Source organism: Micromonospora yangpuensis, assembly GCF_900091615.1.
In the GTDB taxonomy this organism is placed as follows: Bacteria; Actinomycetota; Actinomycetes; order Mycobacteriales; family Micromonosporaceae; genus Micromonospora; species Micromonospora yangpuensis.
Genome location: NZ_FMIA01000002.1, coordinates 2455594 through 2569622 on the forward strand (window position 1 = coordinate 2455594; position 114029 = coordinate 2569622).

The window sequence follows — 114029 nt, forward strand, 5'->3', positions numbered from 1 at the left end:
GGAGACTTCCTCCGCGAGGAACTGCCCTACCCGGCCGGCTTCCTCGCCGGTAAGGCGTACGCGCGATATCGCCGCCTGGGTGGGATGAAACGGGCACGGCTGGCCGACTTCAACATCGGAGCGCACGCGGCGGTGTGTGATTACACCCTGCTCACCCGCGACGGCGCACGCTATCGGACGTACTTTCCCAGCCTCCGATTGCTTACCCCCGACGCCTGACTTCCCCCCGCCCAGAGGTAAGGAAGGGCCCCTTCTTAACACTCTTGCGGTCGTCAGGGCGGGCGTAGGTCCCCCCTTGAAAGCTCTTGGAAGAATTGTGCCCCTCGGGGGGCCGCTTTCTTCCAAGATCTTTCTGTCCGTTCTGCACCCGATCTCGTTGCCGGGGCGTTCAGCCAGTCAGCCGCCCCGAGTGCTGCGAATGTGTCGATCAGGCGGGTGGCTCGGGGGCGACGAAGGACCCCTTGCCTTGGTGGACCGGTGCCCGGTGGACCGCCCCCGTTGCCCGACGGGGACCAGGTGCCCTGCCCGCCGTCGGGCCCGGCCCTCGTCGGTTTCCCGCCGGGACCACGTCTACGGGGTGACCGTCGCGGTGGTCGTGCTGGTCCTGGTGGTGGTCGGGGTCCTCGGGTGGCGGTGGTGAACGAGTTGCCGGTGGGCCGGCGGATGGCGCACTGGCGGGTCCGGCGGAACATGACGCAGCAGCAGTTCGCCGACCGGATCGGCAAGTCCAAGAGCTGGGTGGACAAGGTCGAGCGTGGGGTACGCCGACTGGAACGGGTGTCCAGCCTGCGGGAGGCCGCCGAGGCGCTGCGGATCGACCTGGAGCCGCTGGTGGCACAGCAGCCCGGCCGGCCCGGTCCGGTCGCCAGCGGCCTGGAGGCGGTACGGACCGCGCTGGCGCGGTACCCGGAGGTGTTGGGGTTGCTGCCCGACCTGCTCGACGGGGTCCGCCAGGCGCGGGCCGTCCGGCCGGGACGGTTGGTCGAGGGCCTGCTGGTGTCGGCGTACGGGCTGGTCGCGCTGGCCCTGGTGAAGGTGGACCAGAGGGAGTTGGCCTGGCTGGCCGCCGACCGGGGGATGACGCTAGCCCTGGCGGTGGACGATGCGCAGCTGGCCGCCGCCGCGACCGTACCGCTGTGTCAGGCGCTGCGGGCCGGCGGGCGGCGACACTCGGCGATGGAGGCGGCCCGGGTGGTCGCCACCGCCGCGCTCGGCGATCCGGCGGCGGCGACCCCGGCGGCACGAGCGGTTGCGGGCCGGGCCGGGGTGGCGGTGGCTGCCTACCGAGCATCGGGCGGCGTACCTGCTCGACGCGGCCCGGGCCTACGCCCTGGCCGGCGACATGCGTCGGGCCGGGCGGACCGTGCTCGACGCGGAGCGGACCGCCCGGGGCGAGGTCCACGACCGACCCGAGGTACGCGACCTGGTCGCCGTGGTCGCCCGCGCACCGACCGCCCCGGCGGACCTGACCCGCCTCGCCGCCGACCTCCGGGTCAGCTGATTCCCGATCGCGGCGTACCGGAACCTGAAGTTCCGCTAATCTGACAGATGAGGATGAATGTAGCGAAAAGGATTCGTGGCATGAATTGCTGGTACGTTCCGGAGACCCGCTCGACAGTCGGGGTCGTCAGCGAGTTGTTGTCCTGATGCCTGTCGACGTGCCGGACAGCGGGGAACTCGTCAGCCTTCTGGTGCTGGTCGGGATCCTGGTGCCCCTGCTGTGTTTGATTCCGGTCAACGCGGTGGTGGTCCTCTGGGGAGCGGTGTTACCGATCTACGCCACCAGCGGCGTGCAGACGCAGTTCTTCGACGCCGCCCGGGTCGGTTGCGCGGTCGTGGTGCTGCTGCGGACCCGACCGTCCGGCACGACGACCGGGTGGCGCAACGCCCGTAGCTGGTTGTTCCTGGTCGGTCTGCTCGGCTGCTACGTCGCGGTGGTCGGCCTGCTCCACGGCGACACCAAAACCCCGACCCTCGGCGTGTCGATGGTGTGTTCGGTGCTGGTCGCGGCGGTGGCGGCCAGACGGGCCGGACTGGGGGGGCAAATTCTGCTCGGCTACGCGCTCGGGGTGTGCTGCAGCGCGTCGGTGGTGTTGCTACAGGCGTTGGATCTACCCAATCCCGCGCGATCGATGAAGTTCAACGGGCGGCTGTGGGGGCTCGGTAGCAACGCCCCCCGGGTGTCGCTGCAGTTGGCGATCGGATGTGTGCTGCTGCTGGTACGGGGGCTGGGCGCGAAACCCGTCATCCAGTTGGCGGCATTCTCCGGGATGGCGGTGTGTTTCTCGGCACTGCTGGCCGTCGGCGGTCGGGAGGGCATCGCGGCGTTGGCGTGCGCGCTGGTGGTGATCATGTGCCAACGCCTGTTGCGGTGGTGGCAACTGGTGACGGGGGCGGGGGTACTCGCCGCAGCCGCTGTCGTGATCTCTGCCGTTGGCATCGAGATGACCACCATTGACCGGTTCTCCGACCCGTACATGGGCTCAGAGCCCGGATCGGGGGATTTCACCACCGGCCGTGCCGCCCTGCTGGGGGAGTCCCTGACGGCGTTTTCGCGACACTGGCTGTTCGGCATCGGAACCGATCAGTTCCAGATCCTGTACAACTATTCGGGCAGGTTCCATGGCGCGACGACACCGCACGTCGCGCCGCTGACCTTCGCCGTCGCGGCCGGGATCGTGGGTGGTGCGATCGCCACCTACCTGTTCTTTCGGCTGGCCCACCTGGTGTTCACCTCGACCACCCGGCCCGGTGACGCGCGGACGGCGACAGCGGGAGCCGTCGGCGCGGCCCTACTGGTCTCGGCGCTGCTGGAGCCGACAGGTCCCTTCCAGGGGGTGGAGTTGACCGTCCTCTCCGTGCTGGCGGTGACCGTGCTGTCCGAGCGTCTCGCCGCGCGGGGCACCCCGCGAGGGCGCTCCCACCGACTCCCCGCCGTACCGGTCGCCGGTGTACAGCGGGCGCCGATGCCGTCCCAAGCCCTTGGTGAACGGGGCACCCTTCTCTACCCGAAGCGTTAACAGGGGGCCCTTCCTTACCGCTATCGGAGGGAGCGGTAGAGGTCGAGGGTGCGGCCGGCGACGGCGTCCCACGAAAAGTGCTCGACCGCCCGGGAACGGCCGGCCTTGCCCAGGGCGGCCGTCCGCGCCGGATCGGCAAGCAGCGTGGTGATCGCGAAGGCCAGGTCGGCGACGAAGCGCTCCGGGTCCAGCGGGGTGCCGGAGCCGTCGTCGGCCTGCTCGATCGGCACCAGCAGGCCGGTCTCGCCGTCGGCGACCACCTCCGGGATGCCGCCGGTGGCGGTGGCCACGACGGCGGTCTCGCAGGCCATCGCCTCCAGGTTGACGATCCCCATCGGCTCGTAGATCGACGGGCAGACGAAGACGGTGGCGTGCGTGAGCACCTGGATCACCTCGGGCTTGGGCAGCATCTCGGCCACCCAGACCACCCCGGTACGGCCGGCCCGCAGCTCGGCCACCAGCGCCTCCACCTCGGCGGCGATCTCCGGGGTGTCCGGGGCGCCGGCGAGCAGCACGAGCTGGGTGTCGGCGGGCAGCTCCCGGGCGGCCCGCAGCAGGTAGGGCAGGCCCTTCTGCCGGGTGATCCGCCCCACGTAGACCACGCTGGGGCGGGCCGGGTCGACGCCGAGCCGGGTCAGCACGTCGGTGTCGTGGTCCGGGGCGTACTGGACGGTGTCGATGCCGTTGTGGATCACGTGCACCCGGTCCGGATCCACCGCCGGGTACGCGGCCAGCACGTCGCGCCGCATCCCCGCGCTGACCGCGATCACCGCGTCGGCGGCCTCGTACGCGGTCCGCTCGACCCAGGAGGACAACGCGTACCCGCCGCCGAGCTGCTCGGCCTTCCACGGACGCAGCGGCTCCAGGCTGTGCGCGGTGACCACGTGCGGCACCCCGTGCAGCAGCTTGGCGGTGTGCCCGGCGAAGTTGGCGTACCAGGTGTGGCTGTGCACCACGTCGGTGCCGGCGCAGGCGGCGGCCATCTCCAGGTCGACGCCCATGGTGCGCAGGGCGGCGTTCGCGCCGGCCAGCCCGGCCGGGTCGGCGTACCCGGTGACGCCCGGTTCGGTGCGCGGCGCGCCGAAGCAGTGCACCCGCACGTCGGCGAGTCGGCGCAGCTCCCGGGCCAGGTACTCGACGTGCACCCCGGCGCCGCCGTACACCTCCGGCGGGTACTCCCGGGTCAGCAGGTCGACGCGCAGCGATGAGGAGTCGGTCATGACCTCGCACCCTAGTGCAGAAGACTCGTCGTACGAGTGGTGAAGTCGGACGCGGGTGGTTAGCGTCTGACCATGGCTGCGAAGGTGCTTGCGATCGTCCTGGCGGGAGGCGAGGGTAAGCGCCTCATGCCGCTGACCACCGACCGGGCGAAACCCGCTGTCCCGTTCGGCGGGATGTACCGGATGGTGGATTTCGTCCTCTCCAACCTGGCGAACGCCGGTTATATCAAGATCGTCGTGTTGACCCAGTACAAGTCGCACTCGCTGGACCGGCACATCACCAAGACCTGGCGGATGTCGACCCTGCTGGGCAACTACGTCACCCCGGTGCCGGCGCAGCAGCGTCGGGGCCCGTGGTGGTTCGCCGGCTCGGCCGACGCGATCTACCAGAGCCTCAACCTGGTCCACGACGAGCAGCCCGACCACGTCATCGTCTTCGGTGCCGACCACATCTACCGGATGGACCCCCGGCAGATGGTCGAGGACCACATCGCCTCCGGCGCGGCGGTGACGGTGGCGGGCATCCGTCAACCGCTCTCCACCGCCGACCAGTTCGGGGTGATCGAGGTCGGCGAGGACGGCCGCCGGATCCGGGCGTTCCGGGAGAAGCCCACCGACGCCGTCGGCCTGCCCGACGCACCCGACGAGATCTACGCCTCGATGGGCAACTACGTCTTCACCACCAAGGCGCTGCTGGAGGCGGTGGAGACCGACGCGGCGGACAAGACCAGCAAGCACGACATGGGCGGCAGCATCATCCCGATGCTTGTCGAGCGGGGCGAGGCCAACGTCTACGACTTCCGCGACAACGAGGTCCCCGGCAGCACCGACCGGGACCGGGGCTACTGGCGCGACGTGGGGACGCTCGACTCGTTCTACGACGCGCACATGGATCTGATCAACGTGCACCCGATCTTCAACCTCTACAACTTCGAGTGGCCGATCTACACCGAGCAGCCGCCGTACCCGCCGGCGAAGTTCGTCCACCAGTGGGGGGAGCGGGTCGGCCGGGCGGTCGGTTCGATGGTCTCGCCCGGTGCGGTGATCTCCGGCTCGCTGGTGGAGAACTCGATCGTCTCGCCCAAGGTCAAGGTCCACTCCTGGGCGCACGTCGACGGTTCGGTGCTGATGGAGGGGGTGGACATCGGCCGGCACGCCGTGGTCCGCCGGGCCATCCTGGACAAGAACGTGGTCGTTCCCGAGGGCACCGAGATCGGTGTCGACCTGGAGAAGGACCGCCAGCGCTACACCGTGTCCGACAATGGCATCGTGGTGATCGGCAAGGGTCAACGCGTCGAGCCGTGAGCCGTCCACCGAACTCAGGAGGTACCCCGAAGTGGCCCATCCCCGTGCCGGTCAGCCCGCCGAACCCGCCGACCTGGTCGACGTGCCGAGGTTGCTGACCGCCTACTACGCCGAGCACCCCGACCCGCAGGACCCGGCGCAGCAGGTCTCCTTCGGCACCTCCGGGCACCGGGGATCCAGCCTGCGACGGGCCTTCAACGAGCGGCACATCCTGGCCGTCACCCAGGCACTCGTCGACTACCGACGGGCCAACGGCGTCGACGGGCCGCTCTTCCTCGGCCGGGACACCCACGCGCTCTCCGCGCCGGCCACCGTCAGCGCGCTGGAGGTGCTCGCCGCCAACGACGTCACCGTCCTGCTGGACAGCCGGGACGGCTACACCCCGACCCCGGCCCTGTCGCACGCCATCCTCCGGCACAACCGGGAGCGCCGCTCGGGGCTCGCCGACGGCATCGTGATCACCCCGTCGCACAACCCGCCCGACGACGGCGGCTTCAAGTACAACCCCACCCACGGCGGGCCGGCCGACACCGACGTCACCCGGTGGATCCAGGACCGGGCCAACGAGCTGCTCGCCGCCGACCTGGCCGGGGTCAGGCGGATCCCGTACGCGCGGGCCCGCGCCGCCGACACCACCGGCGAGTACGACTTCCTCGCCCACTACGTCGACGACCTGCCCGCCGTGCTCGACCTCGACGCGATCCGCGACGCCGGGGTACGCATCGGCGCGGACCCGCTGGGCGGGGCCAGCGTCGCCTACTGGGGCGAGATCGCCGAGCGGCACCGGCTCGACCTCACCGTGATCAACCCGACAGTCGACCCGACCTGGCGGTTCATGACCCTCGACGGCGACGGCAAGATCCGGATGGACTGTTCGTCGCCGAACGCGATGGCCTCGCTGATCGCCGCCCGGGACGCGTACGCCGTCAGCACCGGCAACGACGCCGACGCCGACCGGCACGGCATCGTCACCCCCGACGCCGGTCTGCTCAACCCCAACCACTACCTGGCGGTGGCGATCGGTCACCTGTTCCGTACCCGGGACCGGTGGGGCGCCGCCGCGGCGGTCGGCAAGACGCTGGTCTCCTCGTCGATGATCGACCGGGTCGCCGCCGACCTGGGCCGCCCCCTGCTGGAGGTGCCGGTCGGCTTCAAGTGGTTCGTCCCGGGCCTGCTCGACGGCACGGTCGGCTTCGGCGGTGAGGAGAGCGCCGGGGCGTCCTTCCTGCGCCGCGACGGCAGCACCTGGACCACCGACAAGGACGGCATCCTGCTCTGCCTGCTCGCCGCCGAGATCATCGCCACCACCGGCCGGAGCCCGAGCGAGCACTACGCCGAGCTGACCGCGCGGTTCGGCGCGCCCGCGTACGCCCGGATCGACGCACCGGCCACCCGGGAGGAGAAGGCGGCCCTCGGCAAGCTCTCCCCGGAGCAGGTCACGGCGACCGAGCTGGCCGGCGAGCCGATCACCGCGACGCTCACCACGGCACCCGGCAACGGCGCGTCGATCGGCGGCCTGAAGGTGACCACCTCCTCGGGCTGGTTCGCCGCCCGGCCCTCCGGCACCGAGGACGTCTACAAGATCTACGCCGAGTCGTTCCAGGGGCCCGAGCACCTCACCCGGATCCAGCAGGAGGCCCAGGACCTGGTCACCGAGGTGCTCAAGCAGGCCTGACCGACGTCACCACCGCTTCGCCCGGGTCGTTGGGTCTGCTGTCGGCACCGTACCGGTGCCCGCATCCCGACTCACGACCTGCGGCGAGGCAACGATGGCGTGGCGCACGGCGCCGACGGCGACGCGACCGGGCGTCCGCGGTCAGGGCGATTCCCGGGCCGGTTTCCCGGTCGGCTTCCGGGCCGACATCGAGGGCCTGCGGGCGGTGGCGGTGCTGCTGGTGCTCGTCGGACACGCCGCCCCGGCGGTGCTGCCCGGCGGCTACGTCGGGGTGGACGTCTTCTTCGTCATCTCCGGTTTCCTGATCACCGGACTGCTCGCCGAGGAGCTGGACCGCACCGGGCGGATCTCGCTGACCGCCTTCTACGCCCGCCGGGCCCGCCGCCTGCTGCCGGCGGCGGGCCTCGTGCTGCTGGCCAGCCTGCTGCTCGCCTTCCTCTTCCTGCCCCGGGTGCGGTGGGCCTCGACCGGCTGGGACGTGGTGGCCAGCGCCCTGTACGTGATGAACTGGCGGCTGGCCGAGCGGGCGGTGGACTACCTGGCCGTCGGGCAGGCGGACAGCCTGCTGCAGCACTACTGGTCGCTGGCGGTGGAGGAGCAGTTCTACCTGCTCTGGCCGCTGCTGATGATCGTGGTGGCCACCGGCTTCGGTCGCCGTCGTGCCGCCCGGGTGGCCGGTTCCGCCGGCCTGTCGGGTTGGCTGCTGCTGGGCGTGGCCGCCGTCGGCATCCCGTCGTTCGTCTGGTCGGTGCTGTCGACCGCCAGCGCCCCGGAGCGGGCCTACTTCGTCACCACCACCCGGCTCTGGGAGTTGGCGCTCGGTGCCGTGGTGGCCGTACTCGGTCTGCGGTGGGGTCGGCTGCCGAGTGCGCTCGGTGCGACCCTGGCCTGGCTGGGTCTCGCCGCGATCGGCGTGGCGGCCGTGCTGTTCGGCGCGGACACCCGGTTTCCCGGGGCGCTCGCCCTGCTGCCGACCCTCGGGGCCGCCGCGGTGATCGTCGGCGGGCTACGGCCGGGCCGGGCCGGACCGGGCCGGCTGCTCGGGCTGCGGCCGATGCGGGCGGTCGGCGCGCTCTCCTACTCGCTCTACCTCTGGCACTGGCCACTGCTCGTCGCCGCCGGGGCGTACTTCGGCGAACTGGCCACCCCGGCCGCGATCGGGGTCGTCGCCTTCGCCGTGCTGCCGGCCGTGCTCACCCACCGGTACCTGGAGCAGCCGGTACGCCGGGCACCGCTGTTCACCTACCACCCCGGTGCGGCCCTGCAGCTCGGCGCCACCTGCACCGGGTTCGCCCTGGTCGCCGGGCTGCTGTTCCAGTTCACCGTCTGGCCGCCCGCACCGCGCCCCGGTGCGCTGGTGCTGCCGCCGCTGGACGCCTCCTCCGCCGCGCCGGGCCGGAGCACGCCGGCCGTGCCACTGACCGGTGCGGCGGTGCTGGCGCAGGATCCCCGGGACGACCCGAAGGGCGCGCCGGTCGACCGGGTACCGACGATCACCCCCGACCCCACCGTCGCGTACCAGGACGTCGCGGACGTGTACCGGCAGGACTGCATCTCCCCGGGTGACGACGCCACCGTCCTGGAGTGCGTCTACGGCGACCGCGACGCGGAGTACGTCGTCGCCCTCGCCGGGGACTCCCACGCGGCCCAGTGGGTGCCGGCGATGCAGGCGGTGGCCGAGGCCAACGGGTGGCGACTGGTCACCTACCTGAAGACCGGCTGCCCGTACCAGGAGATGCCGATACCGGTCGGCCGGGGTGACGCGCTCTACCGGACGTGCGTCGAGTGGAACGACCGGTTGCGGCCCCGGCTCACCGTGAGCGCCAAGCCGGATCTGCTCGTGCTCTCCAACGTGACGTACCGGCCGTTCGAGGACGGCCGCCTGGTCCCCGGTGAGGAGGGCCTGGCCAGGTCGGTGCGGGCGATGAAGGCGACCTGGTCGCAGGCGGTCCGGGCCGGCGTGCCGGTCGTCCTGATCAGGGACATCCCCTATCAGGACATGGACGTGCCCGAGTGCGTGTCACGCCATCCCGAGCGGTTGACCACCTGCACCACCGCGCGACGCGAGGCGCTGGAACCCGGCGAGGCGCAGGCCCGCGCCGCCGGGCAGGCGTCCGGGGTGCGACTGGTCGACCTGACCGACGCGATCTGTCCCACGCAGCGCTGCGCGCCGGTCATCGGGGGAGTGCTGGTCTACCGGGACACCAGTCACCTCACCGCCACGTACGTGCAGACGTTGGCGCCCCGACTGCGCGACGCGCTCGAACGGGTCGCCTCGTGAGCCGCTGGGCGTGCCGGTCGCCGAGCCGCTGGGCGCGCCCGTGCCGGTCGCCGAGTCGCCGGGCGTGCCCGTGCCGGTCGCCGAGCCGCTGAGCACGGTGTCGCGGGACGGGCGGCACCGCCGGCCGCCGGACCGCCGGGCGCCCTCGGCCGCGCGGAGCCGGCGGATGCTCTCCGGCGTCGTTGCCGCCGTGTTCGGACGCGGGGTCGCCGCGCTGATGCCGTTGGCGCTCGTCCCGGTCACCCTGCCCTACCTGGGGGCCGCCCGGTACGGGCTGTGGATGACGGTGACCGCGTTCACCGGCATGGCGGCCTTCGCCGATCTCGGGCTGGGCAACGGCCTGTTGACCAAGCTGGCCCCGTGCCACTCGACAGGCGACACCCGGCGCGGTCGCCGGTACGTCTCCACCGCCTACGCGATGCTCGGCGCGTTGGCCGGGGTCGGCTGCCTGCTGCTCTGGTCGCTGTCGGGTCTGGTCGACTGGGCCGGGCTGGTCAACGCCGACCCGTCGGCCGCGGGCGAGGCGCACGCGGTCGTGCTGGTCTGCCTGACCGCCTTCCTGGTGAACCTGCCGCTGGCCCTGGTGGTGCAGGTGCAGTACGCCTGTCAGGAGGTGGGGCGCAGCAGCCTCTGGCAGGCGGTGGGCGGGTTGACCGCCGTACCCCTGGTGCTCGGCGCGATCCAGCTGCGCCTGTCACCGCTGGTGGTGATCGGCGCCACGGTCTGCGCCCCGATCCTGACCAACCTGGCGAACAGCGTCTGGCTCTACACCCGACGGCTGCCCGGGTACGCCCCCCGGCCGGGTCACGTCGACCGCTCGGTGGCCCGCGAACTCGGGCGCCTCGGTGGGGTCTTCGTGGTCCTGGCCCTGCTGGGCGCGGTGGCTACCAACATCGACGCGCTGATCGTCGCGCACACCCTGGGCCTGGCGGCGGTGACCAGCTACTCCGTGCCGGCCAGGCTGTGCGCCCTGCTCGGCATGGTCGTCGCGGTGCTCAACGCGCCGCTCTGGCCGGCCACCGCCGACGCGCTCACCCACGGCGACGAGACCTGGGTACGGCGGACGACCCGCCGGATGACCGTCGTCTCGACGTCGGTGATGCTGACCGCCTGTGCGCTTGTGGTGTCCACCGGGGACCTGCTGCTCTCGGTGGGCCTGCCCGGCGGCCTGCCGGAGGTGGACCGCTGGCTGTTCGCGGGGCTGGCCGGCTGGTGGTTGCTGCTGGCCCTGATCTCGCCGAGGTTCATGGTGCAGAACGCGCTGGGGGTGCTCTGGCCGCAGGTGGTGGGCTGGCTCGGCTACCTCGCCCTGGCGCTGCCGGTGAAGTGGTACGGGGCGACCCGCGTCGGCCTGGTGGCGGTCCCGTTCGTCGGGGTCGCCGGCTACCTGGTCACGATCGTGCCCGCTGCGCTGGTCGGATACCGGCTGGCGCTGCGTGACCGGTGGCCGGCGTCGGCTGCGTCAGCGCGACCGGCGCCGGGTGGGCCAGCGCGACCGGCAGCATCGACACCAGACCCAACGTCAACAGGGCGACCGGTGACGTCTCCCAGTGGCCGGTGAGCCAGAGCGGCAGTTGGGTGACCAGCAGCAGGCAGGCCACCCGTCGGCTCGCGGACACGGTGTGCCGTAGCGGACCGGCCAGCGCGAAGATGAAGATCCCGAGGTAGAGCAGGACGCCGATCAGCCCCACGTCGTTGCCGAGCGCGAGGAGCAGGTTGTGCGCGCCGACGTGCAGTCGTCCGGTGACGACGAACATTCCGGGGCCGATGCCGAGCAGCGGCGCCGAGGCCCAGGAGGACAGCGCCTCCGGCCAGAGCAGCATCCGGCCGGACAGGTCGCCGGTGGGACGGCCCAGGACCGCGTCGAGCCAGAGCAGCTCCGGGGTGAACCGGACGTACCAGCCGATCGAGATGACGAGCATGGCGGCCGGGGTGACCACCAGGACCGCGGTGCGCATTCCCGCCGGGGCGAACCGGCTGAGCAGCAGGTAGCAGATGCCGAGGAAGGCACCGACCACGGCTCCCCGGGTCCCGGCGAGCAGGACCGCCCAACCGAGCACGGTCAGGGCCACCACCAGGCCGACCTGTTCGACCCTGGTCCTGGGTCGGAGCAGGAGCAGGAGGGTGGCGAGCAACATCCCACCCAGCAGCGTGTAGGCGGTGTAGTTGATGTTGCTGTCGTCCTGCACGTAACGGGTGGACAACTCGACCATCGAGGTACGGATCAGGGACTGGGTCGGATCACCGCCGGTGAGCAGATTGCCGGCGGTGATCAGGGTGCCCGCGATGCCACCGTAGGCGACGCAGAACAGGGCGGTGCGGGTGCGTACGACCATCCGGGTCGCCACGAAGACCAGGCAGGCCGTGGCGTACAACTGCGCCATCCAGGCGGCGGCCGTGGCGTCGGTCGACCACAGCACCGCGAGGTAGGCCCAGGCGGCGAGGACCAGGGCCAGCACCTCGGGCACCCGGATCACGCAACGCCGGCCGCTGACCAGGATGACCAGGATGGCCAGGACGGCGCCGTAGTGGCTGACCAGACTCGGTTGCCAGGCGGCGAGCAGGGCGAGCAGGGCGAGCAGGGCGATCCCCGGGCGCTGCCACCGTGAGCCGGAGGGCTTCCCGGCCGGCACGTCGTCGGTGCTGCCCACCTGCGCCCACGGGGCGGCTGGCACGAGTGCTGTCCTCACTGGCATGTCCTCCAGGGCAGCGCCCACCCGTGAGGAGATCTCACGGCAATTGGGACGCTATGGGCGATTGATGCCTCACCCTACTTCGCACCCGCACCCGGAACAGGCGAATGCGCCCGGTGGTCCACGAGACCACCGGGCGCAGCCGGGTCGTTCAACGGCGGGCGGTGCCCGCCCAGGGTGCCGTCAGGTGCGACGGCGGGGTCACCGGGCGGCTCCCTCCAGATGGGTCAGGGACCGGGCGACCAGATCGTCGCGGGCCGCCGGCGGCAACCCCTCCAGGCCGAACCCGAGGTAGACGGTGTCCGCGGTGACCACCGCCGAACCCTCCTCGAAGGCCTGCTGGCTGCGGGACCAGTCGGTGCTGTTGGGCGCGGTGCCCTCCGGCGGACCGGAGACCGTCCAACCGCCCAGGTCCTCGGTCTCGAAGGAGGTCTCCGCGACGGTGGCACCGTCCACGATCACCCGGGCGTCGTCGAGGAAGACGCCCAGCCCCTGGGTGGCCCAGTCGGAGACGTACGAGATGGCGACCTCGACCCGCTTGCCGGCGTACGCCGACAGGTCGATCGAGAACTCCTGCCACCCGTTGGACGTCCCGGTGACGGCGTGCCACTGACCGGTGCTGCCGGTCGGGGAGCAGTCGGCGCCCTGGTAGTGGCCGAGGAACGGGTGGATCTGGGCCACCCAGCCCGACTGGCAGCTCTCCCCGGTGGAGGTGGTGGTCCGCCCGCCGGCGTCGGGCAGGGTGGTCCAGTCGTCGGTGCCCACCTCGTGCGCCTCGACGATCATGAAGTCCCAGTCCGTCTCGATGTCGTACGAGGTCCAGAACCGCAGCTCACCGCTGCTGGCCGAGGTCAGGTCGACAGTCCGGCTCAGCCGCTTGTACGCCTCGTCGGACTGCCCGCTGTGCAGGTACCACTGGCCGGTACGCGGATCGAACGGCGCCCCGCCGGGACGCTGCCAACCCAGCGGCGCGGAGCTTGCGAACTGCGGGAACTCGTCCGGCGGCAGGAAACTCGACGTGGTCAGGAAGGAAGCGGTGTGGTCCTGGTTGGCCGCCGAGCCCGGCGCGTTCAGCGTCCCGGAGAAGCCGGCGAAGGGCCCCGCCGAGCCGCTGACCGGGTACGGGTCACCGTCGGGCGAGGTGCCCCCGTCGCTCACGTAGTTGTACGCCCCCAGGTAGTACTGCTGGAAGTCGTTGAGCAACGGCAGACAGCTCGCGTCCGCCGGATCGGTGCACTCCGCCGGCGGCGTCGGCTGGTAGCCGTACGGGCCGTTGGCGGACTGGGCGTAGAGCGCGTACTTGCCGCTGAGCAGCAGCTTGCCGCCCTCGTTGAGGTAGTCCCGGACGAACAGCTCGGTCTCCGCCGCGGCCCGCGCCGCGGTGCCCGCGACCTGGCCGGGGGAGCGCGGGATGACGTCGTCCCCGGTCTCCCAGAGCACCGTGTCGTAGTGCGACAGCACGCCCAGGTGGTGCGGGGCCTTACGGCCGGCCGTGTCGAAGTCGTACACGTCGCTGGTGCGCCCGGCGGCGGTCAGCGACGCGGCCATCTCGTCGGCGTACTTCGCGCTGCTGCCCTCCTGGGTGGGGCTCAGGCCGGTGACGTCCTCCACCGCCAGGATCAACACGTCACCGCCGATGTCGTCGTGCACCCGGTAGGTGAAGCGTTCGCTACCGACCACGCCGGTGCCCGGTTTGCGCCCGGAGAACCACACCTCGACCCGGTCACCGGGCTTGGTGCCGGTCACCCGGCCGCGCAGCTCGGCGTAGTAGTCGTCGTGGCTGCCGCCGTACCGCTCGCCGCCGCGCCATTCCTTGACCTCGACGCTCTTGGGGCGGCCACCGTTGACCACGAAGTGCATCTTGACGTTCTTCAGCGACCGCCGGGTGATCGCGGCGACCTGCTGGTTGCGACCGTACGAGGTGTCGAAGGCGTCCACCACGAAGTCCGGGGTGCTGCGCCCGACCACCGACACCGGCTCGTCCGGCTGCTTCGCGGACTTCGCCACGGCCAGCGCGAACGGCAGGTTCTTGGCCACCTCGGCGGCGATCAGCTTCTCGTCGTCGGGGAAGATGAACTCCGAGACGCAGTCCTCCGGCCGCCACTGGTCGTCCGGGTCGGACTCGGCCGCCGCCGTGCAGGTCGACATCTCCGGGGTGAAGCCGAGGGTGCCGTACTTGACGGTGGCGTAACTGTCGGTGTCACCGTTGGTGGTGTACAGCTCCGCCGAGAGGTCCGGGTCGTAGCCGGGCACCGCCGGGTTGGCGTCGTCGCCGACCATCGCCTCGTAGATCACGTCGTCCGGGGTGGGGGTGGCCACCTGCCAGCCGACCCCGTAGAGCAGCAGCTGCGCGGCGGAGTGGTAGTTGACCAGGAACTCGAAACCGACCCGCTTGAAGAACCGGTCCAGCGCCTTGGTCTCCGGCTCCGAGTTCGGCGACGGACCCCGGTAGGTCTCACTGGCCGGGTCGGGCGAGGAGCCCTCGTTGTCGTAGCCCCACTTGTAGTCGAAGTTGCGGTTGAGGTCGACACCGTCGACGGAGGTGATCTGACCGTCGCCGTCGTTGTCCCGCAGGTTCTTGCGCCACAGCCGGTTGCCCGGGGTGAAGGTGTGGTCGTACCCGTCGGGGTTGAGCACCGGCAGGAACCACAGCTCGGTGGTGTTGACCAGCCGGGTGATCTCCTGGTTCTTGCCGTAGTTGTCGAGCACGTGGTGCATCAGCCGGCGGTTCATCTCCGGGGTGATCCACTCCCGGGCGTGCTGGGTGCCGGCGTAGAGCACCGAGGGTCGCGCGCCGTCGGCGAGGGTCTGCGCGTCCTTGGTGACCTTGAGCGCCAGGATCGGCTTGCCCTGCACCGAGCGGCCGATGGTCTCCACCTTGGTCAGCTTCGGGTAGCGGGCCGCGGTGGCGGTGATCTCGTCCCGGATGCCGCCCGGCTCGCTGTAGGACCGGAACGCCTTCCAGCCCGCTGCGGCCTGTTCCCGCAGCGCCTGCGAGGCGGCCTTGCCGCGGACCTTCTTCACCTGCAGCCGGACGCCCTGGGCCGCCAGGCGTTGCGCCTGACGCCCGCTCAACACCGTCTCGATCTCGGTGTTGCCGGAGCGGTCGGTGGCACCGTGGTCGTGACCCAGGTCCGCGCCGGTGGCCCGCAGTTTCTCCAACTGCTGCGGGTTCACCGTGCCGACGTACACCTCCAGGCTGTCGTGGCCGCCCGGCGCGGCCGTTGGCTTCGCGTTCGCCGGTGCGGTCAGCACCAGCGCGCCGACCAGAGTGAACACACTGGCGATCGCCAGCCGTGTGCGCCTCATCCCGCCCCCTGTCGTTCAAGGATCGATCACTGCCCGCGAGCCTTCTGCCCGGCGTGATTCATGTCAATAGCTGGATCGGTTACCCGGCGGTCACCGCGTCGTTGCACCCTCCGGACGAACGACGGAGGTCGTCGAGCGTTCCCCGGGTGCCGGCGGCACCGCCGCCTCCGCCGACCCGGCGGTCCGGGATCGCGAGGGAGGGTGCGGCGGATGTCGACCGAACAGAACAGCCGGATCGCGTTGCTCGGGTTCACCGTGCCCGACGACGCCCTGGCCCGGGCCCTGGCGACCGACGTCCTCGACGCCACCCAGACGCACACCTTCGCCTGGGGGCTGACGCACGGCCTGCGGGAGGCCGGCTGCCCGGTGTGGCTGTTGTCGGTGCCGCCGGTGTCGACCTACCCGGGCAACCGCCGGATCCGGTTCTCCGCGGCCGGCTTCCAGCAGGACGGGGTCGAGGGGCAACTGCTGGGCTTCGTCAACCTGCCGGTGGTCAAGTTCGTCACCCGGCTCGCCTCCGCGCTGTGGCACGGCCGGCGGGTGCTGCGCCGGCGGCGTCCCGACGTCCTGCTCGTGCACGGGGTCCACGCGCCGTTCCTCTGGTGCGGCCTGCTGCTGGCCCGTCGGCACCGGATCGCCGTGGTGCCGGTGCTCACCGATCCGCCCGGCCTGGCGCAGCCCGGCGATCCCACCGTGGTCCGGCTGGTCCGCCGGGTCAACGCGGCACTGGTCTGCGCGGCGCTGCGCCGCTGTGCGGGGGTGATCGCGCTTACCCGTCCGCTGGCCGAGGACTTCGCACCGGGACGACCCCACCTGATCATGGAGGGGATCTTCACCCCACCGGCCGCCGTCGCCGCGCCACCGGCCGCCGACGGTCGGCGGGAGATCGTGTACGCCGGCCGGCTGAGCCGGGCGTACGGCGTGGACCGGCTGGTGGAGGCGTTCCGGGCGTTGCCGGGGCAGGAGTTGGCGCTGCGCCTGTACGGTCGGGGCGACCTGGAGCCGTGGCTGCGCGAGCAGGCCGTCCGGGACCCCCGGATCGCCGAGCCGGAGCTGCTGGAGCGGGCCCACCTGGCGCCCCGGCTGGCCCGGGCGGCGGTCCTGGTCAACCCGCGCCCGGTCGACCAGGACTTCGTGCCGTACTCGTTCCCCTCCAAGATCATCGAGTATCTCGCCGCCGGGACACCCGTGGTGACCACCCGGCTGCCCGGCATCCCGGACGACTACCGGCCGTACCTGATCCTCGCCGACACCGACGACGCGGCCGGTCTGACCGCGGCAATGCGGCGGGCGCTGGAACTGGCCCCGGAGCGGGCCACCGCCCTGACCGCCGCCGGCCGGAGCTTCGTCACCGAGACCCGGGACCGCCGCGCCCAGGGCCGGCGGATGGCCGCCTTCCTCGACTCACTCACCCGACGCTCAGCGCGCCCGGACCGGCTGGTCGACGTGCTCGGCGCCGACCGCTGACCGGCGGTGCCGGCCCACCCCGCCCGGCTCCGACGGACGCCGCCGCCGAAGCGGACCGGCCCGCACCGCCGCGACCACCACCAGGACGCCGACGGTCAGCACCTCCGCCACCGTGGTCGCGCCGGCCGCACCTGCCGGTCCCCACGTGGGCACCAGCACCAGCAGCCCGATCCCCGTCAGCCCGGCGGTCAGCACCGTCAGCCGGGTGGCCGCCCGGTAGTCCCCGTCGGCGATCCGGCGCAGCCCGACCGCCCGGCTCGCGGTCAGGAAGGGCAACGCCACGGCCAGCAGCTGCAGCCAGTGCGTCGACTCCGGCTCGGTCAGGCCGAGCAGCCCGGTGCTGAGCCAGGGCGCCCAGTACAGGCCACCCACCGCCGCCAGCACGGCCGCCGCGACCATCAGCGCCTCGCCCTCCCGGCCGCCGGAGTTGCGGAAGGCGGCCTGCCGGGTACGGACCCGGGCGGCCATCGGCACCCGCAGCCCCTGGTACAGCACGGCCACCAGCGCCACGTAGACGTTGTAGACCGCGCCGTAGGTGCCCACCACGTGCGGGCTGGCGACCGTGGACAGGGCCACCCCACCGGCCCGTCCGGTGAACACCTCGGCCAGGTTGTAGGCCATCAGCTGCCGGTTCATCCCGAAGGCGGCGACCGCCGAGCGCATCGACAACCGGTGCCAGAGCGGGCCACGGCCGGCGGCACCCCGGCTGACCAGGGCCTCCCCGGCCACCAGTTGCCCCACCGCGCCGACGGCCAGGGCCATGGTCAACGGCACCCCGGTGAGCAGCAGCACCAGGGCCGCCACCTTGGGTGCCGTGGTGACCACCGCGGCGGTGCCGAACCGCAGCCGCCGGGCCAGGTCACCGAGGTACAGCTCGCCGAGGTTGTTGCCGATCGCCACCACCGCGCTGGTGGCCAGGGCGGGCACGCCGTACCCCCGGGTGGCGAAGACCGTGGTGACGCCCACCGCGCTGAGCGCCATCACCGGCAGGACGATCAACAGCCGGTGGCTGCGTACCGCCTGCCGCTGCCGGTCGTCGCCGGTCAGGTACAACAGGGACGCGCCACCAGCGAGCAGGACCGTCACCACCGCCAGGGCCGACAGCATCACCGTGTAGGCGGCGATCTCGCCGGTCTGACCGGCCCGCGCGCTCAGCGCGAGGATGCCCGCGTTGAGCAGCCCGCCCAGCAGGCTGGCCAGCGCCGCGACCACGGTCTGCCCGCGTACCCCGCCCGGTGCCTGGCGGTCACCCGGATCGACCTGCCCGGTGCCGAGGGAGCGGAACCGACCCCGGCGGTGGTGTGGACTCACCTGGTCCCGGGCGAGGCCGCGGGCACCGGTTCGGAGGTCGTCGCCCCGGCGGGGAGCGCACCCTGACGCAGCCGGAGCCGGTCGAGGACGTTCGGCCCGTCCACACTGCTCCGCCAGGTGCGGTAGGCCGCTCCGGCGGCACGTCGGGCGTCGTGGCGGGCGGTGGCCGAACGGCCCAGCAGCCGGTCGATCTCCCGCGCCCACGCCTGTGGCGTCAGCTCCCGGATCACCGTCCCACCGCCGGCGGCCAACACCGGACCCCAGGGCGTGCGGTCGGAACAGAGGACCGGACACGACGCGGAGAGACTTTCCGCGATGACGTGCCCGAAGTTCTCGCCGAGCGTCGGCATCAGGAAGGCGTCGTACCTGGCGAAGGTCTCCCGGACCACCTCGGGTCGGAGCTCACCGTGGTAACGCAGGTCGACGTGGGCGGGCAGCCCGGCGATCAGCCGGCGACACCGGGCCCAGTACGCGGCGTCCTCGACCGGCCCGTACAGATCCACCGAGACCGGGGCGCCGACCAGCGCCAACGCCTCCACCAGCAGGGCCACGTTCTTGCTGGGCAGGATGCGGCCGACGAAGACCAGGCGGGGCACGCCGTGGTGCGGTGCCGCCTCGATCGGCTCGGCGGGCAGCGCCACCTGCACCGGGCTGACCTCGATGCGGGCCCACGGGAAGACCGCGGCGATCCGGGTCGCCTCCAGCGGGGAGGTCGCGTGCCAGGCCACGTCGGCGCGGTGCCTGAGCAGCCGCCCCCACCACCAGAGGAAACATCGCTTCTTCAACGGTCTCCGGGACAGGCACGCGGGCTCGAACTCCCCCCGGGGGGCGATCACCAGCCGGGTCGACCGGACGAGACCGTACCGGGCGGCGAGGACCAGGGCGATGGAGTACGTCGCGAACATCCCGTTGGCGTACAGCAGGTCGAAGTGGCCCTGCCGCAGCGCCCGCCACAGCGCCCACCACTGGCCGGGCCGGCGCGGGCACAGGTAGAAGATCCGGGCCCGGCCGCGCGTCACCCACCGCCCGGAGAGCCCCGGGTACGGCTCCCGCGCACCCAGGTCACGGTCACCGGTCACCATGGTCACCGAGGTCTGCTCCGAGCAGGTGTCGAGGATCCGGGCGATGGACCGGACCGGTCCACCGGCCCGGAACCCCGGTTCGAAGAAGTTGTACGTGGTGAGCACGCGGAAGGGCGCCACGGCGGTGTCGCGCCCCCCGGGGTCGTCGCCCGCGCCGGGCGGACAGTCGGCCATGCCCGGTCAACGAGCAGCGGCCGACGGCGGTGACGGTGCCGCCCGAGGCCGCTACCGGAGGCCGGGGCGGACCGCGAACAGGTCGGCGCCGTACCCGGACGCGTCGGTGGGCCGCAGCCGGCCCTGGTCGTCCGGGCGGAGCAGGTGGTAGCCGTGTCCCCGCAGCAGGTCCGCCAGCGGGGCCCGGGTCTCGCCGAAGAGCAGTTCGCTCTGCTCGTTCCACTCCAGCTGCAGCACGTCGATCCGGTGCTCGCGCAGGGCCCGTGCGGCACCGGCGAGCACCATCCGCTCGGCCCCCTCGACGTCGATCTTGATACCGGCGGCCCGGTCGTCACCGAGCAACTCGTCCAGGGTGCGGACCTCGACCAGGGTGCCGGATTCCTCATCCGGCGGCAGCAGGTGGTTGGTGGTGTCCCGGCCGCTGGTCAACCGCAGCCGGCCGGGCTCCGCCGCCAGCGCGCACTGCTGGACCTCGATCTGGTCCTGCAGGTCGTTGAGGGCGATGTTGTGCCGGAGCCGCTCCACGGCACCCGGATCCGGTTCGACCGCGATCACCCGGGCACCGGCCTCGGCGGCCCAGAGACTGTACGTCCCGGCGTTGCTGCCCACGTCCACGAAGAGGTCGCCGGGGCCCAGGAGCGCCTTCCACGCCTGCATCTCCGGCCAGTCCGGCGGGTTGGCGTAGAGCACCTTGGACGCGCCGTGCTGGTGCAGGTGCACCCACATCCGGTTGTGCTCGCCGATCGGGGTGAGCGCGGGGCGGCCGGTCAACCGGGCCCGCAGCTGGAAGGCGGTGGCCCGGGCGAGACTGGCCACCCGGTGCCGACGGTTGGCCGGGTGCGTCCAGATGTAGCGCACCACCTTCCGGCTGTCCTCGAGCGCGCTGGTCATCGGGTTTCTCCTGTCGCCGCTGGCCTGGTCAGGTGCCGTACCCACGGCTAACGACGACGCACCGGCCGTCGTGACGCTTTCGTTACACACCGGAGTGTCGGTCGTTGACCCGGATACCGGACGCGTACCGGAGCCGCCCACCAGCCGAGGAAACCCTCGGCGCGTCGCCGAAGGGTCCGCTGGAGCATGTTCCTGTTCGTTCTGCAGTGTCCGACCCCGCACCACACCCCCCTGTTCGACCGCCTGCACGCCGCGTGGCCGGGCCGGGTGCACGTCTACTACCGGTTCGACCGGGAGGAGCAGACCCGGGGTTGGGGCGACCAGCGGCCCCGGCACCCGTACACCGTCCTGACCAACCCGTCGGGTCGCCGGGCCCTGCTGCGGTCGCTGTCCGCACCGACGCTGGAAGTGGTCTGCCTGTTCGGCTACCGGGGGTGGGCGCACATCCTGTCCGCGCTGACCGCCCGGGTCCGCCGGATTCCGTTGATCGTCAGGTGCGACAGCAATGTGCGGGCGGAACTGGCCCGCCCGCCGCTGCGGCGCTGGCTCAAGCGGCACTACCTGCGTGGGTTGCTCGGCCAGCCGGAGATCTGGGCGGTCGGTTCGGCGAACGCCGCGTACTGGCGCCTGCTGGGCTTCGACCGGCTACAGCTGGTCCCGTTCGCCCTGCCCGAGCTGCCCCGGGGCGCGGAGCAGGCCGCGGCGCTGCGCGTCGGGTGGGAGCTGACCGACCGTTTCGTGTTCGGCTACGTCGGCCGGCTGGAGGAACTCAAGGGGGTCACCGACCTGCTCGCCGCGTTCGACCTGGTACGGAACCGGCTGCCGGCCGGCTCGGTCGGGCTGGTGCTGGTCGGTACCGGGTCGTTGACCGCGTCGGTCACCGCCCACGTGGCGCGGCGGCCGGCCGACTGCCGTTTCCTCGGACCGGTCGCCCACGACCGGCTGGGCGCGGTCTACGCCGCCGCGGACGTGGTGGTGGTCCCGTCCCGGTGGGAGCCGTGGGGGCTGGTGGTCAACGAGGCGCTCGGTCTCGGTACCCCGGTCGTCGCCTCCGACGAGGTGGCCGCCGCCGACGACCTGGTCGCTGCCGGCAACGGCCGCCGCTTCCCGGCCGGTGACGTCGGCGGGCTCGCCGAGGCCATGCTGGCCGAGTACCGCCTGGGCGCACGGCGGCTGCCCCGGCTGGTCGCCGCGGACACCGCCGGCACGATGGCCCGCCGGCTGCGACACCTGGTTTCCGAGGAGGCACCGGCCGACGCGCCGGTCTGAACGAGCCGGCCCGAACCCACGAACCCGCACGGCGCACGACGCCGCACTCACGAGAAGGTTCTCCTGTCATGCCAGATGTTCCCTCGGTGCTCCTGCTCGCCGGGCTGATCGCCCTCGGTGGTCTCGTGGAAGGGGTCCGCCGGTCCCGGCGGGCCGGACCGGTCGACCTGTTCCACCCGCTGATCTTCGGATCGGGGTACGTGGCCGCGGTCTGCCTCGTGCCCTGTGCCTGGTTCTGGACGGCCCCGGCCCGCGAGGCGGCCCGGGTGCCGATCCCGCTCGCCGACCTCTCGCCGGACACCCCCGCGCTGATGGCGCTGGCCGTGGTCGGGTTCACCCTCGGCTGCGCGGTGCCGTTCGCGGCCCGCACCACCGCCTCGGTGCGGTCGGTCGATCCGGGCCGGCTCCTGCTGGTGGGCCGGTTGCTGCTGCTGTTGCCGTTGGCCCTGGCGTGCTGGGGAGTCGTCAGCGGCGCGGTACGGGCCTACGGCTCGGCGCCGGCCGGCCTCGGGATCCACTCGTTCAACATCGTCCGGGACCTGGTCGCCCCGGTCGCGGTCGTGTTGATCCTGTCGGCGCGGCTGCGGGCGGGCCAGCGGCTCTTCTCCCCGCTCGACGGGGCGCTCGTCGCCGGGTACGTGGTGCTGGTCGGGCTGACCGGGGAACGCGGGGCGGCGCTGACCGTGATGATCGCGGTGCTGGTCTTCCTCACCCGGACCCCGGGCGGCACGGTACGGGCCGGGCTGGGTTTCCTGGCCGTGGCCGGTTTCGTCGTCGGGGTGGTGCTGTACCGCAACGCGGCGAACGGAACCCCGGGCTCGTCGGTGGTGGGCATGACGGTGCTGGACTCCGTCCCGTTGACCGTCACCACCGGCGTGATCGCCGAGCGGGTCACCGGCGACCAGGTGCTCGACGGTGCCACCATCCTGGCCGGCGTGCTACGCCTGCTGCCGGGCTTCCTCAGCCGGTCGCTGTTCGGCCCGCCGACCGACACCGGGGTGGCGAAGTTCCGGGAGATCGCCGAACAGAACGGCGACCTGGGTTGGAACTTCAGCCTGCCGGCGGAGGGCGCGCTCAACTTCGGCGCGGTCGGGGTCTTCCTCCTGCCGTTCCTGGTGGGTCTGCTGCTCGCCTTCCTGTACGCCCGCTTCGACGCCCGGGGCAGCCGGGTCGGCCAGCTGTTCTATGTGCTCGCCGTCGCCTCGTTGCCGGTGGTCTTCCGCACCGACGCCCAGTCCGCCCTCAAGGTCCTGCTGTACCCGGCCGCCCTGCTGGCGATGATCTGCCTGGGGATGTCGCTGGCCCAGCGGCACCGGACCGGTGGGCCGCAGGCGGCCGGGGCCGGCGGAGGGACGCTGCGGCAGACCGAGGGACGGAGTGCGGAAGTTAGTCCGATTTCTACCATTTCCCACTACTTGCCGGTCAGGTGGGTCGTTGAGTTGGGCAGGGCCCTCCAGGTCACCCGGCGACGCCGGGTGCCGGCACCGGGGCCCCGCCCGTGAGTCAACCCCGAACAGGAGCATCTGTGAGCGCTGTACCTGCCGGCAGCCGGGTCCTGATCACCGGAGGCACCGGATCCTTCGGCCAGACGATGACCCGTCGCCTGCTCACCCACGACGTCGCCGAGGTCCGGGTGTTCAGTCGGGACGAGGCCAAACAGGACGCGATGCGCCGCGTGGTGGCCGACGACCGGGTGCGCTACCACGTCGGCGACGTGCGGGACTTCGACTCGGTGTACCGGGCCACCCGGGACGTCGACTACGTCTTCCACGCCGCGGCGCTCAAACAGGTGCCGTCCTGCGAGTTCTTCCCGCTGGAGGCGGTCCGGACCAACATCCTGGGCAGCACGAACGTCATCGAGGCCGCCGACCGCAACGGGGTCGCCTCGGTGGTTCTGCTCAGCACCGACAAGGCCGTCCATCCGATCAACGCGATGGGGATGAGCAAGGCCCTGATGGAGAAGACCGCCCAGGCGTACGCCCGGAACAACCCGGCCAGCCGTACCGTCGTCTCCTGCGTCCGCTACGGCAACGTCATGTACTCGCGCGGCTCGGTCATCCCGCTCTTCGTCGAGCAGATCAAGGCCGGCCGTGCCCCGACCGTCACCGACCCGCAGATGACCCGCTTCCTGATGTCCCTGGCCGAGTCCGTGGAACTGGTCGAACACGCCTTCCAGTACGCCCGGCCCGGCGACATCTTCGTCAACAAGGCCGCCGCGAGCACCGTCGGCGACCTGGCCGAGGCGATCTGCCAGCTCTTCGACGTACCCACCAAGTTCGAGACGATCGGGGTACGCCACGGCGAGAAGCAGCACGAGACCCTGGCCAGTCCGGAGGAGTTGGCCCAGGCCGACGACTTCGGCGAGTTCTACCGGGTGCCGATCGACGCCCGGGACCTCAACTACGCGCTCTACGTCACCGAGGGGGAGTTGGGCGGCCGGTCGGTCGACGAGTTCAACTCCGCCAACGCGCGGCGGCTGACCGTACCCGAGATCGTGGAGCTGCTGCAGACGCTGCCGGAGATCCGGGCGGAGCTGGGCGCCCGCGACGCGGTGCTGGCATGCTGAGGCTGGCCGTCACCGGGGCGAACGGCTTCCTCGGCTGGCACGTGCGGGTGCTGGCCCGGGTGCTCGGCTGGCCCGAACCGGTGCTGATCGACCGGGCCGACCTTTCCGACGAGTCCCGCCTGGCGGCCCGCCTCGACGGCGTCGACCGGGTGCTGCACCTGGCCGGGGTCAACCGGGGGAACCCGGTGGACGTCGCCGCCGGCAACGTCGAGCTGGCCGCCGCGCTGGTCCGGGGCCTGCGCCGGTGCGCCACCGCACCCGCCACCGTGGTCTTCGCCAACTCGGTGCAGGCCGGCAACGGCACGCCCTACGGCGACTCGAAGGCCGTCGCGGCGGCGACCCTGATGGCGGCCCGGCCGGACCTGGTCGACCTGCGACTGCCCAACCTGTACGGCGAACACGGCCGCGCCTACCACAACTCCGTCGTGGCCACCTTCTGCCGGCTGCTCGCCGAGGGACACGTACCCGAGGTGCAGGAGGACCGCGCGATGGCACTGGCCCACGTCACCGACGCCGCCGCCCTGCTGCTCGGGGTCCCGGCCGGCGGCTCGTGGGACCCGGAGCTGCCGATGCTGCACCTCGGGGTCGCCGACCTGGCCGAGCGGTTGACCGGCTGGGCCGACACCTACCGCACCGGCGAGATCCCGCCGCTGGCCGACCGGCACGACATGCGGCTGTTCAACACCTACCGCTCGCACTGCTTCCCGGCGCACTACCCGATCCCGCTGGCCCGCCGCGCCGACGAACGCGGCGAACTGGTCGAGACGGTCCGGATGCACGGCGGCACCGGCCAGACCTTCTGCTCCACCACCCGCCCCGGCGCCACCCGCGGCGAACACTTCCACCTGGTCAAGATGGAACGGTTCGTGGTGCTGCGCGGCACCGCCGAGATCAGCCTGCGGCGCGTCGGCGACGACCGGGTGCTGCGCTTCGCGGTCAGCGGCCGGGAACCGGTGATCGTCGACATGCCGACCATGTGGGCGCACAAGCTGGTGAACACCGGCACCGAGGACCTGGTCACCCTCTTCTGGACCAACGAACTGTTCGACCCGGCCCGCCCGGACACCTACCGTGAGCCGGTCGAGGCCGACCGGGCCGCCCCGGTGGCGGTTCCCGCGTGAACGTGCGGATCTCCGCAGCCGTCCCGGTCGCCCCGACCCGAGGAGGAACGACATGACCCGGGTGATGACCGTGGTCGGTACCCGACCCGAGATCATTCGACTGTCCCGGGTGATCGCCCGGCTCGACGAGACCGTCGACCACCTGCTCGTGCACACCGGGCAGAACTGGGACAGCACCCTGTCCGAGATCTTCTTCACCGAGCTGCGGGTCCGCCGCCCGGACCGGTTCCTGCGGGTCGACACCTCCTCGCTGGGCCGGGTGCTCGGCGGCGTGCTGGTCGGCATGGAGGAGGCGCTCACCGAGCTGCGCCCCGACGCGCTGCTGGTGCTCGGCGACACCAACAGCTGCATCGCCGCACTGATGGCCCGCCGGATGCGGATACCCGTGTACCACATGGAGGCCGGCAACCGGTGCTTCGACCTGAACGTGCCGGAGGAGACCAACCGGCGGCTGGTCGACCACATCGCCGACTTCAACCTGGTCTACACCGAACACGCCCGCCGCAACCTGCTCGCCGAGGGCCTGCACCCGCGCCGCATCCTGCACACCGGCTCACCGATGCGCGAGGTCCTGGCCCACCACGCCGGCGAGATCGCCGCCTCCCGGGTGCTCGACCGACTCGACCTCACCCCCGGCCGGTACGTCGTGGTCAGCGCGCACCGGGAGGAGAACGTCGACCACCCCGACCGGCTGCGTCGACTGCTCGACTGCCTCGGCGCGGTCCGCGACCGGTGGGGGCTCCCGGTGCTGGTCTCCACCCACCCGCGCACCCGCAAGCGGCTGGAGTCGCTCGCACCGGACGCGTCCACCCTGGACGGCATCGCCTTCCACGAGCCGTTCGGGCTGCTCGACTACGTCCACCTGCAGACCCGGGCCTACTGCACCCTCTCCGACAGCGGCACGATCAGCGAGGAGTCGGCCATCCTCGGCTTCCCCGCGGTGACCCTGCGGGAGTCCATCGAACGCCCGGAGGCGCTGGACGCCGGCGGCATCATCATGACCGGCCTCGACCCGGCCGGCGTGGTCGAGGCGATCGAGGTCACCGTCGCCCAGGTCACCGCCGACGGGGTGCCCTGCCCGGCCGACTACCAGGTGACCGACACCTCCCGCCGGGTGGTCGACTTCATCCTCTCCACCGTCCGCCGCCACCACGCCTGGGCCGGCATCCGCACCTGAGACGCGGCCTAGCGTTTCCCCCGGCCCGGTACACCCGAGCGCCCGACCGGCCGGCGACAGTTTCCTTGTTCTGGTGGTCTGGCAGGCGTGGAAGGTTCGCCCAGCTCGCCAACCCGGTCGCCACCACCAGTGGTTCCGCATTGTCTGGACGCGTCCAGCGCTGATGCTGATCGCCTCCCCTGGTGGCTTCGAGGGCGGGAACGACTCCGCACGGGCCCGGCTGGATGTTGATCGACTCGGTTGGGCCGATATGGCGGTATCAAACCGCCTCGGACCCAGCCGTATCAGCTCAACCGAGTCGATCAACACCCAGTCCTGGGACGCCTCGGCTGGCGGGTCATCCTTTGCAGCGGAATTGTCCGGTCAGATGTCCGAGAGCCCTGCTGCTTCCTCGGGCGCTTGCGGTATGTCGTAATCATCGATGATCTCGATCCGGTCCGCCGGCCAGACGGACTCCGATACTTCCAGGAGGGTGTCGTCCTCTGCTCGGGCGACGTGGATCAGGTGGACGACGCCCGTGGCCGAGGACCGTCGCTCTCAGCTGCGGTGGGGGCACGCCACTGGCCCACCTGGTCGACGTGGCCCGCGCCTGCGTGCGGCGCAACGACCTGCCGGCGGCCGCCGACGCGTTGCTGCTCGCCGACCGGACCGCACCGACCGAGGTACGGCACCGACCCGTGGCCCGCCACACCCTGCGTACCGTCGTGGGTCGGATGTCGCGGGCCGACGCGGCGCTGGTCCGCCTCGCCGAGAGCCTGCGCCTGCTCGGCTGACCGGCGGGGCAGGCCCGGTCAGGCGTCGCTGTGGGCGCGTACCCCGATCCGGTCGAAACCGTCGGGTACGGCGGCCGGCAACCCGGTCGGCCGGGTCGGGGCCTGCCGGGGCACGGGGACGCCGGCGGGGAAGAGCACCGCCCGGACGGTGGCCAGCAGGATGCGCAGGTCGCCGAGGATGGTGCGGGTCTCCACGTACCGCAGGTACATCTCCACTTTCTGCGGCAGCAGCACCGAGAGGTAGTGCTCCTCCGGGTTCACCTGGTCGGCCAGGTGTGCCGACTCGTTGCGGAAGGCGACGGCGGCCGGGTCGGTGATGCCGGGGCGGATGGACAGGATGCGCCACCGGGCCACCGACGGCCAGCAGTGGACGTAGCGGGGCACCTCCGGCCGGGGGCCGACCAGGCTCATCCGCCCGATCAGTACGTCGTAGAGCTGCGGCAACTCGTCCAGCTTGGTGGCGCGCAGGATCCGCCCGAGGCGGGTGATCCGGTCGTCGCTGTCCGAGGTGACCAGCACCCCGGGGCCGGCGCGCATGGTGCGGAACTTGTGGATCAGGAACAGTTTGCCGCGCAGGCCCACCCGTTCCTGCCGGAAGAACACCGGTCCACCGTCGTCGCAGCGGACCGCCACGGCGATCAGGAGCAGCAGCGGGGAGGCGAGCAGCAGCGCCAGCGCGGCGACGACGATGTCGAAGAGTCGTTTGCTCACTGGAGCACCTTGCTGACGGTCCGGATGACCAGCTCCACCTGGGCGTCGTCCATCGCCGAGAAGATCGGCAGGCTGACCACCCGGGGGAACTCCGCGCTGGCGACCGGGAACATCTCGTCGGTCAGGGCGTACCGCTGCTGCCAGTAGGTGTGCCGGTGCAGCGGGATGAAGTGGACGCCGCAGCCGACGCCGAGCCGGGCCAGCTCCGCGATGAAGCCGTCCCGCCCGACGGGGGCCTCGGGGCGCAGCCGCACCACGAACAGGTGCCAGGAGTGCAGGTCGGTCTCCGGGGCCGGTTGGGGCAGGTCGATCGGCAGGCCGGTGAACGCCTGCCGGTAGCGGGCGGCGATCTCGGCCCGGCGCAGGCGCATCGCCTCGGCGCGGTCCAGCTGCACCAGCCCCATCGCGGCGGCGGGATCGGTCAGGTTGTACTTGAACCCGGCCTCCACCACGTTGTACTGCCAGGCGGGCAGCGTGCTGCGGTACCTGTCGAAGCCGTCCCGGTCGAAACCGTGCAGCCGCATGGTGCGTACCCGCTGGGCCAGGGCCGGGTCGCGGGTGACCAGCATGCCGCCCTCGCCGGTGGTGATGGTCTTGGTCGCGTAAAAGCTGAACACGGTGGCCGCCGAGTCACCGCCGCCGACCGGCACCCCCGCGCTGGCCGCCGGGAAGGCGTGCGCGGCGTCCTCGACCACGGCCAGCCCGTGGTCGCGGGCGAAGGTCCGCAGCGCCTCGGCGGCTACCGGCTGGCCGGCGAAGTGCACGGGCATCACCGCGGCGGTGCGGGCGGTGACCTTCCGGGTAACGTCGGCCAGGTCGATGTTCAGGGTCACCGGGTCCACGTCGACAAACACCGGGATCGCACCCACGTGCACCACGACCTCGGCGGTGGCGGTGAAGGTCCAGGTCGGCACCAGCACCTCCGCGCCCCGGGGCAGGCTGAGCGCCTCCAGCGCCAGGTGCAGGCCGGCGGTCGCCGAGTTCAGCGCGACGGCTGTCACCCCGGGGCCGCAGCGTTCGGCGAACCGCTGCTCGAACTCGCGTACCAGGGGACCGGAGGAGACCCAGCCGGAGCGGATGGCCTCGTTGACCGCCCTGATCTCGGCCTCACCGAGATCGGGAAGCGCGAACGGAAGAGTGCGGTCGCCCATGCCTGATCCTCCTGGTTGCCCCATTTGAGTCCGGTTTGTTGCGCATGAGGATAGGCTCCAATGGCGTAATCAGGGGCGATATTCACGAAAACCAGGCAGAGATCCGAGAGGTGAGTTAAATGCGGATTGGTCTGCTCAGTCAGTGGTTCGACCCGGAGCCGGGTCCGGCCGCGTTACCCGGCGTCCTGGCCCGGGGGCTGGCCGGTCGCGGACACCAGGTACGGGTGCTGACCGGCTTCCCGAACTACCCCACCGGGCGGCTCGCACCCGGCTACCGGATGTCCCGGCGGGCCGACGAGACCCGCGACGGGGTGGCCGTCCGCCGGGTCGCCCTCTACCCGAGCCACGACAATTCGCCGGTACGCCGACTGGCGTCCTACACCTCGTTCGCCGCCTCCGCCCTCGCCTCCGGCACCGGTACGCTGCGCGGACTCGACGCGCTCTGGGTGAGCAACTCGCCCATCACCGTCTCGCTGCCGATGTGGTTCGTCCGCTACGCCCACCGGGTGCCGGTGCTGCTGCACGTGCTGGACCTCTGGCCGGACAGCGTCGCGGCCAGCGGATTCCTCGGCGACGGGCGCGGCCGGGCGGCGGCCGAGAAGTGCATGACCGGCTGGTGCGCGGCGATGTACCGCAGCGCGGCCCGGATCGGCTACATCTCCCCGGGCGTGGGTGAGCTGCTGGCCCGCCGGGGCGTACCCGAGGAGAAGTTGGTCTACCTGCCCCTGTGGGCGCCGGAGGAGACACCCGCGCCGCCGCACACCGACCTGCGCGCCGAACTCGGCATCGGACCCGACCGGATCGTGCTCGTCTACGCCGGGACCATCGGCGAGGCGCAGGGGCTGGACGCCCTCGTCGACGCCTGCGCGCTGGTCGATGATCCCCGGCTGGTCTGCCTGGTCGCCGGCTCCGGCCTGGCCGAGCAACGCCTGCGGGAACGGGCGGCGGCCAGCTCCCGTGACATCCGGTTCCTCGGCCGCCTGCCCCGGGACCGGATGCCGGCGCTGATGGCCGCCGGTGACGTGCACTACGTGAGCCTGCGGCCCAGCGGCATGGGGGCGTACACCATGCCGAGCAAGGTGCAGGCGACCCTGGCCGCCGGTCGGGCCGTGCTGGCCGCGGCCGAGGGCGACGTCGCCACGGTGGCCCGCGACAGCGGCGCCGGGATCGTCGCCCGCCCCGGCGACCCCGACTCGATCGCCGACGGCCTCCGGGAGATCTGCCAACTGGGGCGGGAGAAGCTCGACCTGCTCGGGCTGGCCGGTCGGGAGTACTACCGGCGCACCTTCTCGGTGGCCACCGGCGTTGACCGGGTGGAGGCCGCGTTGCGGGCGGCCGCGGAGACCGGGAGGCGTCGATGACCGAGACCGGAGTGGTCGACACCGAGGAACTGACCGGGGCCGACATCCACGCCGCGGCGGCCCTGCACGTCCGGGCCTTCCCCCGCTTCTTCCTGTCCAGCCTGGGGGAGCGGTTCCTGCGGGAGTACTACCACGGGTTCCTGCTGGACCCCGACGCCGTGACGGTGGTGGCCCGGACCGCCGACGGCGCGCTGGCCGGCATCGTCGTCGGCTCGGTACGCCCGGAGGCGTTCTACCGTCGGTTGCTGCGCCGACGGGGCCTGCGGATGGCCGTGGCCGCCGCGTGGCCGGCGCTGCGCAGCCCCCGGACCGCGCTGCGCCTGCTGCGCGGGATCGCCTACCGCGGGGACGTGCCGGTGGCGGCCCACGGCGCGCTGCTCAGCTCCATCTGCGTGGACCCGGCGGTCGAGAACACCGGCCGGGGCCGCGCCCTGATCGACAGGTGGTGGCTCCGCGCCCGACAGCAGGGCGCCACCAGCGCCTATCTCGTCACCGACGCCGACGACAACGACCGGGTGAACGCCTTCTACCAGCGCTGCGGCTGGACGCCGGTGGGCAGCTACCTCACCCGGGAACAGCGGCGGATGAACTGCTACAGCATCACCGCACCGGCCGACGGGAGCTGAGCCCGGCCCGGGGCGGCGGTCGCCGGTCAGGTCGGTTCGTCGCCGGCCGCGAGCCGCCGCTGCAACGCCACCCGCAGCTCGATCGACTCGCCGTCGCGCCCGCCCCGGCCGATGACCAGCGGTGCCGGGTCCGGCTGCGGATCCGCGCCGAACAACCGGGCCCGCAGCCCACCGGGGACCATCAGCAGGTGGAACCGCCCGTCGGTGTCGACCGCCCGGGTGCGGGCCTGGTCGACGTACCAGCCGGTGAGGCGGGTCCGGTACCGGGCCCGCCCGTCGTAGGAGCGGGCGGTCAGCCGGGTGGGCCGCAGCCCACGGCGTACCGCCTCGGCGGCGAAGTCGGCCACCAGCCGCGCCGCCTGCGCCTGCTCCACCGCCCGCCGGGCCTCGTCCGCCTCGGCGTGCGCCCGCACCGCATGCCGTTGCTGCTCCCGCCACCGCGAGTCGTCGTCGGTCACCGCCACCCCCCCGACGGTACGCCGCCACCCCGGCCCGCCCGCGCGGACCGGGACGGCGGCGTGTGCCGGGAGTTGCCTCAGGCCAGGCCGGCCCGGCGGAGCGCCTCGGCCATCGCGTCGTTGGCCGGGCCCGGGGCGGAGCCGCCCCGGCCCTGACGGGGCTGCCCGCCCCGGGCACCGCCCCGCCCGCCGTCGCCACCCCGGCCGCCCTGACCACCGTCGCGACCGCGCGCACCACCCCGGCCGCCGTCACCGCCCCGGCCACCGCGAGTGCCGCCGTCGCCACTGCGACCGCCGTCGCCGCGCGCGCCGCCCCGGCCGCCGTCGCCCGTGCCCTGCCCGGACCCGGACCGGTCGCGCCGGTCACCGCCGCCGGTGCCGCCTGGCTCGTCCTCCAACCGCAGGGTCAGCGAGATCCGCTTGCGCGGCACGTCCACGTCGAGGACCTTCACCCGGACCACGTCGCCGGACTTCACCACGTCGCGCGGATCCTTGACGAAGGTGCGCGACATCGCCGAGACGTGCACCAGGCCGTCCTGGTGCACGCCGACGTCGACGAAGGCACCGAACGCGGCGACGTTGGTGACCACCCCCTCCAGGAGCATGCCCGGGGTCAGGTCGCCGATCTTCTCGACGCCCTCGACGAAGGTCGCCGTACGGAACGCCGGCCGCGGGTCACGGCCCGGCTTCTCCAACTCGGCCAGGATGTCGGTGACGGTGGGCAGACCGAACGTGTCGTCGACGAAGTCGGTGGCCTTCAACCCGCGCAGGATCGCACTCTGCCCGATCAGCGAGCGCAGGTCCTGCCCGGTGCGGGTCAGGATCCGCCGGACCACCGGGTACGCCTCGGGGTGCACGCTGGAGGAGTCCAGCGGATCGTCACCGGCCGGGATACGTAGGAAGCCGGCGCACTGCTCGAAGGCCTTCGGGCCGAGCCGGGCGACCTTGCGCAGCTCCGTGCGGCTGCGGAACGGGCCGTTGGCGTCCCGGTGCAGCACGATGTTCTCCGCCAACCCGGCGCCGATGCCGGAGACCCGGGTCAGCAACGGCGCCGAGGCGGTGTTGACGTCGACGCCTACCGCGTTGACGCAGTCCTCCACCACCGCGTCGAGCGAGCGGGAGAGCTTCAGCTCGGAGAGGTCGTGCTGGTACTGCCCGACCCCGATCGAGCGCGGGTCGATCTTGACCAGCTCGGCCAGCGGGTCCTGCAGGCGGCGGGCGATCGAGACCGCCCCGCGCAGCGAGACGTCCAGGTCGGGCAGCTCCTGCGAGGCGTACGCGGAGGCGGAGTAGACCGACGCCCCTGCCTCGGAGACGACCACCTTGGTCAGGTCGAGCTGCGGGTGCCGCTTGATCAGGTCGGCGGCGAGCCTGTCGGTCTCCCGGCTGGCGGTGCCGTTGCCGATCGCGACCAGCTCCACGCCGTGCGCGCCGGCCAACCGGGCCAGGGTGTCGATCGAGGCGTCCCACTGCCGGCGCGGCTCGTGCGGGTAGATCGTGTCGGTGGCGACCACCTTGCCGGTGGCGTCCACCACCGCCACCTTCACCCCGGTGCGCAGGCCCGGGTCCAGCCCCATCGTCGCCCGGGTGCCGGCCGGCGCGGCGAGCAGCAGGTCACGCAGGTTGGTCGCGAAGACCCGGACGGCCTCCTCCTCGGCCGCCTGCCACAACCGCATCCGCAGGTCCGCGCCGAGATGGATGAGCACCCTGGTACGCCAGGCCCAGCGCACCGTGTCGGCCAACCAACGGTCGGCCGGGCGGCCCGCGTCGGTGATCCCGAACCGGCCGGCGATGGCCGCCTCGTACCGGCTGGGGCCGGTGGGCACGGCGTCGGAGTCACCCTCGGGCTCCGGGTCCATGGTCAGGTCGAGCACACCCTCCTTCTCACCCCGGAACATGGCCAGGATCCGGTGCGAGGGCAGCTTCGGGTACGGCTCGGCGAAGTCGAAGTAGTCGGCGAACTTCGCGCCGGTGGTCTCCTGGCCGTCGCGTACCCGGGCCACCAGACGCCCCCGCGACCACATCTGCTCGCGCAGCCCGCCGATCAGGTCGGCGTCCTCGGCGAACCGCTCGATCAGGATGGCCCGCGCGCCGTCCAGCGCGGCGGCCGGGTCGGCCACCCCCTTGTCGCCGTCGACATAGCCGAGCGCGACCGCCTTCGGCTCCTGCGTCGGGTCGGCCAGCAGCGCGTCGGCCAGCGGCTCCAGCCCGGCCTCACGGGCGATCTGCGCCCGGGTCCGCCGCTTGGGCTTGTACGGCAGGTAGATGTCCTCCAGCCGGGACTTGGAGTCGGCCGCCATGATCTGCGCTTCCAGGGCCTCGTCGAGCTTGCCCTGGCCACGGATCGACTCCAGCACCGCCGCGCGCCGCTCGTCCAGCTCCCGCAGGTACCGCAGCCGCTCCTCCAGGCTGCGCAGCTGGGCGTCGTCCAGCAGGCCGGTGGCCTCCTTGCGGTAGCGGGCGATGAACGGCACGGTGGCACCGCCGTCGAGCAGCTCCACGGCCGCCCGTACCTGGCGCTCGGCGACGCCGAGCTCCTCGGCGATGCGCTGATGAACAGACTGGGTCACGATGATGATCCGCCTTCTCGGGTGGGGTCCGCCCTGCATTGTGCCGGCACCCCCTGACGGCCGTGACTCCTAGGCTAGCGTGGCGATCATGGAGACCCCCGCCGACGCGCGCGCCCGCCGACTCTTCGGTGGTAGCGCGCGGGCCCTCGGTGACCTGGCCGGCAGCCCGTTCCGGGCCGACCGGGACCGGATCGTCAGCTCACCGTTCTTCGCCCGGCTGGGCGGGGTCACCCAGGTGGTCAGCCCCGGCGGATCCGGGCTGCTGCTGCACAACCGGCTGACCCACAGCCTCAAGGTCGCCCAGGTGGCCCGGGCGATCGCCGAACGGCTCACCGCCGACGAGGACCGGCGCGCCCTACTGGTCGACCTCGGCGGCTGCGACCCGGACGTGGTGGAGGCCGCCGCGCTCGCCCACGACCTCGGCCACCCGCCCTTCGGGCATCTGGGGGAGCGGGTGCTGGACCGGCTGGCCCGGCAGCGGCTCGGGCTCACCGACGGGTTCGAGGGCAACGCGCAGTCGTACCGGATCGTCACCAGCACCGAGATCCGCGGCGCCGCCACCACCGGTCTCGACCTGACCGCGGCGGTCCGCGCGGCGCTGCTGAAGTACCCGTGGACCCGGCTGGACCATCCCGACCCGCACCCCCGCCACCTCGACCCGCCCCCGCGCGGGGCCACCGTGCCCCCCGACGACCCGGAGAGCGGCTCGTCGAAGTTCGGCGCGTACCGCACCGAGCTGGAGGACCTGCGGCAGGCACGGGCACCCTTCGTCGGCCGGATCGCCGACTGGCAGCAGACCGTCGAGGCGTCGGTGATGGACACTGCCGACGACATCGCGTACGCCATCCACGACGTCGAGGACTTCTACCGGGTCGGGGTGCTCCAGCAGGGGGCGGTGTCCGCCGAGCTGATGGCCTGGCAGCGGGAGAGCGGACACTTCCGGGCGGTCACCGGCCCGGCGCTGACCGGGGCGTCCCGGCGGCCCGGCGCGGCCATCGAGCTGCTCCGCCGGCAGCTGCACCACAAGGACGACTGGATCGCCGACGACGAGGCGTTCGCCGCCGCCGTCGAGCACGTCCGGACCGAACTGGTCGAGGGGCTGCTCGCGCTGCCCTTCGACGGCTCGATCGAGGCCGAGCAGTACGTGGCCCGCTTCTCCGCCCGGTGGACCAACCGGCTGGTCGACGCGATCACCGTGACCGCACAGCCATCGATGCGCTCCGGGCACGTGCTGCTCGGCTCGGCCCAGTGGCACGAGGTACAGGTGCTGAAGTTCGTCCACCACCGGTTCGTGCTGGCCCGCCCCGACCTGGCCCTGCACCAGCGGGGGCAGGCCCGGCTGCTGGCCACCCTGGTCGAGGCGTTGTGGGAGTGGCTGCTCGACCCGGAGGAGGAGTCCCGGCTGCCGCGCCGGCTGCACGACCTGGTCGAACTGGCCGAGGCCGAGCTGCATCCGCGTACCGTCGACCGGATCTCCCGGGCCCGCGGTCGGGCGATCATCGACTTCGTCGCCCAGCTCACCGACGGCCAGGCGGTGGCCATGCTGGACGCCCTCTCCGGCCGTTCCGGCGCGCTCTGGACCGACGCCTTCGTCCTCTGACCCCCCGCCCGCCGCCGTGCCCGACCCGCCGCCCGCCGTCGTCGAGCCCGGCCCGCCGCCCGCCGCCCGCTGCCGCTGCCGCCCGCTGCCGCCCGCTGCCGCTGCGGCCCGCCGCCGTGCCCGGCCGGTCGTCCGCCCGCGGTGGGTGTGAGAGGGGTTCCCCTCTCTACCGGATGCGTTAACAGGGGGCCCTTCCTTACACGTCAGGCGATGGGTTGCCACCAGGGGTCTACCGGGGGTGGGTTGTCGACGACCACCCGTTCACCGGGGCGGGGGACGGCGATCGAGACGTCGCGGGCCTTGGCCTCGGCCCAGAGCCGGTCGACCGGCTCGGCCCAGTCGTGCAGGGCGAGGTTGAAGGTGGCCCAGTGCACCGGGACGAACAGGCCGCCGCGCAGGTCGAGGTGGGCGGTCACCGCCTCCTCGGGGAACATGTGGATGGCCGGCCAGGCCCGGTCGTACGCCCCGATCTGCACGAGCGTCGCGTCGAACGGCCCGTGTTCCGCGCCGATCTCGGCGTACCCGTCGAAGTAGCCGGAGTCCCCGGTGTAGAAGACCCGGCGGTGCGCCCCGGCCACCACCCAGGAGCTCCAGAGCGTGCCGTCGCGGCGTAGCCCGCGCCCGGAGAAGTGCTGCGCGGCGGTGGCGGTGATCGTCAACCCGCCGACCCGGTGGCCCTGCGACCAGTCCAGCTCGATGATCCGCTCGGCCGGCACCGCCCAACGGTCCAGGTGTGCGCCGACGCCCAGCGGGACCAGGAACGGCGCGGACTGGGTGCGGACCAGCTCCCGCACGGTGGCCATGTCCAGGTGGTCGTAGTGGTCGTGGGAGATCAGGATCGCGTCCACCGGCGGCAGTTCGTCGAGGGTCACCGGGGGCTGGTGGATCCGCCGGGGCCCGACCGCCGCCGAGGGGGAGCAGCGGTCGCTCCACACCGGGTCGATCAGCACCCGGTGTCCCTCGATCTCGATCAGCGCCGACGCGTGGCCGTACCAGACGATGTTCAGTTCCCGCTCGTCGGCGGCGGGTGCGGCGTCCGGGCGGCGCAGCGGCACGGCGGTGCGGGGGCGGCGGCGCTGCTTGCCGAAGATCAACTCCCGGAGCAGGTTGGGCCCCGGCTCGCTGAGCGTGCTGCGCAGGCCGGCCCGGTTGTGGAAGGTGCCGTCGCGGAACTGCGGCGAGCGGGCCGCCCGTTGCGCCCGGGCCCCGGTGAGCCGGCCGCCGAGCGCCGCCGGCACGTCGCGGGCCACCCAGGCCACCCCGGCCAGCGCCGCGAGCCCGGCGACCTGCCACAGTCGGCGGCCGGCGGCCCGCTCCAGTGCCTGCTCCGGTGGTGTCGCCATCGTCGCCCCTCCCGCCCACGGTTCCCCGGGATACACGTTAGCCACCCGACTGGCCGTCACACCTGGCAAGGACGGCGGTCGGCCACCGACGGTGGCCGACCGCGACGCCGGCCACCGCCGGGCGGTGGCGGAAGGCCCGGCGCTCAGCCGCCGTTGCTCGGCCGGCGCGGTGCCGGCAGGTGGGCCCGGCCACCGCCACTGAGCTGCCCGAGCGCGTCCAGGAACCGGCGGCCCATCCGGGCCCGGGCCGCCACCGCCGGGTGGGTCGCCCCGAAGTCGTCCGCGCCGGGCTGACCGTCGGCGAAGAGGGCGTACGTCATCAGCGGCGCCCCGGCCGTGTCGAAGATCACCCCGGCCTCGTGCCGGGCGTCGACGAACCAGCCCGCCTTGGTCGCCACCCGGGCCCGCTCCGCCGAGGACATCGTGCGTCGGATGCCGTCGGTGAAGGCGACCGGCGAGCGCAGCAGCCCGAGCAGGAACGCCGTCGACGTCGCGCCGAGCAGGGTGCCGCCGACCAGCGCCCGGAGCAGGTCGTGGGTCTCCCGTGGGGTGCTGGTGCCGAGGTAGAACCGGTTCGGGTTGGCCACCGGCTCGACCTGGGTGTGCACGAAGCCCTTGGCCCGCAGGATGGCGTTCAGCTCGGCGGCCGGGCAGACCAGCCCGCAGAGTCGTACGGCGGTGTCGTCGGAGACGGTCAGCAGGTTGGCCAGCACGTGGCCGAGCGTCACCGAGCTGGGGTACGCCCCGTCCAGGCTGAAGATCCCGTCCCCGCCCGGCACCACGATCGACGCCGTCACCTCCACCCGCTGGGCCAGGGTCAGCAGGCCCCGGTCCACCTTGTCCAGCACCGCCGTGGCGACCGCGATCTTGTTGACGCTGTACGCCTCGATCCGCTGGTCCGGCTCGTCGGCGACGGCCACCGCCGGCGGACCCGCCGGATCGGTCAGGCTGACGTAGGACTGCCAGTTCCCGCCGGCCGCCGCGGTCTCCGCCTCGTAGATGGCCGTCACCCGGGGCACGGCCAGCCGGGGCGAGGCGGCGGGCCGCTCGGTGGCGGTCAGCTCAGCTCCCGGGGCGGGACGCTCGGCGGCGGCCAGCTGGGGCGCGGCGGCGGGTCGGCCGGCCTGGGCGAGGCCCGGGGTGCCGGCACCGAGCACGGTGCCGGCGGTCGCCATGGTGCCCAGGCCGATCGCCGCCCTCCGGTTGACCTTCATGTTCAACGTCGTCGCTCCCGTCGGGTCGCCGGATCGGCAGTGGTTGCCCGGTCACCCTAGGCGATCCGATCGACGCGCGTGATCCCGTCCGCCCCGCCAGCCGCCGCTTACCGTGCCGCCCGGCGCGGAGGTGAACACCACGCCCTCGTGCGGGGCCACCGGCTCGTCGGTGAGGCCGACCCGCCGCATCAGCGGGCCGACCAGCCGGTCGTACACCCCGGGCAGCACGGTGAAGCCGAATCGCATCAGCACGTTGATCCGCCCGACCGAGACCTCCCGCCGGGGCCGGTCGGCGCTGCGCACGATCGCCCGCGCCACCCGGGAGGCCGAGGAGACCGGCGGGGGCGGGCGGCCGATCCGCCCCAGGTAGTTCGCCGCCCGCTGGTAGACCGGCGTGTCCACGCTGCCCGGACTGACCAGGCAGACCTGGACGCCCGGCAGGTCCCGGCACTCCTGTTGCAGCGCCCGGGCCAGCCCGCGCAGACCCCACTTGCTGGCCACGTACCCGCTCATGTACGGCGCGGTGATGTGCCCCAGCACCGACCCGGTCAGCACCAGGGTGCCGGCACCGGTGGCCCGGAAGAGCCGCAGCGCGCTGCGGGCCACCGCCGCGGCGGCGATCAGGTTGGTCCGGACCACCTGGTCGAACACGTGCTCCGGTTGCCTGTCGAAACGTCCGTACGCCATCACCGCGGCGGTGTGCACCCACACGTCGACGCCACCGAAGGCCTCGGTGGCGGCCCGGGCGAGGGCGTCCGGGGCGCCGGCCTCGGCGATGTCGGTAGGCACCGCGACCACCTGTGCGCCGGCGGCCAGGCACTCGGCGCGTACCTCGGTCAGGGTGTCGGCGTTGCGGGCGGCGAGGACCAGCCGGTCACCGCGCGCGGCGAACGCCCGGGCCGTGGCCCGGCCGATACCGCTCGTCGCGCCGGTGATCACGACCGTCCGACTCACGGCGCGAGCACGACCTTGATGCACCCGTCGCTCTTCTCCTGGAACATCTCGTACGCCTGCGGCGCGTCGAGCAGCGGCACCCGGTGGGTACGCAGATCCTCCACGCCCAGCGGGTCGTCGTCGCCGGCCAGCAGCGGCAGGATCTCGTCGGTCCACCGGCGCACGTGGCACTGGCCCATCCGCAGCTGGATGCCCCGGTCGAACATCTCCATCAGCGGCAGCGGGTCGGCCTCCCCGCCGTACACGCCGGAGATCGAGACGGTGCCGCCCCGGCGGACCGCCTTCAGCGCGGCCTTCAGCACGACCAGCCGGTCCCCGCCCACCTTGTCGATCATCGGCTGGGCGACCGCGTCCGGCAGCAGCCCCGCGGCGGCCTGGGCGAACTTCCCGGTGTTCGAGCCGTGCGCCTCCATCCCGACCGCGTCGATCACCGCGTCCGGCCCCCGCCCGTCGACCAGGTCGATCAGGGCCTCCGGTACGTCGTCGAGCTTGCTCACGTCGAGCACCTCGATGCCGTGCCGGCGGGCCAGCTCCAGCCGCTCCGGCACCAGGTCCAGGCCGATCACCCGGCCGGCGCCCAGGTGCCGGCCGACCCGGGCGCAGAACTGCCCCACCGGTCCGAGCCCGAACACGGCGAGGGTGCCGCCGGGCGGGACGTCGGCGTACTTCACCGCCTGCCAGGCCGTGGGCAGGATGTCGGAGAGGTAGAGGTACCGCTCGTCGGCCCCGGTCTCCGGCACCTTGATCGGCCCGAAGTGCGCCTGTGGCACCCGCAGGTACTCGGCCTGTCCGCCCGGGACGGACCCGTACAGCGAGGTGTAGCCGAACAGGCTGGCACCCTTGCCCTCGGCGGTGACCTGGGTGGTCTCACACTGGGCGTAGAGCTGGCGCTGGCACATCCAGCACGAGCCGCAGGAGATGTTGAACGGGACCACCACCCGGTCGCCCGGCTTGAGGTGGGTCACCCCCGCCCCGACCTCCTCGACGATGCCCATCGGCTCGTGCCCCAGCACGTCACCGGACTTGAGGTACGGCCCGAGCACCTCGTAGAGGTGCAGGTCGGAGCCGCAGATCGCGGTCGAGGTGATCCGGACGACCGCGTCGGTCGGCTCCTCGATGCGCGGGTCCGGAACGTCGGACACCCGGACGTCCCGCTTGCCGTGCCAGGTCAGTGCCTTCATGGTCGTCGTCCCCTCTGTCTGCCGTCGGTGGACTGCTACCCGGCAGCGGGGACTTGAACCGGACCGGTGCCCGGCACCGGGCGCGGACGGACCGACCGCCGCACCCCGGGCGGGGGTACGGCGGTCGGTGGGTCGGTGTCGGCTCCGAGGGGCCTGGCGGTCAGGTGCCCGGGGTGTCGCCCCGCTTGGCGGTGGCCGTCAGGTAGTCCCGGTTGAGCCGGCCGATGGTGCTCAGCGGGATGCCCTTCGGGCAGACCACCGTGCACTCGCCGGCGTTGGTGCAGCCACCGAAGCCGGCCTCGTCGTGCGCGTCGACCATGCCGATCACCCGGGTCTGCCGCTCCGGCTGGCCCTGCGGCAGCAGCGAGAGCTGGGTGACCTTGGCCGCGGTGAAGAGCATCGCCGAGCCGTTCGGGCAGGCCGCGACGCAGGCGCCGCAGCCGATGCAGGCGGCCGACTCGAAGGCGGCGTCGGCGTTGACCTTGGCCACCGGCACCGAGTGCGCCTCGGGCGCGCTGCCGGTCGGCACGGTGATGTACCCGCCGGCGGCGATGATGTCGTCGAAGGCGTCCCGGTTGACCACCAGGTCCTTGATGACCGGGAAGGCGCGGGCCCGCCACGGCTCGATGTCGATCGTCTCGCCGTCGGAGAACTGCCGCATGTGCAACTGGCAGGCGGTGGTGCCGCGCTGCGGCCCGTGCGCGTCCCCGTTGATCATCAGACCGCACATGCCGCAGATGCCCTCGCGGCAGTCGTGGTCGAAGGCCACGGGCTCCTCGCCGGAGAGGATCAGGCGCTCGTTGAGCACGTCGAGCATCTCCAGGAACGACATGTCGGGGGAGACGTCGTCGACCTGGTAGGTGACCATCCGACCCTTGTCCTCGGGGCCGGCCTGGCGCCAGATGCGTAGGGTCAGGTTCACTTGTAGCTCCGCTGCGTCGGGTGAACGTACTCGAACTTCAGGTCTTCCTTGTGCAGCACGGCCGGCGTACCGGTGGCGGTGTACTCCCAGGCCGCCACGTAGGCGAACCGGTCGTCGTCGCGCTGGGCCTCACCGTCGGGGGTCTGGTGCTCGGCCCGGAAGTGGCCGCCACAGGACTCCTCGCGGTGCAGGGCGTCGATGCACATCAGCTCGGCCAGCTCGAAGAAGTCGGCCACCCGGCCGGCCTTCTCCAGTGACTGGTTGAGCCCCTCACCGGAACCGGGCACCTTGACCCGCTGCCAGAACTGGTCGCGCAGCGCCCGGATCTCGTCGATCGCCTTGGCCAGCCCGGCCGCGCTGCGCTCCATGCCGCAGTGCTCCCACATGATCTGGCCCAGCTCCCGGTGGAACGAGTCCACGGTGCGGTCACCGTCGACGGCCAGCAGCCGCCGGACCCGGTCCTCCACCTCGGTACGCGCCTCGACCGCCGACGGGTGACTCGCGTCGACCTTCTCCAGCGGCCCGGTCGCCAGGTAGTGGGCGATCGTGGTGGGCAGCACGAAGTAGCCGTCCGCCAGGCCCTGCATCAGCGCCGACGCGCCGAGCCGGTTCGCGCCGTGGTCGGAGAAGTTCGCCTCACCGATCACGAACAGCCCGGGGATGGTCGACTGGAGGTCGTAGTCGACCCAGAGGCCGCCCATCGTGTAGTGCACGGCGGGGTAGATCCGCATCGGCACCTCGTACGGGTCCTCGCCGGTGATCCGCTCGTACATCTCGAAGAGGTTGCCGTACTTGGCCTCGACGGCCTTGCGGCCGAGCCGGGAGATCGCGTCGGCGAAGTCGAGGTAGACGCCGAGCCTGGTCGGGCCGACGCCACGGCCCTCGTCGCAGACGTTCTTCGCCGCGCGCGAGGCGATGTCCCGGGGGACCAGGTTGCCGAAGGAGGGGTAGATCCGCTCCAGGTAGTAGTCCCGCTCGTCCTCGGGAATGTCCTTCGGGTTGCGCTCGTCGCCCTTGGTCTTGGGCACCCAGACCCGGCCGTCGTTGCGCAGCGACTCGCTCATCAGGGTCAGCTTCGACTGGTGGTCGCCGGAGACCGGGATGCAGGTCGGGTGGATCTGCGTGTAGCAGGGGTTGGCGAAGTACGCGCCCTTGCGGTGGGCCCGCCAGGTCGCGGTGACGTTGCAGCCCTTGGCGTTGGTGGAGAGGTAGAAGACGTTGCCGTACCCACCGGAGGCGAGTACCACCGCGTCGGCCATCTCGGTGCTGATCTCACCGGTGACCATGTCCCGCACCACGATGCCCCGGGCCCGGCCGTCGATCACGACCAGCTCCAGCATCTCGTGCCGGGCGTGCATCTCCACGTTGCCCAGGCCGATCTGCCGCTCCAGGGCCTGGTACGCCCCGAGCAGCAGCTGCTGGCCCGTCTGACCCCGGGCGTAGAAGGTGCGCTGCACCTGCGCACCGCCGAAGGAGCGGGTGTCCAGCAGGCCGCCGTACTCGCGGGCGAACGGCACGCCCTGGGCGACGCACTGGTCGATGATGTTGGTCGAGACCTCGGCCAGCCGGTGCACGTTCGACTCCCGCGAGCGGAAGTCGCCGCCCTTGACGGTGTCGTAGAAGAGCCGGTGCACCGAGTCGCCGTCGTTGCGGTAGTTCTTCGCGGCGTTGATGCCGCCCTGCGCGGCGATGGAGTGCGCCCGACGCGGGCTGTCCTGGTAGCAGTAGCTCTTGACCCGGTAGCCCTGCTCGGCGAGCGTGGCGGCGGCGGAGCCGCCGGCCAGGCCGGTACCCACCACGATGACCGTCATCTTGCGGCGGTTGGCCGGGTTGACCAGCTTGGCCTCGAAGCGGCGGGTCTCCCAGCGCTTCTCGACCGGGCCCTCGGGTGCCTTGGTGTCGGCGATCGGGTCGCCCTCGGTGAACAGTTCCATGGTCAGGACACCAATCCGGTGAGTACGGCGAACGGAACCACCAGGAAGCCGGCGCAGATCACGACGGCGAAGGCCAGGGCCACCGCGCGGGCCCGGCGCTCACCGCCGGGGGTCTGCTGGCCGAGGCTGCGGAGCGCGCTGAACACGCCGTGCCGCAGGTGGAAGCCGAGCGCGACGATCGAGACGGTGTAGAAGAGCGTGACGTACCAGCGCTCCGGTGCGAAGTCCGCGACCACGTTGGCGAACGGCCGGCTGGGGTCACCGACCGGGTTCAGGTGGCCGGTGGTCAGGTCCAGCAGGTGGTAGATCACGAAGAGCAGGATGATCACCCCACCCCAGCGCATCGTCCGGGCGGCGTAGCTGCCCTGGACCTTCTTGCGGTGGGCGTACTTGACCGGGCGGGCGGCGCGGGCGCGCAGCGCGAGCACGGTGGCCGCCCAGATGTGCGCCAGCACGGCGACGACGAGGCCGGCGCGCAGGATCCAGAGCGCCCAGACCCCGGGCAGGGCCGGCTTGCCGAGGTCCCGCAGCCAGTGCGCGTAGTCGTCGAACGACGACGCGCCCGCGAAGACCTTCAGGTTGCCGAGCATGTGTGCGATCAGGAACAGCACCAGGACGATGCCCGACACCGCCATGACGGCCTTCAGGCCGACGTTGGAGCGGATGGGCGACCGGGTTCTCGTGACTACCACAACCACGAAGCTAGGAGTTTCCTGGATCAGTCGTCCAATGCATCGAACTCGCAGCCATGATAGCTATAGGCTATCGAGGTGCAGCTTCATCAGCTGAAGTACTTCGTAGCCGTGGCAGAAGTACGACATTTCACCCAAGCTGCCGATCTCGTCGCCATAACCCAGCCGTCGTTGAGTAAGCAAATTCACGCTTTGGAGGCCGACCTCGGGGCACCGCTCTTCGAGCGGGTACGGGGAAACATCACCCTCACCGCCGCCGGTGAGGTGCTGCTGCCGCTGGCCCGACGGATCCTGGCCGACGTCGACACCGCCACCCGGGAGGTGCAGGAGCTGGTCGGGCTGCGCCGGGGGCGGGTCCGGCTGGGAGCCACCCCGAGCCTGGCCACCGCGCTCGCCCCACCGGTGCTGCGCCGGTTCCGCGACGCCCACCCCACCGTCGACCTCCAGGTCGAGGAGGGCGGCTCCCAGGACCTGGTCCGTCACCTGCTCCGCGGTGACCTGGACCTAGCGCTGATCATCATGCCGGCCCAGGGCGCCGATCCGGCACTGCGGGCCGAGCCGATTCTGCGGGAGAGCCTGGTGGTCGCCTCGGTGGACGAGCTGCCCGCCGCGCGCCCGACCGGCCGGCTGCGGGTGACCGACCTGCGCGACCAGCCGTTGGTGATGTTCCGCGAGGGCTACGACCTGCGCGACGTCACCCTGCAGGCCTGCCGGGAGGCCGGCTTCGAGCCCTCGTTCGCGGTCGACGGCGGGGAGATGGACGCGGTGCTCAGCTTCGTCGAGGCGGGCCTCGGGGTGGCCCTGGTGCCCGGGATCGTCGTGGTGCGCCGCCCCGGGATCCGGGTCACCCCGCTCGCCCCGCCCGGGGTGCAGCGGACCATCGCGGTGGCCCGTCGGCGGGAGGCGGTGCCCACCCACGCCGGGCGGGAGCTGCGCCGGATCCTGCTCGACTACGTACGCGCCGCCACCGAGACCGACGCGCTGCCGCCCGGCGTCGAGCCGCTAGGTTAAATCCCCCTTAAGGTGTCGATATTACCCGCAAGGGCGCTTTGTTCACCTATCGTAGATCCTTGCACGGGGACTAACCTCCCACTTCTCCCATCGAGGCCCAAACCGCACGTGCGGCCGGGGAGTGACGGAGTAACCAGTCCACCCGGCGGGGCCGCGGTGGCCGGACAGACGATGCGCGGGTTCGCGTGGCAGGGAGGCCACAGATGAGAATCCTGGTGACCGGTGGTGCCGGTTTCATCGGGTCGCACTTCACCCGGTGCCTGTTGGACGGGCGTTACCCCGGCTTCGAAGACTGCGCCGTGACCGTGGTGGACAAGCTCACCTACGCCAGTGACCGGCGGAACCTGCCAGCCGTCCATCCCCGACTGACCTTCGTCCGGGGCGACATCTGCGACGTCGCGCTGCTGCGGGAGGTGGTGCCCGGACACGACGCCGTGGTGCACTTCGCGGCCGAGTCGCACGTGGACCGCTCCATCGACGACCCCGCGCCGTTCTTCGAGAGCAACGTGATGGGCACGCACCGGCTGATGGCCGAGTGCGCGCGCAGCGCGGTCGCCCGGGTGGTGCACGTCTCCACCGACGAGGTGTACGGCTCGATCAGCGAGGGCTCCTGGGACGAGCGCTGCGTGCTGGAGCCCAACTCGCCGTACGCGGCGTCCAAGGCGGCCAGTGACGCCGTCGTGCGCTCCTACTGGCGCACGTACGACCTGGACGTCTCGATCACCAGGTGCGCCAACAACTACGGGCCGTACCAGCACGTGGAGAAGGTCATCCCCCGCTTCGTCACCAGCCTGTTCACCGGCCGGGACATCACCCTGCACGGCGACGGCAGCGCGGTACGGGAGTGGCTGCACGTCGACGACCACTGCCGGGCCATCTCCCTGGTGCTGGCCAAGGGGCGCGCCGGTGAGGTCTACAACATCGGCGGTGACGTGGAGCTGACCAACCGGGCGCTGGCCGAGCGGATCCTGCGGCTGGCCGGCGCCGACTGGGACCGGGTCCGGCACGTCGCCGACCGCAAGGTCCAGGACCAGCGGTACTCGCTGGACTTCCGCAAGATCTCCGAAGAGCTGGGTTACCAGCCGCAGATCCGGTTCGCCGACGGCCTGACCGAGGTCTACCACTGGTACCGGGAGAACCGCGCCTGGTGGGCGATGCCGTACCCGGAGCCCCGGTCGACCGCCAACGCCCTGGCCAACTCGGTTCCGGCGCTGCCGGCGGGCCGGGTGCTGCCGGTACAGGTCGGCTGAGCCGGCCGGCGCTCAGCGTCCCTCGGCGTCGTCCATCGCCCGGTAGATCCGTTGCTCCGAGACCGGGTACGGCGTCCCGAGCGCCTGGGCGAAGACGTTCACCCGGAGCTCCTCGATCATCCAGCGGATCTGCCGGACCGCCGCCGAGGACCGCCGGGTCTCCGGTAGCGCGGCGAGCAGGTCGGCGTACTCCTTCTGCACCACCGCGATCCGGTCCTGTTGCGACCTGTCCCGCTGCGGGTTGCCGGCTAGCCGGTCCAGCCGCCGCTCGATGGCGGTCAGGTAGCGCAGCAGGTCGGGCAGGCGGGCGTAGCCGGTCTCGGTGACGAACCCGGCGTGCACCAGTCCGGCCAGTTGCGCCCGGATGTCGGCCAGCGCGGCCACCACGGCCAGGTTCCGCGTCGCGCCGAGCCGCTGTTCGACGGCGTAGGCCGCGGCCAGCACCCGGCGGACCCGGTCCATCACCTCCACCACCGTGTCGACCAGGTCGGCCCGCACCCGGTCGCGCAACGCGGTGAAGCCCGCGGCGTCCCAGGCCGGACCGCCCGCGTCGCCGACCAGCTTGTCGATCGCCGCGCCCGCCGCGTCCTCGATGAGCTGCTGCACGTTGCCGTGCGGGTTGCGGCTCAGCGCCAACTTCGCCTCGTTGCTCAACCGGCCCTGCAGGATCTTCGCCGGAGACGCGACGGTCAACCGCAGCAACCGGCGGGTACCGGCCCAGTGCGCCGCCGCCTGCTCGGCCTCGGAGTCGAAGACCCGGACCCCCACCGTGGTGCCCTCGTCCACCAGCGCCGGGTGGCCGGTCACCGCGAAACCGGCCCGGACCTGCTCGACGGTGCGCGGCAGGGTGCCGATGCTCCACTCCCGCAGCCCGGTACGGGCCACCTCGGGCGCGGCGGCGGCCACCACCTGACGTACCTCCTGACGGAGCTGGCGTTGCAGCGCCGGCAGGTCCTTGCCCTCGGCGACCGGCTTGTCCTCCTCGCCGATCACCCGGAAGGTGACCCGCAGGTGCGGCGGGAGCCGGCTCAGGTCCCACGCGTCGGCGGGCACGCTCACCCCGGTCATCCGGCGCAGCTCGCGGGTGAGCGCGGTGAGCAGCGACTCCTCGCCGGGCCTGATCGCCGCCAGCGCCGCCCGCGCGTGGTCGGGCACCGGGACGAAGTTGCGGCGTACCGCCTTGGGCAGCGACCGGATCAGCGCGACGACCAGCTCCTCCCGCAGCCCCGGCACCTGCCAGTCGAAGCTCTCCGCCGGCACCTGGTTGAGCATCGGCAGCGGGATGTCGACGGTCACCCCGTCGGTCGACGTGCCCGGCTCGAACCGGTAGGTCAACGGCAGCGCCACCGGACCGGCGCGCCACTGGTCCGGGTAGTCCTGCTCGTCCACCCCGCCCCGGCCGGCGTTGACCAGCAGCTCACGGGTGAAGGTGAGCAGCTCGGGCCGCTCCCGCCGGGTGGTCTTCCACCAGGCGTCGAAGTGCCGGCCGGAAACCACGTCGGCGGGGATCCGCTCGTCGTAGAACTGGAACACCGTCTCGTCGTCGACCAGGATGTCCCGGCGGCGGGCCCGGTTCTCCAGCTCCTCGATCTCGGCCAGCAGCCGGCGGTTGTCCCGCAGGAACTGGTGGTGGCTCTGCCAGTCCCCCTCGACCAGGGCGTGCCGGATGAACAGCTCCCGGCTCAGGCCCGCATCGATCCGGCCGAAGTTCACCTTGCGGGCGCTGACCAGCGGGACGCCGTACAGGGTCACCTTCTCGTAGGCCAGCACCGCGGCCTGCTTCTTCTCCCAGTGCGGCTCGCTGTAGCTGCGTTTGACCAGGTGTTGGGCGAGCGGCTCGACCCACTCCGGCTCGACCCGCCCGGCGACCCGACCCCAGAGCCGGGAGGTCTCCACCAGCTCGGCGGCCATCACCCAGCGGGGTGGCTTCTTGAACAGCGCCGAGCCGGGGAAGAGCGCGAACTTGGCCCCCCGGGCGCCCAGGTACTCGTGCTTCTGCGCGTCCTTGAGCCCGACGTGGGAGAGCAGCCCGGCCAGCAGCGACTGGTGCACCTTCGGGGTGTCGATCTCCTCCGGCAGGTCCGCGCCGCCGGCCCGCCGGCCGCCGTCGGCCGCCGGGTTCTCCGCGCCCCGCCGGCCCCGCCGCCCGGCACCCCCCTCCGGGGTACGCCCCACCTGACGCAGCTGGCTGACGATGTCCTGCCACTCGCGTACCCGCAGGTAGTTGAGGTACTCGGCGCGGCACATCCGGCGGAACGCGCTGGAGGAGAGGGCGCGTTGCTGCTCGCGCAGGTACCGCCAGAGGTTGAGCAGCGCGACGAAGTCCGACTCGGCGTCGGCGAACCGGGCGTGCGCCTGGTCGGCCTGGGCCTGCTTCTCCGCCGGCCGTTCGCGGGGATCCTGGATGGAGAGCGCGGCGGCGATCACCATCACCTCGGTGCCGCAGCCGTTGCGCTCGCCCTCCAGCACCATCCGGGCCAGCCGGGGGTCCACCGGGAGCTGGGCCAGCCGCCGGCCCAGCGGGGTGAGCCGCTTGTCCGGGTCGGTCTCGGTCGGATCCAGCGCGCCCAGCTCGTGCAGCAGGTTGACCCCGTCGGTGACGTTGCGCCGGTCCGGCGGGTCGACGAACGGGAACGCGGCGATGTCACCGAGCCCGATCGAGGTCATCTGGAGGATCACCGAGGCCAGGTTGGTCCGCAGGATCTCCGGGTCGGTGAACTCGGGGCGGCTGGCGAAGTCCTGCTCGTCGTAGAGGCGGATGCAGATGCCGTCCGAGGTCCGCCCGCAGCGGCCCTTGCGCTGGTTGGCCGAGGCCTGCGACACCGCCTCGATCGGCAGCCGCTGCACCTTCAACCGGCTGGAGTACCGCGAGATCCGGGCGGTGCCCGGGTCCACCACGTACTTGATCCCCGGTACGGTCAGCGAGGTCTCCGCCACGTTGGTGGCCAGTACCACCCGGCGGTTGCTGTGCGCGGCGAAGACCCGGTGCTGCTCGGCGGCGGAGAGCCGGGCGTACAGCGGCAGGATCTCGGTGCCCAGCAGCGACCGCTTCGACTGGACCAGCCTGCCCAGCGCCTCGGCGGTGTCCCGGATCTCCCGCTCGCCGCTGAGGAAGACCAGCACGTCACCGGGGCCCTCGGCGGCCAGCTCCTCGACCGCGTCGCCGATGGCCTGGATCTGGTCCCGGACGTTCTCGCCGTCCTCGTCCGCCTCGTCCCCGGTCACCTCGACCAACGGCCGGTAGCGCACCTCGACCGGGTACGTCCGACCGGAGACCTCGACCACCGGCGCCGGCTTCCCGTCGGCGTCGGCGAAGTGCTGGGCGAACCGGTCGGTCTCGATGGTCGCCGAGGTGATGATCACCTTCAGGTCGGGTCGGCGGGGCAGCAGCTGCCGCAGGTACCCGAGGATGAAGTCGATGTTGAGGCTGCGCTCGTGCGCCTCGTCGATGATCAGGGTGTCGTACCGGCGCAGCATCCGGTCGGTCTGCAGCTCGGCCAGCAGGATGCCGTCGGTCATCAGCTTGACCAGGCTGCGGTCGCTCACCTGGTCGGTGAAGCGGACCTTGTACCCGACCACGTCGCCCAGCTCGGTGCCGAGTTCCTCGGCGATCCGGTCGGCGACGGTCCGGGCCGCCAGCCGGCGGGGCTGGGTGTGGCCGATCAGCCCGGACACCCCACGCCCCAGCTCCAGACAGATCTTGGGCAGCTGGGTGGTCTTGCCGGAGCCGGTCTCGCCGGCCACGATCACCACCTGGTGGTCGCGGATGGCGGCGGCGATGTCGTCCCGGCGTTCGCTCACCGGCAACCCGGCAGGGTAGGTCACCGCCGGAACGGCTGCCTGCCGGGCCGCCAGCCGGGCCTCGGCCCGACCCACCTCGGCGGTGATCTCGGCAAGCGTGTCGGCGCGCCGCTGCGGATCGCGCAGGCGCTTGACGCCGTCGAGCCGCCGGCGCAGCCGACGTTGGTCGTCGAAGATCAGAGGGGCGAGGCGACGGTGCAGCTCGCGAACCGTGTCGGTCGCGGCCGGTGCGGGTGGAGTCTGCATGACGTCGCCAAGGATAGGCAGCCCGGCCCGGTACCGCCCGTGGGTTACCGGTTCGGCGTCACCGAACCGCCTGCGATCGGCACGGCCGATGTCACCGAACCGCCTGCGATCGGCACGGCCGATGTCGCCGAACCGCCTGCGATCGGCGCGGCCGATGTCGCCGAACCGCCCGCGGTCGGCCGGGCATCGACCAGTTCCGCCGTCTAGAGTGGGCCACCGACCGAGTCGATCGTGGGGACGGGATGACGATGCGGGACACCGACCGGGCGCTGGTGCAGGCGGCCAGCGCGGTGGCCAAACTACGCTGCCGCAGCGCCAGCCACACGCTGGCCAGCGCGGCCCGGACCGCCCAGGGCCGGGTGGTCACCGGCGTGGACGTCGTGCACCCCGCCGTCGACGCCTGCGCCGAGGTGGTGCTCCTCGGCGCCGCCGCCACCCAGGGCGTCGGCGAGTTGGAGACCCTCGTCACGGTGGGGGACCGGGGGCGCAGCCTGGTGCCGCCCTGCGACCGGTGCCGTCGGCTGCTCGCCGACCACTTCCCGGCGCTGCGGGTGATCGTCGGCCCGCTCGAGGATCCCCAGGTCGTGCCGGTGACCGACCTGACCGCCCTGGTACCGCCTGTCGCAGGTGACCCCGATCCTGAGTAATATTCCGCTTTTGCACTGATTGGCAGCTTTGTGAGCCAACTTCTGTTTAGTCTCGGTTGGGAGCTACGGAGGGGGCGGCTCATGGTCACTCGGCGGCGGTTGCTGGTCACGGGGGCGGTCGGCACGGCGGCGGCGCTGGCCCCGCCCGGTTGGGCGGGCGCAGGGGCGGGGACGGGGACATCGGCCCCGACGCTGGCCGCCGAGACGATCCCCAAGTACGTCACCCGGCTGCGGGTGCCGGGGACCATGCCCACCGTCGCCCGCACCGACGCCGACGAGTACTCGGTCGGGCTGCGCCAGTTCCGGCAGCAGGTGCTGCCGACCTCCCTGCCCGGCACCCGGGTGTGGGGGTTCGGCTCCACGGCCCACCCGTGGACGTTCCGCTACCCGGGCAACACCATCGAGGCCCGGGTGGACCGCCCGGTCCGGGTCACCTGGCGCAACGAGCTGGTCGACGGCGACGGGCGGTACCTGCCCCACCTGCTACCGGTCGACCCGGCACTGCATTGGGCCAACCCGGCCGGCGGCACCGAGGGCCGGGACACCCACCCCGACCCCGACCGGACGCCGGCCCGCTACCTCGGCCCGGTCCCGCTGGTCGTGCACCTGCACGGCGGCCACAACCTGCCGGAGAACGACGGCTACCCCGAAGCCTGGTACCTGCCGGACGCGCGGGACATCCCCGCCGGCTACGCCCGGGTGGGCAGCTCCTACGAGGAGTTCGACGCCCTGGCGAACGCCGGAACGCACTGGTCGCCCGGCTCGGCCCGCTTCGAGTACCGCAACGACCAGCAAGCCACCACGCTCTGGTACCACGATCACAGCGTCGGGCTCACCAGGTTGAGCATGTACGCCGGTGCCGCCGGCTTCTACCTGCTGCGGGGCGGGGACGCCGACCTGCCGCCGGGCGTGCTGCCCGGCGCGGCAGCCGGGCCCGACGGAACGCCCCACGAGATCCCGATGCTGATCCAGGACCGCAGCTTCCGCGCCGACGGCGAGCTGTCCTACCCGTCGGGCCGGGCCGGGATGCCCTTCTTCGGTACCACCATGGTGGTCAACGGCAACACCTGGCCGGTGCTGCCGGTGCAGCGCCGCCGGTACCGGTTCCGCCTGCTCAACGGCTGCAACAGCCGGTTCCTCCAGCTCTGCGTGGCGGCGCGGCCGACCAGCCGGCCGGCCCGCCCGGTGCTGCCGATCTGGCAGCTCGGCAGCGACGGCGGCTTCCTGCCCGCCCCGGTCGAGCAGGACCGGCTGGCCCTCTCCATCGGGTCCCGCTCCGACGTGCTGATCGACTTCACCGACGTCCCCGCCGGCACCGAGCTGTACCTGGTCAACGAGGGACCGGACGGACCGGACGCCCGCGGGGGACCGGCCGACCCGCAGACCACCGGGCAGGTGCTGAAGTTCGTCGTCACCGACCGGATCGGCCCGGACGACACCGTCCCCGCGCACCAGCTGCGGCTGCCCGCGGTGCCCCCGCTCGGACCCGCCGACCGCGTCCGGCGACTCTCCCTGTCGTACGCGAACTCCACCGGGCACGGCGTTCTCCAGCTGGGCGTGGTCGACCAGCGCGGCCGACCCGTGCCGCTGCCCTGGGGCGCCCCCGTAACCGAGCAGGTGGGACTCGGCAGCACCGAGATCTGGGAACTGCACAACTTCACCTCGCAGACCCACCCGGTTCACCTGCACCAGGTGCAGTTCGAGCTACTCGGGTCGGGCCGGTCGGGCGGCGGACCGGCCCGGGGCGACCAGGGTGGCCGGCACGACACCGTCCCGGTCTTCCCCGGCAGCGTGCGCCGGATCAAGGCCCACTTCGACCTGCCCGGCCGGTACGTCTGGCACTGCCACATCCTGGAGCACGAGGATCACGACATGATGCGCCCGTACGTCGTGACCCCCGCCGGTGCCCCCGAAGCCGGCGGCGGAGGCGCCGCCCACCTCACCCCCTGACCCAACTCCCCCGACACCCATCGGACAGCGGGAACCCCGTTCAGGTCGACCGGGCCGCTCAGGTTGCGGTGGCCTCCGTCGCTGGTGGGGGCACTGGATCGTGGTTGTGGTGGTGTTTTGCGCTTGTTAGGGCACTGGATCGTGGATGTGGTGGCCTTCGGCGCTGGTGGGGGCGCTGGATCGTGGTTGTGGTGGTGGTCGGGTTGCTGGATCCGGGATGTGGTGGTGTCTGGTGCCCGTTGGGTTACCTGGATCCGGGTCGGGGTGGGTGTCCCCGCCCGACCAGACGAGCGCACGCCGCTCCTTCCTGGATGTGGTGGCCACGCCGACGAGCATCGGCCGCTCCTTCCTGAATCTGGTGACCTGACAGTCGGGTATGAATGGTGGGGTGCCAGTCTGCTGGCCGTCGTCGGCCGTCCATACGTTCGCCGCGAGCTTGATCCGGACCTGGCCGGGCTCATCGGCAGCAGCGACCACGCCCGCGGACCGGAGCCAGGAACGGAACGGGCACCACAGGGCACCACATTCCGGCGTAACGACGGGTGCCGCCAGAGACCGGTGTGCCGGTGGGGTGTGGTGTCAGAGTCGGGCGCCTCGGGATCGCAGGGCGATGTGGACCTCGCCCAGGAATCCGTCGAGGTCCTCCCGTAACCGTCGGGCGGTGACGTGCAGGACGAGCCAGCCTTCGCCGACCAGTTGGTTGAGTCGACGCCGGTCGCGGTGAAGTTGTTCCGGATCGTCGTGCCAGCGGCCGTCGTACTCGACCGCCACCTTGAAGGCCGGCCACGCCAGATCGACCCGTGCGATGAACCGCCCCTGACCGGTGATCACGTACTGGGTGACCGGCCGGGGCAGCCCTGCCCGCACGAGGTGCACCCGCGTCCGGGATTCCTGCGGAGACTCCGCACCGCCGTCGGTCAGCTCGACGACCCGCAGCAACGCCCGCCAGCCCCGCCGGTCGCGGTGCTCCCACGCATAGGCACGAAGGTCGTCTTGGCTGGTCAACCGCTGTCTGAGTAGTGCGTCGACGACCACGACCGCCTCCATGGCAGTCAGCCAGCAGGCCAGGTCCCAGCAGGTACGGGTGACGGTCGTGACGAGGATGCCGTCCCGGTCTACGGCATCCGTCGCCTCGCGCAGGCCACGATGCACCCGTACACCCGAGATCGGACCCATCCGGACATCCGCGGGAGTCAGCACGTCGATCGGTTCCTCGTTGGCTGTGGCAGCCGCGCCGTGCAGGGCGGCTGCCGCACGTCCGGCGATGGCCGTGCCTGGGGGAGCCAGCCAACGGCTCACCGCCAGGCAACGGGCCCGGTGAGTCAGGGTCAGGTCGGTGTCGGCGTAGATGTCGCGGAACAGTCGCTGCCAGGCCGCACTTCGGAGGTCGTTGCGGCTGAGCAGGCCGTCGTTGACGACGGTGGAACCACGGAAGATGCGACCTCGCAGCTGCGGGGGCGCCGGGCGGTTTCTGCCATGCCCGCCAGGCTGGCGCATCCACCGTCACCGCCGCGCCCCCTGTGGACAACGGCCAAGGGCCAGCACCGGTCACCTGTGGATAACTCCGAGAACCGCCCCCCTCTCTGGTATGACGCCTCCCCGCGCCGCCCCCACCCGAACACCCCTCGCTGCTTCCCGGATCCTGGTGTCGCTGGTGTGGTGGGAGCCTGCTGTTTCTCGGATTCAGGGCCTCTCATGTGGTGGCTGTTCGCTGTTTCCGGGATTCAGGGCGTCCCGGTGTGGTGGGAGCCTGCTGTTTCCGGGACGTGGTGGCTTCCGTCTGGTGGGCCCTCACTCGTTCGGGATGTGGGGGCGTTGGGTGGCGGCTCTTGCGCGGGTGCTGTTTCGTCAGGCGGCGGTGGACCAGATGGCGCGGAACGCGGCGGCCTCGCCGGCCAGCCACTGCTCGACCTGCTCGGGCTTGACGGAATCCGGCATCCGGTGGGTCGTGCCCCGGCGGACGTCGACCAGGATCGGCTGGGCGTGCGGCAGGACCGCGTCCATGTGTCGGGCCATCAGGTGCAGGGTCGCCAGGGCGGCCTCCTCGCTGGGCGGAGCCTCGTCGAAGTGCAGTCGGACGGCCTCGGCGCGGCCGTCGGCGTACCGGATGCCGAAGTGGGGGTTGATCTTGACTGGGAGGTCGCCGAGCAGGGCGAGGGCGTCGCGGGTCTGCGCCAGCTCCACCTCGCGCGGGTCGCCGAGTGAGTGCAGCCACTGCGTCGCGCCGGGCACCAGCGCCTGGTAGAGCGGACGCCACCGGGGCTTGACCACGTCGACCACCTGGGCCAGGTGGGTGCCGCCGGTGTGGAAGGCGACGTCGGCCTTGAGCGCCTTGACGAACTGACCGTGCGGGTTGAAGCCGGAGCGGCTGGCCCGCTGCTTGCGCAGGCCGCCGACGAAGGTGGCCTTGGTGGGTCCGGTGCGGTCGACGTACCGGGTGAAACCCAGCAGGGTCGCGTACGGCGTGAGGGGGGTGGAGGTGGGCGCGTTCATGGGCGTCCTCCCAGCTCAAAGGCTCGATTAGTACACACATTCTAATCGACGGGTCTGACATCGCCCAGGGCAGAAAAGGGGCCGCCCGGACACTCCGGACGGCCCCGCGAAGAGAAATTTCAGAGCTGTCCGACGTCGGTGATCCGCACCACGGCGGCACCTGTCTCGTCCGAGGCGACCAGGTCCACCTCGGCGCTGATCCCCCAGTCGTGGTCGCCGTCCGGGTCGTCCAGGATCTGCCGCACCGTCCACCGCTGCGAGTTGCTCTGGTCGATCATCAGCAGCGCCGGTCCTCGGGCGTCCGGACCGGTCCCGATCCCGTCGTACGCCTCGAAGTACGGTGCCAGCGCGTCCGTCCACGCCCCGGCGTCCCAGCCGTCGGCGGCGTCCAGCTCACCGAGCAGGTCGTAGCGGCGCAGCGCGGCCAGCTCGACCCGGCGGAACAGCGCGTTGCGCACCAGCACCCGGAAGGCGCGGGCGTTGCGGGTGACCGCCGGTGGCCGGTCGTCCAGGGCGGCGGCCACCTCCTCGGCGTCCGACGGGTTGCGCAGCCGTTCCCACTCGTCGATCAGGCTGGAGTCGACCTGGCGGACCAGCTCGCCCAGCCACTCGATGAGGTCGACCAGCTCCTCGGTCTTGGCGTCCTCGGGCACCGTCTGCCGCAGCGTCTTGTAGGCGTCGGCCAGGTAGCGCAGCACCAGCCCCTCGGACCGGGTCAGGCCGTAGAACTGCACGAACTCGCCGAAGGTCATCGCCCGCTCGTACATGTCGCGGACCACGGACTTGGGGGAGAGCTGGTGGTCGGCGACCCACGGGTGCCCCCGCCGGTACATCTCGTACGCGGCGTCCAGCAACTCGGCCAGCGGCTTCGGGTAGGTCACCTCGTCGAGCAGTTCGAGCCGGGCCTCGTACTCGATGCCCTCGGCCTTCATCGCGGCGACCGCCTCACCACGGGCCTTGAACTGCTGCGCGGAGAGCACCTGGCGGGGGTCGTCGAGGATCGACTCGACCACGCTGAGCACGTCCAGGGCGTACGCGGGGCTCTCCGCGTCGAGCAGCTCGATCGTGGCCAGGGCCAGCGGGGAGAGCGGCTGGTTGAGGGCGAAGTCGAGTTGCAGGTCGACGGTGAGCCGGACCCGCCGGCCGGTCTCGTCCGGCTCGGGCAGCTCCTCGACCACCCCGCCGGCGCGCAGGGCCCGGTAGATCGCGATGGCCCGGCGGATGTGCCGGCGCTGCGCGGCGGCGTCCTCGTGGTTGTCGGTGAGCAGGTGCCGCATCGCGGCGAACGCGTCACCGGGGCGGCCGATGACGTTGAGCAGCATCGAGTGGCTGACCTGGAAGCTGGAGGTCAACGGCTCCGGCTCGGCCTCGACCAGCCGCTGGAAGGTCGGCTCGCCCCAGCCGATCGAGCCCTCCGGCGGCTTGCGGCGGACCACCTTACGCCGCTTCTTCGGGTCGTCGCCCGCCTTGGCCAGCGCCTTCTCGTTCTCGATCACGTGCTCGGGGGCCTGCACCACCACCCGGCCGATGGTGTCGAATCCGGCCCGGCCGGCCCGCCCGGCGATCTGGTGGAACTCCCGGGCCTTCAACAACCGGGTACGGACCCCGTCGTACTTGCTCAGGCCGGTGAAGAGCACCGTACGGATCGGCACGTTGATGCCGACGCCGAGGGTGTCCGTACCGCAGATGACCTTGAGTAGGCCGGCCTGGGCGAGGGTCTCCACCAGCCGGCGGTACTTGGGCAGCATCCCCGCGTGGTGCACCCCGATGCCGTGCCGGACCAGCCGGGACAGGGTCTTGCCGAAGCCGGAGGTGAACCGGAACCGGCCGATCGCGGCGGCGATCAGATCCTTCTCGGCGCGGGTGCTGACGTTGACGCTCATCAGCGCCTGGGCCCGTTCCAGGGCGGCGGCCTGGGTGAAGTGCACCACGTACACCGGGGCCTGCTTCGTCTGCAGCAGCTCCTCCAGGGTCTCGTGCATCGGCGTCATCGCGTACGAGAAGAGCAGCGGGACCGGCCGCTCGGCGGTGCGTACGACGGCGGTGGCGCGGCCGGTACGCCGGGTCAGGTCGTCGACGAAGCGGGTGGTGTCGCCGAGGGTGGCCGACATCAGGATGAACTGCGCCTGGGGCAGCTCGATGATCGGCACCTGCCAGGCCCAGCCCCGGTCCGGCTCGGCGTAGAAGTGGAACTCGTCCATGATCACCTGACCGACGTCGGCCCGGGCGCCCTCGCGCAACGCCAGGTTGGCCAGGATCTCGGCGGTGCAGGCGATCACCGGGGCGTCGGCGTTGACGCTGGCGTCCCCGGTGAGCATGCCGACGTTCTCCGCGCCGAAGATCTCACAGAGGGCGAAGAACTTCTCCGACACCAGCGCCTTGATCGGCGCGGTGTAGAAGGTGGTGCGGTTGTCGGCCAGCGCGGCGAAGTGCGCGGCGGTGGCCACCAGGCTCTTGCCGGAGCCGGTGGGCGTGTTCATGATCAGGTTCGCGCCGGAGACGATCTCGATGACCGCCTCCTCCTGATGGGGGTAGAGGTCGAGGCCGCGCTCCTTCGCCCAGCCGGCGAACGCGTCGTACAGGGCATCGGGGTCGGCGCTTGCAGGCAGCGCGGCGGTGAGCGTCATAGCCGCTCCATCGTGCCCGCCCACCGCCCCCGCGCGCCAACCGGGTGTAAGGAAGGGCCCCCTGTACAACAGAAAGCGATAGGAAGGGGCCCTTCCTTACACCCGGTGGTAGATCAGGTCGAAGACGTCGCGGCTGGCGGTGCGGGCCCGGCGTTCGAACTTGGTCACCGGCCGGTGCGCCGGGCGCGGCGCGTACCCGGGGTGGGCGTTGACCAGGCCCGGGTCGTCATCGAGGGTCCGGCGCATCGACTCGGCGTACTCCGCCCAGTCGGTCGCGCAGTGCAGCGTGCCGCCGGGGGTCAGTCGGGAACGCAGCAGGGCGACGTGCGCGGGTTGGATCAGTCGCCGTTTGTGGTGGCGGGTCTTGGGCCACGGGTCGGGGAAGAAGACGTGCACCGCGTCCAACGCGTCGACCGGTAGGCCGCGTACCAGCTCCAGCGCGTCGCCCTCGACGATCCGGACGTTGCCCAGCCCGTGCCGGCGGACCAGGTCCAACAGGTTCGCGATTCCCGGCGTGTGCACCTCGACCGCCAGATAGTCTCGGCTCGGGTCGTCGGCCGCCATGGCGGCCGTGGCGTCCCCCATACCGGAACCGATCTCCAGCACCACCGGTGCCCGGCGTCCGAACAGGTCGGCCAGGTCCAGCGGGCTGCCGGCAGGCTCCGGCACGGTCAGCCCGAAGACCGGCCAGAGCTGGTCCATCGCGTCGAGCTGACGGCCGGTCATCCGGCCACGGCGTGGGTGGAAGGTCCGGATCGGGATCGCGGTCGGGACGGGGGTCGACGACGTGGCCGGTGACGGCCCGGCGACGGCGGCGGGTTCGTGGTCGGTGGAGGTCACAGCGACCCGAGAGTACGCGACGCCGCGGTCGGAGCGGATGTGATGTGCGACCCGGGATGAGAGGATCATCCCGTACGGCAGGCCGGGCGGTCGCCGCCCGGCAGGGGTGGACCGCGCCGGGAGGGGACATGGGGGCAGGTAGGCGCCTCGGCGCAGCGCTGGCGATCACACTCGCCACCTTCACCGTTTCGCTGGCCGGTGGCGCGCCGGCCCTGGCCGGTGCCCGTCCGCTGGCCCAGCCGGCCGATCCGCTGCCCGGTGACCCGCTGCCCGTCGACCCGCAGCCGGGCGATCCGCAGCCCGGTGGCCCGCCGCAGCCGGCACCACCCGCCCCGCCCCACCCGGACAACATCTTCGTCCAGGTCAGTCCGGCCGTGGTGCAGCCCGGTTACCTGGTCGGGATCAGGGCCAGCTGTCGGGACAACTCGGTCCCGGCGACCGTCTGGTCGGACGCCTTCGGCAAGGTCACCGTCCATCCCCAGTACGGCTACCTGACCGCCTCCCCGATGGTGGCCACGCGTACCCGGCCGGGCAACTACCGGGTGAAGCTGGAATGCCGTTCGGGGGCGACCGCCACCACGACCCTCCAGGTCACCAAGCACTACCCGCCGACCTATCCGCCGACTCGTCCGCCGACCCACCGACCCAGCCACGGCCCGGCCACCGGTTTCGGCGGCGCGGCCGGCGGCGGACCCGGTGACCTGCTGGTCCCGGGCGGGCTGGCGTTGACGCTGGCGGGTGCGGTGGCCGGTGTCCTGGCGGCCCGCCGACCGCGTGACGGCCACGGTGGTGGGGGCCCGTCGTGACCGTCGACCGCCGCGACGCGCCACCGGACCGCCTGCTCGGACCGGACCGCCGCGACGCGCCACCGGACCGCCTGCTCGGACCGGACCACCTTCCCGGGCCGGGCCGGTTCGCCGCCGCCACCTATCTGGCGTCCCGCCCGGTGGTGGGCAGGTTCGGTCGCCCCCGCCGACTCGTCGATCCACCCGACTTCGCCCGGCCCGATCCGTCGGGAGCGGAACCGGCCCGGCAGTCCCGGCCCTGGTCGGACCTGGCCCGGCAGGCCCTTTCGGGGAGTGTCGCTTCCCGCCCTGGCCAGGCCGGCGGGGACACGACCCGTCCCGGTCGGCCGGGCACCGGTGCCGGCGGGGGTGCGGCCGGTGCCGGCTGGGCCGGCTGGAGCGTGGCCGCTGCCGGTTGGACTGGCGGGAGTGGGGCCGGAGGTGGCCCGGCCGGCGGGGGTGCGGCCGGAGGTGGCCGGGCTGGCGGGGGTGCGGCCGGTGCCGGCCGGGCGGCAGGCGAGGCCGCCGGAGCGGGCCGGCCGGACGGGCGGCGCCCCTGGTCGGTGCCGTTGGCGGTGGTGCTGGTGCTGGTCGGGATCTTCGCCACCGGCGCGGGCCTCGGCCGTACCGTCGGGCCGTTCGACTGGGTGGCCGCGACGCCGGAGGCCGAACCGGCAGCGGGTGAGTCGGTGGCCGGCGGGTTGTCCGCCAGCCGGCCGGTGGGTCTGGCGGTGCCCACGATCAAGGTCAACGCGCCGGTACGGCCGGTCGGGCAGGCCCCCGACGGCACGATCGCCGTGCCGCCGCTGGAGCGGCACAACGAGACCGGTTGGTACGACCGCGCACCGACCCCGGGCGAGGCCGGTCGGGCGATCATCGTCGGGCACGTGGACAGCAAGGACGGCCCGTCGGTCTTCTACGAGCTGGCCCGGCTCACCCCCGGTGACCGGATCGAGGTGACCCGGGCCGACGGGTCGGTGGCCGTCTTCGCGGTCGACTCGGTGGAGCACTTCGCCAAGGACAACCTGCCTGCCGACCGGGTCTACGGCGACTCCGGCCCGCCCGAACTGCGGTTGATCACCTGCGGCGGGCAGTGGCTCGGCGGACGGACCGGGTACCAGGACAACGTGATCGCCTTCGCCTCGCTTGTCGACTCCCGCAGCCGGTGACCCGGCTGCTGCACTCGCGGTGCCCGGTAGAAAGCCCGCCCCGGGGGCGTCGCGGCGGCGGGGGACCGAAAGCGACGCCGCACCGGGGCGGGCGGTCCGGGGGAGGTCAGGTCACCGCGGGTCGGATGGCGTCCCGCGCCCAGGCGAGAAACCGTTGGTCGAGCGTCGCCGGGTGGGGGCGTTGGCCGAGTTGGTGAAGCTGGTCGCCCGCGTGGGCCAGCATCGCGCCGAGATACATCACCAGGGCGTCCGGCTCACCCTCGTAGACGCGTAGTAGCGCCGCCTGGGCGGGCCCGCACGGCCAGTCCTTCCGGCACGCCGAGCAGCCCCAGAGTGGGCGCATCGGAGTGTGTCGGGTGCGGGTGATGTCGGGCAACGGCTGCCGTGAGCGCATCAGGTCGAGCGCCACCGCCCGCGCGTCGGCGTCGCTCAAGGGCGTGCAGAACACGAACCGTCGGACGACCTCGGGCGCGGGCAGGTAGCGCATGTCCCGGATAGCCAGCTGGGTCAGGTAGATCAGCGCGCCGACGATCTGCATCGACGCGTCGCCGGACCGGTACTCCGTGCACGGCCACGGCTCCGCGCACGCCGTGCAGTCCCACGTCGGTCGGGTCGGCACGTGTGAGGCGTCCGCGCCGTAAGTGATCGGGATCATCATCGCCAGCGCCCCCGGTTCGCCCGCCATGCCTGAGCCGGGGTCAGGTTCCCGGCGCTGCCCGGCCGCACGACCGGGTACACGGCGGTGCGCGTGTTCGCCCAGTCCGGGTGCGGGGTCGTGCGGTCGGTCGCCGGCTGGCGGGATCCTGCGGCGTGGCGCGGCCCGGGTCGCTGCCCGCGGTTCGTGCGCCGTCTGCGGAAAAGCATCGGGTACCCCTCTGTGTGGTCGCTTGTGGTCTGTGAGGGGGCCGCCTTCGAGCAAGGTGGGTGAACCGCGAGGCGGCCCCCGGGACGGCGCGGCCTGCCGGTCCCGACGGGCCGGGTCGGGATTCACCTTCCCGCCGGGAAGCTGCGCCGTCCTGTGACCACTATGGCTATCGGAGGGTAGGCGGCCACACCACGTTAGGTAAGATAGACAGACGTCGCAAACGTCGGGGAGGGTGCTTCGTGAACCACGTTCTGATTGAAGCCATGACGCAGTGCGGGGAGACCGCCGACAGCCTTGCGGCCCAGGTGGGGGTAGACCCGAAGTCTGTCCAGCGGTGGGTCAACCCTGGTGCCGTGCCGCATCCTCGGCACCGGTCGACCGCCGCGCGGGTGCTGGGCCGCGACGTTGGCGACCTTTGGCCGAGCACGGTGCGCCGCCGTGAGCCGGCATGGTTCCGGCGGTGGGCCGACATCGAACGCGCGGCGGTGTCCCTGCGGACATTCCAACTCGCCTGGGTGCCCGGCCTGTTGCAGACCGAGGCGTACGCGCGGGCGACCCTCGCCGGCGAGGCGCTGAGCGTCGCCGAGGTAGATGGCCTGGTCGAGGGTCGGACAGCGCGGCAATCGATCCTGCGCCGGGACCGGCCGCCGTTGCTGGTCGCGGTTATCGACGAGACTGTACTGCGGCGGACGCTCGGCGGTGACCGGGCGATGATGCGCGAGCAGTGCGCCTATCTGCTCGCCTGCGCCGAGCTGCCGTCGGTGCGCGTGCACGTCGTACCGAGCACCGTCGGCATCTATTCGGGGCACGGTGGGCCGATCACGCTCGCTGAATTGGGCGACGGGTCGGCCTGGGCGCACGTGGACAGTCAGGGGCGCGGCGAGATCGTCGACAGCGCGACGGACCTTGCTACGCTGAGTCGCAGATGGGAACTCATCCGGGGCGTGGCGATGTCCGTCGACCAGTCCCGTGACCTGCTCGAAGAGGTGGCAGCATCATGGACCTGACCCGCGCGCGGTGGCGCAAGAGCACGTACAGCGGCAACAACGGCGGCGACTGTGTCGAGGTCGCCGACAATGTGCCCGGCGTCGTCGGTGTTCGGGACTCGAAGGACCCGGCCGGCCCGGCGCTGACCTTCGGTCCGGCCGCGTGGCGGGCGTTCGTCGGCATGGCGGCGGCGCAGCGCTGAGCGGAAGGGCCCTTCACGCCTCGCGGATTCTGGCGATCCCCGCAACACCCTGAATCAGGGAGTTGCGGGGATCGTGGTTTTGCGGACTCCCGCAGCCGGTGACCCGGCTGTTGCCCACTGTCGGTGGTCTGCCCGCCGGGCCGCCACCAGACTGTGGTCAGCGGGGGCCGGGGACCTGCTGGACCACCTCGAACTCCAGCAGGTTCGCGCCGGTGGCGACCGGCCGGCGGGGCGGCTCACCCTCCCCGGCGCCGTGTGCGGCGCGGGACGGCCCGGCGGCCCAGTTCTGGTACGCCTCCTCGCTCTCCCACCTGGTGTAGACGAAGTAGCGGCTCTCGCCGCCGACCGGACGCAGCAACTCGAACCCGAGGAAACCGGGGGAGTTCTCCACCGCGGCGGCCCGGGCGGCGAAGCGCCGTTCCAGTTCCTCGCCGCCGCCGGGCGGTACGTCGAGCGCGTTGATCTTCACGATGGCCATGTTCTCCAGCCTAGGCGCTCACAACGACTCCACGGCGGGCACCAGGTCAGCGTCGACCACCACCGGGGCGTGGTCGGAGGGGCCCTTGCCCTTGCGTGCCTCCCGGTCGACGTACGCCGAACGCACCGCGTGGGCGAGCGGCGCGGAGGCGTACACCAGGTCGATCCGCATGCCCTTGTTCTGGTGGAACATCCCGGCCCGGTAGTCCCAGTAGGTGTACGGGTGCGGCCCCTTCATTGCCGTCGGCACCACGTCCCGCAGCCCCAGGTCCCGCAGGGCGGCCAGGGCGGCGCGTTCGGCCGGGGTGACGTGGGTGGAGGTGACGAAGAGCGCCGGATCCCAGACGTCGGCGTCGGTGGGGGCGACGTTGAAGTCGCCGCAGACGGCCAGCGTGGGCGCCCCGGTCAGCTCCTGCTCCAAGGCGTCGCGCAGGGCGGCGAACCAGGCCAGCTTGTACGCGTAGTGCGGGTCCTCGGGCGTCCGCCCGTTCGGCACGTACACCGACCAGACCCGCAACCCGGCGCAGGTGGCCGAGATGGCGCGGGCCTCGGGGGCGGGGAAGCCCGGCTCACCGGGGAACCCGACGGTCACGTCGCCCAACCCCACCCGGGACAGGATGGCCACGCCGTTCCACCGGCCGTCGCTGTGACTGGCCACCGTGTAGCCCAGCTCGCCCACCTCGGCGACCGGGAAGGCCCCGTCGGGGCACTTGGTCTCCTGCAGGCACACGACGTCGGGGCCGGTGGTGGCCAGCCAGTCGAGCAGCCGGGGCAGGCGGGCCTTCACGGAGTTCACGTTCCAGGTCGCCAGGCGCATGCCTCCAGCCTGCCCCATTCTCGGCCCCGGCCGGTGGATCAGCTGCCCGGGGTGTCACCCGGGCGGCTCTGCTCGGCCAGGAAGCGTTCCAGCTCGGCACCGAGCTCGTCGGCGGTGGGCAGCGGACCGTTCTCGGCGGCGAGCAGGTTCTTCTCGCCACGTCCTCGGGCGAACGCGTCGTACTGCTCCTCCAGGGCCTGGACCAGCGCGGCGGCGTCCTCGGTCTGGCCCACCTGCCGGTCGATCTCGACCCGGACCACCTCGGCGGCCGACCGCAGGTCCTCGGTGGGCAACAGCAGGCCGGTGCTGCGGGAGACCGAGGTGAGCAGCACCTCGGCAGCGGCCGGGTACTCGGTCTGGGCGACGTAGTGCGGCACGTGCGCGGCGAAGCCCAGCGCGTCCCGGCCGGCCTCGCCGAGCCGGAACTCCAGCAGGTGGCCGACGCTGCCGGGGACCTGCACCCGCTGCAACCACGGCTCGTGGCCGGCGATCAGGTCCCGCCGGGTGGCGTGCGCGGTCACCCCGGTCGGCCGGGTGTGCGGCACCGCCATCGGGATCGAGTTGAGTCCCACGGTCAGCCGGACGTCGAGGCGGGTGGCGAGCCCGGCCACGGCGGCGGCGAAGCGCTCCCACTGCAGGTCCGGCTCGGGGCCGGTGAGCAGGAAAAACGGGGTCTCGTCGTCGTCGTGCAGCAGGTGCAGGGCCAGCTGGGGCGCGTCGTAGGACTCCCAGTGGTCCTCGACGAAGGTCATCACCGGCCGGCGGGAGCGGTAGTCGAAGAGCTGGTCGACGTCGAAGGTGGCCACCGGGCGGGCCTCCAGCGAGGTGAGCAGCTGTTCCCGGGCCAGCCTGGTGGCGCTGCCGGCGTCGACGAAACCGGTCAGGGCCTGGATGAGCACCGGCTGACCGAGGTCGGGCAGCTCGTCGGCGAGTTCGTAGAGCTCGTGTGGGTCGAGCACCGGACGGGACCTCCCTGGGGCTGTGCGTACGGCGACCGCGCGGGCGGCCACCCGAACGGGGGAACGTACCCACCATCCTCGTGCATTCCTGAGCCGGCCGTGTCGCCGGCCGGCACCTGGAGATATGGAGCCTATCGTCCGACTTCTGCCGGGCGGACCCGCTCCGTGCCGGCGACACAGTGGACGGTTGGTGGTTGCCCCCACGGGGTACACATGACTGCGGGGTCGTCGACAGGAGGATATGAGATGTCAGCACTGATGCAGCGGATCAGCCGGTTCCTGAGTTCGCCGAAGGGTCAGCAGATGGTCGACCGGGGTCGCCGTGAGCTGGCCAAGCCCGGCAACCAGGACAAGCTGCGGCAGCTGGCCAGCCGGTTGTCCGGTCGGCGCCGCTGAGCCACTTGCGCCGCGGAGCCCGTCCGCGGCCGTCCGACCAGGTCCGTAAGCGTCCATCCGACCAGGGGAGCCATCCTTGACCGACTCGGTGCCTGTCGACGGAGAGTCCACCCTGCCGACGCCGTCGTCGGCCACCGGAGGCCCGGGGCCGTCCGGCCCCGTCCCGCCGGCCCCACGGTCACCGCAGGACCCACCGCCACCGGCGGCCCCGGCGGGCTCGCGCCCACCGGCGCAACCGGCCGGGGCCGCCGAGGACGCCCCGGAGGGGCCACCGGCCCGGCTCTGGGACCGGATGCGGGAGGATCCCCAGTACGCCCCGGAGCACCTGGCCCTGGAGGCGGTCCGCCGGCTCGGTCCCGAGGCCCGGCAGTGGGCCCGGAAGGTACGCGCCGAGCGGCCGGGGGCGACCCCGGAGGCCCTAGCCGAACTGGCGGTGAAGCGGTTCGTCAACCGGGCCCGGCTCTCCGGTGCCGTCTCCGGTGCCGCCGGCCTGCCCGGCGCGGTGATCGACGTCGGCGTGCTGGCCTGGACGCAGGCCCGCATGGTGCTGCACATCGCGGCGGCCTACGGGGTCGACCCGGAGCACACCGACCGCGCCACCGACCTGCTGGTCCTGCAGAAGGTGCACAAGGCCGCCGCGAGCGCCCGGTTGGCCCTCGGGGTGGCCGCCGGCCGGGAACGCGCCGGTGCGCTGTTCGGCACCGGGTCGCAGACCCCGCTGGGGCGGGTGATGCTGCGGTTGGGGGTCAAGCTGGCGCAGATGGCCGGGGTACGTGCCGCGAAGCGGGTCTTCGCCAAGATGGTGCCCGGCGCGGCGATCGTCCTCGGCACCTGGGCGAACTCGTCGGCCACCAAGAGCCTCGCCGATCGGTCCCGGGCGCTCTACCGGGACGCCGCGGCCGGCGACCCGCAGGCCCGCCCGGACTGATCCGCCCGGACTGATCCGCCCGGCGCGGTCAGTCGGCGAGCCGGGCGGCCCGCCAGGTCACCTCGGCCAGCCGGTTCTGCCCGGCCACGCTGGGGTGGAACCAGTCCAGCCGGTTGACCATGTCTGGAGTGAATCGGACCCGGTGCGCGGCACCGCCGTCGTACCGGCAGCGGGAACCGTACGCCCGGCAGGCGGCGGAGAGTTGGTCGTTGTACGCGTCGATCCGCTTGCCGAACCTCGCCCGGCGGTTCTTGGCGGCCTGCTCCGTCGAGGTCGGGTCGGCCAGCAGGGCGGGACAGATGCCGGTGCGCCAGGCCCGTACCGCGCGACTGTCGGTGTGCCCGATCTCCCAGAGCCGGTTCAGGTCCGGGATGCTGACCACCAGCACCCGGGCCTTGGGCCGCCCCTTGCGCAGCGTCCGCAGGCCCTGGTCCACCTGCTCGCGGAAGGTCGCCACCGGGGTCATCTGGTCGATGTCCTGTCGGCAGGCGTCGTTGGCGCCGATCAGTACCGTGACGTAGTCGGCCTTGGCGCGTACGGCCGCGTCGGCCTGCTTGGCCAGGGCGGCGGCCCGCGCGCCCGACTCGGCGTGGTTGGTCGCCCGGCCGCGGATCTTCGGATCCTGGTCGACCAACCGGCGGTAGAGACTGTCGACCCGGACGCCGTCCCCGGTCGACCAGGAGTTGCGTTCGCACGCGGTGAGCACCAGGCAGGAGGCGAAGCCGGTGGTGACCGAGTCGCCGAGGGCGGCGATGGAGCCGGGGCCGCCGCTGCCCGGCGGGTCGTCCGACGGGCGGGGAGCGGCGGTGCCGTCGCCCTCGCAGGCGAGCGCGGCCAGCGCCAACAGGCAGACGACGGCGGTGGCCCAACGTCGAGGCATGGCTTCCCCGGCTGGCATGGCTTCCCCGTCCGGCATCGAGAGCTACGGGCAGGTAACCCTATGTGTCCGACCGGGGTGGCAGGGTGGTCGATGTCGGGTATCCGGCACTTTCTGGCGGAAAGGTCAGCGGTCTGCTACCCGCCAGGGGGCGGGCTGGCCGTGCAACCACCAGTGCAGCCAACGGGTGATCCGGGGCAGCACCAGGTAGGTCATCAGCGGCGTCAGGCAGAGGGTGATCAGCAGGGTCCGGGCGGCCAGCGCGGCGTCCGGAAGCAACCAACCGACCAGCAGGTTGGCGGCCAGACTCAGCGGAAAGAACGCCAGCCAGATCGTCACCGCCTGTTTCCACCGGGGCGGGGACGGGATCGGCCCGGCGGCCAGGCCCGGCTCGTGCACGACCTGCTCCAGCGGCGGGTCGAACCAACCCTCGATCCCGGTCCGCCGCTCGACCCGGGTGTGCTCGACCATGCCCTGCGCGGAGGTCAGCCACCAGTTCCGCTGCGGCGATTCCTCCCAGTGCCGCAGCGTGTCGGCGTCGGCGAAGCGGTAGAGCATGTGCCACTGGGCCGAACCGGGCGCGTTGCGGACCCACCCCGCGCCGAGGAAACCGGGGAAGGCCTCCGCCAGCGCCGTGCCGGCCCGCATCCACGCCACCATCTCACTGGTACGACGAGGATCGGCGCGTCGGGTGATGGCGACGGTCACCGGTACCAGGTGGGTCATGGCATCATCTTCGTCGCCACCTGCCCGGACCACCACGGCGACGCGGTGTGATCCTTGCCCGCCGTGCGTCGCCGGGCGTTGGTTAACGGCGACGATCCGGGGTAGCTCGACAGGATGACGCGATCACAGCCCCGGCGTGCCCGAGGCACCGTCGGTCACGCCAACAGTGCGCTCAACCTCCGGTTCGCCCTGGCCAGCTTCGGTCTGGTCAGCATGACCGTCTTCGCCGTCCTCGCCTTCACCGCCGGGGTGGCGTGGCTCGGCGTGGCCTGCGCGGTCCTCGCCGTGGTGGCCGTGCTCGACCTGGTCGTCATCCAACGCCGCCGGATCGCCCGCCGCCGCGAGGAACCCGGCACACGCCACTCACTCTTCGAGTGACAGGAGTACGAGATGTCCATCGCCACCGTCAACCCCGCCACCGGTGAGGTGCTCAAGACGTACGACCCGATGTCGGACGAGCAGGTCGACGCGGCCATCGACCGGGCCGACCTGGCCTTCCGGCAGCTGCGCGGCACCTCGATCGCCCAGCGGGGCGACTGGTTGCGCGCCGCCGCCGACCGGCTGGAGGCCGACCGCGACGAGATCGCCCGACTGATGACCACCGAGATGGGCAAGACGTACGCCGCGGCGAAGGCCGAGGTGACCAAGTGCGCCGCGGCCTGCCGGTTCTACGCGGCCAACGCCGCCCGGATGCTCGCCGACGAGCCCGCCGACGCCCGCGCCGTGGGCGCCACCCGGGCCTTCGTCCGGTACCAGCCGATCGGGCCGGTGCTGGCGGTGATGCCGTGGAACTTCCCCCTCTGGCAGGTCATGCGGTTCGCCGCACCGGCCCTGATGGCCGGCAACACCGGCCTGCTCAAGCACGCCTCGAACGTGCCGCAGACCGCCCTGCTGATGGAGGACCTGTTCCGGCGGGCCGGGTTCCCCGAGGGGGCGTTCGGCACCCTGCTGGTCGGCTCGGACGCCGTGGACCGGATCCTGAGCGACCCCCGCGTACGGGCCGCGACGCTTACCGGCAGCGAGGCCGCCGGGCGGTCCATCGGCGCGATCGCCGGTCGGGAGTTGAAGAAGACCGTGCTGGAACTCGGCGGCAGCGACCCCTTCGTGGTGATGCCCTCGGCCGACGTACGGCGGGCCGCCGAGGTCGCCACCACGGCCCGCTGCCAGAACAACGGGCAGTCCTGCATCGCCGCCAAGCGGTTCATCGTGCACACCGACGTCTTCGACGACTTCGCCCGGGCGTTCGCCGAGCGGATGTCCGCGCTGCGCCTCGGCGATCCGATGGACGAGCGCACCGACGTCGGTCCGCTGGCCAGCGAGCGGGGCCGCGACGAGATCCACGCCCAGGTACGCGACGCGGTCGAGCACGGGGCCACCGTGCTCTGCGGTGGCGAGGTCCCCTCCGGCGCCGGGTGGTTCTACCCGCCGACGGTGGTGACCGACCTGACCCCACAGATGCGGATGTGGGCCGAGGAGGTGTTCGGCCCGGTCGCCGGCCTCTACCGGGTGTCGTCGTACGACGAGGCGATCGAGGTGGCCAACGGCACCAGCTTCGGCCTGGGCTCGAACGCCTGGACCACCGACCCGTCCGAGCAGGAGCGCTTCGCCACCGACCTGGACGCCGGCAACGTCTTCGTCAACGGGATGACCACGTCCTTCCCGGAGCTGCCGTTCGGCGGGGTGAAGAACTCCGGGTACGGCCGCGAGCTGTCCGCCCTGGGCATGCGGGAGTTCTGCAACACCAAGACCGTCTGGGTGGGCGACGGCTCGGCGGTGGCCGGCGCCGGCTCGCACGCCGAGTAACCCACCCCGCACCCGCCGCGCACCGGTGCCGCCCGCCGCGCCGCACCTGTAAGGAAGGGCCCCTTCCTATACAGAAAGCGTTAACAGGGGGCCCTTCCTTACAGGTATGGGTGGGGGGTGGGGTGGGTAGGAGTGGCGGCCATGACGGTGTTCGGCTTTCACGCGTCCCACGAGCAGATCCACCCGCGCGCCCTGCTGGAGGCGGTGATCCACGCCGAGCGGGCCGGTTTCGACGCCGCCATGTCGTCGGACCACTTCGCACCCTGGAGCGAACGCCAGGGCCAGTCCGGGTTCGCCTGGTCCTGGCTGGGCTCCGCCCTGCAGGCCACCAACCTGTCCTTCGGCGTGGTCAACGCGCCGGGGCAGCGCTACCACCCGGCGATCATCGCCCAGGCGATCGGCACCCTCGGCGCGATGTACCCGGGCCGGTTCTGGGCCGCCCTGGGCAGCGGCGAGAACGCCAACGAGCACATCACCGGCGAGGTGTGGCCCCGCAAGGAGCTGCGCAACGCCCGGCTGCGCGAGTGCGTCGAGGTGATCCGGGCGCTGCTGGCCGGCGAGGAGGTCAGCCACGACGGGCTGGTCCGGGTCGACCGGGCGAAGCTGTGGACCCGGCCGGAGCAGCCGCCGGCGCTGATCGGCGCGGCCACCAGCGTGGCCACCGCCCGCTGGTGTGCCGAGTGGGCCGACGGGCTGATCACCGTCAACGCCCCGGTGGCGCACCTGCGGCAGATGATCGACGCGTACCGGGACGCCGGTGGGCGGGGCCCGCTGCACCTGCAGGTGCACCTGAGCTGGTCACCGGACGAGCGGGAGGCCTTCGAGCTGGCGTACGACCAGTGGCGCAGCAACGTCTTCGCCCCGCCGGTCTGCTGGGACCTGGCCACCCCGGAGCACTTCGACGTGGTGTCGCAGGAGATCTCCCGGGAGAAGCTCGCCGAGGTGGTCCACATCTCCGCCGACCTGGGCCGGCACGTGGGCTGGTTGGAGGAGTACGTGGCGTTGGGCTTCGACCAGATCGCGCTGCACCACGTCGGGCAGGAGCAGCGGGCCTTCATCGACACCTTCGGGGCGGAGGTGCTGCCGAAACTGCGCACCGCGGGGTGAGGGTCGCCGCCTAGGCTCATACCTCATGGAGGCCCTCTTCGAGGTCGTGGTCCTGCTGGCGGTGGCCGCCCTCGGCGCGGCCCTGGCCCGCCGGTTCGGTCTGCTCGCCCCGATCGTGCTGGTGGTGATCGGCCTCGCGCTGTCCTTCGTGCCGGGCTTCCCGCACCTGCGGATCGAGCCGGACTTCGTCCTGGTCGGGGTGCTGCCACCGCTGCTCTACGTGGCGGCGCTGGAGACCTCGGTACCGGCGTTCCGGCTCAACCTGCGGCCGATCCTGCTGCTCGCGGTCGGGTTGGTGATCTTCACGGCGTTCGCGGTCGGTCTGGTGGTGCACCTGCTGTTGCCGGCGGTGCCGTTCGCGATCTGCCTGGCCCTCGGCGCGGTGGTCGCCCCGCCGGACGCGGTCGCGGCCAGCGCGGTGGCCCGGCGGATCGGGCTGCCGCGGCGGGTGGTGACCATCCTGGAGGGGGAGAGTCTGGTCAACGACGCCACCGCGCTGGTGCTGCTGCGGGTGGCCTCGATGGCGGCGATCGGCTCGGCGGTGAGCGTCGGCGAGGTGGCGCTCGAGGTGGTCCGGGCGGCCGGTGGCGGCGTCCTGGTCGGGGTGGTCGGCGTGGTCCTCTTCAGCTTCCTGCACGGGCGGATCAGCGATCCGCTGCTGGACAACGCGCTGTCGCTGCTGATCCCGTTCGCGGTCCTGCTGGCCGCCGAGACGATCGGCGCCTCCGGGGTGGTCGCCGTGGTGGTGACCGGCCTGGGCATCGGGCACAAGCTGCCGGTGCTGCTCTCGGCGGCCTCCCGGTTGCAGGTAGGCGCGTTCTGGCGGCTGGTCCGGTTCGTGTTGGAGGGCCTGGTCTTCCTGCTGGTCGGCCTGCAGCTGCGGGACCTCGTCCTCGGCCTCGGTGAGCCGTTGGGCACCCTGGTCGGGACCACCCTGGCGGTGCTGGCCACGGTCTTCCTGGCCCGTTACGTCTGGGTCTTCCCGGCGACCTACCTGGCCCGGCTGGTGCCGAAGGTGCGCCGGCGGGACCCGGCACCGCCGGTGCGGATCCCGATGGTGGTCGGCTGGGCCGGGATGCGGGGGGTGGTCACCCTGGCCGCCGCGCTCGCCCTGCCACTGACCCTGGACGAGGGGGAGTCGTACCCCCGACGGCTGTTCATCTGGTTGGCCTTCGCGGTGATCGTGGTGTCGCTGGTCGCCCAGGGTGCGACCCTGCCGGCGGTGGCCCGGCGACTGCGGCTGCCCCCCGACGACCCGGTGCAGGACGCCCTGGCCGCCGCCGGGGTCCAGCAGCAGGCCAGCCGGGCGGCCCAGGAGCGGCTGGACGAGTTGGCCGGCAGCGCCCCCGACTCGGTGGTGGAGCGGTTGCGCTGGCTGTCGGAGTTCCGGGCCAACCTGGCCTGGGAGCAGTTGGGTGGTGGCGCCCAGGAGACCCCGTCACAGGCGTACGGTCGACTACGACAGGAGATGATCGACGCGGAGCGGGAGGTCTTCCGGACCGCCCGCGACTCCGGTCGGATCCCCGAGGAGGTGCTCGTGCGGGCCTACCGTGACCTGGACCTGGAGGAGTCGTTGTTGCGGCGGGACGACCAGTGAGCTGTCGGCACCTGACCGAGGCGGGCACCGCCGAGCCGGAGACCACCGAGGTCTGCCCGGAGTGCGTGGCCATCGGCAACGACCACTGGGTGCACCTGCGCTCCTGCCTCACCTGCGGGCACGTGGGGTGCTGCGACTCGTCGCCGTACCGGCACGCCCGGGCCCACTTCGAGCAGTCGGGTCACCCGGTGATGCGCTCGGTGCAGCCCGGCGAGGCGTGGCGCTGGTGCTTCGTGGACCAGGAGATCGGCTGACCTCACCGTCGGGCGGCCATTCATACATCGGCAAGGTTTCATGTCCGGTCGGGGGCGGGTAGCCAGGGGCACACCCCACCCGTCGGAGGTCCCCGATGCCGCAGACCGCAGCCGATCGATTTCCCACCCGCCACCTGCCCGGTGTCACCGTCCGGGAGCTGCCACCACCGCCGGGCTCGGCCTGGCCGATCATCGGCCCGGGGGTGATCGCCGCCGGGGTGGGGCTGGCCTCCGGTGAGTTCGTCCTCTACCCGTACATCGCCTCGCAGGTGGGGCTGGTCTTCCTCTGGGCGGCGGCGGTCGGCATCGTCACCCAGTGGTTCCTCAACATGGAGATCGAGCGGTACACCCTGGCCACCGGGGAGACCGCGCTTACCGGCTTCTCCCGGTTCTGGCGGCACTGGGGACTGGTCTTCGCCGTGATGGTCTACTTCGCCAACCTCTGGCCCGGCTGGGCGTCCAGCTCGGCGACGATGGTGACCTACCTGGTCGGCGGGGACGTCACCTGGATCTCGATCGGCATGCTGCTGGTCATCGGCGCTACCCTCACCCTCGCCCCGGTGGTCTACCAGGCGTTGGAACGGGTCGAGTTCGTCAAGGTCGGCCTGGTGGTGCTCTTCATCGGCGTGGCGGTGGTCTTCGCCATCTCCGCCGACACCTGGGGTGAGCTGCCGCGGACGGTCACCGCACCGGACTTCCCGACGGAGCTGGGCTTCGCCCTGATGCTCTCCGCGCTGGTCTTCGCCGGCGCCGGCGGCGGGCAGAACCTGGTGCAGTCCAACTGGATCCGGGACAAGGGCTACGGCATGGGCGCGTACGTGCCCCGACTGGTCAGCCCGGTCACCGGGCGGGAGGAGGCGGCCGGTGGCGCGGCCGGCTTCGTCTTCGAGCCGACCGAGGAGAACCTGCGCCGGTGGCGGCGCTGGTGGCGGCTGGCCAACCGGGAACAGCTGGTCACCTTCGTGCTGATCTCGTTCGTGACCATCACCCTGATGTCGATGCTCGCCTACTCGACCGTCTACGGGGTGCCCGGCCTGGCCAACAGCGTGTCGTTCCTGGAGGTCGAGGGCAACCGCCTCAAGGAACTGGTCGGACCGTGGTTCGGCACCCTGTTCTGGCTGATCGGCGCGCTCTCGCTGTTCGCCGCCGCGCTCGGCATCGTCGACTACACCAGCCGGCTCGCCGCCGACGTGCTCAAGACCTCGTACCTGCGGGGACGCTCGGAGAGCCGGATCTACTTCGCCCTGGTCTGGGGCCTGGTCGTGATCGGCTGCCTGATCCTGCTCGCCGGCCTGAGCCAGCCCCTGCCGCTGCTGGTGATCTCCGCCTGCGTCGGTGGGCTGATGATGTTCGTCTACTCGATCCTGCTGCTGGTGCTCAACCGACGGGTGCTGCCCGAGCAGATCCGTCCGCGCCGCTACCGGGTGGCCGCGCTGATCTGGGCGGTGCTGCTCTTCGGCGTCTTCTCCGTGCTGACCATCTGGCAGCAGGGCGGCGAGCTGCTGCGGTGGCTGGGCCGCTGAGGCCCGGGGCGCACGCGCCGGTGCCGCCGCCCGACGAGTTGCGGGAGGCGGCACCGGCCGTGCTCGGTGGTGCCGGTGGGAGGTCAGGAACAGGCCTTGCCGTTCAGGGTGATCAGACCCGGTGCGGGGTTGGCGCCGCCGCCGGTGGTGGCGTTGAACCCGAACGTCACCGTGCCGCCGGGGGCGATCCGGGCGTTGTACGACTCGTTCTTCGCGCTCAGCGTGGCCCCGCTCTGGCTCGCCCTGGCCAGCCAGGCCTCGCGCAGCTTCTGGTCACCGGTGAAGGCGAACCGGGCGGTCCAGCCGTCGACCGTGCTGGTGCCGGTGTTGCGGATGGTCACCTGGCTGGTGAAGCCGCCACCGCCGGCCCAGGTGCCGTAGTTGACGTACTCGGCGGTGCAGGTGGAGCGGGCCGGCGCCGGGGCGTCGTCCTGGTCGGCGAGGAAGGAGGCGATCCAGGCCAGCGCCGAGTTCCAGTTGATCGCCACCTCGTTCGTGGAGTACGAGGCGATGTCGTCGACGTAGCAGAACATCGGCTCGCAGCCGGGCAGCAGCGCGGCGACGAACGGGTCCTGCAGGGCGGCGTTGGCGCCACCGGCGAGCGAACCGGCGGGCGGGTTCGGCAGGGACGGGTCGGACTGGTTGCCGAACATCCGGCTGTGCTGGTTCTTGGCGTGGTGCTCGCCCCAGCCGGTGACGTAGGAGATGTTGAGCGCGTTGCGGCCGAGGAGGTAGTCCATCGCCTGCACCGCGCCGTCGCGGTACTTCGCGTCACCGGTCAGGTCGAAGGCGGTGGCCAGCACCACCGCGTTGTTGATGATGTTGCCGTTGGCGCCCCAGAAGTAGCTGTTCGCATCGCCCGGCATCGGCAGCCCGTACGCCTGGTCGGCGATCTCGGCCAGGTACTCGTCGGCGGCCCCGGTGACCGAGGCGCGGATCCGGGTGCGCTCGGCGGCCGGCAGGCCACTGGGCACGGTGGCCAGGTCGAGCCGGCCGAGGGCCGCGACGCCCTGCCAGCTGAAGCCGCGCGCGTCGAAGACGTCTGCGGTGTGGTGCGGCGAGGCGGTCAGGTCGGTCAGGTACTTCTGCTCGCCGGTGGTGAGGTACAGCTCGGCCGCCGCCCAGTAGAACTCGTCGGTGACGACGCTGTCGTCGTACGCGCCGCCGCCGGTGGAGTCGGCGGGGCTGGCGTACCGGGCGGGGTTGGCCTTGGCCGCCGCGTAGGCGGTCCTGGCCGCGGTGCCGCAGCGGGTGGCGAACGCCGCGTCGTAGGGGGCGAAGAGCCGGGCGCACTGAGCGGCGGTGGCGGCCATGTTCAGCGTGGCCGCGGTCGACGGCGGGTGCAGCTCCCGGGGCTCCGGATCGTCGGCCGGGTCCAGCGGCAGGCCGGTCCAGTTCCGGTCGTGGATCTTGTGGTGCACCATCCCGGCCAGCGGCTTGCCGGTGGGCACCTGCATGCGCAGCAGGAACTCCAGCTCCCAGCGGGCCTCGTCGAGGATGTCCGGCGTGCCGTTGCCCCGCTCGGGCACCCGCAGGGTGTTGTCGCCGAGCGCCGCCCCGCCGTCGGCGGTGGCCGCGGTCTTGGTGCGCTCGAAGGTGTTCAGCAGCTGGTACGTGGCCAGGCCGCCGTTGACCACGTACTTGCCGTGGTCGCCGGCGTCGTACCAGCCACCCCGCACGTCCAGCCGGTAGTCGCAGACCCCGGCCTGGCAGGGCACGTCGACGTCACCCTGGTTGGGGGCGACGCCCAGGTGCCCGGCGGGCCGGGCGTACTCCTCGCCGATCAGGTCGCCGTCGATCTCGATGCCGCTGCGCTGGGCGTAGAAGAACTGCAACGAGTCGGAGCGCAGCTGGTCGTAGACGGTGCCGGAGATGTCGAACGGGTGGCTGGTCTCGCCGTCGGCGACCAGTGTCAGCCCGGTCCCGGCGGTGCGGTAGGCGGAGAAGTCGACGCTGTGCACGTTCTGCCCGGAGGCCTCGTCGACCCCGCGCGGAGTGCTCCGGCCGCTGGCCAGCACCGCGCCGGTCGCGGAGGTGAGCCGCCAGGGCAGCGCCTCGGTGGCCGCGGTGACGATGGTGGCGTTCTTCGGGCCGCCCGGCAGGTAGCCGACCTGGTTGACCCGGACCCGGGGGCCGGTGTCCGGCTCGTACGGCTCGGGCGCCTCGCCGCCGCGCAGCGAGACGTTGTCCAGGCAGAAGGTCTGCGCCGCGGCGCTGCCGCCGATCTGGAAGATCAGTTGGGCGGAGGGGTTGCCCTCCGGGACGGTGAAGGTCTGTTCGACCCGCTCGCCGGAGCTGCCGGCGGTGGCGTCCACCGTGGCGTACGAGGTGTACGGCGGCCCACCGAGCTGCAGCACCGCCTTGATGGCGGTGCCCGGGTCGGCGGTGGCGTCGAAGCCGAGGGTGTACTCGGCGCCGGCGATCAGCGGGATGCCCTCCTGGCCGATTCCGGCGTCCCAGGGGTTGGCCAGGCCACCGGGTACCGTGGTGCAGAGTTTCCCGTCGGTCACCTGCAGCGCGCCGGTGCCGAAGGAGAACCAGGGGCTGACCCCTTCGCCGAAGTCGCCGTTGCGGACCTGTTCGGGGGCGTCCGGTGGGACTTCGGCGCCGGCCACGCCGGCGGTGGTGCCGGTGAGGGCCAGTGTGCTCGCGGCGGCCAGCAGCGCGAGCCGGCCGCTGCGGCGTCTCAATGACGTCACGTGGGTTCCTTCCGGGGGTGGCAAGGTGGGGGAGATCGCCTGGGAGCGCTCCCAGGCGATGGATCGATATTTCCAGCAGGTGACGGGCGTGTCAATTGACGCAGCTTGATTTCTTCCCCGACCTGCCCGAACCGGTCCGTCGGTCAGTGAGATTCGCCGCGCCACGCCGGGTCGTCGTGATCTCCTAGAGACAACTACGCCCTTCGCCTGGCAGGCTTCCTCCCATGACCCTGAAGCTGCGTTCCGTGGGGGCGAGCGACCGTGGGCTGATCCGCAGCGGAAACCAGGACGCCCACCACGCCGGATCCTGGCTCGTCGCCGTCGCCGACGGCATGGGCGGGATGGCCGCCGGTGATCTCGCCAGCACCATCGCCATCGAGGCGGTCGGGCCGTTGGACCTGGAGACACCCGAGGACGCGCTGGTGGCCGCCCTGCAGAGCGGCATCGACCTGGCGACCCGGCGAATCCGGCAGGCGGTCGACGAGGACTCCGACCGGCGGGGCATGGGCACCACCCTGACCGCCCTGCTCTTCGCCCGTACCGGCAGCTGCCTCGCGCTGGCGCACATCGGCGACTCGCGGGCGTACCTGTTCCGGGAGGGGGTGCTCAAGCAGATCACCCGCGACGACACCTTCGTGCAGATGCTCGTCGAGCAGGGTGTGATCACCGCCGACCAGGCCAGCAGTCACCCCCGTCGGGCCGTGGTGACCCAGGCGTTGCAGGGCGACGAGGTCTCGCCCACCTACGCGACCATGGTGCCCTGGGCCGGTGACCGCTGGCTGCTGTGCAGCGACGGTCTGTCCAACGTGGTGCGCCCGGACACCCTGGCCGAGGTGCTGGCCGGGCATCCCGACCGCACCGAGTGCGCCGGGACGCTTATCGACCTGGCCCTGCGGGCCGGTGGGCCAGACAACGTCACCGTCGTCGTGGCCGACGTGGTCGACGAGGCGTGAGCCGGGTCAGCGGCGTACCTGCACGGCGGTGCTGGCCACCGCGGAGTCGACCGCGCTGAGCAGTGACTGCAGCACCATCGGCAGGTGCTGCCGACCCGCGTCGATCCGGTCGGACACCGACCGGTCCACCAGCGTCAGCACCTTGACCAGGTTGCCGGCCCGGGTCAACGCGGCCAGCGTCGCGGTGGTGGTGTCCAACGGGCGGTGGTCCTGCTGGAGGCTGGCCGCCAGTCGTACCCGGGGGGCGGCCACCTGGTTGGGGTTGACCCCGGGCCAGCGTACGGACATCCGCAGGCTCAGACCCCGGCTCTCCTCCCGGCGTACCCACCCGCCACTGACCAACCGGGTGCCCACCCGTTCCCGAATCTGCATCTCGTCGCGGATGAATGCCAACCAGAGTCGGGTCGAGTGTCCGCTGCCCCGCCGGAGAATCTCGCCGAGCACGAGGTCGGTCAGCGGTTCCTGACGGGGTTGGTTGTCCAGGGCGACCACCGCGGCGTTCTCGATGGACAGTCGCCCGTCGAGAATGAGTTCGGCGAGGGCCGCGCCGGCCAGCGCGGTGTCGAGAACTTTCGCCGCCGCCAGGGGCTTGCCGGTGAAGTCGTCGTGCCCGATAAGGAAGAGTTCATCGGCCAGGCGCATTACGGACGGGCCGTAATTGGCATTGGTCATCCTCAGCCTTCCGAGGGAATGGGCATACGGGTGCAGCAGCCGACATCGGATGGTACGGCAAGATCACTGAAGGTTCAACCATGTTGATCCAAAGTGACGAAACGAGTAGGGAATGACCGAGTTGTCCTAGCTTCCGGATGGTCCGGACGGAATGAACCACAGTGGACGAACATCTTGTGAGGGGCTGGAAACAGCCCTACTCTTCGATGGTTCCAGTCCGTGGATCATCCCTGCCCCCATCTTTGGAGCCAATCCATGTCTGCCGACGAGTTCCCCTTGGACAGCGGCCTGCGTCGCGGCCGGTTGGGAACAGCACACCTCGTCTTCTTCACCGTCGCGGCATCCGCGCCACTGACCGTTCTCGGTGGTGGGGTCACCACCATGTACGCCGTCAGTGGAAACGTCGGTGCGGCCCTTTCCTACCTTCTGCTCGCCGTCGTCCTGGGGCTTTTCGCGGTCGGTTACGCGGCGATGAGCAAGTACGTCGCCAACGCCGGCGCCTTCTACGCGTACATCGCCAACGGAATCGGGCGCTCCGCCGGAGTGGCCGGCTCGTTCATCGCCCTGGCCGCCTACAACGCCATTCAGATCGGGCTCTACGGACTCTTCGGGGCGATCTTCGGCGACTTCATGGCGACGAAGTTCTCCGTCGAGTTGGACTGGTGGGTCTGGGCCCTCGTCTCCTGGGCGGTGGTCGGCGTGCTGGGCCTGCTGCAGGTCGACCTGAACGCCACCGTGCTGGCGATCCTGCTGGTGCTGGAGTGCGTCGCGGTCGTCATCTTCGACGTGGTCGCCCTGGGCAACCCGGCCGGCGGCAGCATCACCCTGGACGGGCTGGCACCCGGCAACCTCTTCGCCGCGGGACTCGGCGCCGTGCTGGCACTGGGCATCGCCTCGTTCACCGGCTTCGAGTCCGGCGCGATCTACAGCGAGGAGGTGAAGGACCCGCGGACCACGGTGGCCCGGGCCACCTACATCACCGTCGCCTTCACCGGCCTCTTCTACGCCTTCTCGGCCTGGGCGCTTACCGTCTCCACCGGGCCGCAGAACGCCCAGGCCGCCTCCGCCGAGGCGGGACCGGGAGTGATCTTCGGTGCGCTGGCCGAGCACGCCGGCACGACGGTCGCCGACATCGCCAACGTCCTGTTCATCACCTCGGTACTGGCCGCGCTGCTGTCGTTCCACAACGGCGTGGCGCGGTACCTGTTCGCGTTGGGCCGGGAGCGGGTGCTGCCGGCCTTCCTGGGGCGCGCCGGCCGGCGTACCGGCGCGCCGGTCAGCGGTTCGCTCACCCAGAGCGTGCTGGCCGTGGTGGTGGTGTTGGCCTTCGCCTGGGCCGGACGGGACCCGATCATCGACCTGTTCACCTGGTTCAGTGGGGTGTCCGCGGTCGGCGTGGTGCTGCTGATGACGCTGACCTCCGCCGCGGTGGTCGGCTACTTCCGTAGTCGGCGTTCCGGCCCGGAGACCGCCTGGCAGCGGGTCGTCGCACCGGTGGCGGCCACCGTTTCGCTGCTGCTGATCCTGGTCGTCCTGGTGGTGAACTTCGACGCGTTGCTCACCCCGGACACGCCGCCCGCGCTGCGCTGGCTGCTGCCGGCAATCGTGCTGCTGGCCGCCGCCGTCGGGCTGGCCTGGGGGGCCGTGCTGCGGGCCAACCACCCCGAGGTGTACGCCGGAATCGGTCGTGGCGCGATCGAGGAGGGGCTGCCCGAGCCCAGCCTGCACCCGACCCCCGCGCCGGCGCACCCGTACCCCGCCCGGCGGTGAGCCCGTGCGGGCCGGCCCGACAGCCGGCCCGCACGGCCCCGCGTCCGTCCCCCTGGTGTTTGGAGCAAGACGACGATGTCCCGTTCAGTTGCTGCCGTCCGGCCGGCCACCTCGGTCGCCGACGTCGAACAGGCCACCCGGATCTTGGCGGAGGCCTTCCTGCCGGACCCGGTCAGCCGGTGGATCTTCCCCGACGACGCCGCCCGTGCGCGGCTGCATCCGGCCTTCTTCCGGCCCTTCGCCGAACTGGCGCTCGCCGACGGTGAGCTGCACCTGACCGACGACGGCAGCGGGGTCGCCCTCTGGCTGCCGTTCGAGGGTCACCCCACCCCGTCCGGTGGACCAGCCGGCGCTGGTCCGGCGGACGGGGGCGCACCGGGCGACGGTGAGTCCGGCGACGACGAGTTGTCCGCCGTGCTGGCGGCGGCGATCGGCCCGGAGCACGCCAAGCGGTTCGCGGTGCTGGACGCCCTGATGGCCGCCGACCATCCGACCCGGCCGCACAGCTACCTGCCGTTCATCGGGGTGCGCCCGGACCGTCAGGGTGCCGGCGCCGGCGCGGCACTGCTGGAGCACCAGCTCGCCCAGCTCGACGCGACCGGCACCGCCGCCTACCTGGAGGCGAGCACCCTGCGCAGCACGAACCTCTACCACCGGTACGGCTTCCGCCGGACCGCCACCACCCTGGACGTGCCGCAGGGGCCGACCCTCTACCCCATGTGGCGAGACCCGACCTGACGAGACACGACGGTGGGCCGACTGGTCGTGGGACACGACGGTGGGCCGGGTCTCCGTTGACCCGGCCCACCGTCGAACCTGTGTCAGTAGGTGCCGTCGAGCTGCCCACGCAGCTTGGTAAGCGCCCGGGCCAGCAGCCGGGACACGTGCATCTGCGAGACGCCGATCTGGCCGGCGATCTGCGACTGGGTGAGGTTGCCGTAAAAGCGCAGGGTGAGGATCTTCTGCTCGCGCTCGTCGAGGGTGGCCAGCGCCGGGCCGAGGGCGACCCGCAGCTCGGCCAGCTCGAACTCGCCGTCCTCGCCGCCGAGCATGTCGCCCAGCTCGGTCGCCCGGTCACCGTCACCGGTCGGGGTGGAGAGCGACACCGCGTTGTAGGCGCGGGCACCCTCCAGGCCTTCCAGGACCTCTTCCTCGGTGAGCTTGAGGTGGGCGGCGATGTCGGCGACCGTCGGCGAGCGGCCCAGGGTCTGCAGCAGCTGGCTGTTGGCGTCGGAGATCGCCAGGCGCAGCTCCTGCAGGCGGCGGGGGACCCGGATGTCCCAGGTGCGGTCCCGGAAGTGCCGCTTGAGCTCGCCGATGATGGTGGGGATCGCGTAGCCGGCGAAGTCGACACCACGGGTGGGGTCGAACTTGTCGATGGCCTTGATCAGCCCCACGGCGGCGGTCTGGGCCAGGTCGTCGGTCGGCTCGCCACGCCCGCTGTAGCGGTGGGCGAGGTGGTTTGCCAGCGGCAGCCAGGCCTCGATGGCCCGGTCCCGCAGGGACGTCCGGGACGGGTGGCCCGCCGGCAGCGCGGCCATGGCGTTCAGCAGGTCGCTGGCGCTGTCGGTGAGCGACCGGGGGTCCAGCTTCTCCGGCCGGGTCGCGGTGGCTCTCGTGGCCTGCTCGTGAATCGTTGGCGCGGTCATGGTGGTCCTCCCTGCACCTCGTCCGCGGATAAAGACGTGACGCGTTTGGTTTAACTTGAGATGTCCGTTCGGGAGCAACCTTAGCCTGATCGGGCCCGTGAAATCCAGCCGAAAGGCTGATGTACTTAAGTGATTTCAACTCACTAAGCGGTCATATCGGGCGTTTGGCTTCGGATGGTCACCAGGTTCCGGCGAGTCGAGCCCGGAGCGGACGGCCATCCGGGTCGTAGAACAACCGGTAGGCGGGCAGCGCCCAGGCCCGGGTGTGCCAGGGCAGTCGCCGCGGGCGGTGTGGCCGCAGCCGGCCGGGTGGGCGGGGTCCGACCCGCCCGCCGTCGTACCACCGTTGCAGGGCCTCGGCGGCCTCGCTGATCGCCCGCACCGCGCGCTCCGGGGCCAGCAGGTCGGCGTCGTCGGCGCCGTCCGGGTCCCGGTCCAGGTGCTCGCGCCACAACCGCAGCCGCAGGTCACGGGCGAAGGTCCGGGCTCCGTCACCCCGCCCGGCCGGATCGTGAGGACTGCGGGTGTCCCGGGTGTCGTCGAGCACGGCACAGGACAACTCGCTGTCGTGGGTCCAGGATCGGCGGTTGAAGTTGTCACTGCCCACGCTGGCCCAGACGTCGTCGACCACGCAGACCTTCGCGTGCACGTAGACCGGGGTCCCCTCGTGGTTCTCCACGTCGAAGACGTGCACCCGGTCCGGGGCGGCCTTCTCGCACAGCGCCAGCGCCTGCTCGCGCCCCACCATGTTCGGCGGCAACGCCAGCCGGCCGTCCACGTCCGGATGGCGGGGGACCACCGCCACCAGGTGCAGCCTCGGATTGTCCCGCAGGGCGTTGGCGAACAGGTCGGCCACCTCGGTGGACCAGAGGTACTGGTCCTCCAGGTAGATCAGCCTGCGGGCCCGGCGGACGGCCTTGGTGTAGCCCCGGGCCACGGTGCGTTCCCCGTCGGGGGCGAAGGAGTACCGGGGGCGCACCGCCGGATAGGTGCGCAGCACCTGGACCTGGTGCGGGCCGCAGGGCGGCGGGTCGGCCGGCTGGTCGGGCAGCGGGTCGGGGCGCAGGTCCGCCCCGCGCAGCCGGTCCCGTAGATAGGCCATCGGGTTCTCCGAGTCCAGCGGCATCGGGTCGGTCCACCGCTCCCGGAAAGCGGTGTCCAGCGCGCCGACCGCCGGCCCCCGGATCGCCAACTGCACGTCGTGCCACGGGGGACGGTCGCCGTAACGGGGCGACATCCGGATCGCCTGTGGGTCGCCGTGGTGCTCCGCGTCGTCCCGCCTGCTGTGGCAGAGGTCTATCCCACCGGCGAACGCGATGTCCCGTTCCGGGGCGTTCGGATGGCGCAGCACCACCAGTTTCTGGTGGTGCGACCCGCCGCGGCGGACCCGCTGGTCGAGCAGTACCTCCCCACCGGCGGCCGAGACCGTCTCGCTGAGGCTGCGGTTCTCCTGGTGGCTGTAGGACAGGACGTCCAGGTGCGAACGCCAGATCAGGCCCTTGACCACCACCTGACGCTGGGCGGCCCGGGCGAACACCTGGGCCACCGTCGGGCCGTCCGGGCGTAGCCGCTGGTCCGGGTCGCCCCGCCAGTCGGTGAAGAAGAGGTGGTCACCGGCGGTCATCGCGTCGACCGCACGGGCCAGGCGATCGAAGTACGCCGCGCCGTGAATCAGCGGCTCGGCCAGGTTTCCGCTGCTCCAGACGGGTAACCCAGAGGCCGGGTTGGCGCGTTCGGCAGCAGTGAGAAACCAGTCCTGCGTCGGCACGTTCCAGCCTCCAGAGGTCGACACCGTCCTCACGGTAGGACCCCCGCCGTGGGCCCGCACGCTGACCGGCGTCTGCGCCTGATCGTGCCCGCCCGTCGGCGGCCACCCGACGCGACAACCGAGGAGGCCCCACCATGCCCATGGAAACCACTCCCAACCCGACGACGGCGGTGACCGAGGAGCCCGAGCAGGCGGTGGAGAGCGAGGGCGGCGCCCTGGTGGCGGTGCTGCTGATGGTGATCCTCGGGGTGGCCGGGATCTTCGCCGTCTCCTGACCCCAGCCGGCGGGCGCCCCGGGGATCCGGGCCGCCCGCCCACGCAGATCGGCAGGTCAGGGGCGGGAACCCTGGCCGCCGGTATGCGGCAACCGCTCGGCGGGCACCACGCCGAGCTTTCCGGCCTGGAAGTCCTCGACGGCCTGGATCAGCTCCGCACGGGTGTTCATCACGAATGGCCCGTAGTGTGCCACCGGCTCCCGGATCGGCTGACCGCCCATGATGTACAGGTCCAGCGCCGGGGTGTTGCCGTCCTGCCGGTCGTCCGCGGTGACCCGTAGTGCGTCGCCTGGGCCGTGTACCGCCAACTGTCCGGTGTGCACCGGACGACGGTCGGTGCCGACGGTGCCCCGACCGCCCAGCACGTAGACCAGCGCGTTGAAGTCGGCGCGCCAGGGCAGGTCCAGCTGCGCGCCGGGCTGGAGGGTGACGTGGGTGATGGTGATCGGGGTGTGCGTCGAGCCCGGCCCCCGGTGCCCGGCGATCTCCCCGGCGATCACCCGGATCAGCGCGCCCCCGTCCGGCGTGGTGAGCAGTGCGGACTCCCGGCCCCGGATGTCCTGGTACTTCGGTTGGCTCATCTTGGCCACCCGGGGCAGGTTGACCCAGAGCTGGAGGCCGTGGAAGAGGCCCCCGCTGGTGACCAGGTGCTCCGGCGGCGCCTCGATGTGCAGCAGGCCGCTGCCGGCGGTCATCCACTGGGTGTCGCCGTTGGTGATGGTGCCGCCGCCACCGTGGGAGTCCTGGTGGTCGAAGACGCCGTCGATGATGTAGGTGACCGTCTCGAACCCGCGGTGCGGGTGCCAGGAGGTGCCCTTGGGCTCACCAGGGGCGTAGTCCACCTCGCCCATCTGGTCCAGATGGATGAAGGGGTCCAGCTCGTGCATGGGCACGCCGGCGAAGGCCCGGCGGACCGGGAAGCCCTCGCCCTCGTAGCCGCTGGGCGCGGTGATCAGCCGGGTGACCGGCCGGTAGTCGGTGGCCTCGTCGAGGCGGGGCAGCCGGGGCAGGACGAGGACGTCGTCGACGGTGACAGCGGGCATCGTGATCACTCCTGACGTGTGGTGGTCGACGCGTCGCGGGCGGCGCGCAGGCGGTTGCCGAGTCGGGTGAAGACCCGGGTGAGGCAGGCGATCTCGGCGTCGTCGAGGTCGTCCATCAGGTGGTGCCGGACCGAGGCCAGGTGGTGCGGGGCGGCCTCGCGCAGGGTGAGCAGACCGGCGGCGGTGAGCACCGCCTCACTGCCCCGACCGTCCTCGGCGCAGGACTGCCGGGCCACCAGGCCGCGCCGGGACATGGTGGAGATCTGGTACGTCAACCGGCTGGGTGAGAAGACCAGCCGGCTGGCCAGGTCACCCATCCGCAGGCGTTGCCCGGGTGCCTCGGAGAGCAGCACCAGCACGTGGTAGTCGGCGAAGCTCAACCCGCTGTCGGCGCGCAGATCCTCCTCCAACTGGGTGGAGAGTCGCTGGCTCGCCTCGATGTAGGCGCGCCACGCGGCCATCCGCGCACTGTCCAGGCTCTCGATCATGTGGGCTACAGTAGCACTCTTTCAAATTTTGACAACCCCGCTGCAGTGAGCGTGAGCTGGGCCACGGGAAGATGACGGGGAAGCTTTCTTGCACTTTGAAAGGTGCCGGCGAACCCGGGACATCCGAGGTCCGCCGGCCGGTCGGGCGCGGGTCAGCCGGTGGGCTGCTGGTGCAGCCGGCCCAGCAACTGCCGGGCCTGGTCGGCAACCTGCGCGTCGACAGTGACCGCGTACTGACCGGCACGCAGTGAACTGGCCGAGGTGAAGTCGCGCTGCCCACCGGACATCGCGTGCGCCACCGCGCCGAACACCGCGCCCCAGATCGCCCCGATCACCAGCCCGACCAGGATCACCGCCAGCCAGTTGCCGATCGTGAAGATCCCGAAGAGCAGGCCGATGAAGAGACCGAACCAGGCGCCGGTACCGGCGCCGATCAACGCTGCCCGGCCGGTGTTCAGCCGCCCGAGCACCGTCTCCACCAGGGTGAGGTTCGTCCCGACGATGGCGGTGTGCTCCACCGGGAACCGGTTGTCCGCCAGGAAGTCCACCACCCGTTGGGCGGACGGATAGTCCGGGTACGAACCGATCGTCACCGCCGGTGCGCCGACGTCGGGTCCGTGCCCGTTCCCACTGGGCGCGCTGGGCCAGCCCGCCGGCCCGGACGGAAGGTTGGTGCCGCCGGGCTGCCAGGCCGTTCTGGTTGTCGGGCCACTGGTCATGAGCAACCTCCTTCGGTCCCGCGTCGCTTTCCCGCCTGGCCCGACGGGGTAACCCGGGGCCGGGGTCGGATGTCGGCCCCCGACCGGGGAATGCTGCCCCGGCGGCCCGGGTAGCCACGCACGTGGACAGCGGACGAATCAGCGAACACGGCTTCCTGGCCGACGGCCGCAGCGCGGCCCTGGTGGACCGGGCCGGGTCGGTGAACTGGTGGTGCCCGGAGCGCTTCGACGCCCCGTCGGTCTTCGGGCGGATCCTGGACGACGACGCCGGACACTGGTCGATCCGGCCGGTCGACGCCTTCAGCGTGGACCGGTCCTACCTCGACGACACGCTCGTGCTGCGTACCGTCTTCACCACCCGGCACGGGGCGGTCGCGGTGACCGACGCGTTGGCGCTCGCGCCGGACGTACGTGGACACGAGATCGGCCTACGCTCGCCGGGAGTGCTCGCCCGGGTCGTCGAGGGGCTCTCCGGTGAGGTGCCGATGCGGCTGCACTACCGGCCCCGCTTCGAGTACGGCCGGGTCACCGCCTACCTGGTCGGCCGGGACGAGGGCGTGGACCGGCACGTCGCCGGTGCGGTGGGCGTCGCCCGGATCGACGCCACCGCGGGGGCGGCCCGCCTGACGCTGCGTGGCGAGGTGCCGATGACCTGCGGCGAGGGGGAGGCCACCGCCGAGTTCACCGTCTCGGCCGGACAGCGGTACCGGTTCAGCCTCGGCTACGCGCCCACCTACGACGGTGGGCCGCCCCCCACGCCGGACGCCGGGCAGGTGGTCGCGAACGCGACGGCCGGCTGGCGGTCGTGGGCCGGGCTGCACGACTACCGGGGGCGCTACCGTGACCAGGTCCGGCGCAGCGCGATGGTGGTGCAGGGAATGACGTACCAGCCCAGCGGCGCGGTGGTGGCCGCCGCCACGACCAGCCTGCCGGAACAGCTCGGCGGGGACCGCAACTACGACTACCGCTTCGTCTGGGTCCGCGACTTCAGCCTCACCCTGCAGGCGCTCTGGCGGGCCGCCTGTCCGGACGAGGCCAACCGGCAGTTCTCCTGGGTCGCCCGGGCGATGGGCCGCATCGGCGACGAACCGGTGCCCATCATGTACGGCGTCCAGGGCGAACGCGACCTCACCGAACACCGGCTGGACCACCTGCGCGGGTACGCCGACAGCCAGCCCGTCCTCGTCGGCAACGACGCGTGGCGGCAGCGGCAGACCGACGTACTCGGTGAGGTGCTCGACGCGGCCTGGTTGATGCGGCACTACCTGGACCCGATGGAGCCCGAGGTACGGCAACTGCTGCGGGCACTGGCCGACCAGGCGACCCGGGCCTGGCGGGAGCCGGACGCCGGCATGTGGGAGGCGCGCGACGCCAACCGGCACTACGTGTCCTCGAAGGTGCAGTGCTGGACGGCGCTGGACCGGGCGGTACGTTTCGGTCCCCGGCTCGGCGACGCCGGTGAGGTCGCGGGCTGGGCGGCGGCGCGCGACGAGGTTCGCGATGCGGTGCTGACCCGGGGGTGGCACGCGCCGCTCGGCGCGTACACCGGGGCCTTCGACTCCGCTGAGCTGGATGCCTCGGTGCTGCTCATGCCGCTGGTGGGTTTCCTGCCCGCCGACGACGACCGGATGCTCTCCACCATCGAGGTGATCGAGCGGCGACTGTCCCACGACGGCTTGCTCCGACGCTTCGACGGCGATCCGGCCGGCTTCGTCATCTGCTCGTTCTGGCTGGTGGGCTGCCTGGCGCTGGCCGGTCAGCGGGACCGGGCCGGCCGGCTCTTCGAGCAGCTGGCCGCCCGCACCAACGACCTTGGCCTCTTCGCCGAACAGATCGACCAGGTCACCTCGGAGCAGCTCGGCAACTTCCCGCAGGCGTTCAGCCACATCGGGCTGATCAACGCCGCGGGCCGACTGACCGAGGCGGACGAACAACCCGTGCCGGTCGGTGCGGGTCGGAGGGAAGGAGCACGCCGATGACCGGACGACTGGACGGACGGACCGCGCTGATCACCGGTTCGGACTCGGGGATCGGGCAGGCGACGGCGATCGAGTTCGGCCGGGAGGGCGCCGACGTGGTGGTGCACTACCTGCACGACCACGACGGTGCCAACCACACCCGGCAGCAGGTGGAGGCCGCCGGCCGGCGGGCCACGGTGATCCAGGGTGACATCAGCGACGAGGCTCAGGTGGAGGCAATGTTCGACGAGGCGTTGGACTCCTTCGGCAGCCTGGACATCCTGATGAACGACGCCGGGGTGGACGCCTCCGGCATCCAGGTGGCCGACCTGGACACCGAGACCTGGGACCGGGCCATCCGGACCAACCTGTACGGCACGTTCTTCTGCTCGCGGCGGTTCGTACGGCACCGCCGGGACCAGGGCGGCCGGGGCAAGATCATCAACATCACCTCGGTGCACCAGGAGGTGGCCCGGGCCGGTGGTGCGGACTACGACTCCAGCAAGGGTGCGATGCTCGAGTTCGCCAAGAGCCTGGCCCTGGAGGTCGCCCCGATGCACCTGAACGTGAACAACATCGGTCCCGGGATGGTGCTGACCCCGTTCAACCAGGAGGCCATCGACAACCCGAAGTACCTGGACGAGCAGGTGCAGAGCATCCCGTGGAAGCGGGCCGCGCAGCCGCAGGAGATCGGTAGGTTGGCGGTCTTCCTGGCCAGCGACGACGCCGACTACGTCACCGGCTCGACGTACTTCATGGACGGCGGGCTGATGCAGAACCAGGGTCAGGGCGCCTGAGGGCGGCCCCCTGTCGTCGCGACCGCGACGACAGGGGGCCGACGGTCAGCCGCAGGTGCTGCCGTTGAGGGTGAAGCTGCTCGGAATGGGCACGTTGGCACCGGACTGGGTGCCCTGGAAGCCGATGGAGACGGTGCCGCCGGTGGGCAGGCTCCCGTTCCAGGCCACGTTGCGGGCGGTGATCCGGTTGCCCGACTGGCTCCACTCACCGTTCCAGCCGCTGGTCAACTGGACCCCGGCGGCGACGTCGAAGGCGAGCGTCCAGCCGTTGATCGCGGCGGACCGGTTGGTCACCCGCAGTTCGGCGGTGAACCCGCCGTTCCACGAGTTGGGCGTCCAGGTCACCGCGCACCCACCCGCCGCCGGCGGGGTGGTCGGCGGCGTCGTGGGCGGGGTGGTCGGGGGAGTCGTCGGCGGCGTCGTGGGTGGGGTGGTCGGTGGGGTCGTCGGCGGCGTGGTGACCGGTCCGGCGGCGACGGCCAGGTCGTACGCCCGCTGCGGGACGAACTGTCCGGCCGGCCCGATGCAGCCGTCGGACTCCCCGGGCAGCTTGATCCAGAGGAACGCGTCGATCGCCGAGTCGCCGGTGGCGGTGGTGCTCGGCGTGCCGATCGCCCGGCCCGGCGGGTCGCACCACTCGGAGCCGGCCGGCCCGTTGCCGTTGCGGCTGGTGTCGATGACGGCCTTGAGCCGGTTCACCCCGGTCGCGGCGATGACCTGCCTGGCCCAGGAGACCGCCTCGGCGGTGCTGCGGTAGTTCGACACGTTCACCGAGATGCCGTCGGCGCTGTTGGCGATGTCGGCGCCGGTGAGCCGGTTGGCGGCCTCCGAAGGGGTCAGCCAGGCCGAGTGGCCGGCGTCGAAGTAGACCTTCGCCTGGCCCGAGCCGGCCTTGAGCTTCTTGCCCGCGTACGCCATCGACGCTCGGGTCTCGGTCTGCTGGGCGGGCGTCTGGCAGCTGGTCATCAGCGGCAGCACGTCCGGTTCCAGCACGATGGTCGCCGGTCGGCCGGCCAGGCCCGCCGCGACCTGGTCCACCCACTGCCGGTACGCGTCGTGGTTGGGCGCGCCGCCGCTGCTGGCCCCGCTGCAGTCGCGGTTGGGGATGTTGTAGACCACCATGATCGGGATCTTGCCGGCGGCGGCTGCCGCGCCGACGAAGGCGTCCACCTGGGACCGTACCGTGCTGGTGTTGGTAGTGGTGTACCAGCGGGCCTGCGGCACGTTGGCGATCCGGTCGCGGATCACCGCCGCGCGGGGGTCGTTGGGGTTCTGCGCCACCCAGGTGGCGGCGCCGGTCTGCGGGTCGACGTAGAAGGCGGAGTCGGCGGCGGCCGCCGCCGGTTGGCCGAGCGCGACCGCACCGGCGGTCGCCAGCACGGCGACGGCGCTGGACGCGACGGCCGCGACCAGCCCTGACTTTCTCCTCATCAGTGCTCCTCGTTCGAGTGACATCGACGTTCGCCCTTGGAAGCGCTCCCACGCCCGCGAGGTCAAAACTACGGGCCGGTTGCGGACATGTGAAGACCTCGGCTGGATCCGATGGCCCGGGCGGACCCCGGCGGCGGGGCGCACCACCGCATACGATCACCGGGTGACGGCGGAGCGGGCGGGTGTGGTGGTGGTCGGGGCGGGCATCGCCGGAACGGCGTGCGCGGCCGAACTGCTCCGGGCGGGCGTACCCGTGGAGGTCCGGGACCGGGCCCGGGTGCCCGGCGGCCGGATGGCGAGCCGACGCCTCGACGACCGGCCGGTGGACCTCGGCGCCGCCTACTTCACCGTCGACGACCCCGACTTCGCCGTGGTGGTGCGACGCTGGCAGGCGGCCGGACTGGCCCGGGAGTGGACCGACACCTTCCTCGCCTACGGACCCGACGGCCGGCGGGAGGTGCGCGGGCCGACCCGTTGGGCGGCGCCCGGCGGGCTGCGGTCCCTGGTCGCCCAGGCGGCCGGAGAGTTGCCGGTGACCCTCGAACGACCGGTCGGGGCGGTCGGACCGGGGCCGACGGTCGACGGTCACCGGCACCGCGCGGTGGCCCTGGCCATGCCGGGTCCGCAGGCGGCGCGGCTGCTCGACCCGGCGCTGACCGAAGCCGGCCGGGTCGCCCGGGGGCAACGGTTCGCGCCGGTGCTCGCGGTGGTCCTGCGCTATCCGGCCCGGTGCTGGCCGGACTTCCACGGCGCGTTCGTCAACGACCATCCGGTGCTCACGCTGGTCTGCGACGACGGTGACCGGCGCGGTGACCAGGCATCGGTGCTGGTCGCGCACACCACCAGCGACTTCGCCGCCGCACACCTGAGCGGGCCCGAGGCGGCCGGGCCGGCCGTAGCCCGGGCCACGGCGGAACTGCTCGGCCTCACCGGAGCCGCCGAGCAGGTCCACGTGCACCGGTGGACCTACGCCAAACCGGTGGCCGGCCCACGGCTCGACGGCCCCGGGTACCACCTCGACGACGAGGGCGTCGGGCTGGCCGGCGACGCCTTCTCCGGTCGGCCCCGGGTGCAGAGCGCCTGGCTCTCCGGCCGCGACCTCGGCCGGGCCCTCGCCGACCGGCTCACCGCCGTCGGGTGACTCCGGCCGCGCCGGTGTGGTTTAGCCGGCCGGCAGGAGGATCTCGAACCAGACGGTCGAGCCCCGTACCGTCGGGTCGGTGCCCCAGGCGTCGCTGAGCTGCTCGATCAGGCCGAGGCCCCGGCCCCGGCTGCTCAGCGTGTCGGTCTGGGCCCGGGTCACCGTGCCCCGGGTGCCCGAGTCGGAGACCGAGACCAGCAGCCGCTCGGCGCTCAGGTCGATCTCCACCCGGGCGGCCGTCCCGGCGTGCAGCAACGCGTTGGTGGTCAGCTCGCTGGTGCACAACACCGCCGCGCCGACGATCGTCTCCGGCACCTGCCACTCGGTGAGCTGCTCGGTCATCCAGTGCCGTACCCGGCTCGGGGCGGTGGGCTCCGCCGGCATCTCCATGGCGGCCGAGCGGCTGGGCCGCACCGCGTACTCCACGGCCAGCACCGCCACGTCGTCCTCGGTGGCCCCCGCGACGGCGGCCGTGGCCACGGCGCAGAGTGCCCGGGGGTCGCCGCTGGTCGCCTCGGCGACGACGTCGGCGAGGCGGGCCAGCCCCACCGAGAGGCTCTGCTGACGTCGTTCCACCACCCCGTCGCTGAACAGCAGCAGCGTGTCGCCGGGGGCGAAGGCCATGGTGGCGGTGCGGGGCCGGCAACCGAGGCCCAACGGTGCCCCGGTCGGCAGGTCGAGGTACTCCGCGCGGGGCTGTCCCGGGGCTGAGCGGCGCAGCAGCGGCGCGGGGTGTCCGGCGCTGGCCAGGGTGATCGACCGGCGGTCGGCGTCGATCACACCGAAGACCACGGTCACGAAGAGCTCGTGGGTGCCGGCCTCGGCACCCAGGCTGGCGACCAGCCGGTCCAGGCCGGTCAGCACCGCGTCCGGACGCGGATCGGCGAGCGCCAGAGCGCGCAGCGCGGCGCGGACCTGCCCCATCCGGGCCGCCGCCTGTACGTCGTGCCCGGCGACGTCGCCGAGGACCACGCCCAGCCCGCCCGTGGGCAGCAGGAACGCGTCGTAGAAGTCACCGCCGGCGGCGTTGCCGTCGACGCCGGGATCGTAGCGGGCGGCGATCCGCAGCCGGGGCAGGTCCGGCAGGTGCTCCGGCAGCATGCTGCGCTGTAGCAGTTGGGCGGTGCCGTGCTGGGTCTCGAACCGACGGGCCCGTTCGGTGGCCTGACCGACCAGCTCCGCCGAGGCCGACAACAGCGCCCGCTCCGCCGCCGACCAGGGATGCGCCTGGTGGTAGCCGACGGCCAACCCGCCCCGGACCACCGCGCTGCGCAGCGGCACCGAGGCCAGGGCCCGTACCTTCTGGTCGTGCCGGTCCACCGCGTGCTCGCGCATCGGTTGACCGTCGGGGGTGAAGATCGGCACCCCGCTGCGCGCGGTCACCGCCAGGGGGGCGGTGGAGTCGCCGGAGACCCGTCGCCACAACGGCGGCAACCGCTCGTCGGCCTCGTCGAGCAGCTCGCCACGGACCCGGCGGACGGTCCGCCAACCACCGGGGTCGTCCACGGCGAACGCCACCCGGTCGGCGTCGAAAGCGTCCAGGGCGTACCGCAGCGCGACCCGGGCCACGTCGTCGAGGGTGAGCGTGCCCGCGAGCGCGGCGGCGAAGTCGCTCAGGCTCTCCAGGTGGTTGGTCACCTGGGTGGTCTGCGCGGCGACCGTCAACACGCCGACGACCCGGCCGGCGCTGTCGCGTACCGGGGAGTGCCCCCGGGTGAAGGTGGCCTGCTCGGCAGCATGGCCGTCGCGTCGGTCGACCGGTAGGACCGCCTCCTTCTCCAGCACGGACTCGCCCTGCCGGTAGGTGCGCTCCAGCACGTCGCCCACCCCGGGCAGATGCCACACGTCGACGAAGACCTCGGCGGCCGGACGGCCGATCGCCGCCGGGTGCCGGTCGCCGATCAACTCGGCGTAGCCGTCGTTGTAGAGCAGCACCAACTGGTCGCCGTAGGCCAGCGCCATCGGCACCGGGGAGGAGAGCACCAGGTCCACCACGGCCCGTACCGCCGGGTCCCAGGAGTCCGGCGGACCGAGCGCGGTGCCGCCCCACGGGTGGCCGAGGATGGCCGACGCCGTGCCGTGGGCGCTGCGGGCCCCCGGAACGGCAGCTGCGGAAGTGGGCACTCGCCCGACCATGCCTGGCATGACCGCAGCCTAGCCCCAGTCGCCCACCGCTGTTATCGATCATGGATGCCGCGGCGCTACCGCACGCCACCTGCGACCTCTTCGCCCTGGTCGGTGTCGATCTGGCGGGCCATGTCCGGAAAAACGGATCAGCCTCACCGGCGTGCTGCCCCGGCGACCGGGTATGCGGCCGGCGCTAGTTCATGCGACAGGAGGGACATCATGCAGGAAAGCCTCGCGGTCGGGCGACAGAACGCCGTTGGTGACGCCCTGGCCGACATGTGGAGGTCGGTGCTGCTCTTCGTACCGCGGGCCGTCGCGTTCATCGTGATCCTCGTGGTGGGTTGGCTCATCGCCCGAGCCGTCCTCAAGATCGTCGACGCGGCACTGGAACGGGTGGGGTTCGACCGGGCGGTCGAACGCGGCGGCATCCGCCGCGCACTGGAACGCACCAGGTACGACGCCAGTGACATCCTGGCGCGGTTGGCCTACTACGCGGTGCTGCTGTTCACCCTGCAGTTCGCCTTCGGGGTGTGGGGGCCGAACGCGATCTCGGACCTGATCCGAGGGGTGGTCGCCTGGCTGCCCCGGGCGTTCGTGGCGATCGTCATCGTGGTCATCGCCGCGGCCATCGCCAACGCGGTACGGGACCTGGTCAGCGGTGCGCTGGGCGGGCTGTCGTATGGCCGGGTGCTCGCCGACGTGACCGCGATCTTCATCCTCGCCCTCGGCGTGATCGCGGCGCTGAACCAGGTGGGTATCGCCACCACGGTGACCACGCCGGTGCTGATCGCGGTGCTGGCCACGATCGCCGGCATCCTGATCGTCGGGGTCGGTGGTGGTCTGGTCCGGCCGATGCAGAGTCGCTGGGACGGCTGGCTGGACCGGGCCGCCGAGGAGTCCCGGGCGGTCCGGGAACACCGGCAGGGCCGCTCGATGGGCCGCAGCGACTACGAGCGGCAGATGGCCGACCGGGCCGGGGAACCGACCCAGGCCTTCGGGCGGGCCGAGGAGCAGATGACCGGCTCCCGGGGCGGTCCGGGCTACGGCTCGGCCGGTGTCGGCGACGAAACCCAGCAGTTCCGCCGCTGACCGCAGCGGTCCCGGCACCGGGGGCGTCCGCGATCGTCGCGGGCGCCCCCGGCCGTCGACCAGACGACCGGCCGGTGGTCCGTGCGGTCTCAGGCCGGTGCGGGTGGGAGCGGGGCCGTCGGCAGGGAGCGGGCCAGCGCGCAGACCGCGAGCAGGCGGGTGAGCAGCCAGTCCGGCTCGGCCCAGTCGACCGGGCCGGACGACGGCGGCCAGCCCGCCTCCCGCGCGGCGTCGCGCAGCCCCTCGGCGTAGCCGGCGAGGGCCGCCGGGGTCAGCGGCTGCCGGTCACCGTCGAGGCTGTCCCGGATCGCCGCGGCGTGCTGGTCGACCACGGCCAGCAGGGCGGGCCGGAGACCGGCCTCGGTGAGCCCGACGGTACCGACGGAGGCGGCGAGACCGGTCAGGGTGGACCGGGTCGACCCGATGGCGGTACCGGTGCTGACCCGGTCGTTCGACGGACGCATGAGCACCGAGGCTAACCACTCGGGCACCGGGGCGCCCTCGGCCACTCGGTGGGTACGGCATCCGCCAGGTCACCGACCCCACCCCGGCCGTGCGACCCGACGGCTAGTCGCCCGAGCGTGCCTGCGCCGGCCGACGGCGCCGACCGGCGTCGTCGGCGATGATGACGGTCGCCACCATCAGCGCCACGCAGAGGCTGAACAGCCACGAGTCGTCAGTGGCGAACCGTGCCGAGACCGGCGCCTGGACGGCGGCGAGCAGGAAGCCGAGCCAGGCCAGCCGACGCTGACGAGGGGTGAGAAATCCGGAGCCCTGATGCATCCCGAAAGTCTTACTCGCCACGCCCGTGACGCCGTCCCCCGATCGGCCGATTCTGGATGGGCTGTCCGTTCTTGTGGCCGTCCGGGCGCGGAAAACTGCCGATTAGGGGGAGTCGAAACCCGCTTCCGGTCGTTCCAACGGATGCGGCAGGATGGGAGACCGTGTCCCACTCCACCCCGGTCCGCCCCCGCCCCGCCCTTCTTCTGCTCGCCTACCTCGCCTTCGTCAGCCTCGGCCTGCCCGACGGGCTGATCGGCGTCGGCTGGCCGTCGATCCGGACCGAGTTCGGCGTGCCCACCGAGGCCGTCGGCGTGCTGCTGACCGTCGGCACCATCGGCTATCTCAGCTCCAGCGTGCTCGCCGGGTTCACGCTGGCCCGGCTCGGCGTCGGCCGGCTGCTGGCCGGCAGCACCGTGCTGGCGAGCCTGGCGCTCACCGGGTACGCGCTGTCACCGGGGCTGACCCTGATGGTCGGCTGCGCGTTCCTGCTCGGACTGGGCTCGGGCGCGATCGACTCGGGGCTCAACGCGTACGCCGCCGGCGCGTTCGGCCCCCGGCACATGAACTGGCTGCACGCCTTTTTCGGCCTCGGGGTGGCGATCGGGCCGCTGATCATGACGGCCGCGGTCAGCGTCGGGCCGGGCTGGCGCTGGGGCTACGGCATCGTCGCCGCCGCGCAGCTCGTCCTCGCGGTGGCCTTCGCCCTCACCGTCCGGGCCTGGCTCGCCCCCGTGCCGGTCACCGCCGGCCAGGACGACCGGGACGGGACGAAGAAGCCGGCTCCGGCCGTGGTCCCGGTGTGGCACACGGTGCGGCTGCCGGCGGTGTGGCTCAGCGCGTCGGCCTTCGCCGTCTACGTGGCGATCGAGATGGGTGCCGGGCTCTGGGCGTTCCTGCTGCTGACCGAGGGACGCGGGCTGAGCGCGGCGGCGGCCGGCCTCTGCGTCTCCGGGTACTGGGGGAGCCTCTTCGTCGGGCGGGTGGTGCAGGGTGTGGTCGCGGAGCGGTGGGGCGCGCCCCTGGTCCTGCGGGGGAGCCTGCTCGCGATGGCGGCCGGCGCGGCACTGATCGCGCTGCCCGCCCCGGCCTGGGTCGCGGTGCTCGGCCTGGCGGTGCTCGGGTTCGCGGCTGCCCCGGTCTTCCCGCTGCTCACCCTCACCACCGTCGACCGGGTCGGCCCGGTGCACGTGGACCGGGCCATCGGTCTGCAGATCGGCACCGCCGGGCTGGGCGGTGCCCTGCTGCCGGCCGGCATCGGCGTCCTGCTCAGCCGGATCTCGGTGGAGGCGCTGGGGCCGGCGCTGCTCGTGCTCGCCCTCGGGCTGATCGCCCTGCACGTGGCGGCCCGACGCCGGCCCGCCCCCGCCTGACGGTCACATGTTGTCCGGGCCGGTCCGTCCGGTGGTGGAGGGACGGTAGGCGCGCTCCTCGTCGGTCAGCTCACGGCCGCGTCCGGTCGGGGAGGCACCCCGGTCCACCGCCTCGGGGCCATGGCCGAACATGGCCTCCGCCCCCGCGTCGTTGCCGGTCACGTCGTCGGACTGGCCGTCGCCCGGAGACCGGGCGATCGCCCGGTCCAGCTCCTCCAGCGATGTACGGTCCTCGTCGCGCCACGCGTGGCTGTCGTTGTCGGTCATGTCGCAGCGGTACCCGGCCCCGGAAGTCGCAAACGACGGTAGCCGGCCCGGAAAGCCGCAACCGGCCGCATCGGGTCGACACCGCAGCGCCCGACGGCCAGTCGCCCATCGGGCCGGTCGCCGGGCCCGCCGCACCCCCGACGCGCGAGGGCCGCCGGCGGGATGCCGGCGGCCCTCGTCGGGTCGGTACCGCGATCAGGGCTGCGGCCGGTCGACCTGGCCACGCCAGGCGCCGGTCTCCTGACCGCGTCGCTCGATGAACTGCTTGAACCGGTCCAGGTCGCCCTTGGCCCGGCGCTTCACCACGCCCAGCTTGTCGCCGGCCTGCTCGACGACCCCCTGCGGCTCGAACTCCAGCTGCAGGGTGACCCGGGTGCTGTTCTCGTCGAGGCGGTGGAAGGTCACCACGCCGGCCTGCTGCGAACCGTCCACCGACCGCCAGGCGACCCGCTCGTCGGGCAGCTGCTCGGTGATCTCGGCGTCGAACTCGCGCTTGACCCCGGCGATCTCGACCCGCCAGTGGGTCGTCTTGTCGTCGATCTGCCGGACCTCCTCGACCCCCTCCATGAAGTGGGGGAACTCCTCGAACTGGGTCCACTGGTCGTACGCCGTCCGGATCGGTACGGACACGTCCACGTGCTCGGTAACGCCACTCATCGGGCTTCCTCCTCCTCGTGGGGGTGCGCTCGGCGGGTCGGGGGTGACCCGGTCACCAGCGCGTCGTCTCGTTCTTGTGGCCGAGTGCGGCCCAGACCTCGGAAACCGTCCGGTACGTCGTACCAGCGGGCAGACCTTCCAACGCGGCCACGATGTCGTCGGGGGCGTCGTTGTCCCGGGCGTTGCGTACCAGGGTGTCCCGGTCACCCGGCAGGGCGGACAGCCCGATGAACCGGCCGAGGCGGCTGCGCTCCTCGACGTCACCGGAGGTCATCCCCTGCGGGGAGCCGCTGCGCAGGTCACCCGCCGGTGCCGTGGTGGGCTCCGGCTGGTCCTCGCCGGCCGGCTCCGCCTGGCGGAACTCGTCGACCCGGGACCCGGCGGCGCCCGGCCCCTGGACCAGGCCCTCGACCTCCCGGCTCAGCTGTTCGTCGAGCCGGGGTCCGTGTTTGCTGCTGCCACGTTCCATGCCTTCTGCGCTACCCGGGGCCGACCGCGATAAACCGGAGAAGCGGAGGACGTCGGGGTGCTTTCGATCGACGGGCTTCGCGGGGGCGGCCGGCCAGCTCAGGCGTCGGCCGGCGCGCGGGGCGGCAGGATCCGCTCGGCCGGATCAGGCCCACCCGCCTGCAACTGCCGTCCACGTTGCACCTCCGCGTTGATCTGGACGCCGAACATCAACGCGCAGTTGGACAGGAACAACCACACCAGGAAGGCGATCACCGCGCCGAGACTGCCGTAGGTGACGTCGTACGAGCCGAAGTTGGTCACGTACAGGCCGAAGCCGAAGGTGACCAGCACCCAGGAGAGCAGGGCCACCGCCCCGCCCGGGGTGAGCCAACGGAACCGGGGCTGCTGGACGTTGGGTGCGATCCAGAACAGCATGGAGAGCAACATCATCATGATCATGGCGAGCACCGGCCACTTCACCAGGCTCCAGGCGTTCCGGGCCAGCCCGCCGGCGCCGATCAGGTCACCGACCGCGTCGGCGACCGGACCACTGACGATCAGCCCGACCGCCACCACGGCGAGCAGGATCAGCGCCAGCCCGGCCAGCCCCATCTGCAGTGGGCGCAGCCGGTAGACCGGCCGCCCCTCGGTCACCCCGTAGATGGCGTTCGAGGCCCGGGTGAAGGAGCCGATGAACCCGGAGGCCGACCAGAGCGCGCCGAGGAGGCCGAAGCTCAACAGCGCCTTCGAACCGCTCTGCTGCTCGACCACGCCGCGTACCACGGCGACGAAGCTGTCGTTGCCGACCACCGACCCGGCACCCATCTCCCGGGCCAGGTCGATCACGGTGTCCACGGTCCGGTCGCCGTCGGAGACCAGCCCGACCAGGGCGACCACCACGATGGTGGACGGAAACAGCGCCAGCACCCCGTAGTAGGTGAGCGCAGCGGCCAGGTCCGCGCAGTTGTCCTTGACGAAGTTCTGCCCGCTGCGCACCAGCACCCCACGCCAGGTGGTCCAGCTCAGCTGCCGGATCCGGGCGGGCAGCCGTACCCCGGTCCGCCGCCGGTCCAGCGTGGGGTCCTGCTCCGTCGCCCCGGCCGGGTCGCCTGTCGTCGTCACGAGCGCTCCCTGTCTCCGGCCGCGAGGAACGGCCCGGATGGTACGCCGGCCGGCCTGGCGGTGCGTCTGTGCGCGGGCGGTACCCGGTGGGGAAAATCGACAAACGCGGCACGCCCGGTGTCCCGGTGGGAAAAGTTTGCCCGAGCCGCTGCGGGGAACGCTCGTTGGCAGTCCAGCGACGCGGAGGAGGACGAGATGCCCGGGCGCGAGGTACTGCCCAGCACGCTGCGGCGCTCTCCGGAGAAGGCCCAGCGTACGTGGGTGAAGACGCACGATTCGGCGGTCGAGACGTACGGCGAGGGTGAGCGGGCGCACCGTGCCGCCTTCGCCGCGGTCAAGCACCGGTACGAGAAGGTGGGCGACCACTGGGAGGACAAGGGGCGCAAGGGGCCCAGTGACCGGCAGGCCGCCGGTGGCGGTCCGGCCCGGCGGGCCCCCACGGCCGGTGGCGTGGACGCCAACGCCAGCAAGGACCACCTGCTCCAGGTGGCCCGCAAGCTGGACGTCAAGGGACGCTCCAGCATGACCAAGGCGGAGTTGGTCAAGGCCATCGAGAAGGAGAACAACCGGCAGACCCGCAAGGCCCGCCAACGCTGACAGGTGTAAGGAAGGGTCCCCTGTACATCAGAAAGCGATAACAGGGGGCCCTTCCTTACCTCACCAGGTGGGGGTGGGGGGTTCCAGGTGGACGGCCTTGGTGGTGGTGAGTTCGTCGAGCAGTTCCGGGCCGTACCCGAAGCCCTGGCCGCTGCCCCGGCGCGGCTGGGCGGCACCCCCGGGCGCGCCCCCGAAGACCGCGTTGACCTTGACGGTGCCCACCGGGAGTTCCCGCCAGGCCCGCTGGGCGTGCCCCATCGACGCGGTGAGCACCGTCGCGGCCAGCCCGTACGGTGACCGGGCGGCCCGCTTGAGCGCCTCGCCGAACGAGTCCACCACCACGACCGGCGCGACCGGCCCGAACGTCTCCTGCCGGACCAGCGCCATCTCGTCGGTGCACCCGGTGACCACGGTGGCCGGGTAGAACGCACCCGGTCCGGCCGGCAGCGTGCCACCGACCCGCAGCCGCGCCCCCTCGGCCACCGCCGCGGTCACCTGACCGTGTACGTGGTCCCGGTGCCGCCGGTCCACCAGCGGCCCCAGCTCGGTCCCCGGATCGCGTCCCGGCCCCATCCGCAGCGCCCCGGCCCGTTCCACCAGCGCCGCCACGAAGTCGTCGGCCAGGTCCCGGTGCACGTAGAGGCGCTCCACCGCCACGCAGATCTGCCCCGCGTTGGCGAACGCCCCCAGTGCCGCCTGCTCGGCGGCCCAGCCCGGATCGACCCCGGCGTCGACGATCAGCGGGTCGCTGCCACCGTTCTCCAACAGCGCCTTCGCCCCGGTCCGGGCGCAGGCCGCCGCGATGGCCCGCCCGGTGGCCGTGGAACCGACGTGCGCCACCACGTCCACCTCCTGCCCGGCCAGCGCCGCGCCCACCTCGGCCCCGCCGGTCAACAGCGACAGCACCCCGCTGGGCAGCGCCTCGTCCAAGGCCCGGGCCAGCAGCCAACCGGTCGCCGGGGTGCGCTCGCTGGGCTTGTACAGCACCACGTTGCCGGTGACCAGCGCCGCGCCGAGCAGCCCGCAGGAGACCGCCACCGGATCGTTCCACGGGGTGATCACGGCCACCACGCCACGCGGCTGCGGCGTCATGAAGTCGATCGCGTCCGTCGCGCCGTGCAGCGTACGACCGCCGCGCAGCGGGCCGAGTTCGGCGTACTGGCGCAGGGTGCCGATCCCGGCGGCCACCCCGCCCCGGGCGTCGTCCAGGGGCTTGCCCATCTCGGCGGTGGTGGCCCGGGCCAGATCCTCGGCCGCCGCCTCGACCGCGGCGGCCGCTCTGACCAGCGCGGCCGCCCGGTCAGCCGGGGCCGTCGCCGCCCAACCGGGCGCCGCCTCCCGGGCCGCGGCGACCGCCTTGACCACCTCGTCGGCAGTGGCCACCGGCACGGTGCTGACCGGCGTGCCGTCCGCCGGATCGACCACCGTCTGCTGCCCGCCGGTACCGCCCGCGCCCCACACCCCACCGATGAGCTGCTCCACCCGGTACATGGCGCGCAGCATGCCCCGGCCCCGGCCGGACAAACTCGTTTCGCCCGGTGGTCGCGGGGGTAGCCCGATCCGATGACCTCCTCCGGCACGCACACCGTGGACGCCGTCGTCGTCGGCGCCGGCCACAACGGGTTGGTCGCGGCCAACCTGTTGGCCGACGCCGGCTGGGAGGTGGTGGTGCTGGAGGCCACCGGAGCGCCCGGCGGCGCGGTCCGCTCCGCCGAGGTCACCGCGCCCGGCTACCTCAGCGACCTCTACAGCTCGTTCTACCCCCTCGGGTACGCCTCCCCGGTGCTGCGCGGACTGGACCTGGCCCGGTACGGCCTGAGCTGGCGGCACGCCCCGGACGTGCTGGCCCACCTGATGCCCGACGGGCAGGCCGCGGTGATCAACCGGGACCCGGAGGTCACCGCGGCGTCGCTGGAGGCGTTCGCCCCCGGCGACGGCGACCGCTGGCTGCACGCCTACGCCGACTGGCAGCAGGTGGCCGAGCCGATGATGACCGCGATCACCACCCCCTTCCCACCGGTCCGCGGCGGGCTGTCCCTGCTGCGCCGACTGCGCACCGCGGGCGCCCTCCGGCTGGCCCGGCGGCTCGTGGTACCGGTACGCAAGCTGGGCGACGAACTCTTCGACGGTGCCGGCGGGCCGACGCTGCTGGCCGGCTGCGCCCTGCACACCGACCTCGCTCCGGAGGAGGCCGGCTCCGGGGTGTACGGGTGGCTGCTGGCCATGCTCGGCCAGCAGATCGGCTGGCCGGTGCCGGTCGGCGGGGCCCAGCAGATCACCGACGCGCTGGTGGCCCGGCTGACCGCCCGGGGCGGCCGGATCAGCTACCACGCGCGGGTCGACCGCGTCCTGACCGCCCGAGGCCGGGCGATGGGGGCACGTACCGTCGACGGTTCGCTGTGGCGGGCCCGCCGGGCCGTGCTCGCCGACGTCCCGGCCCCCGCGCTCTACCTGGACCTGGTCGGCGCGGCGGTGCTACCGCCCCGGTTGGTCGAGGACCTGGCGCACTTCCGCTGGGACGGCTCCACCCTCAAGGTCGACTGGGCGCTGTCGGCCCCCGTACCGTGGACCAACCGCGCGGTGGCCACCGCCGGTACCGTGCACCTCGGCGCGGACCTGGACGGACTGACCGGGTACGCCGCCGCGCTGGCCCGCTCCGAGCTGCCCCGGGACCCGTTCCTGCTGGTCGGCCAGATGACCACCGCCGACCCGGAGCACTCCCCACCGGGTACGGAGTCCCTGTGGGCGTACACCCACCTGCCCTTCCGCCGGGACTGGCGGGCCGACGAGATCGCCGAGCACGTGACGCGGATGGAACAGGTGCTGGAGGACGCCGCGCCCGGCTTCCGGCAGCTCGTCGTCGGGCGGCACGTGGCCGGCCCCGCCGACCTGGAACGGGAGAACCCCAGCCTGGTCGGCGGCGCGTTGGGCGGCGGCACGGCCGCGGCGTACCAGCAGTTGTTCCTGCGTCCGATCCCCGGCCTCGGCCGGGCGGACACCCCGGTGGACCGGTTGTACCTGGCCAGCGCCTCGGCTCACCCCGGCGGCGGAGTGCACGGCGCACCGGGCGCGAATGCCGCCCGGGCCGCCCTGGCCCGCGACCGGGCGTTGACCGGTGCTGCCTACGCCCGCCTGATCAGCACCGCCAACCGGGCCCTGTACCCCTGACCCTCCCGCGCCCCGTGCCTGCCCGGTCTCGTCCCGTGCCCTGCCTCGTCCCGTGCTCTGCCTCGTCCCGTGCTCTGCCTCGTCTGTGCTTTGCCTCGTCCCCTGCCCTGCCTCGTGTCTCGGCCCTTCTGCAGGATCCGGGAAATGGTGGCCGCTACAGCGGGCGAGGCCACCACATCCGTGTTCGAGCGGGCTGATCTCGGAGCGTGGACAGGTGGGTCAGGAAGTGGGACGGGGTGGGTCGGGGCGTTGCGACGAGGTCACTCCGGGCGGTCGGGACCCGCGTCGACGTCCGGGGTGGACGTGACCGGAGTGGACGTACCCGGGGTGGACGTGCCCGGGGTGGACGTGCCGGGAATGGACGTACCCGGGTTGGCGACGCTCGCGGCCGGGCCCGACGCCGGGCTCCGGGTCGTCTTGGCGGCGCTGGCGGCCTTGCTGACCGTGGGCGTCTTGGCAGCCGTCGAGGTCTTGCTGCCCGTCGTCTTGCTGCCCGTCGTCCTGGCTGCGGTGGCCGTCTTGGCTGCGGTGGCCGTCTTGGTGGCCTTGGTCGTCGTCGGGTTGGCCGTACCCGTGCCGGCGGAGCGGGACTTCTGGGCGGGGGTGGCCCGCGTGCTCTTGGCCGCCTTGGTGGCCCGGGGAGTCCTGGTCGCCTTCGTGGCCCGGACGGCCCCGGCCTCGACGCGGGCGCCCGGTGCGACCTTCCCCGTCGTGGCATCGTCGGCCGTGACGGTGGCCTTGCTGGTGTCGGCCTCCGTGCCGGTGCCGGTAGCCGTGGTGGCGTCGGCCGCCCGGCCGGTGCCGCCCTCCGGGTTGGCGCCGTCGGCCTCCGGGTAGGCGTCGGTCCCGGTGCTGGTGGCAGACGGACTGGTGGCAGACGGGGCGGCGGGAGCCGTGGTCGCGGGTGCGGCAGTGCGGGACAGGTCCGCCGCCGACGCGCCGGCAGACCCGGTGTCGGCGTCCGTCGCGGCGCCGGCCTGCGATGCGGTGCCGGCCTGCGGTGCGGTGCCGGCCTGCGGTGCGGTGCCGGCGTCCGGTGCGGTGTCGGCGTCCGGTGCGGTGCCGGAGCGCGATGCGGTGTCGGTCTCCGGTGCGGTGCCGAGGTCGCTGGCGGTGGCGGTGGGCGTCCCCACGGGCTCGGCGAGCTGCGTGGTCGCTACGAACGCCTGCCCGGGCTCGCTGTCCGGTACTACGGGAACGTCGCCCTGCCTGGGTTCGCTGTCCGGTGCCGCCGGACCGGTGCCCTGCGCGGGCTCGTTGTCCGGTGCTACGGCGACGTCGCCCTGCGCGGGCTCGCTGCTCTGGGCTGCGGGCGTGGCGTCCCGCGTGCTCGGGTCGGCCTCGATGTGGCGGTGCCGGCTGCGCAGCTTGAACGGCATCAACGCGCTTTCGATCTTGGTGGCGGTGGTCATCTTCGACGCGCCGTCCCGCCGCTCCTCGAAGCGGATCGGCACCTCCAGGATGGTGTGCCCGAGCTTGGTGGCCAGGTAGTGCATCTCGACCTGGAAGCTGTAGCCGTTGGACTGCACCCGGTCCAGCCCGATGTCGCGCAGCGCGTCGGAGCGCCAGATCTTGAAACCGGCGGTCAGGTCCCGGATCCGGACCCGCAGCAGGGTGTGCACGTACAGGTTGGCCCAGCCACTGAGCGCCCGACGGTACAACGGCCACGCCTCGTCGAGCTGGCCACCGGGGACGTACCGGGAACCGATCACCACACCGGCCTGGGTGGAGAGCAGCGCGCCGAGCATGCCGGGCAGCGCCTCCGGGGGGTGGGACAGGTCGGCGTCCATCTGCGCCACGTACTGTGCGCCGCCGTCGAGGGCCCGGCCGATGCCGTCGACGTACGCCCGGCCCAGGCCCTCCTTACCGGCCCGGTGCACGACCTCGACGCGGTCGGGGTGCGCGATGGCCAGCTTGTCCGCCACCTCACCGGTGCCGTCCGGTGAGTTGTCGTCGGCGACCAGGACCCGCAACCCGGGAAGGGACAGGGCGAGGAGCCGCTCGACCAGCACCGGCAGGTTGCCCGCCTCGTTGTAGGTGGGGACCACGACGGTCAGGCGCACGTCCCGCCACGGCGAGGGCAACTGCACGGGTTCGATCATGACGGACATCCTCGGTTTGCCGACAGGGTTCACAGAGAGGGTAGCCAGTTGCTCGGAGCCGTTCGCTCAGGCTCCCCAACCCGGCTCAGCGTAGGCGGCGGAGCAGGCCCGTTGCGGCCATCGCCAGCACGGTGCCGGTGACCGCGGCCACCGCGGGCTTGTGCGTGCCGATCCAGAGCGCCGCCGACCGTTGCCGGGCCTGGTCGGCGAAGACCCCCTCGGCACCCCGGTCCTGCTCGTCGTCGCCGGGCCGGTCCAGGTTGTCCCGCCAGGTGGCCGGGTCGATCGGAGTGTCGGTCTGCTGGCTGTCGTACCCGCCACGGGCCAGGCCCCGGTCGAGCAGCCCGGGGAAGAGGATGTTGCCCAGCCGGGCCCGCCAGGTGGGCCCGCCCACGTTCAGCTCACGCGGACCGTGGTCGGCGACCCAGGCCACCGCCCGCGCGGCCAGCTCCGGGGCGAAGATCGGCGGCACCGGCTGCGGGTGCCGGGGCAGCCGGGTACGCACCCAGGAGAACTGCGGGGTGTTGACCGCCGGCAACTGCACCATGGAGAGCTTCACCCCGGGGCAGTCGTGCAGCAGTTCCGCCCGCAGCGAGTCGTTGAAACCCTGCACGGCGTGCTTGCTCGCGCAGTACGCCGACTGCAGCGGAATGCCCCGGTACGCCAGCGCCGAGCCGACCTGCACGATGGCGCCCCGCCCGGCGGCCCGCATGTGCCGCAGCGCGGCCAGCGTGCCGTGCACCGTACCCAGGTAGTTGACCTCGGTGACCCGGCGGAACTCGGCGGCGGGAATCTCCCAGGCCGGCGCGAAGACCGACACCATGGCGTTGTTGATCCACACGTCGATGCCGCCGAAGTGGTGCACCACGTCGTCGGCGGCCTGCTGCACCGCCCCGGCGTCGGCCACGTCGACCTGGTAGCAGCGGACGTCGGCGGCGCCCAGCCCCCGGCAGTCCCGGGCGGCGGCGTCGAGGCCGGCCGCGCCCCGGGCGATCAGCGCGAGGCGGGCGCCCCGCGCGGCGTACCGTCGGGCGACGGCCCGGCCCACGCCGGCACTGGCCCCCGTCACCACCACCGTCTGGCTCACTGGTCGCCCTTCTGTCGGGTCGCGATGTCGGCCAACCGGCGCAGGGTCTCCTTGTTGCGCTGGTGCAACACCAGGTCGTTGAGTTTGGTCCGGACCCACCGCAGTGGCCCGGCGGCGAAGTCCTCACCGAGGCGGATCAGGGTGGCGTCGTCGCCCACCGCCTCCAGGGTGAAGACCACGACCGCCTCACCGGCCGGCCAGAGCCCGGCCCGCAGCGTGAGGTGGTACGGCGGTTCGCAGCGCAGCACCGTCGAGGAGTCCTGTAGGGAGATCGGCCACGGCCCGGCCCGGTGGTGCAGTTGGCTGCCGACCCGGGGCCAGGCGTCGTCCACGTCGCGCACGTGCGCCGTGCCGACCACCCAGTCGCTGTACGTCCACCCGTCGGCCAGCACGTCGAAGACCTGCTGGGGGGGAGCTTGGATCACGCGTTCGACGATTGCCACCACCTCTTGCTACCCGGCGTACCGGCCGGGTATGCCCCGGTGCTGGGTTAGCTTCTCCACGGCGGCGGGTAAGGCGCTGACCGGCGGCGGTGCGTGCCGGGTCCTCCGTGCCCGCGACCGCCGGCGGACGCGGCGTCGCGGTGCCGTGCGGATGACGTTTACTCCTCGGGGCCCCGGGAACCCGCCGGCCGTGCGACAGGACCGCAAGGAGCCGGATCAGCGCAGGTCAGCACGGGTTTCCGCCGGTGCTGGTCGGGGCCTGTCCGGCCCGGTGCTCTTCGACGCGGTGCTGCTGGACCGGGACGGCACGCTGGTCGAGGACGTGCCGTACAACGGTGACCCGGAGAAGGTGCGGCCGGTGCCGGGGGCCCGGGCGGCGCTGGACCGGCTCCGGGCGGCGGGGCTGCGCCTGGGTGTGGTGAGCAACCAGTCGGGACTGGCCAAGGGGCTCTTCTCCGGCGACGACCTGGCTCGGGTAAACGCCCGGGTCGAGGAGTTGCTGGGCCCCTTCGACAGCTGGCAGGTCTGCCCGCACGACGACGGTGACGGCTGCCGGTGCCGCAAGCCGGCACCGGGACTGCTCCGGGCCGCGGCGCGGGAGCTGGGCACCGTACCGCGACGCTGTGTGATGATCGGCGACATCGGCGCCGACGTGGTGGCCGCCGGTGCGGCGGGCGCGGCCGGCATCCTGGTGCCCACCGCGACCACCCGACCCGCCGAGATCGCCGCTGCCGGGCAGGTCGCCGGGGACCTGACCGCCGCGGTGGACGACATCCTGTCCCGGATCGAGCGGGTGGGCGCCGACGCCCCGGCCCGCCGGGGTGGCACGGTGCTGGTGGTCCGCAGTGACTCGGCCGGAGACGTCCTGGTCACCGGGCCGGCGATCCGGGCCGTCGCCGCCCACGCCGACCGGGTCGTGCTGCTCTGCGGCCCCCGGGGACGGGCCGCCGCCGACCTGCTGCCCGGCGTCGACGAGGTGCTCGAACACCCGTTGCCCTGGATCGACCCCGCGCCCGGGGCGGTCGACGCGACGGAGCTGACCGCGCTCACCCGCCGGCTGGCCGCCGTCGGCGCCGACGAGGCGGTCGTCTTCACCAGCTACCACCAGTCACCGCTGCCCCTGGCCCTGCTGCTGCGGATGGCCGGCGTCGGACGGGTCAGCGCGATCAGCGACGACTACCCCGGCAGCCTGCTCGACGTACGGCACCGGGTGCCGCCGGGCATCCCGGAACCCGAACGTGCCCTCTCGCTGGCCGCCGCCGCCGGCTACCGGCTGCCGGAACACGACGAGCCCCGGCTGCGGGTCCGGATCGACCGGCCGGCCGCTGACCCGTCGGTGCCGGCCGAGCCGTACCTGGTGGTGCATCCCGGGTCGTCGGTGGGTGCCCGCGCCTGCCCGCCGGAGGTGGCGGCCCGGATCGTCGGCGTGCTGAGCGCCGCCGGGTACCGGGTGGTGGTCACCGGTGGTCGGCACGAGAGAGGACTGACCGCCCAGGTGGCCGGGGCCACCGGGATCGACCTGGGGGGCCGGACCGGGCTCGGTGAGCTGGCCGCGGTGATCGCCCGGGCCGGTGCGCTGGTGGTCGGCAACACCGGGCCGGCGCACCTGGCCGCCGCGCTCGGGGTGCCGGTGGTCAGCCTCTTCGCCCCGACGGTGCCGTTCGGCCAGTGGGGCCCGTGGCGGGTGCCCACGGTACGCCTCGGCGACGCCACCGCCGCGTGCCGGCAGAGCCGGGCGGCGACCTGCCCGGTGCCCGGCCATCCCTGCCTGAGTGGGATCGAACCCGGCCGGGTCCTCGACGCGGTACGCCTGCTCGGCGTGCCGGCCGGTCGACCGGGGCCGGAGGCCGTCGTCACCGGTGGCCGGGCGGTGGCGCGCGGCAGTGCCGGGGGCCGGCGATGAACATCCTGCTGTGGCACGTGCACGGCTCCTGGACCACGTCCTTCGTGCACGGCCGGCACGACTACCTCATCCCCACCACGCCGGAGCGGGGGCCGTACGGGCTCGGTCGGGCGCGCACCTACCCGTGGCCGGACTCCGCCCGCGAGATCAGCCCGGACGGGTTGTCCACCGCCCCGGTCGACGTGGTCATCCTGCAACGGCCCGAGGAGCTCGACCTCGTCGAACGCTGGACCGGCCGCCGGCCCGGCCGGGACCTGCCCGCCGTCTACGTCGAGCACAACACCCCGAAGGAGGGCAACGTCCCGCACTCCCGCCACCCGATGGCCGACCGGGACGACCTGCTGGTCAGCCACGTCACCCACTTCAACCACCTCTTCTGGGACACCGGCAGCACCCGCACCACGGTCGTCGAGCACGGGGTCGTCGCCCCCGCGGTCGAGTGGACCGGCGAACTCGACCGGCTCGCCGTGGTGATCAACGAACCCGTGCGGCGCTGGCGGGTCACCGGCACCGACCTGCTGTCGCGTTTCGCCGAGATCGCCCCGTTGGACGTCTACGGCCTGCGGGTGGCCGGGCTGGCCGACCACCTCGGCCTGCCCGCGACCCGACTGAGCAGCCACGACGACGTGCCGCAGGCCCGGATGCACGCCGAGTTGGCGCGCCGGCGGGCGTATCTGCACCTGTGCCGGTGGACCTCGCTGGGCCTGAGCCTGGTCGAGGCGATGACCATCGGCATGCCGGTGGTCGCGCTGGCCGCCACCGAGGCCGGGCGGGCGGTACCGCCGCAGGCGGGTGCGGTCTCCACCCGGATCGACGACCTGCTGGAGGCCGCCGGACGGCTCATCGCCGATCCGGCGGCGGCCCGCCGGGCCGGGGCCGAGGCCCGGGCCGCCGCGCGGGCCCGCTACGGCCTGGACCGTTTCCTCGCGGACTGGGATCGGCTGCTGGAGGAGGAAGTATGCGGATCGCGATGATCTCGGAGCACGCCAGCCCGCTCGCCGTCCTCGGCGGCGAGGACGCCGGTGGCCAGAACACGCACGTCGCGGAACTCTCCGCCGCGCTGGTCGCCGCCGGCCACGAGGTACGCGTCTACACCCGCCGCGACGCCGTCGACCTGCCCGTCACGGTACGGGCCCCGGACGGCTACGACGTGGTGCACGTACCGGCCGGACCGGCCGAACCGCTGGCCAAGGACGCGCTGCTGCCGTACATGCAGCCGTTCGGCCGGTGGCTTGTCGACCGGTGGCGGGGCGGCGACTGGGTGCCCGAGGTGATCCACGCGCACTTCTGGATGAGCGGTCTGGCCGCGCTCTCCGCCGGCCGCGACACCGGGGTGCCGGTGGTGCAGACGTACCACGCCCTGGGTGCGGTCAAACGCCGCCACCAGGGCGTGCAGGACACCAGCCCGGCCCGGCGGATCGGCTACGAGCTCCAGTTGGGACGGTCGGTGGACCGGGTGATCGCCCAGTGCCAGGACGAGGTGGGGGAGCTGGTCCGGTTGGGGGTGCCCCGGTCGCGGATGACGGTGATCCCGTCCGGGGTGAACCTGGGCACGTTCGCCCCGCTGGGCCCGGCCGCCGAGGTCGAGTCGGACCGGGCCCGGGTGCTCACCGTGGGCCGGCTGGTGGAACGCAAGGGCTTCCAGACGGTCGTGCGGGCGATGGCGCTGGTGCCCGACGCGGAGTGCGTGGTGGTGGGTGGTCCCCCCGCCGGGCTGCTGGAGACCGACCCGTACGCCCGGCGGCTGCGGGCGCTGGCCGGGTCGTGCGGGGTCGCCGACCGGGTCCGCCTGGTCGGCGCGGTGCCCCGGGAGGAGATGGGCCGCTGGTACCGCTCCGCAGACGTGCTGGTGGCCGCCCCCTGGTACGAGCCGTTCGGCCTCACCCCGCTGGAGGCGATGGCCTGCGGGGTACCGGTGGTCGGCACCGCCGTCGGCGGGATCAAGGACACCGTGGTCGACGGGGTGACCGGTGACCTGGTCCCGGCCCGGGACCCGCAGGCGTTGGGCACCGCGATCCAGCGGCTGCTCGGCGACCGGATCCGCCGGTTCTCCTACGCCACCGCCGCCCTGGACCGGGCCCGCCGACGCTACTCCTGGGCGGTGGCCGCCCAACGGCTGCTGGAGGTCTACGGCGAGGTCGCCGCGGTCCGCCGGCCGACCCGGGTGGTGGCCTGATGTCGGCCGCCCCGATCGAGCCGGCCGACGCCGGGACCCCGCTGGAGGCACACCTGGCCGGGTTGGCCGCCGCCCTGCTGCCGTACCGCACCTCGGCGCGGGTGCTGGCCAGGTGGGGTGCGGACCTGGCCGGGCACCTGGGGTCGGGCGGGCGGTTGCTGGTGGCCGGCAACGGGGGCAGCGCCGCCGAGGCCCAGCACCTCACCGCCGAACTCGTCGGCAAGCTGCGCGACGAACGCGAACCGCTGTCGGCGATCGCCCTGCACGCCGAGACCTCGGCGCTCACCGCCATCGCCAACGACTACGGCTACGAACAGGCCTTCGCCCGGCAGGTACGCGCCCACGGCCGCCCGGGGGACGTGCTGCTGCTGATGTCGACAAGCGGCACCAGCCCGAACCTGCTCACCGCCGCCCGTACCGGCCGGGACGCCGGCCTGCGCTGCTGGGCCTTCACCGGCCCCACGCCCAACCCGTTGGCCGACGCCTGCCACGAGAGCCTGGCCATCGACTCGCCGGACAGCCAGGTGGTGCAGGAGCTGCACCTGGTCTCCACCCACCTGCTCTGCGAGTACCTGGAACGGGCCCTGCCGGCGGTGTTGGCCGCCCGTGCCGGGGCGGCCCCGGCTGGCGCGCGGGCACCGGCGGGCGGGCCGGTGCGTACCGGGGTCGAGGTGGTCGTCGGCGATCCCACCGAAGCGGAGCCCAGGACGTGACGTGGCCGGCACCGGCGCACGAGACCGACGAGGAGGCGAACGTGGCGGGACCTGTGGTGGTGGTCGGGGACACCCTGCTGGACCGGGACGTCGAGGGGGTGGTGAACCGGCTCTGTCCGGACTCGCCGGTGCCGGTGCTCGACGAGACCGCGTACGTGGACCGACCCGGCGGGGCGGGCCTGGCCGCGGTCTTCGCCGCCGCGGCGGGCGCCGAGGTGGCGCTGGTGACCGCCCTGGCCGACGACGCCGGTGGGGCGCGGTTGAGCAGCCTGCTGCACGCGGCGGGGGTGCAGGTGTATCCCCTCGCGCTGGACGGCACCACGCCGGAGAAGGTGCGGCTGCGGGCCCGAGGGCGGGTGCTGCTGCGGCACGACCGGGGCGGAAGCGCCGGGGAGCCCGGCGAGCCGGGCGAGGCGGTGCTGCGGCTGCTGGCCACCGCGTCGGCGATCCTGGTGAGCGACTACGGCCGGGGGGTGGCCGAGCATCCGGCGGTGCGGGCCGCGCTCGCCGCGACCCGGGCCCCGGTGGTCTGGGACCCGCATCCCCGTGGGCCGACGCCGGTGCCGGGGGTGCACCTGGCCACCCCGAACGAGTCGGAGGTGCGCGAGTTGGCCAAGGTGCCGCCGGGGGCGTCCCGACTGGCCACCGCCGAACGGGGGGCGCAGAGCCTGCGGGAACGCTGGCGGGCCGGCGCGGTCGCGGTGACCCTCGGCGGGGACGGCGCGTTGCTCTGCCACGCCGATTCGACGCCCCTGATGGTGCCGACGCCGGCCAACGCCGAGGGGGACACCTGCGGCGCGGGTGACCGGTTCGCGGCCACCGCGACGGTCGCCCTGGCCCGGGGGGCGCTGGTCTCCGAGGCGGTGCAACAGGCGGTGGTCGAGGCCTCGGCGTACGTGGCGGGCGGGGGAGTGGCCGGCGCCCTGCCGGGCACGGTCCGGCCACCGGCACCGACGGGCCGTCCGGCGTCGGTGCCGACCGACGGGGAACGGGTCGGGATCGGCGCGGCCGCCGCCGTGGCGGCCGAGGTACGGGCCGCCGGTGGCACCGTGGTCGCCACCGGTGGCTGCTTCGACCTGCTGCACGCCGGTCACCTGGCGACGCTGCAGGCCGCCCGGGGGCTCGGCGACTGCCTGATCGTCTGTCTGAACTCCGATGCCAGCGTGGCCGGGTTGAAGGGGCCGGACCGGCCGGTGGTGACCCAGGCCGACCGTGGTCGGCTGCTGGCCGCGCTGAGCTGCGTCGACGCCGTGGTGGTCTTCGACGAGTCGACGCCGCACGCGGCGCTGTCCTGGCTCCGGCCGGACGTCTGGGTCAAGGGTGGCGACTACGCCAGCGGGGTCGGTGACGAGCCGGTCCTGCCGGAGGCCGAGATCCTGCGCCGGTGGGGCGGGCACACCGTGGTGGTGCCGTACCTGGCCGGTCGTTCCACCACCGACCTGATCGCCACCGCCCGCGCCACCGGAGTCACCGGACCGGGCCGCGCCACCGGGGTCACCGGACCGGACCGAGCCGTCCCACCGGACCGGGCCGGATCACCGGACCGGGCCGGATCACCCGACGGGGCCGGGCCGCAGCCGGTCGGCCGGCACGCGGAGCGGACCCGGTGAGCGCGGTGACGCCCGGTAGCGGGCCGACCGTGCTGGTCACCGGTGGCTCCAGCGGGTTGGGCGCCGCCGTGGTCGCCGCCGTGGCCCGCTCGGGCGGGCAGCCGTTGGTGCTCGACCGGCAGCCCCCCGGCGACGGGGTGCCCTGGCGGGAGTGCGACCTGGCCGACACCGCCGCCGCCGAGGAGGGCACCCGGCAGTTGGCCGAACACGCCGGTGGCCTCGACGCGGTGGTGACCGCCGCCGGAGTGGACGTGCCCGGCAGGTTGGCCGAGCTGTCCCGGCAGGAGTGGGAGCGGATCGTCACCGTCGACCTGTTCGCCACCGTCGCGGTGGTCCGCGCCGCCCTGCCGTTCCTGGAACGTTCCCGGGGCAGCGTCGTCACGGTCGCCTCCACGTTGGGCGTGAAGGCCGTCGCCGACGCCACCGCGTACTGCGCGGCGAAGTTCGGGGTGGTCGGCTTCACCCGGTCGCTCGCCGCGGAGCTGGCCGGTTCGGTCGGGGTGACGCTGCTGATTCCCGGCGGCATGCGTACCCGGTTCTTCGACGCGCGGGACGAGCGGTACCGGCCCGGTCCGGACGCGGCGCTCAACGAGCCGGCCGACGTCGCGGCGGCG

96 protein-coding genes and 2 pseudogenes (2 of these 98 only partly in view) are annotated in these 114029 nt (G+C 72.6%); 51 read left to right on the top strand and 47 right to left on the bottom strand.

What is annotated here, in order from left to right; all coding sequences use genetic code 11:
* The 3 genes from GA0070617_RS11235 to GA0070617_RS11245 all read left to right on the top strand — a co-directional run.
* Window positions 1-219, top strand: the 3' portion of a protein-coding gene (locus GA0070617_RS11235) for a type II toxin-antitoxin system VapC family toxin (protein ID WP_091436225.1). 237 nt of this gene lie to the left of the window's left edge; 219 of the gene's 456 nt are visible here — the last part of the coding sequence; its start codon lies off the left edge, out of view; the stop codon is at window positions 217-219.
* Window positions 220-636: 417 nt separating this feature from the next.
* Complete coding sequence (locus tag GA0070617_RS11240; RefSeq protein WP_229688309.1) at window positions 637-1545, top strand: helix-turn-helix domain-containing protein; 909 nt, start codon at window positions 637-639, stop codon at window positions 1543-1545.
* Between the two features lie 101 nt (window positions 1546-1646).
* Entirely contained in the window at window positions 1647-3020 is a 1374-nt protein-coding gene (locus GA0070617_RS11245) for an O-antigen ligase family protein (RefSeq protein ID WP_091436228.1), read from the top strand.
* Between the two features lie 20 nt (window positions 3021-3040).
* Here the strand turns inward: GA0070617_RS11245 and glgA are convergent, their stop codons facing one another.
* Window positions 3041-4240, bottom strand: a complete 1200-nt coding sequence (gene glgA, locus GA0070617_RS11250) for a glycogen synthase (RefSeq protein WP_091436230.1) — start codon at window positions 4238-4240, stop codon at window positions 3041-3043.
* Between the two features lie 72 nt (window positions 4241-4312).
* On the opposite strand from glgA, the gene glgC reads away from it, so the two are divergent.
* The 4 genes from glgC to GA0070617_RS32185 all read left to right on the top strand — a co-directional run bounded on the left by glgC (window position 4313) and on the right by GA0070617_RS32185 (window position 11062).
* Window positions 4313-5545, top strand: a complete 1233-nt coding sequence (gene glgC / locus GA0070617_RS11255) for a glucose-1-phosphate adenylyltransferase (protein WP_091436233.1) — start codon at window positions 4313-4315, stop codon at window positions 5543-5545.
* Between the two features lie 31 nt (window positions 5546-5576).
* Window positions 5577-7220: a phosphoglucomutase (alpha-D-glucose-1,6-bisphosphate-dependent) gene (gene pgm, locus GA0070617_RS11260; RefSeq protein WP_091436235.1), complete on the top strand. Its 1644-nt coding sequence runs from the start codon at window positions 5577-5579 to the stop codon at window positions 7218-7220.
* Between the two features lie 94 nt (window positions 7221-7314).
* Window positions 7315-9501 carry an acyltransferase family protein gene (locus GA0070617_RS11265; protein WP_091436237.1) on the top strand — a complete coding sequence of 729 codons (2187 nt, stop codon included), beginning with the start codon at window positions 7315-7317 and terminating at the stop codon, window positions 9499-9501.
* A 10-nt stretch (window positions 9502-9511) separates the two neighbouring features.
* Window positions 9512-11062, top strand: a complete 1551-nt coding sequence (locus GA0070617_RS32185) for an oligosaccharide flippase family protein (protein WP_217628786.1) — start codon at window positions 9512-9514, stop codon at window positions 11060-11062.
* A 112-nt stretch (window positions 11063-11174) separates the two neighbouring features.
* On the opposite strand, the pseudogene GA0070617_RS31460 reads toward GA0070617_RS32185, so the two are convergent.
* Both GA0070617_RS31460 and GA0070617_RS11280 read right to left on the bottom strand, forming a co-directional pair.
* A pseudogene (locus GA0070617_RS31460) lies at window positions 11175-12197 on the bottom strand (O-antigen ligase family protein); the annotation flags it as partial.
* A 198-nt stretch (window positions 12198-12395) separates the two neighbouring features.
* Window positions 12396-15503, bottom strand: a complete 3108-nt coding sequence (locus tag GA0070617_RS11280; protein ID WP_091436242.1) for a M14 family metallopeptidase — start codon at window positions 15501-15503, stop codon at window positions 12396-12398.
* Between the two features lie 210 nt (window positions 15504-15713).
* On the opposite strand from GA0070617_RS11280, the gene GA0070617_RS11285 reads away from it, so the two are divergent.
* Complete coding sequence (locus GA0070617_RS11285) at window positions 15714-16970, top strand: glycosyltransferase family 4 protein (protein ID WP_175440497.1); 1257 nt, start codon at window positions 15714-15716, stop codon at window positions 16968-16970.
* Here GA0070617_RS11285 and GA0070617_RS11290 read toward each other — a convergent pair.
* From GA0070617_RS11290 to GA0070617_RS11300, 3 genes are all read right to left on the bottom strand, one after another.
* A complete protein-coding gene (locus tag GA0070617_RS11290; protein ID WP_091436247.1) occupies window positions 16923-18281 on the bottom strand; it encodes a polysaccharide biosynthesis protein in 1359 nt (452 codons plus the stop codon). The genes GA0070617_RS11285 and GA0070617_RS11290 overlap by 48 nt on opposite strands.
* On the bottom strand, window positions 18278-19483 hold the full coding sequence (locus tag GA0070617_RS11295; protein WP_175440498.1) for a glycosyltransferase: 1206 nt from the start codon (window positions 19481-19483) through the stop codon (window positions 18278-18280). Before GA0070617_RS11295 ends, GA0070617_RS11290 begins: the two co-directional genes overlap by 4 nt.
* 105 nt (window positions 19484-19588) lie before the next feature.
* Complete coding sequence (locus GA0070617_RS11300; protein ID WP_091436251.1) at window positions 19589-20428, bottom strand: FkbM family methyltransferase; 840 nt, start codon at window positions 20426-20428, stop codon at window positions 19589-19591.
* 186 nt (window positions 20429-20614) lie between these two features.
* On the opposite strand from GA0070617_RS11300, the gene GA0070617_RS11305 reads away from it, so the two are divergent.
* The 6 genes from GA0070617_RS11305 to GA0070617_RS11330 all read left to right on the top strand — a co-directional run bounded on the left by GA0070617_RS11305 (window position 20615) and on the right by GA0070617_RS11330 (window position 27334).
* Entirely contained in the window at window positions 20615-21697 is a 1083-nt protein-coding gene (locus GA0070617_RS11305) for a glycosyltransferase family 4 protein (RefSeq protein WP_091436253.1), read from the top strand.
* 68 nt (window positions 21698-21765) lie between these two features.
* A complete protein-coding gene (locus tag GA0070617_RS11310; RefSeq protein WP_139135636.1) occupies window positions 21766-23199 on the top strand; it encodes a hypothetical protein in 1434 nt (477 codons plus the stop codon).
* A 23-nt stretch (window positions 23200-23222) separates the two neighbouring features.
* The gene (locus GA0070617_RS11315) at window positions 23223-24263 is read left to right on the top strand and encodes a polysaccharide biosynthesis protein (protein ID WP_091436257.1); all 1041 of its coding nucleotides are present in this window, start codon (window positions 23223-23225) and stop codon (window positions 24261-24263) included.
* Complete coding sequence (locus GA0070617_RS11320; protein WP_091436258.1) at window positions 24257-25384, top strand: polysaccharide biosynthesis C-terminal domain-containing protein; 1128 nt, start codon at window positions 24257-24259, stop codon at window positions 25382-25384. The genes GA0070617_RS11315 and GA0070617_RS11320 overlap by 7 nt, the downstream gene beginning before the upstream one ends.
* A gap of 52 nt (window positions 25385-25436) precedes the next feature.
* Window positions 25437-26561 (top strand): non-hydrolyzing UDP-N-acetylglucosamine 2-epimerase, encoded by a 1125-nt coding sequence (gene wecB / locus GA0070617_RS11325; RefSeq protein ID WP_091436260.1) that lies wholly within the window; start codon window positions 25437-25439, stop codon window positions 26559-26561.
* A gap of 578 nt (window positions 26562-27139) precedes the next feature.
* Window positions 27140-27334, top strand: a complete 195-nt coding sequence (locus GA0070617_RS11330) for a hypothetical protein (RefSeq protein WP_091436261.1) — start codon at window positions 27140-27142, stop codon at window positions 27332-27334.
* An 18-nt stretch (window positions 27335-27352) separates the two neighbouring features.
* On the opposite strand, the gene GA0070617_RS11335 is transcribed toward GA0070617_RS11330, so the two are convergent.
* A complete protein-coding gene (locus GA0070617_RS11335) occupies window positions 27353-28045 on the bottom strand; it encodes a sugar transferase (RefSeq protein ID WP_091436263.1) in 693 nt (230 codons plus the stop codon).
* Window positions 28042-29196 (bottom strand): DegT/DnrJ/EryC1/StrS family aminotransferase, encoded by a 1155-nt coding sequence (locus GA0070617_RS11340; protein ID WP_091436265.1) that lies wholly within the window; start codon window positions 29194-29196, stop codon window positions 28042-28044. The genes GA0070617_RS11335 and GA0070617_RS11340 overlap by 4 nt, the downstream gene beginning before the upstream one ends.
* Before the next feature lie 119 nt (window positions 29197-29315).
* On the opposite strand from GA0070617_RS11340, the gene GA0070617_RS11345 reads away from it, so the two are divergent.
* A complete protein-coding gene (locus GA0070617_RS11345; protein WP_091436266.1) occupies window positions 29316-30557 on the top strand; it encodes a glycosyltransferase family 4 protein in 1242 nt (413 codons plus the stop codon).
* Window positions 30554-31183, top strand: a complete 630-nt coding sequence (locus GA0070617_RS11350) for a GNAT family N-acetyltransferase (protein ID WP_091436268.1) — start codon at window positions 30554-30556, stop codon at window positions 31181-31183. The genes GA0070617_RS11345 and GA0070617_RS11350 overlap by 4 nt, the downstream gene beginning before the upstream one ends.
* 26 nt (window positions 31184-31209) lie before the next feature.
* On the opposite strand, the gene GA0070617_RS11355 is transcribed toward GA0070617_RS11350, so the two are convergent.
* Window positions 31210-31641: a hypothetical protein gene (locus GA0070617_RS11355; RefSeq protein ID WP_091446244.1), complete on the bottom strand. Its 432-nt coding sequence runs from the start codon at window positions 31639-31641 to the stop codon at window positions 31210-31212.
* Between the two features lie 77 nt (window positions 31642-31718).
* Entirely contained in the window at window positions 31719-34250 is a 2532-nt protein-coding gene (locus tag GA0070617_RS11360; RefSeq protein WP_175440499.1) for a Tex family protein, read from the bottom strand.
* 49 nt (window positions 34251-34299) lie between these two features.
* Between GA0070617_RS11360 and GA0070617_RS11365 the strand changes: the two genes are divergently transcribed.
* Entirely contained in the window at window positions 34300-35811 is a 1512-nt protein-coding gene (locus tag GA0070617_RS11365) for a deoxyguanosinetriphosphate triphosphohydrolase family protein (RefSeq protein WP_091446246.1), read from the top strand.
* A gap of 203 nt (window positions 35812-36014) precedes the next feature.
* Here GA0070617_RS11365 and GA0070617_RS11370 read toward each other — a convergent pair whose 3' ends face one another.
* The 7 genes from GA0070617_RS11370 to GA0070617_RS11400 all read right to left on the bottom strand — a co-directional run bounded on the left by GA0070617_RS11370 (window position 36015) and on the right by GA0070617_RS11400 (window position 44051).
* On the bottom strand, window positions 36015-37154 hold the full coding sequence (locus GA0070617_RS11370; protein WP_091436271.1) for an MBL fold metallo-hydrolase: 1140 nt from the start codon (window positions 37152-37154) through the stop codon (window positions 36015-36017).
* Between the two features lie 143 nt (window positions 37155-37297).
* Window positions 37298-38368 (bottom strand): serine hydrolase, encoded by a 1071-nt coding sequence (locus GA0070617_RS11375; RefSeq protein WP_091436272.1) that lies wholly within the window; start codon window positions 38366-38368, stop codon window positions 37298-37300.
* 51 nt (window positions 38369-38419) lie between these two features.
* Complete coding sequence (locus GA0070617_RS11380; RefSeq protein ID WP_175440500.1) at window positions 38420-39322, bottom strand: SDR family NAD(P)-dependent oxidoreductase; 903 nt, start codon at window positions 39320-39322, stop codon at window positions 38420-38422.
* Window positions 39319-40503, bottom strand: a complete 1185-nt coding sequence (locus GA0070617_RS11385) for a zinc-dependent alcohol dehydrogenase (protein WP_091436274.1) — start codon at window positions 40501-40503, stop codon at window positions 39319-39321. Before GA0070617_RS11385 ends, GA0070617_RS11380 begins: the two co-directional genes overlap by 4 nt.
* A 160-nt stretch (window positions 40504-40663) precedes the next feature.
* A complete protein-coding gene (locus GA0070617_RS11390; protein ID WP_091436275.1) occupies window positions 40664-41425 on the bottom strand; it encodes a succinate dehydrogenase/fumarate reductase iron-sulfur subunit in 762 nt (253 codons plus the stop codon).
* Entirely contained in the window at window positions 41422-43359 is a 1938-nt protein-coding gene (locus GA0070617_RS11395; RefSeq protein WP_091436277.1) for a fumarate reductase/succinate dehydrogenase flavoprotein subunit, read from the bottom strand. The genes GA0070617_RS11390 and GA0070617_RS11395 overlap by 4 nt, the downstream gene beginning before the upstream one ends.
* A 2-nt stretch (window positions 43360-43361) precedes the next feature.
* Window positions 43362-44051 carry a succinate dehydrogenase cytochrome b subunit gene (locus GA0070617_RS11400; RefSeq protein ID WP_091436279.1) on the bottom strand — a complete coding sequence of 230 codons (690 nt, stop codon included), beginning with the start codon at window positions 44049-44051 and terminating at the stop codon, window positions 43362-43364.
* A gap of 72 nt (window positions 44052-44123) precedes the next feature.
* Between GA0070617_RS11400 and GA0070617_RS11405 the strand changes: the two genes are divergently transcribed.
* Together GA0070617_RS11405 and rfbB are read left to right on the top strand one after the other, a co-directional pair.
* Window positions 44124-45062 carry a LysR family transcriptional regulator gene (locus tag GA0070617_RS11405; RefSeq protein WP_091436281.1) on the top strand — a complete coding sequence of 313 codons (939 nt, stop codon included), beginning with the start codon at window positions 44124-44126 and terminating at the stop codon, window positions 45060-45062.
* A 203-nt stretch (window positions 45063-45265) separates the two neighbouring features.
* Window positions 45266-46312 (top strand): dTDP-glucose 4,6-dehydratase, encoded by a 1047-nt coding sequence (rfbB, locus tag GA0070617_RS11410; RefSeq protein ID WP_091436284.1) that lies wholly within the window; start codon window positions 45266-45268, stop codon window positions 46310-46312.
* Window positions 46313-46324: 12 nt separating this feature from the next.
* Here rfbB and hrpA read toward each other — a convergent pair whose 3' ends face one another.
* On the bottom strand, window positions 46325-50359 hold the full coding sequence (hrpA, locus tag GA0070617_RS11415) for an ATP-dependent RNA helicase HrpA (protein ID WP_091436286.1): 4035 nt from the start codon (window positions 50357-50359) through the stop codon (window positions 46325-46327).
* A gap of 39 nt (window positions 50360-50398) precedes the next feature.
* Between hrpA and GA0070617_RS30510 the strand changes: the two genes are divergently transcribed.
* The 3 genes from GA0070617_RS30510 to GA0070617_RS11425 all read left to right on the top strand — a co-directional run bounded on the left by GA0070617_RS30510 (window position 50399) and on the right by GA0070617_RS11425 (window position 52956).
* Window positions 50399-50566, top strand: coding sequence for a hypothetical protein (locus tag GA0070617_RS30510; RefSeq protein WP_175440501.1), 168 nt, complete (start codon window positions 50399-50401; stop codon window positions 50564-50566).
* 35 nt (window positions 50567-50601) lie between these two features.
* Complete coding sequence (locus GA0070617_RS11420; protein WP_091436288.1) at window positions 50602-51006, top strand: cytidine/deoxycytidylate deaminase family protein; 405 nt, start codon at window positions 50602-50604, stop codon at window positions 51004-51006.
* Window positions 51007-51087: 81 nt separating this feature from the next.
* The gene (locus GA0070617_RS11425; protein ID WP_091436290.1) at window positions 51088-52956 is read left to right on the top strand and encodes a multicopper oxidase family protein; all 1869 of its coding nucleotides are present in this window, start codon (window positions 51088-51090) and stop codon (window positions 52954-52956) included.
* A 579-nt stretch (window positions 52957-53535) separates the two neighbouring features.
* On the opposite strand, the gene GA0070617_RS11430 is transcribed toward GA0070617_RS11425, so the two are convergent.
* From GA0070617_RS11430 to trmB, 4 genes are all read right to left on the bottom strand, one after another.
* Window positions 53536-54453, bottom strand: a complete 918-nt coding sequence (locus tag GA0070617_RS11430) for an endonuclease domain-containing protein (protein WP_091436292.1) — start codon at window positions 54451-54453, stop codon at window positions 53536-53538.
* A 351-nt stretch (window positions 54454-54804) separates the two neighbouring features.
* A complete protein-coding gene (locus GA0070617_RS11435) occupies window positions 54805-55449 on the bottom strand; it encodes a hypothetical protein (protein WP_091436294.1) in 645 nt (214 codons plus the stop codon).
* A gap of 119 nt (window positions 55450-55568) precedes the next feature.
* Window positions 55569-58076 (bottom strand): DEAD/DEAH box helicase, encoded by a 2508-nt coding sequence (locus tag GA0070617_RS11440; protein ID WP_091436297.1) that lies wholly within the window; start codon window positions 58074-58076, stop codon window positions 55569-55571.
* Between the two features lie 96 nt (window positions 58077-58172).
* Window positions 58173-58802 (bottom strand): tRNA (guanosine(46)-N7)-methyltransferase TrmB, encoded by a 630-nt coding sequence (gene trmB / locus GA0070617_RS11445; RefSeq protein ID WP_217628923.1) that lies wholly within the window; start codon window positions 58800-58802, stop codon window positions 58173-58175.
* Window positions 58803-59044: 242 nt separating this feature from the next.
* Here trmB and GA0070617_RS11450 point away from each other — a divergent pair, with 242 nt between their 5' ends.
* A complete protein-coding gene (locus tag GA0070617_RS11450) occupies window positions 59045-59722 on the top strand; it encodes a hypothetical protein (RefSeq protein WP_229688307.1) in 678 nt (225 codons plus the stop codon).
* Window positions 59723-60264: 542 nt separating this feature from the next.
* The gene (locus GA0070617_RS11455; protein WP_091436303.1) at window positions 60265-60870 is read left to right on the top strand and encodes a class F sortase; all 606 of its coding nucleotides are present in this window, start codon (window positions 60265-60267) and stop codon (window positions 60868-60870) included.
* A gap of 106 nt (window positions 60871-60976) precedes the next feature.
* On the opposite strand, the gene GA0070617_RS11460 is transcribed toward GA0070617_RS11455, so the two are convergent.
* Window positions 60977-61555, bottom strand: a complete 579-nt coding sequence (locus GA0070617_RS11460; RefSeq protein ID WP_091436305.1) for a hypothetical protein — start codon at window positions 61553-61555, stop codon at window positions 60977-60979.
* Between the two features lie 419 nt (window positions 61556-61974).
* Here GA0070617_RS11460 and GA0070617_RS11465 point away from each other — a divergent pair, with 419 nt between their 5' ends.
* Both GA0070617_RS11465 and GA0070617_RS11470 read left to right on the top strand, forming a co-directional pair.
* A complete protein-coding gene (locus GA0070617_RS11465; protein WP_091436307.1) occupies window positions 61975-62742 on the top strand; it encodes a DUF5753 domain-containing protein in 768 nt (255 codons plus the stop codon).
* Complete coding sequence (locus GA0070617_RS11470) at window positions 62733-62924, top strand: DUF397 domain-containing protein (RefSeq protein ID WP_091436310.1); 192 nt, start codon at window positions 62733-62735, stop codon at window positions 62922-62924. Before GA0070617_RS11465 ends, GA0070617_RS11470 begins: the two co-directional genes overlap by 10 nt.
* A gap of 157 nt (window positions 62925-63081) precedes the next feature.
* Here the strand turns inward: GA0070617_RS11470 and GA0070617_RS11475 are convergent, their stop codons facing one another.
* Genes GA0070617_RS11475 through GA0070617_RS11485 form a run of 3 tightly spaced genes read right to left on the bottom strand, consistent with a single transcriptional unit; the run spans window position 63082 to window position 65177 of the window.
* Window positions 63082-63402, bottom strand: a complete 321-nt coding sequence (locus GA0070617_RS11475; RefSeq protein ID WP_091436312.1) for an antibiotic biosynthesis monooxygenase family protein — start codon at window positions 63400-63402, stop codon at window positions 63082-63084.
* 18 nt (window positions 63403-63420) lie between these two features.
* On the bottom strand, window positions 63421-64218 hold the full coding sequence (locus GA0070617_RS11480) for an exodeoxyribonuclease III (protein WP_091436314.1): 798 nt from the start codon (window positions 64216-64218) through the stop codon (window positions 63421-63423).
* 38 nt (window positions 64219-64256) lie between these two features.
* Window positions 64257-65177: a proteasome assembly chaperone family protein gene (locus GA0070617_RS11485; RefSeq protein ID WP_091436317.1), complete on the bottom strand. Its 921-nt coding sequence runs from the start codon at window positions 65175-65177 to the stop codon at window positions 64257-64259.
* A gap of 246 nt (window positions 65178-65423) precedes the next feature.
* Here GA0070617_RS11485 and GA0070617_RS30515 point away from each other — a divergent pair, with 246 nt between their 5' ends.
* Together GA0070617_RS30515 and GA0070617_RS11490 are read left to right on the top strand one after the other, a co-directional pair.
* On the top strand, window positions 65424-65573 hold the full coding sequence (locus tag GA0070617_RS30515; RefSeq protein ID WP_175440502.1) for a hypothetical protein: 150 nt from the start codon (window positions 65424-65426) through the stop codon (window positions 65571-65573).
* A gap of 76 nt (window positions 65574-65649) precedes the next feature.
* Window positions 65650-66501, top strand: a complete 852-nt coding sequence (locus GA0070617_RS11490) for an EcsC family protein (RefSeq protein ID WP_229688306.1) — start codon at window positions 65650-65652, stop codon at window positions 66499-66501.
* 28 nt (window positions 66502-66529) lie between these two features.
* Here GA0070617_RS11490 and GA0070617_RS11495 read toward each other — a convergent pair whose 3' ends face one another.
* Window positions 66530-67381 (bottom strand): GDSL-type esterase/lipase family protein, encoded by an 852-nt coding sequence (locus GA0070617_RS11495; protein WP_091436320.1) that lies wholly within the window; start codon window positions 67379-67381, stop codon window positions 66530-66532.
* A gap of 123 nt (window positions 67382-67504) precedes the next feature.
* A complete protein-coding gene (locus GA0070617_RS11500) occupies window positions 67505-68104 on the bottom strand; it encodes an antibiotic biosynthesis monooxygenase (RefSeq protein WP_091436322.1) in 600 nt (199 codons plus the stop codon).
* Window positions 68105-68218: 114 nt separating this feature from the next.
* Between GA0070617_RS11500 and GA0070617_RS11505 the strand changes: the two genes are divergently transcribed.
* The 6 genes from GA0070617_RS11505 to GA0070617_RS11530 all read left to right on the top strand — a co-directional run bounded on the left by GA0070617_RS11505 (window position 68219) and on the right by GA0070617_RS11530 (window position 74388).
* Window positions 68219-68482: a DUF6343 family protein gene (locus GA0070617_RS11505; protein ID WP_091436325.1), complete on the top strand. Its 264-nt coding sequence runs from the start codon at window positions 68219-68221 to the stop codon at window positions 68480-68482.
* Window positions 68483-68494: 12 nt separating this feature from the next.
* Window positions 68495-69907: an NADP-dependent succinic semialdehyde dehydrogenase gene (locus GA0070617_RS11510; protein ID WP_091436326.1), complete on the top strand. Its 1413-nt coding sequence runs from the start codon at window positions 68495-68497 to the stop codon at window positions 69905-69907.
* Window positions 69908-70048: 141 nt separating this feature from the next.
* The gene (locus GA0070617_RS11515) at window positions 70049-71014 is read left to right on the top strand and encodes a TIGR03885 family FMN-dependent LLM class oxidoreductase (protein ID WP_091436328.1); all 966 of its coding nucleotides are present in this window, start codon (window positions 70049-70051) and stop codon (window positions 71012-71014) included.
* Between the two features lie 25 nt (window positions 71015-71039).
* Window positions 71040-72611, top strand: a complete 1572-nt coding sequence (locus tag GA0070617_RS11520; RefSeq protein ID WP_091436330.1) for a Na+/H+ antiporter — start codon at window positions 71040-71042, stop codon at window positions 72609-72611.
* Window positions 72608-72865 (top strand): UBP-type zinc finger domain-containing protein, encoded by a 258-nt coding sequence (locus GA0070617_RS11525; protein ID WP_091436334.1) that lies wholly within the window; start codon window positions 72608-72610, stop codon window positions 72863-72865. Before GA0070617_RS11520 ends, GA0070617_RS11525 begins: the two co-directional genes overlap by 4 nt.
* A gap of 95 nt (window positions 72866-72960) precedes the next feature.
* On the top strand, window positions 72961-74388 hold the full coding sequence (locus tag GA0070617_RS11530) for an Nramp family divalent metal transporter (protein ID WP_091436337.1): 1428 nt from the start codon (window positions 72961-72963) through the stop codon (window positions 74386-74388).
* Window positions 74389-74471: 83 nt separating this feature from the next.
* On the opposite strand, the gene GA0070617_RS11535 is transcribed toward GA0070617_RS11530, so the two are convergent.
* Window positions 74472-77087 carry a glycoside hydrolase family 9 protein gene (locus tag GA0070617_RS11535; protein WP_091436340.1) on the bottom strand — a complete coding sequence of 872 codons (2616 nt, stop codon included), beginning with the start codon at window positions 77085-77087 and terminating at the stop codon, window positions 74472-74474.
* 224 nt (window positions 77088-77311) lie between these two features.
* On the opposite strand from GA0070617_RS11535, the gene GA0070617_RS11540 reads away from it, so the two are divergent.
* Entirely contained in the window at window positions 77312-78040 is a 729-nt protein-coding gene (locus GA0070617_RS11540; RefSeq protein ID WP_091436343.1) for a PP2C family protein-serine/threonine phosphatase, read from the top strand.
* A 6-nt stretch (window positions 78041-78046) separates the two neighbouring features.
* Here GA0070617_RS11540 and GA0070617_RS11545 read toward each other — a convergent pair whose 3' ends face one another.
* Complete coding sequence (locus GA0070617_RS11545) at window positions 78047-78712, bottom strand: GOLPH3/VPS74 family protein (protein WP_091436345.1); 666 nt, start codon at window positions 78710-78712, stop codon at window positions 78047-78049.
* Window positions 78713-78967: 255 nt separating this feature from the next.
* Here GA0070617_RS11545 and GA0070617_RS11550 point away from each other — a divergent pair, with 255 nt between their 5' ends.
* Both GA0070617_RS11550 and GA0070617_RS11555 read left to right on the top strand, forming a co-directional pair.
* Window positions 78968-80482, top strand: a complete 1515-nt coding sequence (locus GA0070617_RS11550) for an APC family permease (RefSeq protein ID WP_091436347.1) — start codon at window positions 78968-78970, stop codon at window positions 80480-80482.
* 75 nt (window positions 80483-80557) lie between these two features.
* A complete protein-coding gene (locus GA0070617_RS11555) occupies window positions 80558-81220 on the top strand; it encodes a GNAT family N-acetyltransferase (protein WP_091436351.1) in 663 nt (220 codons plus the stop codon).
* Window positions 81221-81303: 83 nt separating this feature from the next.
* On the opposite strand, the gene GA0070617_RS11560 is transcribed toward GA0070617_RS11555, so the two are convergent.
* Together GA0070617_RS11560 and GA0070617_RS11565 are read right to left on the bottom strand one after the other, a co-directional pair.
* Window positions 81304-82131 carry a SigB/SigF/SigG family RNA polymerase sigma factor gene (locus tag GA0070617_RS11560; RefSeq protein ID WP_091436355.1) on the bottom strand — a complete coding sequence of 276 codons (828 nt, stop codon included), beginning with the start codon at window positions 82129-82131 and terminating at the stop codon, window positions 81304-81306.
* Window positions 82132-82309: 178 nt separating this feature from the next.
* A complete protein-coding gene (locus tag GA0070617_RS11565; protein WP_091436358.1) occupies window positions 82310-83899 on the bottom strand; it encodes a phospholipase D family protein in 1590 nt (529 codons plus the stop codon).
* 140 nt (window positions 83900-84039) lie between these two features.
* On the opposite strand from GA0070617_RS11565, the gene GA0070617_RS32015 reads away from it, so the two are divergent.
* On the top strand, window positions 84040-84174 hold the full coding sequence (locus GA0070617_RS32015) for a hypothetical protein (protein ID WP_280519286.1): 135 nt from the start codon (window positions 84040-84042) through the stop codon (window positions 84172-84174).
* Window positions 84175-84230: 56 nt separating this feature from the next.
* Here GA0070617_RS32015 and GA0070617_RS11570 read toward each other — a convergent pair whose 3' ends face one another.
* The 3 genes from GA0070617_RS11570 to GA0070617_RS11580 all read right to left on the bottom strand — a co-directional run bounded on the left by GA0070617_RS11570 (window position 84231) and on the right by GA0070617_RS11580 (window position 86424).
* A complete protein-coding gene (locus GA0070617_RS11570; RefSeq protein WP_091446250.1) occupies window positions 84231-85217 on the bottom strand; it encodes a pirin family protein in 987 nt (328 codons plus the stop codon).
* 5 nt (window positions 85218-85222) lie between these two features.
* Entirely contained in the window at window positions 85223-85705 is a 483-nt protein-coding gene (locus GA0070617_RS11575; protein ID WP_091436360.1) for a MarR family winged helix-turn-helix transcriptional regulator, read from the bottom strand.
* A 152-nt stretch (window positions 85706-85857) separates the two neighbouring features.
* A complete protein-coding gene (locus tag GA0070617_RS11580; RefSeq protein ID WP_091436363.1) occupies window positions 85858-86424 on the bottom strand; it encodes a general stress protein in 567 nt (188 codons plus the stop codon).
* Between the two features lie 122 nt (window positions 86425-86546).
* Here GA0070617_RS11580 and GA0070617_RS11585 point away from each other — a divergent pair, with 122 nt between their 5' ends.
* On the top strand, window positions 86547-88403 hold the full coding sequence (locus tag GA0070617_RS11585; RefSeq protein WP_091436365.1) for a glycoside hydrolase family 15 protein: 1857 nt from the start codon (window positions 86547-86549) through the stop codon (window positions 88401-88403).
* A complete protein-coding gene (locus GA0070617_RS11590; protein ID WP_091436367.1) occupies window positions 88400-89179 on the top strand; it encodes a glucose 1-dehydrogenase in 780 nt (259 codons plus the stop codon). The genes GA0070617_RS11585 and GA0070617_RS11590 overlap by 4 nt, the downstream gene beginning before the upstream one ends.
* Before the next feature lie 45 nt (window positions 89180-89224).
* On the opposite strand, the gene GA0070617_RS11595 is transcribed toward GA0070617_RS11590, so the two are convergent.
* The gene (locus tag GA0070617_RS11595; protein WP_091436370.1) at window positions 89225-90610 is read right to left on the bottom strand and encodes a glycoside hydrolase family 6 protein; all 1386 of its coding nucleotides are present in this window, start codon (window positions 90608-90610) and stop codon (window positions 89225-89227) included.
* 184 nt (window positions 90611-90794) lie between these two features.
* On the opposite strand from GA0070617_RS11595, the gene GA0070617_RS11600 reads away from it, so the two are divergent.
* Window positions 90795-91751, top strand: a complete 957-nt coding sequence (locus GA0070617_RS11600) for an NAD(P)/FAD-dependent oxidoreductase (protein ID WP_091446253.1) — start codon at window positions 90795-90797, stop codon at window positions 91749-91751.
* A 21-nt stretch (window positions 91752-91772) separates the two neighbouring features.
* On the opposite strand, the gene GA0070617_RS11605 is transcribed toward GA0070617_RS11600, so the two are convergent.
* Window positions 91773-93896 carry a SpoIIE family protein phosphatase gene (locus GA0070617_RS11605; RefSeq protein ID WP_091436373.1) on the bottom strand — a complete coding sequence of 708 codons (2124 nt, stop codon included), beginning with the start codon at window positions 93894-93896 and terminating at the stop codon, window positions 91773-91775.
* A gap of 201 nt (window positions 93897-94097) precedes the next feature.
* Between GA0070617_RS11605 and GA0070617_RS11610 the strand changes: the two genes are divergently transcribed.
* Window positions 94098-94967 (top strand): mechanosensitive ion channel family protein, encoded by an 870-nt coding sequence (locus tag GA0070617_RS11610; RefSeq protein ID WP_091436375.1) that lies wholly within the window; start codon window positions 94098-94100, stop codon window positions 94965-94967.
* A gap of 89 nt (window positions 94968-95056) precedes the next feature.
* On the opposite strand, the gene GA0070617_RS11615 is transcribed toward GA0070617_RS11610, so the two are convergent.
* Together GA0070617_RS11615 and GA0070617_RS11620 are read right to left on the bottom strand one after the other, a co-directional pair.
* On the bottom strand, window positions 95057-95431 hold the full coding sequence (locus GA0070617_RS11615) for a DUF6401 family natural product biosynthesis protein (protein WP_091446255.1): 375 nt from the start codon (window positions 95429-95431) through the stop codon (window positions 95057-95059).
* Window positions 95432-95534: 103 nt separating this feature from the next.
* Window positions 95535-95750, bottom strand: a complete 216-nt coding sequence (locus GA0070617_RS11620; protein ID WP_091436377.1) for a hypothetical protein — start codon at window positions 95748-95750, stop codon at window positions 95535-95537.
* Between the two features lie 161 nt (window positions 95751-95911).
* On the opposite strand from GA0070617_RS11620, the gene GA0070617_RS11625 reads away from it, so the two are divergent.
* Window positions 95912-97120 carry an MFS transporter gene (locus tag GA0070617_RS11625; protein ID WP_217628787.1) on the top strand — a complete coding sequence of 403 codons (1209 nt, stop codon included), beginning with the start codon at window positions 95912-95914 and terminating at the stop codon, window positions 97118-97120.
* A gap of 3 nt (window positions 97121-97123) precedes the next feature.
* On the opposite strand, the gene GA0070617_RS11630 is transcribed toward GA0070617_RS11625, so the two are convergent.
* The 4 genes from GA0070617_RS11630 to GA0070617_RS11645 all read right to left on the bottom strand — a co-directional run bounded on the left by GA0070617_RS11630 (window position 97124) and on the right by GA0070617_RS11645 (window position 99616).
* Window positions 97124-97387, bottom strand: coding sequence for a hypothetical protein (locus GA0070617_RS11630; RefSeq protein ID WP_091436381.1), 264 nt, complete (start codon window positions 97385-97387; stop codon window positions 97124-97126).
* Window positions 97388-97582: 195 nt separating this feature from the next.
* On the bottom strand, window positions 97583-98044 hold the full coding sequence (locus tag GA0070617_RS11635; protein WP_091436383.1) for an SRPBCC family protein: 462 nt from the start codon (window positions 98042-98044) through the stop codon (window positions 97583-97585).
* Between the two features lie 52 nt (window positions 98045-98096).
* Entirely contained in the window at window positions 98097-98513 is a 417-nt protein-coding gene (locus GA0070617_RS11640; protein WP_091436385.1) for a DUF2795 domain-containing protein, read from the bottom strand.
* A gap of 98 nt (window positions 98514-98611) precedes the next feature.
* Window positions 98612-99616: a YihY/virulence factor BrkB family protein gene (locus GA0070617_RS11645; protein ID WP_373868342.1), complete on the bottom strand. Its 1005-nt coding sequence runs from the start codon at window positions 99614-99616 to the stop codon at window positions 98612-98614.
* Between the two features lie 195 nt (window positions 99617-99811).
* Between GA0070617_RS11645 and GA0070617_RS11650 the strand changes: the two genes are divergently transcribed.
* On the top strand, window positions 99812-100213 hold the full coding sequence (locus GA0070617_RS11650) for a ChaB family protein (protein WP_091436388.1): 402 nt from the start codon (window positions 99812-99814) through the stop codon (window positions 100211-100213).
* A 60-nt stretch (window positions 100214-100273) separates the two neighbouring features.
* On the opposite strand, the gene GA0070617_RS11655 is transcribed toward GA0070617_RS11650, so the two are convergent.
* On the bottom strand, window positions 100274-101704 hold the full coding sequence (locus GA0070617_RS11655; RefSeq protein ID WP_091446260.1) for an aldehyde dehydrogenase family protein: 1431 nt from the start codon (window positions 101702-101704) through the stop codon (window positions 100274-100276).
* A 72-nt stretch (window positions 101705-101776) separates the two neighbouring features.
* Here GA0070617_RS11655 and GA0070617_RS11660 point away from each other — a divergent pair, with 72 nt between their 5' ends.
* Entirely contained in the window at window positions 101777-103381 is a 1605-nt protein-coding gene (locus tag GA0070617_RS11660; RefSeq protein WP_091436391.1) for a phytoene desaturase family protein, read from the top strand.
* Between the two features lie 1340 nt (window positions 103382-104721).
* On the opposite strand, the pseudogene GA0070617_RS11665 reads toward GA0070617_RS11660, so the two are convergent.
* The 3 genes and pseudogenes from GA0070617_RS11665 to GA0070617_RS11675 form a co-directional block, all read right to left on the bottom strand.
* Window positions 104722-105483 (bottom strand): annotated as a pseudogene (locus GA0070617_RS11665) (polyprenol monophosphomannose synthase); the annotation flags it as partial.
* Between the two features lie 85 nt (window positions 105484-105568).
* A complete protein-coding gene (locus GA0070617_RS11670) occupies window positions 105569-106570 on the bottom strand; it encodes an SDR family oxidoreductase (protein WP_091436393.1) in 1002 nt (333 codons plus the stop codon).
* Window positions 106567-106995: an SRPBCC family protein gene (locus tag GA0070617_RS11675; protein ID WP_308472677.1), complete on the bottom strand. Its 429-nt coding sequence runs from the start codon at window positions 106993-106995 to the stop codon at window positions 106567-106569. The genes GA0070617_RS11670 and GA0070617_RS11675 overlap by 4 nt, the downstream gene beginning before the upstream one ends.
* A gap of 208 nt (window positions 106996-107203) precedes the next feature.
* Between GA0070617_RS11675 and GA0070617_RS11680 the strand changes: the two genes are divergently transcribed.
* The 6 genes in view from GA0070617_RS11680 to GA0070617_RS11705 are tightly spaced (at most 41 nt apart) and all read left to right on the top strand, a layout consistent with a single transcriptional unit that may run on beyond the window.
* Window positions 107204-108916, top strand: coding sequence for an HAD-IIIA family hydrolase (locus GA0070617_RS11680; protein ID WP_229688305.1), 1713 nt, complete (start codon window positions 107204-107206; stop codon window positions 108914-108916).
* Window positions 108913-109890 carry a glycosyltransferase family protein gene (locus GA0070617_RS11685; RefSeq protein ID WP_091436398.1) on the top strand — a complete coding sequence of 326 codons (978 nt, stop codon included), beginning with the start codon at window positions 108913-108915 and terminating at the stop codon, window positions 109888-109890. The genes GA0070617_RS11680 and GA0070617_RS11685 overlap by 4 nt, the downstream gene beginning before the upstream one ends.
* Complete coding sequence (locus tag GA0070617_RS11690; RefSeq protein ID WP_091436401.1) at window positions 109875-111092, top strand: glycosyltransferase; 1218 nt, start codon at window positions 109875-109877, stop codon at window positions 111090-111092. The genes GA0070617_RS11685 and GA0070617_RS11690 overlap by 16 nt, the downstream gene beginning before the upstream one ends.
* Window positions 111092-111805, top strand: a complete 714-nt coding sequence (locus GA0070617_RS11695) for a D-sedoheptulose-7-phosphate isomerase (protein ID WP_091436404.1) — start codon at window positions 111092-111094, stop codon at window positions 111803-111805. The genes GA0070617_RS11690 and GA0070617_RS11695 overlap by 1 nt, the downstream gene beginning before the upstream one ends.
* Window positions 111806-111846: 41 nt before the next feature.
* Window positions 111847-113415, top strand: a complete 1569-nt coding sequence (locus GA0070617_RS11700) for a PfkB family carbohydrate kinase (protein WP_091446265.1) — start codon at window positions 111847-111849, stop codon at window positions 113413-113415.
* Window positions 113412-114029 carry the 5' portion of an SDR family oxidoreductase gene (locus GA0070617_RS11705; RefSeq protein ID WP_091436407.1) on the top strand. 84 nt of this gene lie beyond the right edge of the window, so only the first 618 of its 702 coding nucleotides appear in the window; the start codon lies at window positions 113412-113414; its stop codon lies beyond the right edge, outside the window. The genes GA0070617_RS11700 and GA0070617_RS11705 overlap by 4 nt, the downstream gene beginning before the upstream one ends.

What these genes read in the sequence shown, in the direction of transcription:
- GA0070617_RS11440 (WP_091436297.1), bottom strand. Translation starts at nt 58,076, where the DNA reads ATGACGCTCACCGCCGCGCTGCCTGCAAGCGCCGACCCCGATGCCCTG.
- GA0070617_RS11280 (WP_091436242.1), bottom strand. Translation starts at nt 15,503, where the DNA reads ATGAGGCGCACACGGCTGGCGATCGCCAGTGTGTTCACTCTGGTCGGC.
- GA0070617_RS11595 (WP_091436370.1), bottom strand. Translation starts at nt 90,610, where the DNA reads ATGAGGAGAAAGTCAGGGCTGGTCGCGGCCGTCGCGTCCAGCGCCGTC.
- GA0070617_RS11420 (WP_091436288.1), top strand. Translation starts at nt 50,602, where the DNA reads ATGACGATGCGGGACACCGACCGGGCGCTGGTGCAGGCGGCCAGCGCG.
- glgA (WP_091436230.1), bottom strand. Translation starts at nt 4,240, where the DNA reads ATGACCGACTCCTCATCGCTGCGCGTCGACCTGCTGACCCGGGAGTAC.
- GA0070617_RS11480 (WP_091436314.1), bottom strand. Translation starts at nt 64,218, where the DNA reads ATGCGCCTGGCGACCTGGAACGTGAACTCCGTGAAGGCCCGCCTGCCC.
- GA0070617_RS11520 (WP_091436330.1), top strand. Translation starts at nt 71,040, where the DNA reads ATGGAGGCCCTCTTCGAGGTCGTGGTCCTGCTGGCGGTGGCCGCCCTC.
- GA0070617_RS11515 (WP_091436328.1), top strand. Translation starts at nt 70,049, where the DNA reads ATGACGGTGTTCGGCTTTCACGCGTCCCACGAGCAGATCCACCCGCGC.
- GA0070617_RS11635 (WP_091436383.1), bottom strand. Translation starts at nt 98,044, where the DNA reads ATGAGTGGCGTTACCGAGCACGTGGACGTGTCCGTACCGATCCGGACG.
- GA0070617_RS11345 (WP_091436266.1), top strand. Translation starts at nt 29,316, where the DNA reads ATGCGGATTGGTCTGCTCAGTCAGTGGTTCGACCCGGAGCCGGGTCCG.
- GA0070617_RS11510 (WP_091436326.1), top strand. Translation starts at nt 68,495, where the DNA reads ATGTCCATCGCCACCGTCAACCCCGCCACCGGTGAGGTGCTCAAGACG.
- GA0070617_RS11375 (WP_091436272.1), bottom strand. Translation starts at nt 38,368, where the DNA reads ATGAAGGTCAACCGGAGGGCGGCGATCGGCCTGGGCACCATGGCGACC.
- GA0070617_RS11580 (WP_091436363.1), bottom strand. Translation starts at nt 86,424, where the DNA reads ATGACCAGTGGCCCGACAACCAGAACGGCCTGGCAGCCCGGCGGCACC.
- GA0070617_RS11450 (WP_229688307.1), top strand. Translation starts at nt 59,045, where the DNA reads ATGGGGGCAGGTAGGCGCCTCGGCGCAGCGCTGGCGATCACACTCGCC.
- GA0070617_RS11685 (WP_091436398.1), top strand. Translation starts at nt 108,913, where the DNA reads ATGAACATCCTGCTGTGGCACGTGCACGGCTCCTGGACCACGTCCTTC.
- GA0070617_RS11610 (WP_091436375.1), top strand. Translation starts at nt 94,098, where the DNA reads ATGCAGGAAAGCCTCGCGGTCGGGCGACAGAACGCCGTTGGTGACGCC.
- GA0070617_RS11655 (WP_091446260.1), bottom strand. Translation starts at nt 101,704, where the DNA reads ATGTACCGGGTGGAGCAGCTCATCGGTGGGGTGTGGGGCGCGGGCGGT.
- GA0070617_RS11500 (WP_091436322.1), bottom strand. Translation starts at nt 68,104, where the DNA reads ATGACCCACCTGGTACCGGTGACCGTCGCCATCACCCGACGCGCCGAT.
- GA0070617_RS11265 (WP_091436237.1), top strand. Translation starts at nt 7,315, where the DNA reads ATGGCGTGGCGCACGGCGCCGACGGCGACGCGACCGGGCGTCCGCGGT.
- glgC (WP_091436233.1), top strand. Translation starts at nt 4,313, where the DNA reads ATGGCTGCGAAGGTGCTTGCGATCGTCCTGGCGGGAGGCGAGGGTAAG.
- GA0070617_RS11695 (WP_091436404.1), top strand. Translation starts at nt 111,092, where the DNA reads ATGTCGGCCGCCCCGATCGAGCCGGCCGACGCCGGGACCCCGCTGGAG.
- GA0070617_RS11495 (WP_091436320.1), bottom strand. Translation starts at nt 67,381, where the DNA reads ATGCCTCGACGTTGGGCCACCGCCGTCGTCTGCCTGTTGGCGCTGGCC.
- GA0070617_RS11470 (WP_091436310.1), top strand. Translation starts at nt 62,733, where the DNA reads ATGGACCTGACCCGCGCGCGGTGGCGCAAGAGCACGTACAGCGGCAAC.
- GA0070617_RS11310 (WP_139135636.1), top strand. Translation starts at nt 21,766, where the DNA reads ATGCCAGATGTTCCCTCGGTGCTCCTGCTCGCCGGGCTGATCGCCCTC.
- rfbB (WP_091436284.1), top strand. Translation starts at nt 45,266, where the DNA reads ATGAGAATCCTGGTGACCGGTGGTGCCGGTTTCATCGGGTCGCACTTC.
- GA0070617_RS11300 (WP_091436251.1), bottom strand. Translation starts at nt 20,428, where the DNA reads ATGACCAGCGCGCTCGAGGACAGCCGGAAGGTGGTGCGCTACATCTGG.
- GA0070617_RS11570 (WP_091446250.1), bottom strand. Translation starts at nt 85,217, where the DNA reads ATGCCCGCTGTCACCGTCGACGACGTCCTCGTCCTGCCCCGGCTGCCC.
- wecB (WP_091436260.1), top strand. Translation starts at nt 25,437, where the DNA reads ATGACCCGGGTGATGACCGTGGTCGGTACCCGACCCGAGATCATTCGA.
- GA0070617_RS11575 (WP_091436360.1), bottom strand. Translation starts at nt 85,705, where the DNA reads ATGATCGAGAGCCTGGACAGTGCGCGGATGGCCGCGTGGCGCGCCTAC.
- GA0070617_RS11350 (WP_091436268.1), top strand. Translation starts at nt 30,554, where the DNA reads ATGACCGAGACCGGAGTGGTCGACACCGAGGAACTGACCGGGGCCGAC.
- GA0070617_RS11650 (WP_091436388.1), top strand. Translation starts at nt 99,812, where the DNA reads ATGCCCGGGCGCGAGGTACTGCCCAGCACGCTGCGGCGCTCTCCGGAG.
- GA0070617_RS11245 (WP_091436228.1), top strand. Translation starts at nt 1,647, where the DNA reads ATGCCTGTCGACGTGCCGGACAGCGGGGAACTCGTCAGCCTTCTGGTG.
- GA0070617_RS11320 (WP_091436258.1), top strand. Translation starts at nt 24,257, where the DNA reads ATGCTGAGGCTGGCCGTCACCGGGGCGAACGGCTTCCTCGGCTGGCAC.
- GA0070617_RS11560 (WP_091436355.1), bottom strand. Translation starts at nt 82,131, where the DNA reads ATGACCGCGCCAACGATTCACGAGCAGGCCACGAGAGCCACCGCGACC.
- GA0070617_RS11550 (WP_091436347.1), top strand. Translation starts at nt 78,968, where the DNA reads ATGTCTGCCGACGAGTTCCCCTTGGACAGCGGCCTGCGTCGCGGCCGG.
- GA0070617_RS30515 (WP_175440502.1), top strand. Translation starts at nt 65,424, where the DNA reads ATGTCAGCACTGATGCAGCGGATCAGCCGGTTCCTGAGTTCGCCGAAG.
- GA0070617_RS11555 (WP_091436351.1), top strand. Translation starts at nt 80,558, where the DNA reads ATGTCCCGTTCAGTTGCTGCCGTCCGGCCGGCCACCTCGGTCGCCGAC.
- GA0070617_RS11620 (WP_091436377.1), bottom strand. Translation starts at nt 95,750, where the DNA reads ATGCATCAGGGCTCCGGATTTCTCACCCCTCGTCAGCGTCGGCTGGCC.
- GA0070617_RS11435 (WP_091436294.1), bottom strand. Translation starts at nt 55,449, where the DNA reads ATGAACGCGCCCACCTCCACCCCCCTCACGCCGTACGCGACCCTGCTG.
- GA0070617_RS32015 (WP_280519286.1), top strand. Translation starts at nt 84,040, where the DNA reads ATGGAAACCACTCCCAACCCGACGACGGCGGTGACCGAGGAGCCCGAG.
- GA0070617_RS11365 (WP_091446246.1), top strand. Translation starts at nt 34,300, where the DNA reads ATGGAGACCCCCGCCGACGCGCGCGCCCGCCGACTCTTCGGTGGTAGC.
- GA0070617_RS11540 (WP_091436343.1), top strand. Translation starts at nt 77,312, where the DNA reads ATGACCCTGAAGCTGCGTTCCGTGGGGGCGAGCGACCGTGGGCTGATC.
- GA0070617_RS11660 (WP_091436391.1), top strand. Translation starts at nt 101,777, where the DNA reads ATGACCTCCTCCGGCACGCACACCGTGGACGCCGTCGTCGTCGGCGCC.
- GA0070617_RS11360 (WP_175440499.1), bottom strand. Translation starts at nt 34,250, where the DNA reads ATGCAGGGCGGACCCCACCCGAGAAGGCGGATCATCATCGTGACCCAG.
- GA0070617_RS11285 (WP_175440497.1), top strand. Translation starts at nt 15,714, where the DNA reads ATGTCGACCGAACAGAACAGCCGGATCGCGTTGCTCGGGTTCACCGTG.
- GA0070617_RS11530 (WP_091436337.1), top strand. Translation starts at nt 72,961, where the DNA reads ATGCCGCAGACCGCAGCCGATCGATTTCCCACCCGCCACCTGCCCGGT.
- GA0070617_RS11430 (WP_091436292.1), bottom strand. Translation starts at nt 54,453, where the DNA reads ATGCGCCAGCCTGGCGGGCATGGCAGAAACCGCCCGGCGCCCCCGCAG.
- GA0070617_RS11425 (WP_091436290.1), top strand. Translation starts at nt 51,088, where the DNA reads ATGGTCACTCGGCGGCGGTTGCTGGTCACGGGGGCGGTCGGCACGGCG.
- GA0070617_RS11460 (WP_091436305.1), bottom strand. Translation starts at nt 61,555, where the DNA reads ATGGCGGGCGAACCGGGGGCGCTGGCGATGATGATCCCGATCACTTAC.
- GA0070617_RS11630 (WP_091436381.1), bottom strand. Translation starts at nt 97,387, where the DNA reads ATGACCGACAACGACAGCCACGCGTGGCGCGACGAGGACCGTACATCG.
- GA0070617_RS11605 (WP_091436373.1), bottom strand. Translation starts at nt 93,896, where the DNA reads ATGCCAGGCATGGTCGGGCGAGTGCCCACTTCCGCAGCTGCCGTTCCG.
- GA0070617_RS11505 (WP_091436325.1), top strand. Translation starts at nt 68,219, where the DNA reads ATGACGCGATCACAGCCCCGGCGTGCCCGAGGCACCGTCGGTCACGCC.
- GA0070617_RS11475 (WP_091436312.1), bottom strand. Translation starts at nt 63,402, where the DNA reads ATGGCCATCGTGAAGATCAACGCGCTCGACGTACCGCCCGGCGGCGGC.
- GA0070617_RS11305 (WP_091436253.1), top strand. Translation starts at nt 20,615, where the DNA reads ATGTTCCTGTTCGTTCTGCAGTGTCCGACCCCGCACCACACCCCCCTG.
- GA0070617_RS11690 (WP_091436401.1), top strand. Translation starts at nt 109,875, where the DNA reads ATGCGGATCGCGATGATCTCGGAGCACGCCAGCCCGCTCGCCGTCCTC.
- GA0070617_RS11590 (WP_091436367.1), top strand. Translation starts at nt 88,400, where the DNA reads ATGACCGGACGACTGGACGGACGGACCGCGCTGATCACCGGTTCGGAC.
- GA0070617_RS11385 (WP_091436274.1), bottom strand. Translation starts at nt 40,503, where the DNA reads ATGAAGGCACTGACCTGGCACGGCAAGCGGGACGTCCGGGTGTCCGAC.
- GA0070617_RS11545 (WP_091436345.1), bottom strand. Translation starts at nt 78,712, where the DNA reads ATGACCAATGCCAATTACGGCCCGTCCGTAATGCGCCTGGCCGATGAA.
- hrpA (WP_091436286.1), bottom strand. Translation starts at nt 50,359, where the DNA reads ATGCAGACTCCACCCGCACCGGCCGCGACCGACACGGTTCGCGAGCTG.
- GA0070617_RS11640 (WP_091436385.1), bottom strand. Translation starts at nt 98,513, where the DNA reads ATGGAACGTGGCAGCAGCAAACACGGACCCCGGCTCGACGAACAGCTG.
- GA0070617_RS11395 (WP_091436277.1), bottom strand. Translation starts at nt 43,359, where the DNA reads ATGGAACTGTTCACCGAGGGCGACCCGATCGCCGACACCAAGGCACCC.
- trmB (WP_217628923.1), bottom strand. Translation starts at nt 58,802, where the DNA reads ATGACCGGCCGTCAGCTCGACGCGATGGACCAGCTCTGGCCGGTCTTC.
- GA0070617_RS11340 (WP_091436265.1), bottom strand. Translation starts at nt 29,196, where the DNA reads ATGGGCGACCGCACTCTTCCGTTCGCGCTTCCCGATCTCGGTGAGGCC.
- GA0070617_RS11370 (WP_091436271.1), bottom strand. Translation starts at nt 37,154, where the DNA reads ATGGCGACACCACCGGAGCAGGCACTGGAGCGGGCCGCCGGCCGCCGA.
- GA0070617_RS11615 (WP_091446255.1), bottom strand. Translation starts at nt 95,431, where the DNA reads ATGCGTCCGTCGAACGACCGGGTCAGCACCGGTACCGCCATCGGGTCG.